At 48.3% G+C, this 115343-nt stretch carries 101 protein-coding genes (1 of these 101 only partly in view); 54 read left to right on the plus strand and 47 right to left on the minus strand.

What is annotated here, in order from left to right; all coding sequences use genetic code 11:
• The first annotated feature begins 98 nt into the window (after nt 1–98).
• From AC1S5B_RS01600 to AC1S5B_RS01610, 3 genes are all read left to right on the plus strand, one after another.
• Entirely contained in the window at nt 99–431 is a 333-nt protein-coding gene (locus tag AC1S5B_RS01600) for a hypothetical protein (protein ID WP_482033972.1), read from the plus strand.
• A gap of 115 nt (nt 432–546) precedes the next feature.
• Nucleotides 547–741: a hypothetical protein gene (locus AC1S5B_RS01605; protein ID WP_482033973.1), complete on the plus strand. Its 195-nt coding sequence runs from the start codon at nt 547–549 to the stop codon at nt 739–741.
• A 23-nt stretch (nt 742–764) separates the two neighbouring features.
• Nucleotides 765–971, plus strand: a complete 207-nt coding sequence (locus AC1S5B_RS01610) for a hypothetical protein (RefSeq protein ID WP_482033974.1) — start codon at nt 765–767, stop codon at nt 969–971.
• Here AC1S5B_RS01610 and AC1S5B_RS01615 read toward each other — a convergent pair.
• Both AC1S5B_RS01615 and AC1S5B_RS01620 read right to left on the minus strand, forming a co-directional pair.
• Nucleotides 968–2011, minus strand: coding sequence for a hypothetical protein (locus tag AC1S5B_RS01615; RefSeq protein ID WP_482033975.1), 1044 nt, complete (start codon nt 2009–2011; stop codon nt 968–970). The genes AC1S5B_RS01610 and AC1S5B_RS01615 overlap by 4 nt on opposite strands.
• 136 nt (nt 2012–2147) lie before the next feature.
• Entirely contained in the window at nt 2148–2288 is a 141-nt protein-coding gene (locus AC1S5B_RS01620) for a hypothetical protein (RefSeq protein WP_482033976.1), read from the minus strand.
• Between the two features lie 155 nt (nt 2289–2443).
• On the opposite strand from AC1S5B_RS01620, the gene AC1S5B_RS01625 reads away from it, so the two are divergent.
• Complete coding sequence (locus AC1S5B_RS01625; protein ID WP_482033977.1) at nt 2444–4237, plus strand: YncE family protein; 1794 nt, start codon at nt 2444–2446, stop codon at nt 4235–4237.
• A gap of 139 nt (nt 4238–4376) precedes the next feature.
• On the opposite strand, the gene AC1S5B_RS01630 is transcribed toward AC1S5B_RS01625, so the two are convergent.
• Nucleotides 4377–5462, minus strand: coding sequence for a Gfo/Idh/MocA family oxidoreductase (locus AC1S5B_RS01630; RefSeq protein ID WP_482033978.1), 1086 nt, complete (start codon nt 5460–5462; stop codon nt 4377–4379).
• A gap of 263 nt (nt 5463–5725) precedes the next feature.
• Between AC1S5B_RS01630 and AC1S5B_RS01635 the strand changes: the two genes are divergently transcribed.
• The 4 genes from AC1S5B_RS01635 to AC1S5B_RS01650 all read left to right on the plus strand — a co-directional run bounded on the left by AC1S5B_RS01635 (nt 5726) and on the right by AC1S5B_RS01650 (nt 10297).
• Complete coding sequence (locus tag AC1S5B_RS01635; protein ID WP_482033979.1) at nt 5726–7309, plus strand: hypothetical protein; 1584 nt, start codon at nt 5726–5728, stop codon at nt 7307–7309.
• Nucleotides 7310–7428: 119 nt separating this feature from the next.
• The gene (locus tag AC1S5B_RS01640; RefSeq protein WP_482033980.1) at nt 7429–7992 is read left to right on the plus strand and encodes a Uma2 family endonuclease; all 564 of its coding nucleotides are present in this window, start codon (nt 7429–7431) and stop codon (nt 7990–7992) included.
• Between the two features lie 171 nt (nt 7993–8163).
• On the plus strand, nt 8164–8658 hold the full coding sequence (locus AC1S5B_RS01645; protein WP_482033981.1) for an MgtC/SapB family protein: 495 nt from the start codon (nt 8164–8166) through the stop codon (nt 8656–8658).
• A 19-nt stretch (nt 8659–8677) separates the two neighbouring features.
• The gene (locus AC1S5B_RS01650; protein ID WP_482033982.1) at nt 8678–10297 is read left to right on the plus strand and encodes an ArnT family glycosyltransferase; all 1620 of its coding nucleotides are present in this window, start codon (nt 8678–8680) and stop codon (nt 10295–10297) included.
• Nucleotides 10298–10320: 23 nt separating this feature from the next.
• Here AC1S5B_RS01650 and AC1S5B_RS01655 read toward each other — a convergent pair whose 3' ends face one another.
• Complete coding sequence (locus tag AC1S5B_RS01655; RefSeq protein WP_482033983.1) at nt 10321–11829, minus strand: ArnT family glycosyltransferase; 1509 nt, start codon at nt 11827–11829, stop codon at nt 10321–10323.
• A 187-nt stretch (nt 11830–12016) separates the two neighbouring features.
• On the opposite strand from AC1S5B_RS01655, the gene AC1S5B_RS01660 reads away from it, so the two are divergent.
• From AC1S5B_RS01660 to AC1S5B_RS01675, 4 genes are all read left to right on the plus strand, one after another.
• Complete coding sequence (locus tag AC1S5B_RS01660) at nt 12017–13303, plus strand: serpin family protein (RefSeq protein ID WP_482033984.1); 1287 nt, start codon at nt 12017–12019, stop codon at nt 13301–13303.
• Between the two features lie 92 nt (nt 13304–13395).
• Nucleotides 13396–14631 (plus strand): acyl-CoA dehydrogenase family protein, encoded by a 1236-nt coding sequence (locus tag AC1S5B_RS01665; protein ID WP_482033985.1) that lies wholly within the window; start codon nt 13396–13398, stop codon nt 14629–14631.
• Nucleotides 14615–15406 (plus strand): PIG-L deacetylase family protein, encoded by a 792-nt coding sequence (locus AC1S5B_RS01670; protein WP_482033986.1) that lies wholly within the window; start codon nt 14615–14617, stop codon nt 15404–15406. Before AC1S5B_RS01665 ends, AC1S5B_RS01670 begins: the two co-directional genes overlap by 17 nt.
• Nucleotides 15406–16008, plus strand: a complete 603-nt coding sequence (locus AC1S5B_RS01675) for a class I SAM-dependent methyltransferase (RefSeq protein ID WP_482033987.1) — start codon at nt 15406–15408, stop codon at nt 16006–16008. Before AC1S5B_RS01670 ends, AC1S5B_RS01675 begins: the two co-directional genes overlap by 1 nt.
• Here the strand turns inward: AC1S5B_RS01675 and AC1S5B_RS01680 are convergent.
• Nucleotides 15998–17245 carry a glycosyltransferase family 2 protein gene (locus AC1S5B_RS01680; protein WP_482033988.1) on the minus strand — a complete coding sequence of 416 codons (1248 nt, stop codon included), beginning with the start codon at nt 17243–17245 and terminating at the stop codon, nt 15998–16000. The genes AC1S5B_RS01675 and AC1S5B_RS01680 overlap by 11 nt on opposite strands.
• A gap of 285 nt (nt 17246–17530) precedes the next feature.
• Here AC1S5B_RS01680 and AC1S5B_RS01685 point away from each other — a divergent pair, with 285 nt between their 5' ends.
• Together AC1S5B_RS01685 and AC1S5B_RS01690 are read left to right on the plus strand one after the other, a co-directional pair.
• Entirely contained in the window at nt 17531–17893 is a 363-nt protein-coding gene (locus AC1S5B_RS01685; RefSeq protein WP_482033989.1) for a rhodanese-like domain-containing protein, read from the plus strand.
• Between the two features lie 45 nt (nt 17894–17938).
• Nucleotides 17939–18670: a TIGR04283 family arsenosugar biosynthesis glycosyltransferase gene (locus AC1S5B_RS01690; protein ID WP_482033990.1), complete on the plus strand. Its 732-nt coding sequence runs from the start codon at nt 17939–17941 to the stop codon at nt 18668–18670.
• Here the strand turns inward: AC1S5B_RS01690 and AC1S5B_RS01695 are convergent.
• From AC1S5B_RS01695 to AC1S5B_RS01710, 4 genes are all read right to left on the minus strand, one after another.
• The gene (locus AC1S5B_RS01695) at nt 18652–19383 is read right to left on the minus strand and encodes a DUF547 domain-containing protein (protein ID WP_482033991.1); all 732 of its coding nucleotides are present in this window, start codon (nt 19381–19383) and stop codon (nt 18652–18654) included. The genes AC1S5B_RS01690 and AC1S5B_RS01695 overlap by 19 nt on opposite strands.
• 46 nt (nt 19384–19429) lie before the next feature.
• Entirely contained in the window at nt 19430–20704 is a 1275-nt protein-coding gene (locus AC1S5B_RS01700) for a glycosyltransferase family 4 protein (protein ID WP_482033992.1), read from the minus strand.
• 1117 nt (nt 20705–21821) lie between these two features.
• The gene (gene sds / locus AC1S5B_RS01705; RefSeq protein ID WP_482033993.1) at nt 21822–22793 is read right to left on the minus strand and encodes a solanesyl diphosphate synthase; all 972 of its coding nucleotides are present in this window, start codon (nt 22791–22793) and stop codon (nt 21822–21824) included.
• A 98-nt stretch (nt 22794–22891) separates the two neighbouring features.
• On the minus strand, nt 22892–23398 hold the full coding sequence (locus AC1S5B_RS01710; protein ID WP_482033994.1) for an SAM-dependent methyltransferase: 507 nt from the start codon (nt 23396–23398) through the stop codon (nt 22892–22894).
• A gap of 109 nt (nt 23399–23507) precedes the next feature.
• Between AC1S5B_RS01710 and AC1S5B_RS01715 the strand changes: the two genes are divergently transcribed.
• The 3 genes from AC1S5B_RS01715 to AC1S5B_RS01725 all read left to right on the plus strand — a co-directional run bounded on the left by AC1S5B_RS01715 (nt 23508) and on the right by AC1S5B_RS01725 (nt 29146).
• A complete protein-coding gene (locus tag AC1S5B_RS01715; protein WP_482033995.1) occupies nt 23508–23768 on the plus strand; it encodes a hypothetical protein in 261 nt (86 codons plus the stop codon).
• A gap of 49 nt (nt 23769–23817) precedes the next feature.
• Nucleotides 23818–24249 carry a helix-turn-helix domain-containing protein gene (locus AC1S5B_RS01720; protein WP_482033996.1) on the plus strand — a complete coding sequence of 144 codons (432 nt, stop codon included), beginning with the start codon at nt 23818–23820 and terminating at the stop codon, nt 24247–24249.
• Nucleotides 24250–24394: 145 nt separating this feature from the next.
• Entirely contained in the window at nt 24395–29146 is a 4752-nt protein-coding gene (locus tag AC1S5B_RS01725; RefSeq protein WP_482033997.1) for a translocation/assembly module TamB domain-containing protein, read from the plus strand.
• 119 nt (nt 29147–29265) lie between these two features.
• On the opposite strand, the gene AC1S5B_RS01730 is transcribed toward AC1S5B_RS01725, so the two are convergent.
• The gene (locus AC1S5B_RS01730; protein WP_482033998.1) at nt 29266–30909 is read right to left on the minus strand and encodes a DUF6930 domain-containing protein; all 1644 of its coding nucleotides are present in this window, start codon (nt 30907–30909) and stop codon (nt 29266–29268) included.
• Between the two features lie 249 nt (nt 30910–31158).
• Here AC1S5B_RS01730 and AC1S5B_RS01735 point away from each other — a divergent pair, with 249 nt between their 5' ends.
• The 6 genes from AC1S5B_RS01735 to AC1S5B_RS01760 all read left to right on the plus strand — a co-directional run bounded on the left by AC1S5B_RS01735 (nt 31159) and on the right by AC1S5B_RS01760 (nt 35740).
• Nucleotides 31159–31515, plus strand: coding sequence for a HesB/IscA family protein (locus AC1S5B_RS01735; RefSeq protein WP_458647489.1), 357 nt, complete (start codon nt 31159–31161; stop codon nt 31513–31515).
• A 78-nt stretch (nt 31516–31593) separates the two neighbouring features.
• Entirely contained in the window at nt 31594–32013 is a 420-nt protein-coding gene (locus tag AC1S5B_RS01740; RefSeq protein WP_482033999.1) for a tetratricopeptide repeat protein, read from the plus strand.
• A 97-nt stretch (nt 32014–32110) separates the two neighbouring features.
• Entirely contained in the window at nt 32111–32632 is a 522-nt protein-coding gene (locus tag AC1S5B_RS01745) for a DUF2518 family protein (RefSeq protein WP_482034000.1), read from the plus strand.
• A 43-nt stretch (nt 32633–32675) separates the two neighbouring features.
• The gene (locus tag AC1S5B_RS01750; protein ID WP_482034001.1) at nt 32676–33914 is read left to right on the plus strand and encodes an iron-containing alcohol dehydrogenase family protein; all 1239 of its coding nucleotides are present in this window, start codon (nt 32676–32678) and stop codon (nt 33912–33914) included.
• Entirely contained in the window at nt 33911–35134 is a 1224-nt protein-coding gene (locus tag AC1S5B_RS01755; protein WP_482034002.1) for an aspartate aminotransferase, read from the plus strand. The genes AC1S5B_RS01750 and AC1S5B_RS01755 overlap by 4 nt, the downstream gene beginning before the upstream one ends.
• A 24-nt stretch (nt 35135–35158) precedes the next feature.
• Nucleotides 35159–35740 carry a YdeI/OmpD-associated family protein gene (locus tag AC1S5B_RS01760; protein WP_482034003.1) on the plus strand — a complete coding sequence of 194 codons (582 nt, stop codon included), beginning with the start codon at nt 35159–35161 and terminating at the stop codon, nt 35738–35740.
• 28 nt (nt 35741–35768) lie between these two features.
• On the opposite strand, the gene AC1S5B_RS01765 is transcribed toward AC1S5B_RS01760, so the two are convergent.
• Entirely contained in the window at nt 35769–36350 is a 582-nt protein-coding gene (locus AC1S5B_RS01765) for a hypothetical protein (protein ID WP_482034004.1), read from the minus strand.
• Nucleotides 36351–36704: 354 nt separating this feature from the next.
• On the opposite strand from AC1S5B_RS01765, the gene AC1S5B_RS01770 reads away from it, so the two are divergent.
• The 6 genes from AC1S5B_RS01770 to AC1S5B_RS01795 all read left to right on the plus strand — a co-directional run bounded on the left by AC1S5B_RS01770 (nt 36705) and on the right by AC1S5B_RS01795 (nt 42722).
• The gene (locus AC1S5B_RS01770; protein WP_482034005.1) at nt 36705–38168 is read left to right on the plus strand and encodes a nicotinate phosphoribosyltransferase; all 1464 of its coding nucleotides are present in this window, start codon (nt 36705–36707) and stop codon (nt 38166–38168) included.
• 61 nt (nt 38169–38229) lie between these two features.
• Entirely contained in the window at nt 38230–38844 is a 615-nt protein-coding gene (locus tag AC1S5B_RS01775; protein ID WP_482034006.1) for a nicotinate-nucleotide adenylyltransferase, read from the plus strand.
• Entirely contained in the window at nt 38790–39536 is a 747-nt protein-coding gene (locus AC1S5B_RS01780; protein WP_482034007.1) for an NUDIX hydrolase, read from the plus strand. The genes AC1S5B_RS01775 and AC1S5B_RS01780 overlap by 55 nt, the downstream gene beginning before the upstream one ends.
• A gap of 80 nt (nt 39537–39616) precedes the next feature.
• A complete protein-coding gene (locus tag AC1S5B_RS01785) occupies nt 39617–40504 on the plus strand; it encodes an endonuclease NucS domain-containing protein (protein WP_482034008.1) in 888 nt (295 codons plus the stop codon).
• 59 nt (nt 40505–40563) lie between these two features.
• Complete coding sequence (locus AC1S5B_RS01790; RefSeq protein ID WP_482034009.1) at nt 40564–40791, plus strand: OST-HTH/LOTUS domain-containing protein; 228 nt, start codon at nt 40564–40566, stop codon at nt 40789–40791.
• Between the two features lie 2 nt (nt 40792–40793).
• The gene (locus AC1S5B_RS01795; RefSeq protein ID WP_482034010.1) at nt 40794–42722 is read left to right on the plus strand and encodes an NAD+ synthase; all 1929 of its coding nucleotides are present in this window, start codon (nt 40794–40796) and stop codon (nt 42720–42722) included.
• A 90-nt stretch (nt 42723–42812) separates the two neighbouring features.
• Here AC1S5B_RS01795 and AC1S5B_RS01800 read toward each other — a convergent pair whose 3' ends face one another.
• The 7 genes from AC1S5B_RS01800 to AC1S5B_RS01830 form a co-directional block, all read right to left on the minus strand.
• On the minus strand, nt 42813–43661 hold the full coding sequence (locus AC1S5B_RS01800) for a class I SAM-dependent methyltransferase (protein ID WP_482034011.1): 849 nt from the start codon (nt 43659–43661) through the stop codon (nt 42813–42815).
• A 62-nt stretch (nt 43662–43723) separates the two neighbouring features.
• Nucleotides 43724–45463, minus strand: a complete 1740-nt coding sequence (locus AC1S5B_RS01805; protein WP_482034012.1) for a glycosyltransferase family 39 protein — start codon at nt 45461–45463, stop codon at nt 43724–43726.
• A 215-nt stretch (nt 45464–45678) separates the two neighbouring features.
• On the minus strand, nt 45679–47418 hold the full coding sequence (locus AC1S5B_RS01810) for a glycosyltransferase family 39 protein (protein ID WP_482034013.1): 1740 nt from the start codon (nt 47416–47418) through the stop codon (nt 45679–45681).
• 102 nt (nt 47419–47520) lie between these two features.
• The gene (locus AC1S5B_RS01815; protein ID WP_482034014.1) at nt 47521–48165 is read right to left on the minus strand and encodes a class I SAM-dependent methyltransferase; all 645 of its coding nucleotides are present in this window, start codon (nt 48163–48165) and stop codon (nt 47521–47523) included.
• Nucleotides 48166–48174: 9 nt separating this feature from the next.
• Nucleotides 48175–49044 carry a class I SAM-dependent methyltransferase gene (locus AC1S5B_RS01820; protein WP_482034015.1) on the minus strand — a complete coding sequence of 290 codons (870 nt, stop codon included), beginning with the start codon at nt 49042–49044 and terminating at the stop codon, nt 48175–48177.
• A 112-nt stretch (nt 49045–49156) separates the two neighbouring features.
• Nucleotides 49157–49864 (minus strand): GNAT family N-acetyltransferase, encoded by a 708-nt coding sequence (locus AC1S5B_RS01825; RefSeq protein ID WP_482034016.1) that lies wholly within the window; start codon nt 49862–49864, stop codon nt 49157–49159.
• Nucleotides 49827–50801: a glycosyltransferase family 2 protein gene (locus AC1S5B_RS01830; RefSeq protein ID WP_482034017.1), complete on the minus strand. Its 975-nt coding sequence runs from the start codon at nt 50799–50801 to the stop codon at nt 49827–49829. The genes AC1S5B_RS01825 and AC1S5B_RS01830 overlap by 38 nt, the downstream gene beginning before the upstream one ends.
• A 178-nt stretch (nt 50802–50979) precedes the next feature.
• On the opposite strand from AC1S5B_RS01830, the gene rffA reads away from it, so the two are divergent.
• Both rffA and AC1S5B_RS01840 read left to right on the plus strand, forming a co-directional pair.
• Nucleotides 50980–52119 carry a dTDP-4-amino-4,6-dideoxygalactose transaminase gene (gene rffA / locus AC1S5B_RS01835; protein ID WP_482034018.1) on the plus strand — a complete coding sequence of 380 codons (1140 nt, stop codon included), beginning with the start codon at nt 50980–50982 and terminating at the stop codon, nt 52117–52119.
• A 202-nt stretch (nt 52120–52321) separates the two neighbouring features.
• Entirely contained in the window at nt 52322–53293 is a 972-nt protein-coding gene (locus tag AC1S5B_RS01840) for a hypothetical protein (protein WP_482034019.1), read from the plus strand.
• A gap of 131 nt (nt 53294–53424) precedes the next feature.
• Here the strand turns inward: AC1S5B_RS01840 and AC1S5B_RS01845 are convergent, their stop codons facing one another.
• A complete protein-coding gene (locus AC1S5B_RS01845; RefSeq protein WP_482034020.1) occupies nt 53425–54708 on the minus strand; it encodes a hypothetical protein in 1284 nt (427 codons plus the stop codon).
• A 293-nt stretch (nt 54709–55001) separates the two neighbouring features.
• Here AC1S5B_RS01845 and AC1S5B_RS01850 point away from each other — a divergent pair, with 293 nt between their 5' ends.
• The 3 genes from AC1S5B_RS01850 to AC1S5B_RS01860 are packed head-to-tail and all read left to right on the plus strand — an operon-like array spanning nt 55002 to nt 55899.
• Entirely contained in the window at nt 55002–55178 is a 177-nt protein-coding gene (locus tag AC1S5B_RS01850) for a DUF6888 family protein (RefSeq protein ID WP_482036590.1), read from the plus strand.
• Nucleotides 55178–55402 carry a DUF6887 family protein gene (locus AC1S5B_RS01855; RefSeq protein ID WP_482034021.1) on the plus strand — a complete coding sequence of 75 codons (225 nt, stop codon included), beginning with the start codon at nt 55178–55180 and terminating at the stop codon, nt 55400–55402. Before AC1S5B_RS01850 ends, AC1S5B_RS01855 begins: the two co-directional genes overlap by 1 nt.
• Before the next feature lie 11 nt (nt 55403–55413).
• Complete coding sequence (locus AC1S5B_RS01860; protein WP_482034022.1) at nt 55414–55899, plus strand: hypothetical protein; 486 nt, start codon at nt 55414–55416, stop codon at nt 55897–55899.
• 82 nt (nt 55900–55981) lie between these two features.
• Here the strand turns inward: AC1S5B_RS01860 and AC1S5B_RS01865 are convergent, their stop codons facing one another.
• A complete protein-coding gene (locus AC1S5B_RS01865; protein WP_482034023.1) occupies nt 55982–57496 on the minus strand; it encodes a DUF1565 domain-containing protein in 1515 nt (504 codons plus the stop codon).
• A gap of 223 nt (nt 57497–57719) precedes the next feature.
• Between AC1S5B_RS01865 and sodB the strand changes: the two genes are divergently transcribed.
• From sodB to AC1S5B_RS01890, 5 genes are all read left to right on the plus strand, one after another.
• Nucleotides 57720–58319 (plus strand): superoxide dismutase [Fe], encoded by a 600-nt coding sequence (gene sodB, locus AC1S5B_RS01870; protein WP_482034024.1) that lies wholly within the window; start codon nt 57720–57722, stop codon nt 58317–58319.
• A gap of 89 nt (nt 58320–58408) precedes the next feature.
• The gene (locus tag AC1S5B_RS01875) at nt 58409–59161 is read left to right on the plus strand and encodes a cobalamin biosynthesis protein (protein ID WP_482034025.1); all 753 of its coding nucleotides are present in this window, start codon (nt 58409–58411) and stop codon (nt 59159–59161) included.
• A gap of 27 nt (nt 59162–59188) precedes the next feature.
• Entirely contained in the window at nt 59189–59773 is a 585-nt protein-coding gene (locus AC1S5B_RS01880) for a pentapeptide repeat-containing protein (protein WP_482034026.1), read from the plus strand.
• A gap of 37 nt (nt 59774–59810) precedes the next feature.
• Entirely contained in the window at nt 59811–61004 is a 1194-nt protein-coding gene (locus AC1S5B_RS01885) for a 5-(carboxyamino)imidazole ribonucleotide synthase (RefSeq protein WP_482034027.1), read from the plus strand.
• Between the two features lie 307 nt (nt 61005–61311).
• The gene (locus AC1S5B_RS01890; RefSeq protein WP_171573713.1) at nt 61312–61533 is read left to right on the plus strand and encodes a DUF4327 family protein; all 222 of its coding nucleotides are present in this window, start codon (nt 61312–61314) and stop codon (nt 61531–61533) included.
• A 17-nt stretch (nt 61534–61550) separates the two neighbouring features.
• Here AC1S5B_RS01890 and AC1S5B_RS01895 read toward each other — a convergent pair whose 3' ends face one another.
• The 11 genes from AC1S5B_RS01895 to ndhL all read right to left on the minus strand — a co-directional run bounded on the left by AC1S5B_RS01895 (nt 61551) and on the right by ndhL (nt 78824).
• On the minus strand, nt 61551–62882 hold the full coding sequence (locus tag AC1S5B_RS01895; RefSeq protein WP_482034028.1) for a protein kinase domain-containing protein: 1332 nt from the start codon (nt 62880–62882) through the stop codon (nt 61551–61553).
• Between the two features lie 37 nt (nt 62883–62919).
• Nucleotides 62920–64962: a serine/threonine phosphatase gene (locus AC1S5B_RS01900; RefSeq protein WP_482034029.1), complete on the minus strand. Its 2043-nt coding sequence runs from the start codon at nt 64960–64962 to the stop codon at nt 62920–62922.
• Between the two features lie 387 nt (nt 64963–65349).
• Nucleotides 65350–65991, minus strand: a complete 642-nt coding sequence (locus AC1S5B_RS01905; RefSeq protein WP_482034030.1) for a pseudouridine synthase — start codon at nt 65989–65991, stop codon at nt 65350–65352.
• 43 nt (nt 65992–66034) lie between these two features.
• The gene (locus tag AC1S5B_RS01910) at nt 66035–67852 is read right to left on the minus strand and encodes a hypothetical protein (RefSeq protein WP_482034031.1); all 1818 of its coding nucleotides are present in this window, start codon (nt 67850–67852) and stop codon (nt 66035–66037) included.
• 254 nt (nt 67853–68106) lie between these two features.
• Nucleotides 68107–69936, minus strand: a complete 1830-nt coding sequence (locus tag AC1S5B_RS01915; RefSeq protein ID WP_482034032.1) for a hypothetical protein — start codon at nt 69934–69936, stop codon at nt 68107–68109.
• 93 nt (nt 69937–70029) lie between these two features.
• On the minus strand, nt 70030–72261 hold the full coding sequence (locus tag AC1S5B_RS01920; RefSeq protein WP_482034033.1) for an OmpA family protein: 2232 nt from the start codon (nt 72259–72261) through the stop codon (nt 70030–70032).
• Complete coding sequence (locus tag AC1S5B_RS01925) at nt 72258–76079, minus strand: hypothetical protein (protein ID WP_482034034.1); 3822 nt, start codon at nt 76077–76079, stop codon at nt 72258–72260. The genes AC1S5B_RS01920 and AC1S5B_RS01925 overlap by 4 nt, the downstream gene beginning before the upstream one ends.
• On the minus strand, nt 76079–77047 hold the full coding sequence (locus AC1S5B_RS01930) for an NEW3 domain-containing protein (protein WP_482034035.1): 969 nt from the start codon (nt 77045–77047) through the stop codon (nt 76079–76081). The genes AC1S5B_RS01925 and AC1S5B_RS01930 overlap by 1 nt, the downstream gene beginning before the upstream one ends.
• A gap of 345 nt (nt 77048–77392) precedes the next feature.
• A complete protein-coding gene (trpA, locus tag AC1S5B_RS01935) occupies nt 77393–78193 on the minus strand; it encodes a tryptophan synthase subunit alpha (RefSeq protein ID WP_482034036.1) in 801 nt (266 codons plus the stop codon).
• Nucleotides 78194–78239: 46 nt separating this feature from the next.
• A complete protein-coding gene (locus AC1S5B_RS01940) occupies nt 78240–78563 on the minus strand; it encodes a DUF3007 family protein (protein ID WP_482034037.1) in 324 nt (107 codons plus the stop codon).
• Nucleotides 78564–78824 carry an NAD(P)H-quinone oxidoreductase subunit L gene (gene ndhL, locus AC1S5B_RS01945; RefSeq protein ID WP_482036591.1) on the minus strand — a complete coding sequence of 87 codons (261 nt, stop codon included), beginning with the start codon at nt 78822–78824 and terminating at the stop codon, nt 78564–78566.
• A 1392-nt stretch (nt 78825–80216) separates the two neighbouring features.
• On the opposite strand from ndhL, the gene AC1S5B_RS01950 reads away from it, so the two are divergent.
• Nucleotides 80217–81608, plus strand: coding sequence for a hypothetical protein (locus AC1S5B_RS01950; RefSeq protein ID WP_482034038.1), 1392 nt, complete (start codon nt 80217–80219; stop codon nt 81606–81608).
• An 8-nt stretch (nt 81609–81616) separates the two neighbouring features.
• Here AC1S5B_RS01950 and AC1S5B_RS01955 read toward each other — a convergent pair whose 3' ends face one another.
• Both AC1S5B_RS01955 and petL read right to left on the minus strand, forming a co-directional pair.
• A complete protein-coding gene (locus AC1S5B_RS01955; RefSeq protein WP_482034039.1) occupies nt 81617–82552 on the minus strand; it encodes a UPF0104 family protein in 936 nt (311 codons plus the stop codon).
• Between the two features lie 99 nt (nt 82553–82651).
• Complete coding sequence (gene petL / locus AC1S5B_RS01960; RefSeq protein ID WP_482034040.1) at nt 82652–82777, minus strand: cytochrome b6-f complex subunit PetL; 126 nt, start codon at nt 82775–82777, stop codon at nt 82652–82654.
• A gap of 91 nt (nt 82778–82868) precedes the next feature.
• On the opposite strand from petL, the gene aroB reads away from it, so the two are divergent.
• On the plus strand, nt 82869–83978 hold the full coding sequence (aroB, locus tag AC1S5B_RS01965) for a 3-dehydroquinate synthase (protein ID WP_482034041.1): 1110 nt from the start codon (nt 82869–82871) through the stop codon (nt 83976–83978).
• A 111-nt stretch (nt 83979–84089) separates the two neighbouring features.
• On the opposite strand, the gene era is transcribed toward aroB, so the two are convergent.
• Nucleotides 84090–85067 carry a GTPase Era gene (gene era, locus AC1S5B_RS01970; protein WP_482034042.1) on the minus strand — a complete coding sequence of 326 codons (978 nt, stop codon included), beginning with the start codon at nt 85065–85067 and terminating at the stop codon, nt 84090–84092.
• Here era and surE point away from each other — a divergent pair.
• Together surE and AC1S5B_RS01980 are read left to right on the plus strand one after the other, a co-directional pair.
• Nucleotides 85066–85749 (plus strand): 5'/3'-nucleotidase SurE, encoded by a 684-nt coding sequence (gene surE / locus AC1S5B_RS01975; RefSeq protein ID WP_482034043.1) that lies wholly within the window; start codon nt 85066–85068, stop codon nt 85747–85749. The two genes, era and surE, sit on opposite strands and share 2 nt — an antisense overlap.
• Nucleotides 85750–86085: 336 nt before the next feature.
• Complete coding sequence (locus tag AC1S5B_RS01980; RefSeq protein WP_482034044.1) at nt 86086–86301, plus strand: hypothetical protein; 216 nt, start codon at nt 86086–86088, stop codon at nt 86299–86301.
• A 93-nt stretch (nt 86302–86394) separates the two neighbouring features.
• Here the strand turns inward: AC1S5B_RS01980 and AC1S5B_RS01985 are convergent, their stop codons facing one another.
• The 3 genes from AC1S5B_RS01985 to AC1S5B_RS01995 form a co-directional block, all read right to left on the minus strand.
• Nucleotides 86395–88164 (minus strand): ribonuclease J, encoded by a 1770-nt coding sequence (locus tag AC1S5B_RS01985; RefSeq protein ID WP_482034045.1) that lies wholly within the window; start codon nt 88162–88164, stop codon nt 86395–86397.
• Between the two features lie 229 nt (nt 88165–88393).
• Nucleotides 88394–89278: a 4-hydroxy-tetrahydrodipicolinate synthase gene (dapA, locus tag AC1S5B_RS01990; RefSeq protein ID WP_482034046.1), complete on the minus strand. Its 885-nt coding sequence runs from the start codon at nt 89276–89278 to the stop codon at nt 88394–88396.
• Nucleotides 89279–89350: 72 nt separating this feature from the next.
• Complete coding sequence (locus AC1S5B_RS01995; RefSeq protein WP_482034047.1) at nt 89351–90388, minus strand: aspartate-semialdehyde dehydrogenase; 1038 nt, start codon at nt 90386–90388, stop codon at nt 89351–89353.
• Nucleotides 90389–90980: 592 nt separating this feature from the next.
• Here AC1S5B_RS01995 and tig point away from each other — a divergent pair.
• The 4 genes from tig to AC1S5B_RS02015 all read left to right on the plus strand — a co-directional run bounded on the left by tig (nt 90981) and on the right by AC1S5B_RS02015 (nt 95726).
• Entirely contained in the window at nt 90981–92567 is a 1587-nt protein-coding gene (tig, locus tag AC1S5B_RS02000; RefSeq protein ID WP_482034048.1) for a trigger factor, read from the plus strand.
• Nucleotides 92568–92688: 121 nt separating this feature from the next.
• Nucleotides 92689–93378 carry an ATP-dependent Clp endopeptidase proteolytic subunit ClpP gene (clpP, locus tag AC1S5B_RS02005; protein WP_482034049.1) on the plus strand — a complete coding sequence of 230 codons (690 nt, stop codon included), beginning with the start codon at nt 92689–92691 and terminating at the stop codon, nt 93376–93378.
• Nucleotides 93379–93392: 14 nt separating this feature from the next.
• Nucleotides 93393–94736, plus strand: a complete 1344-nt coding sequence (clpX, locus tag AC1S5B_RS02010) for an ATP-dependent protease ATP-binding subunit ClpX (protein WP_482034050.1) — start codon at nt 93393–93395, stop codon at nt 94734–94736.
• Nucleotides 94737–94811: 75 nt separating this feature from the next.
• Nucleotides 94812–95726 carry an alpha/beta fold hydrolase gene (locus AC1S5B_RS02015; protein WP_482034051.1) on the plus strand — a complete coding sequence of 305 codons (915 nt, stop codon included), beginning with the start codon at nt 94812–94814 and terminating at the stop codon, nt 95724–95726.
• Here AC1S5B_RS02015 and pheA read toward each other — a convergent pair.
• Nucleotides 95712–96572 carry a prephenate dehydratase gene (pheA, locus tag AC1S5B_RS02020; RefSeq protein ID WP_482034052.1) on the minus strand — a complete coding sequence of 287 codons (861 nt, stop codon included), beginning with the start codon at nt 96570–96572 and terminating at the stop codon, nt 95712–95714. The two genes, AC1S5B_RS02015 and pheA, sit on opposite strands and share 15 nt — an antisense overlap.
• A 367-nt stretch (nt 96573–96939) precedes the next feature.
• Here pheA and AC1S5B_RS02025 point away from each other — a divergent pair, with 367 nt between their 5' ends.
• Nucleotides 96940–97536, plus strand: coding sequence for a DUF1997 domain-containing protein (locus AC1S5B_RS02025; RefSeq protein WP_482034053.1), 597 nt, complete (start codon nt 96940–96942; stop codon nt 97534–97536).
• A gap of 8 nt (nt 97537–97544) precedes the next feature.
• On the opposite strand, the gene AC1S5B_RS02030 is transcribed toward AC1S5B_RS02025, so the two are convergent.
• The 4 genes from AC1S5B_RS02030 to radA form a co-directional block, all read right to left on the minus strand.
• Nucleotides 97545–98222 (minus strand): ribonuclease HII, encoded by a 678-nt coding sequence (locus AC1S5B_RS02030; RefSeq protein WP_482034054.1) that lies wholly within the window; start codon nt 98220–98222, stop codon nt 97545–97547.
• Nucleotides 98223–98232: 10 nt separating this feature from the next.
• Nucleotides 98233–100482, minus strand: coding sequence for a ribonuclease E (gene rne, locus AC1S5B_RS02035; RefSeq protein ID WP_482034055.1), 2250 nt, complete (start codon nt 100480–100482; stop codon nt 98233–98235).
• A gap of 513 nt (nt 100483–100995) precedes the next feature.
• Nucleotides 100996–101472, minus strand: coding sequence for a DUF2141 domain-containing protein (locus tag AC1S5B_RS02040; RefSeq protein WP_482034056.1), 477 nt, complete (start codon nt 101470–101472; stop codon nt 100996–100998).
• An 82-nt stretch (nt 101473–101554) separates the two neighbouring features.
• A complete protein-coding gene (radA, locus tag AC1S5B_RS02045; RefSeq protein WP_482034057.1) occupies nt 101555–103069 on the minus strand; it encodes a DNA repair protein RadA in 1515 nt (504 codons plus the stop codon).
• Between the two features lie 187 nt (nt 103070–103256).
• Here radA and rpaB point away from each other — a divergent pair, with 187 nt between their 5' ends.
• The 3 genes from rpaB (at nt 103257) to AC1S5B_RS02060 (ending at nt 105959) form a co-directional block, all read left to right on the plus strand.
• The gene (rpaB, locus tag AC1S5B_RS02050; protein ID WP_171574246.1) at nt 103257–103994 is read left to right on the plus strand and encodes a response regulator transcription factor RpaB; all 738 of its coding nucleotides are present in this window, start codon (nt 103257–103259) and stop codon (nt 103992–103994) included.
• 36 nt (nt 103995–104030) lie between these two features.
• Nucleotides 104031–105194: a cysteine desulfurase family protein gene (locus tag AC1S5B_RS02055; RefSeq protein ID WP_482034058.1), complete on the plus strand. Its 1164-nt coding sequence runs from the start codon at nt 104031–104033 to the stop codon at nt 105192–105194.
• Between the two features lie 84 nt (nt 105195–105278).
• Nucleotides 105279–105959 carry a GAP family protein gene (locus tag AC1S5B_RS02060; RefSeq protein WP_482034059.1) on the plus strand — a complete coding sequence of 227 codons (681 nt, stop codon included), beginning with the start codon at nt 105279–105281 and terminating at the stop codon, nt 105957–105959.
• 25 nt (nt 105960–105984) lie between these two features.
• Here AC1S5B_RS02060 and AC1S5B_RS02065 read toward each other — a convergent pair whose 3' ends face one another.
• Complete coding sequence (locus tag AC1S5B_RS02065) at nt 105985–106395, minus strand: hypothetical protein (RefSeq protein WP_482034060.1); 411 nt, start codon at nt 106393–106395, stop codon at nt 105985–105987.
• 282 nt (nt 106396–106677) lie between these two features.
• Between AC1S5B_RS02065 and ftsH3 the strand changes: the two genes are divergently transcribed.
• Nucleotides 106678–108552, plus strand: a complete 1875-nt coding sequence (ftsH3, locus tag AC1S5B_RS02070; protein WP_482034061.1) for an ATP-dependent zinc metalloprotease FtsH3 — start codon at nt 106678–106680, stop codon at nt 108550–108552.
• 70 nt (nt 108553–108622) lie between these two features.
• Here the strand turns inward: ftsH3 and AC1S5B_RS02075 are convergent, their stop codons facing one another.
• The 3 genes from AC1S5B_RS02075 to glpX all read right to left on the minus strand — a co-directional run bounded on the left by AC1S5B_RS02075 (nt 108623) and on the right by glpX (nt 111691).
• Nucleotides 108623–109162: a dihydrofolate reductase family protein gene (locus AC1S5B_RS02075; RefSeq protein ID WP_482034062.1), complete on the minus strand. Its 540-nt coding sequence runs from the start codon at nt 109160–109162 to the stop codon at nt 108623–108625.
• 85 nt (nt 109163–109247) lie between these two features.
• Complete coding sequence (locus AC1S5B_RS02080) at nt 109248–110540, minus strand: glutamyl-tRNA reductase (protein ID WP_482034063.1); 1293 nt, start codon at nt 110538–110540, stop codon at nt 109248–109250.
• 113 nt (nt 110541–110653) lie between these two features.
• The gene (gene glpX / locus AC1S5B_RS02085; RefSeq protein ID WP_482034064.1) at nt 110654–111691 is read right to left on the minus strand and encodes a class II fructose-bisphosphatase; all 1038 of its coding nucleotides are present in this window, start codon (nt 111689–111691) and stop codon (nt 110654–110656) included.
• 186 nt (nt 111692–111877) lie between these two features.
• On the opposite strand from glpX, the gene AC1S5B_RS02090 reads away from it, so the two are divergent.
• Together AC1S5B_RS02090 and AC1S5B_RS02095 are read left to right on the plus strand one after the other, a co-directional pair.
• On the plus strand, nt 111878–112573 hold the full coding sequence (locus AC1S5B_RS02090; RefSeq protein ID WP_482034065.1) for an NUDIX domain-containing protein: 696 nt from the start codon (nt 111878–111880) through the stop codon (nt 112571–112573).
• 281 nt (nt 112574–112854) lie between these two features.
• Entirely contained in the window at nt 112855–114885 is a 2031-nt protein-coding gene (locus AC1S5B_RS02095) for a hypothetical protein (RefSeq protein ID WP_482034066.1), read from the plus strand.
• Between the two features lie 16 nt (nt 114886–114901).
• Here the strand turns inward: AC1S5B_RS02095 and AC1S5B_RS02100 are convergent, their stop codons facing one another.
• Nucleotides 114902–115343, minus strand: the final stretch of a protein-coding gene (locus AC1S5B_RS02100; protein WP_482034067.1) for an NAD(P)/FAD-dependent oxidoreductase. 1730 nt of this gene lie beyond the right edge of the window; only the last 442 of its 2172 coding nucleotides appear in the window; its start codon lies beyond the right edge, outside the window; it ends in the stop codon at nt 114902–114904.

Here is a 115343-nt window from a genome sequence, read left to right on the forward strand (position 1 = left end):
AAAGACCTGACTTTTTACAGACTTTTTGCTGACTTTTAAGCGATATCAGATTCCATCTAGAAAGTTAGGCTTAATAAAGAATAGCCAAAAAGTTCCTCATGAATAGACAAAAAGCCTTTCAGCAAGTTTTGGAGCAGGTTAATCAACTTCACACTCAAATTTATCTGAAGCCTTCTGCGGGGCAAGTTTCAATTCAGGAGCAGGTCAAACGAATTGAAACAGCAGAGCAACAGCTTAAAGTGCTGAAATTGCAACTGTTGGCAAAAGTCCCTCTTGGTTCACGCCGGACTTACTTTTCCTTGATACAACAGATTGAGCAGGGGCTTCAAAAGGCAGCAAACTTCAAACAGTTAGCAGAGGAATTTTTTCTTGATCCAGAAGGGGTGATTTCTCTTTTGGCAACTATAAACCAAGAAAATTCACATGATTGATACTTGGAGACAATGCATTCAGTCCTTTTGATAGATAGAAAGGCGATCGCTTTTATTTGAAAATTCAGACTACTACGCAATTTACTAAGCTACAAATAGCCCTGAGGTATTTCCCATGAAATCAACCCAACTCCCAAACGGCATGACCTACAGCATGATCTCTAGCGGTGCTGAGATTGTTCTTAGCATTTGGGAGCCTGCTCAGGTCACTGAATCTCGCATTCTGCCGTTTCTATTCAAAACAAACTATCGATTTTCTTCAGAAGCAGAAGCTCATCGCATGTTAAAGAACTATCAAACCAATTACTAACGCCCTTTCACGAGTGGTTGTTGATGCAGCGCGATTCGTTACCAAAGCTAAAAAATGCCATCTTCTTGATCTATTGCACTCAACATGCGATCGAGCTACGAATCGGTTGTCAAGATTATCATCAAGCTCGACTGATTAGCGCACACAAATCCTATGAGAATACTCATGCATTTGGGCAGGTTTTAGTCGAAGAAACGGGTCTCCCCTTCAAAGATCTAGTGGGCAATTAGAACTCTTCTTCATCTGGAAAAACCTGAAGGCGCACAACGCGATCGCCTAAGTCATCCAGCGGTGTTTGAATCATTTCACTCGAAAGATTGCCCAAGCAGCTTAGCAAAGTGCGGAGATGGGGCGTACTCTGTCCACTATCGAGATATACCCGTTCCGACAGGCTATTCAAGCGTTTCCATGTGAGAAACAGTTTGACGGCGGTTTGTTCAAGTTGAGAGGCTTGGCTAACCAGATCCGCCGTGGCGCTGAGACACCCCACCCGCAGAGCTTCTTCGAGCGCCAGTTCTAAATCCAAGGATTCATTGGTCAGAGCTTGCACACGAGCAGCAGCTTCCAGGTATTTCGCTAGGTAACGCGCTTCGGCAGTCACTTGTTTGATCGTATCTACGTCGGGCGTTTCTGCCACCGTATCGCGTAGGACAACTTGGTGCGTAATCGGCAGCTTTTGCATTTCTTTCACCAAGGGAGCCAAGTAGCGCGTAGGCAGGGTGTGATCGGCGGCTTTTTCCTTGACTTGCTGAGGCAGCAGATCAGAAGTAACGGCTGTCCAATCATCGGATAGTTGGCGCACTTCTCGGCGAGTAATGCGATCGCCCCGGCGGGCGGCATCGCTGACCAACTGCTGCACTTCTGGGGCAGACTGGGCAGTTTCAACAAAGGCACGCTTGCTGAACTGGTTGACATCATCGGGTTCTAGAAAGCCACCTTCGAGTAAGGTATCGGCGCTGGTCGCAACTTCTATCAGCGCGTATGCCTGACTTTTGCTGATTTCGCGGTCTTTCAGCCAGTTGAGAAAGCCCGTTCCCCGCCCGTCGCTGTTGCGTTTTTCGCGATCGCGCACCGTTCGCAAAATCCGTCCCCGCCAGATATCGGTTTGCAGGTCAAAGCGATCGCACACCTGCCACGCCTGGTCGATCTGCTGCTGAAATTCAAACTCTGGGATCAGATCATCTTCAGGGTCGGGAAGCTCAAATTCGAGGTTTGCTCCATTCCCCAGCATTGTAGAGGTCACCTGAGCCTCATCAGCTACTTGCTCCATTCCTCATCCACCCGACATACAGCCGAACTATTATCACACCAAACCGCAAACAATAAGGGGCACAGCCGAAACTGCGCCCCTGAAAATAGTCTTGATTGAAATGAATTGTCGCTTCTCACTAGCCGCTTGAAACAGGCTAGCCCAAGACGTAGGCAGACCGAAGTGCCCAGACAATCAGAGCGCCAATGCCACCTAGAACCACGATCGCCGAAAGGACGATCGCCGCTGGACTGTCTGCTCCATCGAACTTCATAATTCCACGATTGAAATCCGACATAGTTGAGTTTCCTCTGGTCAGCTTAACACCGCCATAATTCTAGCTAATTAATCACTCAGTTCTTTCCTTTTTAAGGGATTCATGACAGAACTCGGTACTGTTTCAAATCTCCTATCTTCGGCTATCGTGGCTCAGTGTGGTCGGTGGATGGCGCAATGACTCAGGCAAATGTGGTACAGCTTGCTCAATCCGGAGATGCGGATGCGATCGCAGCATTGATGAATGCGAGTTTACAGGCGATCGGGGTATCGGCACGGGCAGTTTTTCGAGAGGGCAATCTGCATGTGCTGCTGGAGTCGGAACGAACGTTAGCACCGTCTCCAGCGATCGCGTTTGTTCGGCGCGGCATTGCTCGGTTGGGGCTAGGCTGGCTGTCTTCTGCGGTGGTGTACAGTCGGCTGGCGGGACAAAGTTCTCCAGTGTGGGTGCAGGAAGTTCGGTTTGGCACCCCAGAGCTAGTTGACAATCCATTTGCGATTCGTTCCACGATCCCAAAGGGAATCGCCCCCACTATTTCTACCAGTGGCGCAGAAACTGGCAATAAGGATTGGGTGTTTCCCATTCCCCAGTGGCAAACCGTCAGCCCGTTCACGCTGTCGATGCTGGTAAGTCTGCCGCTAGTATTTTTGCTCGGCAATGGCGTGATCTGGTTTCGCTATCTGGCATCTGACCCAACGACAAGCGTGACAGCAACTCCCACACTGTCACCAAGCCTAAAAGCAAGCTCTAAGCCAACCTCTGAGGCTTTCAATAAAGCGTTGAGTCAGGCAAATCAAGCCTATGTGATTGGCACAACTGCCCAGTCTAAGCAAGATTGGCAGAAAGCGGCGACTCATTGGAAGCAGGCGATCGCCCTACTGAAAACAGTTCCCAAGTCTGATGCTCAAGCCGCGATCTCCCAACAAAAGCTGGCTGAATATCAGCAGCAGTTGGGCTATGTGATCAAAGATAGGCTGACCTCTCAGGGAATGGTGCTAGTAAAAACTATTACCGGGGATATTTCGCCTAAATCGATTGTGCATTCGGGCAAGGGGCTATTTTTTGCCCAAAACATGATGTATCGCCACAGCGTCACGGTCTACGATCGCCAGTTCAAGTTGATCAAAACGATTCCTGATCAGGTGAAACTGGCAGATTCCGGCTATACGCGCTATCCCGGCACTCAGCAAGGGTCTCCGGTAGAAGCGGCTTTTAGCCCTGATGGACAAACTGCGTGGGTGTCTAACTATGAGATGTATGGCGATGGCTTTAGCGGGACTGCGGATGATGTTTGTAGCCCAGAGCAAAACCACGCCCAGAGCTTTCTCTATCGCATTAGTGCCCAAGGTCTGACGATTGATAGGGCGGTGCAGGTTGGAGCAGTGCCGAAGTATGTGGCGACCACGCCCAACAATCGTTATGTGCTGGCAAGCAATTGGTGTAGCTGGGATGTCAGCGTGATTGATCCCACGCAAAACAAGGAAGTTCGCCGGATTCCGTTAGGTCCTTATCCACGGGGAATCGCGATCGCTCCCAATCAAATTGCCTACGTCGCGGTGATGGGTTCCTCGGATGTGGCAGCGATTAATTTGAATGATTTCTCGGTGAACTGGTTGCAGAATGTGGGCAATGCGCCGCGTCATCTCAACCTTGATCCGGCTGGTAAATACCTCTACGCCACCTTGAATGGAGAAGGGCAGGTCGCCAAAATTGATCTGGCAACTCAAACAGTCGTCGCCAAAGTTGCTACAGGCAGCGCTCCCCGTAGCATGACGATTTCTGGCGATGGGCAATTTCTATACGTGGTCAACTACGATTCAGACACCATCAGCAAAGTTCGGACGGCGGATATGCAAGTAGTGCAGGCGATCGCGGTTAACTCAGCCCCGATCGGCATCACCTACGACAACGACACCCAGCAAATTTGGGTCGCCGCCTACTCCGGCAGCATCCAAGTCTTTCAAGATTAAAAACGCCCGTAAATTTATTGCCTTTCTTTCTTACCTGAAGTCTGGGCTAGCCTGGTTCGGCTGAAAGCGACTCGACTGAGCGCTCGCCGAACGTCTCATGTCGCCGCCTGAAACCTAACACCCGAAACCTGACACCTATCTAAACCGCCACCACCGAAGGATTGACCGCACTCGCTTCCAATTCCTGATTGTGCATCCAGGGTTGACCATCCAGTGCCATTTGTTCAATCATGCTGGCAAGGCGCAGCGCTTTCAATGCTTGCTCACCGCCTACCGAGGGCTGATCGCCACCCCGAACACAGCTAACAAAATGTTCTAGCTCAGCGTGCAGAGGCTCAATATTGCTAGTATGCACCTTCTCAATCAAGCCATCTTGCCGATATAGCACTTGCCCATACTCGGTCATGTAGTTAGCAGTGGTTTGGCGATGAATCAAAATTTCGTTATTCAGAAAATTGGCTTCGGTTAATGAATGCTTGCAGTGGGCGGCGATCCGGCGAATTTTGCGATGGGTGACTTTGCTGGCGGTGAGAGTTGCCACAATGCCATTGGCAAAATTTAGCGTGGCGGTGACATAATCCAAATAGCTGGAACCTCCAGAACCGCGACTGCCACTGGCGGTCAGCTTGATCACCGGAGCCGCTGCCAGTTCCAACAATAAATCAATGTCGTGGATCATCAAGTCAAGCACAACGGATACATCATTGGCGCGATCGCTGTAAGGACTCATGCGATGCGCTTCTAACGCCAACAGTTCTTCTGTCTTCAACACCTTGCTGAGTTCTTGAAACGCCGGATTAAAGCGCTCAATGTGCCCCACTTGAAGGATGCATTGCGATTCTGCGGCTGCATTCACCAGTGATTCCGCCTCGGTAATGCTGGCGGCGATCGGTTTTTCAATCAGCACATGCACCCCGGCTTGGAGGCAGGTTAGACCGACGGAATGGTGCAAGCGCGTGGGCACCGCCACACAGACCGCATCAATATGAGGCAGTAAATCGCGATAGTCTTCAAAAAATCGAACTCGATACTTGCTGGCGGTATCAATGCCGCGCTCCATGTTAATGTCGGAGATGCCAACCAACTCCACATCCTTAAGCATACTGAGGACGCGAGTATGGTGCTGCCCCATATTGCCGACCCCAACCACTCCCACACGAATCGGTTCAGGCTGATTCCGCTGCAACTGGGAGTTTTGGGAACCTGCCAACATACTATTTTGCACTCCTGTCATCTCCTCCACCACCAAAAAGGGCTAGTTCGTCACCATATGCCTGATTAGCCATCCAGATAGTACCACAGCGACTATCTTTATAAAGAATTCCAAAGTGCAGTAGAGGTTCCTGCAAGCGCAAACTGTTTTGAGTCAAGTTTCTTAGTTTTTAATCCGGTTTTATTTGATAGTTGGCGAGTTGCTTGAGGAATGCTAGAAAGTAGGGAACCTTCCTCAAGGGGGTTGTACTTTCTTAGGATTGTTAGCATTTGGACATGCGACGCTTTTTATCCCATTGGCAGGTTGCTTCAACTCGTAAAAAAGCTGAAGCGATCGCTCTGGTTAGCCTGCTGGTTCTGGGGGGATGGGCACTGAAACCTGCAACTCGCTCCAATGCCCGCAGCCTCAGCGCCTCTCCTAATGAGCTAGAAAAAGTGCAGGCAACCTCCACGGCTCGGATTTTGCAGCGCCAAAAGCAAGAGCGCCAAGTTCGTTCTGAAAACTACAATTTCGATCAATTTCCGATTGGGAAAGAACACGAGCAACACTGGAAACATTTACTGTGGACGACGGCAATCGTTGAACCCAAGCAGCCGTTTGTAGTCGAAGCCCTGAATCAGATTTTGGCAATGACACCGCGATCGCGGCTAACCGATGCCCAAACCCGCACGGTAGATATGGCAATGCAGGTGGCAAACCAGTTGTATCTGGGTGATCCCGCCTTCTATAGTGCTGTGGGACAGCGATTCTTAGACACGATCGCCCAAAGTCCCGACCCCGAATGGGTTGCCCAATCTCTTTCCTCCCTAGCAAAAGGGGGAATGCAGCCCAGCGAACTACAACGCCTTGCCGAAAAAACGAAAGCTCGATTTCCCCGGTGGTCGAATAACGTAGTTTTGCAAACGACCTTGATGGACATTGCAAACTCTGTTGATCCTCAATCGTTGCCACCGCTAAAAGATTTACTAAAGTGGGAAGTAGCAGATCAACAGCTTCATCTCTATGCACTTTGCCGCAGCGATCGCCGGATTCTATGCCGCACCATCCTTAAAGATCGCACGGGGCAATGGGTACGGCAAGAGGGCAAACTTTGGTCAGTTCCGTTGCTATTAGAGTCGATTCATGGATTGAGTTGGAATTTCACACGGGGGCAAACTCCGCAAGGCATCTATCGCATTGAGAGCGTGGTGCCAGCCGCTGAAGATGAATATTTCCGCGCCTATGGACAGTTTCCCTTGGTCAATTTATTTGTGCCCTTTGAAGCAGGTGCCAAACAGTTTATCCCTGGCAAACCAGGAACCTTTGGCGGCAGTTTAGACCAGTATCAAGCCTTGTTACCTCCGACTTGGCGCACTTATCGTCCCCTCCAGCAAAGCTATTGGGCAGGCAAAGCGGGGCGCAGTTTATTTCGGATTCACGGCTCTGGCGAATCTGCCGACTTTTTTAGAGGCAAAGACAAAAACTATCCCGATAGCTATAACTGGAACCCCACGTTAGGCTGTCTGTCCGCCCAAGAGCTTTATAGCGAAAAAGGAAAGTTGCTCCATGCCGATATGCCCAAAATCTTGCAGGCATTGCAAATGGTGGGTGGCAAAAACTTTGCGGGTTATCTAATTGTGGTGGATGTGCCTGCGGATGAGAAAACCCCTGTCGCTCTAGAAACTCTAGAAACCTTTGTTGCCAGTCGTTCTACTAAAAAAACGGGTGCGATCGCGAAAAAATTAGCCCCAGTCAAACGTTTACCTTCTGAGCAGTCGCTCAAGTCCATCTCTTTGAAGCAACCCGTCTCTTCAAAAAATCAGCCGAAACTAGAGTCTTCTGCCATCTCGCCCCTCGCTCCGTTGCCACTCTCCTATTAAATGGGACGTTATGCCTAGATCGTCGCAATCGGCTTTTAGCTGAATCCAGTCCAATCCGTTCTAGCTTGCTTAACCGACCCAATCACTTACACTGGAACCTAAGCTCAACGGTGAATTCTATGGTTGCCAACTCTATCCGCTGGACAACGCGAGATCTGGATGCCATGCCCGACGATGGCGGCTGGAAACGCTATGAAATCATTGATGGAGAACTATTTGTGACTCGCTCCCCACACATTCGCCATCAAGGTGCAGCAGGCAAAATTCAAGTAGAACTGGAGATTTGGTCCAGACAGACCCAACTTGGTAGCCCATTTCAGGCTCCAGGCGTGATTTTTAGCCCTACTGACGCAGTGATTCCTGATGTGGTTTGGATTAGCCGCGATCGCCTTGCTAACGGCACTGATGAAGCGGGACACCTGACGATCGCTCCTGAAATAATGGTGGAAGTTCTTTCTCCAGGCGATCGCAACGAACAGCGAGATAAAGAAGTTAAGCTCAAACTCTACTCTCTGTATGGGGTTCAGGAATATTGGATCGTCAACTGGCAGCAGAAAACTCTGGAAATTTATCGCCGTAGCGACGCTCAACTTCACCTCGTCGCCACCCTGCTCGAAGGCGACACTCTCACCTCCCCCCTACTGCCCGAATTTAGTACTGCGATCGCCCAACTTTTTCTGTAAGCTGCCGGGGGCTAATCGCGATCAATCGTTGGATGAATTGAGGGAAAAGGTCACCGAGCAGGGCTGTTTTATTCTTGAATCCATGCGATCGCGCTCTTCGCTACACTAGAGTCCTGATGGTTGGTGGTTGATCTATCGCGACCACAACCTCCATTTTATAAATTTACATAGATGACATCTTTGGTGACTGTAGCGGGTATTAACCCAAATGATTGGATTGAATTTACCCTGAGATTAACGCTCTCGATGGTTGTCGGTGGAGCGATCGGCTTGGAGAGACAACTCTCTGGAAAAGCCGCAGGATTGCGAACTCACACCTTAGTCAGCTTAGGAACGACTTTGTTTATTATGGTGCCCCTTTCCCTTTCCTCTACATCTTCACCTGACAGCATTAGTCGAGCAATCCAAGGTGTGGCGACGGGGATTGGTTTTTTGGGGGCTGGAGAAATTGTGCAGCATCATCGCCATCCTGGAAAGCCCCAAGTCTATGGATTAACTTCAGCCGCTGCCATTTGGGTCACCGCAGCATTAGGAGCATTGGCAGCCTGTGGTTTATGGCAAATTTGCTTGGTGGGAACTGGCATGACCCTAACTGTATTAATTGCGGAAAGGCAGCTAGAAGATTGGTTGAAGCTGCGGAAGAGAATAAAAAAGAGTGAAGAGTAGATAATGAGTTGGGCATAAGGTGAGACGTTTGTTTGCAAAGCATCGAATTGATTGGACGTGGGCGATCGCGCTTTGGCTGGCAGCCCTGCTTCTTTTCATGGTGGGCTTGGGGAATGTGCCCTTGCGCGATTGGGATGAAGGCATTGTGGCGCAGGTGGCAAAGGATATTTGGCGATCGCAAACAAATCCCACCGAGGCGACTGCTTTCACCTGGCTTTACCCCACCCTGGGCAATGTGCCCTATCAAAACAAACCGACCTTGATTCATTGGTTGATTGCTCAGTGCTATGCGATCGCCGGGGTGAATGAATGGACGGCGCGGTTTCCGGGCGCATTCCTCACGTCTTTATCGATCCCGCTATTGTATTGGATTGGACGAGAACTGTTTCTTAAGCGAACTCCAGCGATTTTCTCAGCGCTGATCCTCCTCGTGCTGCTCCCCTTTGTGCGCCACGGACGACTTGCCATGCTGGATGGAGCGCTGGTTAGCTTTTCTCTGATCATGTTTTATTCCCTGCTGCGGATGCGACGTGATTTGCGTTGGGGATTGGGCGTTGGTGCTGGGATTGGGCTGATGTGCCTGACAAAAGGAATGGTGGGCATATTACTGGGGGCGATCGCCCTGCTGTTTATTCTGTGGGATACGCCGCGCCTGCTGACATCTGGCTATCTATGGGGCAGTCTCGCTTTGGGCATTGCGCCTTTCATCGCATGGTATTGGGCGCAATTGCAACGATATGGCACTGTCTTTTTAGATACCCATTTGGTTAATCAATCCCTTAGCCGCGTTTGGAATGCGGTGGAAAATAACAGTGGGCCTCCCTGGTATTACCTGCTAGAACTGTTGAAATATGGGCTACCCTGGCTAATCTTTCTACCCCAGGGTTTCCGGCTCGCCTGGGACCATCGCGGCTTAGGGTGGGCAAAGCTGGTATTGGTGTGGGCGGGGGGTTATTTGCTGACGATCTCACTGATGCAAACCAAACTACCCTGGTATATTCTGCCGCTGTATCCGGCTCTGGCGCTGGTGGGCGGGGTGGTGCTTGCCACCATTTGGGAACCGGAAGATGTGTTTGGTATTCGTTGGTTATCCGATCGCCCCTATCCTAAAGTGTGGAAAATCTTGCTGGGCATCCTGGCGATCGCCGCCGCTGCCCTCAGCGTTTACTTTAGCCCGATCGGATTGGCTCCGACTCCCACGCTTGCCATTCTGGGGATGATGCTGACTATTACCCTCACCGCTGCTACCGTGCTGGCAATCCGCCAAGATTCTCAATTTATCCTAGTGCTGATTTGGGGCAGCTATGTTTCTTTGTTAATGCTGATGGTGTCGCCCTATTGGGTGTGGGAACTCCAAGAGCAATATCCGGTTAAACCGGTGGCGTTGATGCTGCAACAGCATACTCCTGTGGGTGAACCTATCATCACCTCCTATCCCTATAGCCGTCCTTCACTCAACTTCTATAGCGATCGCTGGGTGAGTCCCATCGCTATAGACGCGATCTCCCAACGTTGGCAGCAAAATCCGCCGCCCTATCTACTTACCGATCAACCCACTCTAGACCAGTTAAATTTAAAGTCACTTCAACAAATCGCCGCGATCGACTATTGGATCTTAGTTAAACGCATCCCCAAATAGCAAGGTTTTGAATTCGCCATTCGTCATTCGCCACTCGTCATTTTTCCTTGAAAGCCATAGCCTTTGATCAGGTAGTAAGTTTTGAGCGATCGCCCAAATCGAGTGATGGGAATGGCGATCGGCTCTGAAGTGCGTTCAAACTGCGCCAATAGTTTCGGGTCAGCGGGATGCCAATCATCCGTTAGAATCACTGCATTTTTGCCCGTGAGCAAATCGGGCTTGTACCAAACATCAAACTGATCAATGCGATCAGAAATAGCCGTCACAGTGGGATCATCCAACTCGTAAGCTAATGCCGATGCTGATCGATAGTCAGTCGTGACTAAAAAGGATTCTCCGAGTTCTTGCTGCTGAATTTTCACGGCTTTCCCCACGGCCTCCCAACCAAATAGCATTTGCGAATCAGGATCACCGCTGGGGTCGGCAAAGGCAGAGAGGGGAATCAGGCTGTAGTGAACCACGAGCAGCGTGGCGAAGAGTAAGCCGTAGAGTTGACCCGCAGTGAATAGCTTGGGAGTTCGGAGTTTCGAGTTCGGAGCTTGGGGTTCGGGATGCTTTAGAAAAACGGGGGGGAGGAGGGGAAATAGGAGCAGATAGGCGGTGATGTTCCAGTAGTAAAGGGCGGTGGAAAAAAGGGCGATCGCGGTTAAGGAAACGGTCGAAATAGCAAAAATCCACAGCGCTACCGTGCGATAGAGTGTGTCAGAACGAATCTGGGGGCTTGGCTGACGAATGGCTTTCACCATCGCCCAGACGTTAATCGGGGACACCATCAAGATTGAAAACAGCAGAAAACTGAGCGGCTGCGACCACTTAAGCTGAAAGCCCACGCCAGAATCCACGCTGCGAGTGGCATAGTAGCGAAAAGACTGAAAATCATTGCTGAAATTCCACAGCACGATTGGCAAAAGAACGCTAAGAGTAATCAAGATAGCAATGTAGAAGCGGCGATCGCACAACAGCGATCTCAAAGGTGGCAGCGTTAGTATCGTAGCTACAAATCCTGCGCCCACAAACACAGCATTATACTTACACAAAAAAGCTAAGCCCAGTAAAAAAGCTGAGCCATAAAGCAATAAAGCATCTCCTTTTTTATCTATAAGATAGCTATCTAAAAATCGAATAAAAAGATAGGCAGAATTTAAGCAAAATGTAATTAACCAATGATCTTGCCAAGCTAAATTAAAAAATAAGAAATATAACGGCGATGCAAGGATTAAGACTGTCATTATCCAGAAATAATCACTTGCCCACTTGCCATAGAGATATTTTGAAATCTGATAATAACAATAGAAAAAAGCGATATTGCTTAATAAATTGGGTAATCGCAACACAAAAAAAGATTGACCCAAAACTGTTGTAAAGATACCCTGAATCCACGCATGAAAAGGCGGATGATCGTAGTAAGACAAGGCTGGATGCTTTCCCCACAGCCAGTAATAGGCTTCATCTGGGTTGGGAAAGGTGACCAACCAGAACACCACTCGTAATATTAGAAAGGCAACGAGAAAAGGGAGAACTCGTTTTAGCATGAGGCAGGAAGGGACGTGGAAGAGAATTAAGGAATAGCGTACAAGATTCTGATCTCTTCTTATCAAAACGGCATGATTGGTTGCTGGAACTGTAACAGAACCCAGTCGTCAGGCTAAACATGGCAGGCTGGATCAGTAAAAAGTAAATGATGGGCTATGAAGTGGGGAGCAAGAGATGGGAACACGAATGAATCAAACAATTGGTGTGGTGCTGATGGGCAGTTTGATGATGGGCGGCTTAGTCAGTTTAGTCAAAGTTATGCCGTTTCAGACTGCGATCGCATCGACAGTCGCAACCCAGCCTCAGTCCACCCCTCCCAAATCTCGTAGAGTTGCCCAGACTATGACCGTCAGCCCAAAATTGATCAATGCCAACACTCGCTTTGGCTTTAAGCTATTTTCTGCCGTGACAAAGCAAGATGCTGGCAAGAATGTATTCATTTCGCCGTCGAGTGTGGCGATCGCCCTAGCAATGGCATACAACGGCGCAAACGGAGAAACTCAGCAGGCGATGGCGCGAGCAATGGAACTGCAAGGCATGAGCTTGCAAGCGCTAAACCAGGCAAATTCTAGCTTAAAAACGATGCTGGCAAACCCTGACCCGGATGTGCAATTGGCGATCGCTAACTCCCTCTGGACTCGGCAAGGCATTGCGTTCAAGCCAGAATTCCTTCAGCGCAACCGCCAGTTCTATCAAGCAAAAGTGAGTGAATTAGATTTTGGCAATCCGCGATCGGTGGCGACTATCAACAACTGGGTCAGCCAAAATACAAGCGGCAAAATTGATACCATCATCGACAGCATTGATCACAACGATGTCATGTTTTTGATCAATGCCATCTATTTCAAAGGCAATTGGTCACGCAAATTTGATCCACAGCAAACGTCCCTCCAAACTTTTCAACTACTCAACAATCAGCCAAAAAAACATCCCATGATGGCTCAGAACGGTGAGTATCGCTATTATGAAACCAGCCAATTTCAAGCAGTCAGACTGCCCTATGGCACTAATCAGCGGGTTAGCTTTTATCTATTCTTGCCCCAATCTTCCTCCAACCTTGCCGAGTTTCAAAAGACCTTAACGGCGGAAAACTGGGAGCAGTGGATGGCTCAGTTCCGCCAACGCCAAGGATCGATCCAAGTGCCGCGTTTTAAGCTGGAGTATGATGTGGATCTGAAAAGCGCCCTTTCCCAATTGGGTATGGCAGAAGCCTTTAGCAATCGCGCCAACTTTTCGGGGTTGAGCCTTGTGCCTACCAAAATTGACGAGGTGAAGCATAAAACCTTTGTGGAAGTGAATGAAGCAGGCACGGAAGCCGCCGCCGTGACCTCCATTGGCATTCGGGCAACCTCTGCCAGACCCATAGAAGAGCCTTTTCGCATGGTGGTCGATCGCCCCTTCTTTTGTGCCATCCGCGATGATCAGACTGGAACACTATTATTTATGGGTGCCATCTCCAATCCAAAAATCTAGTTCAAGGCAGTTAGAAGCTACCAGAAGATAGAGGGTTTTTGAATGAAATTAGTGCAATATCTCTTAATAGCCGTTGAGAGAGATTCTAAAAGGTGGCACCTATTACAGCTAATCCTTTGGTTAATGTAGCGTATCGACATACTACTTTGCAGACTGCTGATATCCTTGCTCGTGCGACTGAAATTGCTGATTTTTGCGCTAATAATGCGGCGGAGATCGATCGCAATGGTGCGTTTCCGATCGCAGAATTTGAGCAAATTGCCAAAGCGGATTTATTGGCAGCACCGCTACAGGCTAAGTTTGGTGGAGTGGGTTTAGGCATTGATGCAGACGCAACGCATGAACTGCTGATGTTGCTTAAACAAATAGGACGCGGTAATTTGGCAGTCGGGCGCATTTACGAGGGACATATCAACGCGCTTCAAATCATTCAGACCTTTGGCACACCCGCGCAAATAGAAGCTTATGCCAGTGATGCCCGCGATCGCCATAAAATCTTTGGGGTGTGGAATGCGGAAGCAAAAGACGGCGTTAAAGTTCACAGGCTAGAGAGTGGACGATATCGCCTGGAAGGTTCAAAAACGTTTTGCTCTGGTTCTGGCTTTGTAGAGCGTCCGTTTGTAAATGGTGCGTTACCCGATGGCAGTTGCCAGATGTGTATTGTGCCTATGGAAGAGGTAGCAACGGTCAGCGATCCGGCTTGGTGGCAACCCTCTGGAATGCGCGCAACTGCCAGCTTCAAAGTAGATTTTAGCGGTGTTGAATTGGATGCCATGTCGCTGATTGGCAAGCCGGGAGACTACTTCCGACAACCGTGGCTGACCGCTGGTGTCATTCGCTTTGCCGCTGTGCAGTTAGGTGGAGCAGAAGCATTATTCAACGCCACCCGCGAGTATTTGCAGAGCTTGAATCGAACCAGTGATCCTTACCAACAGCACCGATTGGGACGCATGGCGATCGCCCTTGAAAGCGGCAATCTTTGGCTACGAGGAGCGGCAGATCAGATCAAAGCCTATGCGCCTATTTTTGGTGGCGATCCAACCCAATCTTCTGAACAAGCAGATCAACTGGTTGCTTATGCCAATATGGTGCGAACCGCGATCGAGCAGATTTGCATGGAGATGATCCAATTGTGTGAGCGATCGGTGGGAACTCGTGGCTTGCTCCCGCCCCATCCCATGGAGCGGATTATCCGAGATTTAAGCTTATATCTGCGTCAACCTGTCTTTGATGGAGCGCTTGCCACCGTAGGGCAATATGCGCTGTCTCAGGAAGTACCTGCAAGTCGCCTATGGTTGGATGAATTTCCTAATGAATCTCCTAAATGATCAACCGATGAACCTTATAGCGAATAGCCAATTCTCTTTTTCCAATCCAACCCTGTTGCCATTGCGATCAGCGAGTTCGATCGCAACCCATTCGGTTTTAGTGGTCGCTCCTCACCCCGATGATGAAACCTTGGGCTGTGGGGGCGCGATCGCGCTGCTTCGGGCGTTGGGTTGTGCTGTTCAGGTTTTAGTGATGAGTGATGGAACCCTTTCCCATCCTCGCTCAGTCAAGTATCCGGCTCCTCGCTTACGAATCTTGCGAGAAGCGGAAACGCTTGAAGCCTTGGCTGTTTTAGGTCTGGAGAAGTCAAAAACCAGCTTTTTACGATTGCAAGATGGCTCCATTTCAAACCTGAAATCTCTCAGAATTCGAGAGGCTGTGGGGCGTTGCAGCAAGTTTTTAAGTACATCAATGCCCTCAACAATTTTTTTGCCGTGGAGATTCGACCCTCACCCCGATCATCGAGCCACTTGGCAACTGATTCACAGGGCTTTGGCAGATTTAGAACACGTTGATAAGACCTATTCGCCGCGCTTGATTGAATACCCAATTTGGGATTGGGACCCCGTGCAGCGAGGAGAGTTGGCAGATGATCGGGTGATTGGCTGGCGACTGGATATCAGCACGGTGTTGGAGGTAAAGCGAACCGCGATCGCCGCCTATCGTTCTCAAACAACGGATTTGATTGATGATGATCCAGAAGGCTTTCTGCTCACACCTGAGATGCTGGCAAACTTCGCTCAACCCTGGGAACTATATTTGGAGGAACTGTGATGGACTTGCCCTTGAAACAAACCCTCACGCCTGACTATTTCGATGCGCTTTACACCACTGACCCTGATCCTTGGAAGTTTGAAACCAGTGAATATGAAGCCCAGAAATATACAGCAACCCTTGCTGCTTTATCGGAACATCCATATCGATCAGCGCTGGAAATTGGCACGTCCATTGGGGTTTTAACCAAAATGCTGGCTGAGCGTTGCACTTCTCTCTTATCAATTGATGTTTCAGAAATTGCTCAGCAGCAGGCGATCGCCCGGTGTCAGTCTTTATCGAACGTCCGCTTTCAATTGATGGCTGTTCCAGAGGTTTATCCTGACGAGCAGTTTGACCTGACAGTGCTTTCAGAAGTGGGCTATTACTGGTGTCGAGAAGATCTCGAAAAAGCACAGCAGTTGATGTTGCGGCATCTTGAACCGGGTGGACATCTCCTATTGGTGCATTGGACACCCTATGACGATGATTATCACAATCCATTGAGTGGCGATCAGGTTCATGAATCGTTTCTGGCATTGCCTAAATCGCAACTCAAGCATTTAAAGGGCGATCGCGCCGATCAATATCGACTTGATTTATTTGAACGAGTCAATGAATAGTCTGTTTAGTAGTGTGTGTCCGTCTTTGCTGCTGTCGGATGGGTTCTAGCAGTAGCCGCAAATCATCAATTGCCTGTTCAATTTTGCCCAAAGACCAGCGCTGTTGCCAAATTCCTTCCTGCTCTTGTCGGTGTTCGATCTGCTCAGCCAACTCACCAAAAAATTGAGCCTGTATTACCTTATCCAGCACCCAATCGGCTGCAATCCCTAGCCTACTGGCAGGCAATGCGACATCTTTGAGCGTGGGTTCATATCCATCATGCACCTGTTGCCAGAGCGATCGCAGTTCTCGACGGGCTTTTAAGCGAGTCGTGATGGCGGCGGCTGACTCCACTAAAAAGGGCTGTTTTTCTTCTCCCATGGCTGTCCATTGGCTCAACTGATCTGCCAAACCGTGTTGAGCGCGTCCCACTTGTCGGGCGGAAGTCGTTACCCGCACGAATGGGCTGTGGCGAAAGCTTGCATCTATCCGCATCAGCGATCGATACAGTGCAACATCCTCCGCCGTCCTAACCAATGGGATTCCACCCGCACGTCCATAGGCTTCGGCGGTCACGGCTAAACTTGCGCCATAGTGCTGAAAGTGACGGGGGCACGCAACGGATGGATTGGGATCTAGATAAGCTTCCAGTTCAGCCACTAAAAATCGATATCCCACTTCCCGTAGATGACAAGCTCTTGCATAAGGAGTCAGAGCAGCGCGATCGCGGCGATCTGTAACAATTCGTCCTCCAACAGCATCCGCACCATTCGCAATCTCATGTAGAATTGCTGCAACCCAGTTAGGCGCAACGCAGGTATCTCCATCGGTCGAGGCAATGACACCCCGATTGCAACCAATGGACGTCAAACGGTTGTATGCTTCGTCCATTAACCGCCTTCTCACCCAGCCAATGTGAGCATCAGCGGCAGGAAGGGTTTTCTCAACAACATGCAACACCAGATCAGGATGTTCTCTGGCAAATCGAGCGGCGATCGCGGCGGAATCATCCTCGCAGTTGTTCGCTAACAAAATCACTTCATAGCGCTTTGGGTCAAACGAGTTGCTTGCTAAATCAAGTTGGTTTGCCAACGCAGTCAATGTGCTTTTTAATATCTCCGATTCATTTCGTACTGGAACCACTACACACACCTCGCATTGAGGAAGTGGAGGCGTGGAAATTAAAGAATCAGATCCAACTTTGGGAAGCCAATGAACCGATGGAGCCGCGATCGCTTTCAGACAGGCAACCTTCATAGGGCAACCTGCTGCTCGTTCAAATGCACTGAATGATCACAGTCCAAATACATGATTGCAATCTCTTGATCTTGTGTAATCAAGACCATTGTGAATGGCTGTACTACAAACAGAATCTATCCCTTGATAGAATTGTGGCGTTGCATAATGAAAGAGAGTTGAAGCTAATTTTGGTGCAATACAATGGGGTGGATTGGGCGATCGCTGATGTTCGATTTACTCAAAAGATATATTCGACTCAGATTTCCGCTCATCCCCCAAATGACGACAATAGAATTTGCTCAGATGGAAAATTCTAGCGAACTGTATCCACTTGTTTTAGATGTTAGAAGCAAGCAGGAGTATGAAGTTAGCCATCTTGTAAAAGCAAAACAAGTTGATATCAACTCTGACTTGATCAACCAAGCGCTAAAACAGTCAATCAATCAGGCGATCATCGTTTACTGTTCAGTTGGCTATCGAAGTGCAAAAGCGGCTCAACAGCTTAAAAAAGCTGGATTTAATCAAGTGTTCAATCTAGAGGGTGGGTTATTTCAATGGGCAAATGAAAATCGACCCTTATCCCATTTAGGAAACCCGACTCAACGGATTCACCCCTACAATGCAGTGTGGAGAATCCTACTCGAAAGGGGCGATCGCGCTGACTAACTTGATGATCACTCACCCGATAATCAAATATCCAGGGAATGCCAGATGTTTCAGGTTTCAATCATCATTCCCACACTCAACGAAGCCAGCAGCCTCGGACGCACCTTGCGGCAACTGACCGTGCTTGATCCACCGCCGGTTGAGGTATTGGTTGTAGATGGAGGCAGCCAAGATGAAACTGTTGCGATCGCTCAATTGGCGGGGGTGCAAGTGTTGATGTGCGATCGCAGCGGACGCTCGGTTCAAATGAATTACGCAGCAAAATTAGCGCGGGGTAATGTTCTCTGCTTTCTCCATGCCGATACTCAGGTTCCCGATGATCTAATCGCCGTGATTGAGAAAACCTTAGCCGATCACACTATTGCCTGTGGCGGTTTTATTTCTCTAATGACCGGAGCCAAAACAACCCGCTGGGGAATTTCACTGCACAACTACCTCAAAACCTACTATGCGCCGCTGCTGTTTAGACCCCATTTATTCTTTAAAGGATTACGTCTCTTATTTGGCGATCAAGCCATGTTTTGCCGTCGATCTGACTTTTGGACTGGTGGTGGTTTCAATGAGGCGCTGCCGATTTTGGAGGACGGGGATTTGTGTTTACGGTTGGTGAAAAAAGGGCGAATTCGTCAGGTGAACCGAATTGTGCAAAGCTCCGATCGCCGGGTTGCTTATTGGGGAGCCTGGAAAGCAACCGCCATCTATTTATATATCGGCTGTTTATGGGGAGTTGGAGTATCTGCGGATTATTTGAAGCGGTTTTATGAAGATGTCCGCTGATTCAAGCTCCAATCATAGTGGAGGTAAGTGATTGGAGTTGAGGCTGTTAAAGGCAAGTCTCGCCGATAGGTGGAAATATAGTCTGGAATTGAACCTGCGGCTTGTCGAAAATCTTGGCGATACCACTTAAAGATCTTGCTGCAATAGAGTGTTTCAGTTTGATCGTCGTAGCGCACTTTGTCGGGATTGCTGATAAAACGATGAGCATCTTTTTCTAATTGATCTTCTACGAGATCGGCTGTGTAGGCTTCATTACGGAGCAATGGGCACCCAATAGAAGCACAGACGATCGCAAAATGAATCCGTGGATCATTGAAGTGATCGCGCAGTATATCGTTCTCAATTTGAGTAAGACTATAGGTTTGATTTGAAACTCGATAGACTCGACGCTGGAAAAATCGCAGAAAGCTGAACCAATTGGGAATGCCCAAAACCACAGGTCGGATTGACGCGATCGGGTATCGTTCTAAAATCGTGGAAATTGTGAATGCATTGTAGAGATTAATCCAGAGCGGTAGTGCTTCATCAGGCAGATTGGGGTTCAAATCTAGCGGTGCCAAACTTGCTAACCAATTCACTAGCGTTTCGGGATGCTGGCTCCAAGACCGATAGTCTACTCGTCCCTGCGCGTCCACATATTGGCGCAACAAACTGTCCCATATCGAAAAATCAATCACTTTCACACTCCGCCCAAAGGCACGATCGCGGTTCACTTTGGAAACCGCGATCGTGCTTTTTAATTGATTGCTCCTTTGACTCTTAAGCGCTAACAGCAGACAGTTCCGCTTTTTTAGCCGATTGCTTGGCTAGATGTAAATAAAGCTGACTCAGTTGATTAGCCACTCCATCCCAGCTAAATTTCTCTTCTACATGCAGCCGCGCTTGTTGTCCTAATTGAGCTTGCCATTCAGGATTAGCGAGGATGCGATCAATAGCGGTTGCAAATGCCGCGTCATCTTTAGGCGCTGCCAATAGCCCAGTTTCTTGCGATCGCACCGTAAACTGCAACCCACCCACATCGCTCGCCACAACCGGAATCCGACACGCCATCGCCTCGATCGCCACTAAGCCAAACGGCTCATAGTGACTGGGAACCACGCTCACATCTGCTGCGCCATAATAGATTGGCAAAATTGAGGGATTGAGGCGACCGGGAAATTCAGTGATTTCAGTCAGTCCTAACTCAGCCACAATGCCTTCAATCCGTTCTCGCTCATAGCCATCGCTTTGACCCGGACGGCTGCCACCGCCAATAATCAACCGCAGTTTGCCACTATCGCGCAGGCTAGAGCGACCCATTGCCCGAACAAGCGTCTCAATCCCTTTACGAGGATCAAATCGCCCCACGTAAAGTACCACTTTTTCATCGGGGGCAATGCCTAAAGTTTGTCGTGCATCTTGGCGGGAAACAGAACCAAAATGGCTGATATCAGTGCCACAGGGAATAATGTCAATCTTGCCTTTGCCAGACACGAGCGATCGCATGTGTTCCTTTTCCTGCGGACTAGTTGCCACAACTCTCTCGGCAGTTTCCAAAAGCGTTTTTTCTACGTCTAGTCGCGTTGTTGCAACAATAGGAACCGTTGGAATCGACTGATATTTGACCGCGCCTAGCGAATGGTAAGTATGAACTTGAGGGATCTCTAGAACCTTTTTCAGTTGCATTCCCACCCAAGAAGATAGCCAGTAATTAGTGTGTAAAACACGATATTGCATCCCACACTGACGCTGAAACTTCAAAAATCCCTGCACAAATGTTGGCAAATACTCAAATAATTCATCGCGAGGAATAAAGGTTTGCGGACCTGCTGTAATGCGAATGGTGCGGCAGCGATCGTTATGTTGAACAATGGGATCTTGGTTAGGATCAGCCCGCCGTGTAAACATATCAACCTGCCAGCCTTGCCGCGATAAAGCCTCACCCACCTGACGGACATATACATTTTGACCGCCCGCTTCTTCCTTACCAATCTCAGCAGAGGGATCTCCATGAACTGAGATTAGAGCAATGCACTTTTGGTTTTGGAAAAACATAGTTCTATTGATTAGAGCAACACTGAATGGATTGAAAGTAACTGCATTTTCTACAAAAAGTAGTGATTCCTCTCACACCTACCAATGTTTCTTGGGTTAGGTAAAACCTAATTATGGTTCGTTTATCATTCAGAAGATCTAACCAGAGACGTATTTATCAACTGCAAGGCTCATATTTAACCTATTCATCTCCCTGGAGAAACAAACTGAAAAGCCTTAACAATACACGAAAGAAGTGATTTATTAAGGGGAATAAAATGTACGCATTCCGTGTAAATAAACCGATCTAAAACTATCGTCCTGCCATGGTATTAGATACTAAGGAATATCGATTGATAGCAGATGAATCAAGATCCTCTAGAACGTTAAACAACTCTACAAAATAGAGGAGTGAGGAATGAGTCGAGTTAAGGGACTAAAGCTAGGATCGAAAAGTCAAGGTTCTTAGCCCATATCAGCCTTACGGCAGAACTGTATTATTGGTAACAGCCTTAACAACGGATAGGTTGAATGGGGTTAAGAGAATCTAGTCAAGATGAACTGAATTACGATGTTCAAAACTTTAACACAACTTATTGAAAAGATGGCATGGTATGGAAGCAGTCAAAACTACCCAACTGCTTTTTTAAATGCAGCAGAGGTATCTTTTAGTTCTTCAATTGAGAAATATTAGAAATTTCTAATTTGCAGGAAAAGTGCTGATAAAAAAGGCGATCGCTCATCTTAGCTCTATTTTCCTACACGGGTTTTCGCCGAGAAAAATTTTAGTAATGTAAATAAAAGAACTGTTAAGGAAGAATCCAACTATAAGAAAATCGTATTTGTTTTTTCAATGAAATAAGTCTTGCTTATTAAAGCAATGGGCTAACCTGCTTAGGCTAATTGTCACTTAAGCTACAGCCTTCAAAAGTTGGGAAGCGCTTTGAACAAGGGGCTTAAGCCCCTTGTTCATGAGACTTAGACGCATATCAGCTTACTATTATGCGTAAGGCTCGACTTTGCATTTAGCTTGGCGCTGTTCGGCTAAGGAACTTCGCTACAGCTTTGACTGCATAGAGCAACCTGTTGAGGGTTGAGTGCCGCCAGAAGCAATGGCTATTAGACTTTGAACCCCGAATTAATAGAGGCGACTTAAAACATAGTCTGCGAGCTTTACTAAGACTTGACGAGAGGCGGAAGGGGGTAATTCCTTCAGGCACTCGATCGCGCTTTTAGAATGTTGTTTGGCAAGGACGCGCGATCGCTCAATTCCTTGGCTATCTTTCACAAACGCGATCGCCTGCTCCAAATCTCCGGGTTGAGCAAACTCTCGTTCAATCAACACCTCTAAAGATGGCTTTTCTTCCAAGGCATATAGCACTGGTGCCGTCAAAATACCATCTTTCAGATCGGAGCCAATCGGTTTTCCTAGCTCTTCCATAGACCCTGTGAAATCGAAAATATCATCCACGATTTGAAAAGCCAGACCAATATGACGACCATAGCCATAGAGGGATTCAGTCAAGTCTGGGGAAGCATCGCTGAGAACTGCCGCCGCCTTAGAACTGTTGGCAAGCAAGCTTGCTGTTTTGTAATAGCTTTTCTCCAAGTAAGCATCGATCGATAAGTTGGTAGAAAAGCGATTTAAGCCCTGCTGGATCTCACCTTCTGCTAAATCCATGATCACTTGAGAAAGCAGTTTGACCACTTCCAAATTATCTAGATTTGCTAAATACCAAGAAGATTGAGCAAATAAGAAATCTCCAGCTAGGACGGCAATCCGGTTGCCAAAACTGCTGTGAACCGTGGATACTCCACGACGAAGATCGGATTCATCCACCACATCATCATGAACCAAACTAGCGGTATGAATCATTTCGGTGATTTCAGCTAGCCGCCGATGGCGAGGAGTTAGCTCATGTTTTGGCATAGTTGCCTTCGACACTAACAGCACGATCGCAGGTCTAACGCGCTTCCCCTTTGCGCCAAAGAGATGTTCTGCGGCGGCATACAAGATCGGGTGACGGGCACCAATTAGGTTTTTGAGATTTTCCGTGAGTAGATCAAGGTCATCTTCAACGGGAGAAAAAAGAGAAGTGGCTGGAGTCATGAATGTCCGACTCTGAGGATAAGTTACGAAACTTTAAGTAATCTGTCCTTATTTTACTCACAACACCCTCCTATTTACGCATCCCCCCCTCGAAAGATTCAAAACTGATCCCTTACGGATGGGTTAAAGGGCATTATCCAGTAGTAAAGGGTGGCAATTTCATCAGCTTCTATAGGAATTTGAATCACTTTTTCTGGAGTCCAGTCGCCCATATCAAAATCGTGCGATACAATCCGCGTCCCTGGTTTAAGCTGTCGGAACAAGTGGGGTTTAAGTTTTAAGTTGAGATGAGTCAAAAGATAGAGAATCACAATGGTTGCAGAGCTAAAGTCACTTTCATATAAATTTTGGTGACGAAAGCTGACGCGATCGCCCACGCCCGCCGCGATCGCCTGAGTCGTTGCCTCCTGAATGCGATCAGGGTCTACATCAATGCCAACTCCTGTCGCCCCAAACCGCTGAGCCGCCGCGATTAAGATGCGCCCATCCCCACAGCCCAAATCGTAAATCACATCTTGGGGAGTCGCTTGGAGCAGGTCAAGCATCCCCTCTAGCACGACGATTGGGGTGGGAATGAAGCCAATATCGGGTTTATGTTGCGTCATTTTATCTAGAAAAAAGCCGAAATGTTTTCACAGCAGATCTCGTTTCATCCGGACTATTTCAAGAAAACCAGATAAATGAAACATACTTTGCACTGATCTAGATACTGCCATGAAGCCTGAGTCGATTTCCCCCATTTTCTCAGCAACCGCGATCGCCCTAGGAGTCACCGCTGTTTTCAGCCAACCCAGTCAAGCCGCCAATTATGATGCCGATTATGATGATGGCTCTTCTTGGTCTTACAGCTACGATGACTCGTCCTACAGCGATCGCCGGCTCCAACTTCCCGACCTCGATCGCGCCTATCGCAGTGATGCCCCCACCTACCACTACGCCTACTACTCAATCGCCCGCCCAGAATATCTTCTTTAAAAAGAATTCTTTCTTCTACCCCCTGACCCCTGACCCCTGATGATGAGGAATGCCACCCAAAGCAGAACTCCACACTCACCTAACGGTTGATGAGCTAAAAACCCGCTATCGCCAAGCAGAGGATATTTCGGAAGCGCGTCGATGGCAACTGCTTCATTTGGTTGCCCAAGATTGGACGATCAAACGGGCGGCTCAAGCCGTAGATTTGAATTATGACTATGCCAAAGACATCATCCGGCGATATAACCACGCTGGACCGGATGCTATCAAAAACCGCCAGCAACGACAGCACTCTTCCGCGCGATCGCTGTTGACCGATGAGCAACAGCAAGAACTCCAGCAACTTCTGCGGGAACCTGCCCCCGATGGCGGGAATTGGTCGGGACCAAAGGTCGCTCGGTGGATTGCTGAAAAAACTGGGCGATCGCATGTGTGGCCCCAGCGGGGTTGGGATTACTTGAAACGGCTAGGGAAAAATTAAGAAAGAAAAGAGAAAAAAGAAGAAAGAAGAAAAAAGCGAGAAGAGAGCCGATTGGTAGACTGTCTAAATTAAACTTGACTGTGGCGCAAGAACCAGTAGTGTAGACGGTATATTTTTAGCAAACCCGTCTTCTAAGCCCCAGGAAATGACTCATTCGCCAAATTCAGAAAATACCCCCACACCGCCACCGCCGCTGCCTCCGTCTCGATTTCGCCGTTTTCGTCGGATTGCTTTGCCCCTTGGAATTGGGCTGGCAGCAGGGTTGGGGGGTGCCACTTGGTGGGGCTGGAGGTTTCTGCACGAGGAACTCTCGCCACTGGTTGCTAAAAATTTGAGCGAAGCGTTGAATCGTCCGGTGAAGGTGGGCGAGTTGGAAGGGCTTACTTTCAACGGCATCCGGTTTGGCAAGTCTAGCGTTCCACCCACAGCAACCGATCGCGATAGTGCTGAAATAAAAGCTGTGGGCGTTAAGTTCAATCTATGGCAATCACTATGGAGCCGCAAACTTGAACTAGATGTGACGTTGGAGCAGCCTAAGGTTTTCTTGGAGCAGGAAAAGCAAGGCTGGATTGGCACTCAACTGGCAAGTGAGCAAGAAGAGGGCATGATTGCCTTGGGCACCATCCGATTGCAGGATGGCGATATTGAACTACTGCCGCTTAAGCCCTTTAGAAACAAGCGCGTTCCCGTTTTTCTGACGGATGTTAACGGCAACGCCAGTATTTTTGATCAGAACAAGCGGTTTGTGTATGAGTTAGATGGGCGATCGCAAACAGGAGGCACCGTGGCGATCGCGGGTGAAACCGTGTTGCCCTCCCAAAAAACTAAGCTCAACGTCCGCGCCAAAAATTTTGAACTGGCAGAAGTCGATCGCTTGATTGGGCTACCGTTCAACCTATATACCGGGCGCGGCGGCGGCAACCTGACTGTTGAACTTCGCCCGGACACAAAAGATACGCCAATTAATGGAGTTGCTGAGTTTGAAGCCGCGTCCTTGGGCGTTCCGGCTGTGCCACGCCCGGTGACCAATGCCAGTGGGCGATTACAGTTCCGCGATACCCAAATTCGATTAGATGGGGTGAAAGGCACTTATGGCAAAGCGACGGGATTTGCCAATGGCACCTTAGATTTGAAGAAAGGCTTTGACTTGGCGATCAAAGTGCCATCTACGAGCCTGCCCGATCTGCTGCAAACCCTAAATCTTGCGGCTCCTGTGCCTGTCCTAGGGAAAGTCGAAACCAATTTGAAGCTCAGGGGCGCACCTGAAAAACCCGTTTTAACCGGAATTGCGCGCAGTACGGCTCCTGGCAAGGTTGATCGCATTCCCTTAAGCCAATACTCTGCCGCCTTCAAGCTGAATACGGCTACCGAAGAACTGGTGATTCAAGATGTCCGGGCAACGCCTATTGGTGGCGGACAAATCATCGGTTCTGGGCGGGTGAACTTGGCGACAAAAGATAGCGCTGGCAAGTCTAATCCCACTGTGGCGATTAGTGGGAGGGCGTTGAATGTCTCTGGAGACGCGATCGCCCAAGCTTATAGCGATCGCCCCGTGCCCATTACCGTGGGTCGAGTGAATGCCCAAGTGCAAGTCTCAGGACTCGCCAGTCAGATCAAAACGGTGGCGCAGTTCCAAGCGCCCAATGGCACCTATCCCGGCTTTGGAGAAGTCGTTGTTGCCAATGGTGTGATCACGTTACAAAATAGCTCATTCAAAGTGGCAGGCGGCACCGTTGCGCCCCAAGCGATCGTTGCGAATGGTCTTTGGCGTGGCTCCGCCGCTCTCGCAGGCATCGGGTTAGCTCAGTTTTCGCCTGAACTGCGCGGTTTGCTCAGCGGTAAATTTAATGCTTCTGGCACTCTGGCATCGTTTCAGCCCTCCGGTATTCGCGTTCAAGGAACTGCCCTGCTGTCTCAAGGGCTATCGGTCATTCAAGCACCATTGACGGCTCAAGTGCAGTGGGACGGCAGACAAATTATGTTGCAACAGGCAACGGCAACAGGCTTTAGCGCCAATGGGGTGATTGCAGTACGCACGGACAATCCCGCCATTACCGGGTTTGATCTGAATGTCAGCCTCAGCGATTTTAATCTGAAAGATGCCGCAGTGCCCGTTCCCGCAGCAGTTCAATATGCGGGGCGCGCCGACTTTACCGGGCGCATCACTGGAACCCCTACGGCTCCGATGGTGAATGGCACGGCGGCACTAAAACAGTTTGTGCTGAATGGTGTTGCCTTTGAACCCTATTTGCGAGGTCCCGTGCGGGTATCGCAAGGAGTAGCGCTGGATTTGCGGGGCGATCGCGATCGAATTGCCCTTGCCCTCGATCCTCGCTTTCGTCCTACTGGCTTTTACATTCAGCGAGATCAGGCGATCGCCCGTGGTCGCACCCAAAGCGGTCTATTGTTAACCGAATTGCGAAACGTGCCCCTTGCCCTAATTCAAATCCCCGGTGTGCAGTCAGAGTTTTCTCCTAGCGGTATTTTGGATGGCGACATTGCGATCAACTTAGACCGCCAAACCGCCAATGGCACCGTGGCGATCGCCCGACCCGGTTTAGGCGACTACCGAGCCGATCAATTCACCGGGCGGATTAACTACGCCAACAGCATCGCCACGCTCACCGAGGGGCAACTGCGTCGAGGCAACACCCTGCTTGCAATTGGCGCGACGGTCAAACCCTTTGCCGCCGATCCTCAAGCCACTGCCAAGATCGCGATTAACCAAGGCAATATTCAAGATGTCTTAACAGCCCTTCAGCTTTTTGAGTTGCAAGACTTTCAGCGGGACAGCCGCACCCCAATTTCTGGCACTGCGGCGGATTTGAAAACCGTTCCCTTTGATACGACTTTGGTTCCGATTCAAACCCAATTACGGCGGTTGGCAGAACTTCAAACCCTAGAAGCCCAGAATCAAGCGATCGCCGCTGCGGCTCCTTTACCAGAACTGCGCGATTTAAAAGGAATGTTTACGGGCACGATCGACGTAGCAGCTTCGCTCAATACTGGAGTTAACGCCAAGTTTAATATTCAAGGGGATCAGTTCAAATGGGGACGATTTAACGCGGATAAGATTGTGGCGATCGGCAGCTTTAACAATGGTGCCCTGACCCTGCTGCCCCTGCGATTGCAATCAGGAAATGCCACGATCGCGTTTTCTGGGCGAGTATTGGGCGATGAACAATCGGGTCAGCTACGAGTCGAAAATCTGCCCCTGGATATTCTGACGGGCTTTGTTGACCTGCCGATTGCCTCAGAAGGATTGCTGAACGGCTCTGCAACTATCTCTGGCAAATTCACCAATCCTCAAGCCTTGGGTTCCTTTAGCCTTGCCAATGGCGTGCTGAATGGAACTCCCGTTCAAGAAGCACGGGGCAATTTTACTTATAATGATGCGCGGCTCGACTTTACCACCACGGTGGCGATCGTTAAAACAGAACCTTTGGGCGTAACCGGCAGCTTACCCTTTCAGTTGCCCTTTGCCACGGTTGCCCCAGCGAGCGATCAAATCAGCCTTGATCTGAACGTGAAAGATGAAGGATTGGCGCTACTGAATGTGCTGACCAATCAAGTGAGTTGGATCAGCGGCAAGGGCGAAGTCAAAGTGAAAGTACGCGGCACCCTCGATAACCCGATCGCAACGGGTGTGGTTACAGTCAACAATGCCACCCTGCAAGCACGCGCCCTGCCCGATCCGCTGACTAATGTGACTGGAGTTGCCCGGTTTGACAGCGATCGCATTCGGGTCGAAAAAATCGTGGGCACCTTTAGTGAAGGCAGCGTCACCGCCCAAGGCGTGATTCCCCTGTCAAGACGACTCACGCCTCTAGATCCGGATTGGAACACGCCTTTAACGGTATCAATGAAGAAAATTGACCTCAACCTTAAAGGCATTTATCAAGGGGGAGTCGATGGGGAAGTGATTGTAGGTAGAACCGCATTGAACCCCACGCTCGGCGGTACTATTTTGCTCAGTAATGGTCAAGTAGCCCTCTCCGATCCGGCAGCAGTCGCCGCTCAAACCGGAGGCGATGCTGGCAATGCACCGGGTGTAGAATTTGCGGACTTGCAGTTGACTTTGGGCGATCGCGTTGCCATTGTTCAGCCACCCCTGCTCAACTTCATCGCCAGAGGAGACCTGACGGTAAACGGCAATTTCAACGAAATTCGTCCCGAAGGCGTAATCCGTCTCACGGCGGGACAACTCTACTTGTTCACCACCCAATTCTCCTTAGAGCGTGGCTTTGCCCAAACCGCAACCTTTACCCCCGCTCGCCAACTTGACCCCGAACTGAATATTCGCTTAGTGGCGCTGGTGGCTCAAGTCAACAATCGTCGGCAGCCATTGGTATTGGCACCCTCCGAGATTTTAGATGTGCCCACTCCGGTATCCAGCTTTGGGTCATTGCAAACCATTCGGGTTCGGGCAGAAGTGAATGGACCCTCTAGCCAATTAGCAGACATTCTAGAACTGACCAGTAGCCCACCTCGCAGTGAGGAAGAGATTGTGTCGTTGATTGGCGGCGGTTTTGTCGATACGTTTGGGCGCGGCGATACGCTGCTCGGAATTGCCAACCTGGCAGGGTCTACGCCTCTATTCACGAATGTTCAAACGGCGATCGGCAATGCCCTCGGACTCAGCGAATTTCGTCTGTTTCCCACTAGCACCACCGATGTAGGACGCGGGTCAGGCAAAACCAGCACCTTGGGGCTAGGCGCAGAAGCATCGCTGGATATTACCCCCACCATTTCAGTGAGTGTGCTGAAAGTATTAACGAATGATCAATTACCCCAACTTGGGTTGCGCTACCGGATTAACGATCGCCTCTTGTTCCGTAGCTCCACCGATTTTTCGGGCGATACCCGCGCTCAGCTTGAATATGAAGCAAGATTTTAAGAGGTACGAGGTACGGAGTGCGGAAAAAAAAGTACGGAGTGCGATGTACGGATGAGGAGTGTTCATATCTACGAACTCCAAACTCCGAACTCCGAACTCCAAACTCCCAACTTTTCCCCTCAAAACTCATCCATTGCAATGGTGAGTTGCAGCGTGCCTAAGCCCAAGTCGTTTGTTGAAATAGCACTAGCTTCAAAGAGCGCCATCATGTCCTTGAACTGCGGGTTACCCCGTGCAGCGCCCGTTAACCCTTTGGCAATAATCAGCCCACACACTCCTTTTGTTTTCTTGCAGCGCTGATCCCATTTTTTGCGAGCGGCGGCGTGGGTTGGATCGGTTTCACCAAACTCACCAAATAGATGCAAATCACCGTTGCCAGTTTGCAGCAGACCAATATCGTAGCGATCGCCGATTAAAGGATTTTCGCCTGGATTAAAACAAATGCCCTGCAAACCACCCGCCGCTTGTATCGCTTCAATCAGCGTTTTTGCTTTGGGGCGCGATGTTTGAATCATCACGACGGGCAACCCTTCTCCCCCCTGCGTCAACGCTTCGTTCGGTTGATAGTATGCCCCACCCATCCGCAGCATTTCTAGCACTTCCCACGGCATCATCCCCAAGCTGAGGAAAGAACTTTCAGGAATGAGATCATCTTGCACGATCGGAAAAGAGAGTTCAGAATCCTCGTCTCCTTCCTCCATCGCTAGGAGTTCGTTTGCCAAATCGGGCAGGGTTGTGACTTTGACCGAAATTTGGGTTGTTTTTGTATCGTCGGTTTCATCGGGAATCGAAATTTTATAGCTGCTACTAATGGGCGGAAAGGCATCATTCTTGAATTTTTGACGATGCTTCCCCAGAAATCGATGCAGCGCTTCTAAGCCTAACAATAGGGTTGCAGCTTCTTCGTTATATAAGAACGATCGCAACCCTTCTAAAGGATGCAAGTTGCCAAATACTGGCTCAACCTCATCGGATGATCGCTGCCGAAAATCGAGCGGGATGTCTTCCAAATCATCCTCGTCAGTTTCATAGGTAATGAATAAGCAATCTTGACCTAGGAAGGCAGCTTGCATTTCCTCGATCGAGCTTTGATCAATCGCCCGCTGCCGAAACTGCCTGAGTGAATCGAGCGAGCGATAAAACAAAGCACCAAACTCCATCCCTAACATGCCCATGACGGAAACATAGAGCGTTCCTACATCTCCATAATTGAGTTCAATCGCCAGAATTTGATGATCGGCAAGCACTTCCCATGGGGCATCATGCCAAACTTCATCGACTTTGGCGAGTAGAACCTCTTCGTAGTGGGGCGGCAGTTGGGGCTGACGAGTGCCGACGGTTTCTTGAAATCCCCGAAAAATTTCGTCAATTAACGGCAGTTCAGGCACGTAATCGAGCGTAATGTCGAGATCCTGTAGCACACCCCGCAAAAAAAACTGTAGTTCGCGATCGCGAACCACGATTTTTTTAGGTCGGGCAGGCATTCCCGGATTGTGAGGATGCTCCATCGCCCGAATCAGGGTTCGCACAACTGCTTCGGAACCCGTATCCGGCGTAACAATATCCATTGCTCTGACCATTCCTTGGGAGCCATCAACCCAGAGGATGCAGTCGCCATCGGTGGGATGACTACCAGTTTCCAGCCAATCTGAGCTTTGTGAGCCAACCAACTGGCGGCGATCGCCTTCCCATACGCTACCAGGGGTTTGTTTAAGCTGCTGTAGGCGACGACGGGTAGAACGATTGAGTGCATTCATAGACATTCACAAAGCGATAAAGGCGGCACTACCCATATTCAAAAGCAATGATTAAAATTATGCTTGATCATCGGGTAGATATTCATCTTACTGTGTAGAGTTTTTGCCACTACGACGGATTTTGCCAACCTTCAGCAATTGCTGACTAGAAAGCATCGGCTATCCCGACCTGATCTATCCTTGGTAGTATGGAAGATGAACCGAAAAAAATACTTGTGATTTACTGTTCGTAATTGCAAAGGAGTTTGAAAGCCAATGACCCAAGCGACACAATCTCAGCAACGCGGAATTTTAATGAGTGACTCAGCCCTGAGCCATGTTTTGGCGCTTCGTGAGAAGCAAGGAGTTGACCTGTGCCTGCGGGTTGGCGTGAGAGGCGGCGGCTGCTCTGGGATGTCTTACATGATGGATTTTGAAGATCCGGCAAATATCCAAGCAACGGATGAAGTGTATGATTACGAGGGCTTTAAGGTGGTCTGCGATCCAAAAAGCTTGCTGTATTTATATGGGATGCAGCTTGATTACAGCGATGCTTTGATTGGGGGCGGTTTCCAGTTCACGAATCCTAACGCTAACCAAACTTGCGGCTGTGGCAAGTCGTTTTCAGCTTAAAGTTAAGGGATTGATCGATCGCCCATTTTTAGGGATTGACTGATCGCCCATTTTTGATGATTTTTGCATTTTTCACCTATGACTCAGACTGTTGAAACTCTCTTTGATGAAGGACTGGAGCGGTATAAAGCGGGAGAAGCTCCTGAAGGTCTGATTCCAGTATTCAAAGAGGTCTGCGATCGCGCTCCTAAAACGAGTTCCGCTTGGACTTGTTTATCGTGGCTCTATCTATTGACCGAAAAACCTAGCAAAGCCTACGATGCGGCTCAAAAAGCAGTCAAACTCAATCCTCAAGATCCTCAAGCGCGGGTGAATCTAACCTTAGCCATGTTAGAAGCGGGCAAGAAGGGAGTGCGGGAACACATCGAACTGACTCAGCAAATTCTCATGGTTTCGGCTGAACTGCGAGAAGAAGTAGAACAGAACATTCAGGATGGGCTAGTTCGCAAGCCCGACTGGAAAAACTTGGAGCGGGTGAAAGCTTGGTTGTTTGACTAAGGTTTGCCTAAAGCTTGACATCGACGGCTTTGCGTCTAGATGTTTCGCTACATCTGGATGACTCAATATCAGATTTTTAGATTCTTGTGATGGCACTATGGCACTAACCGCTCAAATTACCGCGATCGCCCAGTGGGTTGGATACTTCACCATTTTTTGTGCTGTCTTGACGGTTCTCGGCTTGCTGCTTAAATGGGGCATCCGCTTTCGTTTGATCGGCATTACCAGTTTCATGGCAGTATTAACGGGCGGTTTATATGCCCTGAGTTTAGGCTTTTATATCCGCCCCTCTATTCCCCATGCGGTGCAGTTTTCTCGCGTGTTTGATAATGGTGGAACTACAGTCGTCATTGCCGTATCGCCCGACATAACCCCAACTCAGATAGAAGCCACTTTGCGACAGGCTGCCGCCGATTTATATTCTTCAGGGCGACTAGCTCAGGGGACTGATAAAATGACGATTCGGATACGGACGATTCTGCATCCAGAACCAGGTGTGTCGGTGCCGCTATATCTAGGTGAAGTGAAGCGATCGCTAGCTTCTCGTTACGATGAGCAAATGGAAATCTATCTCGATCCAGCGAAGCTTGCCCAGTTGCCTCAAGCGACTGCATCGTAAGCACCTATTTTTCTATCGTTTTTCCTTAAAAACTTGACTTGCCATGCCTAATCATTCTGCCATTCTGCCGACCTTGTGCGTTTCGCCTGCTCAAGTCATTCGTGGACAGGGGGTGTTGGCAACGGTAGGGAGCGCGATCGCCCAATTAGGACAGCGTCCTTTAGTGGTAGGGGGCGATCGCACATTAGCCATGGTTTACCCATTGCTCCAGCCTGCTTTCACAGAGCATTGCTTGGATGCTACTCAAGCCAGCTATCATCCCGATTGTAGCGAGGCAACCCTAGAAACCTTACGGCAGGCAGCCCAGGCTCATCGAGCAGATGTAATTATTGGCGTGGGCGGCGGTAAGGCACTGGACACCTCTAAGCTAGTGGCACATCAGTGCGGGTTGCCCGTTGTCACAGTGCCCACTTCCGCCGCAACTTGTGCGGCTTGGACGGCATTGTCCAATGTTTATTCCGAAGAGGGCGCATTTTTGTATGATGTGCCCCTGTCTCAGTGCCCCCAGCTACTCGTGCTAGATTATGACCTGATTGCTACGGCTCCTCCACGAACGCTAGTGGCTGGCATTGGAGACGCGATCGCCAAGTGGTATGAAGCCTCCGTCAGCAGTGGGCATTCTCAGCGCACGCTCTTGATCGGTGCCGTGCAGCAAGCAAGAGTCTTGCGCGACATCTTGCTGCAAAAATCCTCTACCGCTCTGCAAAATCCGGGTAGCGAAGACTGGCAGGATGTGGTCGATGCTTCGGTGCTGCTGGCAGGGGTGATTGGCGGCTTGGGGGGTGCCCAATGCCGGACTGTTGCCGCCCATGCGGTTCACAATGGCTTAACCCACCTAACAGCCAGCCACGGCACTCTTCACGGCGAGAAGGTGGCGTATGGAATTTTGGTGCAGCTACGGTTGGAAGAACTGGTACAGAGCAGCCAACTGGCGGCAACTTCACGGCAACAACTGCTGAAGTTTTATGCAGAAATCGGCTTGCCCCAAAGTCTGATGGATCTGGGTATGGCAACTGTTTCGATCGCCGATTTACAACACGCCGCAGAAGTCGCCTGTGCCGAAACCTCTGATATTCATCGGTTGCCGTTTGAGGTAGAACCGGCTCAGTTGATGGCTGCCATGGTTTCTACAACAGCCACCTGTCGAGCCTCAGGCAAATGGGGAGATGACGACGGCATTTTCGCTCAGGTGGGCGGATCTCAAGTGGGCAGCCAGAGTAATACTGCTCTTTTTTCCGTGTCTCCCTCTCAGTTTTCTATTGATAACGAGGTATCGCAATGAATTTGGATTGGCTGACTCAAGCAGATCGGCTGAAAACGCTGCCTCCTTACGTGTTTGCGCGGCTAGATGAATTGAAGGTAAACGCCCGTCAGCAAGGGTTAGATCTGATTGATCTAGGAATGGGAAACCCAGATGGTGCTACGCCTCAGCCTGTCGTGGATGCCGCGATCGCCGCTATTCAAGATCCTGCCAATCATGGCTATCCCCCGTTTGAAGGGACTGCCAGTTTTCGCCGCACCATTACCGATTGGTATCAGCGGCGCTATGGAGTCAAGCTTGATCCTGAAGGAGAAGCTCTGCCGCTGTTAGGTTCCAAGGAAGGCTTAACCCATTTGGCGCTTGCCTATGTCAATCCTGGCGATTTGGTGTTGGTGCCGAGTCCGGCTTACCCGGCTCACTTTCGCGGTCCCCTAATTGCCGGTGCCGAAATTTACGATGTAATGCTTAAGCCCGAAAATGGCTGGGTGATTGATTTTGCGACTATTCCTGAGCAAGTTGCACAACGGGCAAAAATCCTTTACTTCAATTACCCCAGCAACCCCACTGCCGCCACCGCCCCCCGCGAGTTTTTTGAAGAAGCCGTCGCCTTTGCCCGTCATTATGAAATTCTGCTGGTGCATGACTTGTGCTACGCCGAACTGGCATTCGATGGCTATCAGCCCACCAGCCTGCTCGAAATTCCGGGCGCAATGGAGATTGGCGTAGAGTTTCATACGCTCTCCAAAACCTACAACATGGCAGGCTGGCGGGTTGGCTTTGTGGTGGGCAATCGCCATGTGGTTCAGGGTTTGCGGACACTAAAAACCAACCTTGACTACGGTATTTTTCGGGTGCTGCAAACGGCGGCAGAAACGGCGCTGCAACTGCCGGATGTGTATTTGCATGAAGTCCAAGCCCGTTACCGCACGCGCCGCGATTTCTTAATTGAAGGCTTGGGAGAACTGGGCTGGACGGTGCCTAAACCCAAAGCCACGATGTACCTATGGATTGCGTGTCCACCCGGCATTGGCTCTACAGATTTTGCCTTTTCGGTGCTGGAGCAAACGGGCGTAGTGGTCACGCCGGGGAATGCATTTGGCAAGGGTGGCGAAGGCTATGTGCGAATTAGTTTGATTGCGGATTGCGATCGCCTAGGGGAAGCATTACGTCGGTTTAAACAGGCAGGCATCACCTATCAGGCAGGCGATACATTGGTGTCGGGGTTGAGGAGTAGGGGATAGGAGAGGGAAGAGGGAAAAGAAAGGATGGGGATGGAGGAGCGGCTAGAGAGCATTTATGCGAGCGATCGCGCCAGTTGGCGAGGATGGCTGGAGCAAAATCATCGGCTATCTTCTGGTATTTGGCTGATCTACTACAAAGTAAAAAGCAGCAAGCCCAGTGTTCTCTATGCTGAAGCGGTTAAGGAAGCGCTCTGTTTTGGCTGGATAGACAGCAAGGTGAAATCTATCGATGAAGAGCGCTATCAACAAATTTTTACGCCCCGAAAACCCAAAAGCGTTTGGTCAAAGTTAAACAAGCAATATATTACAGAACTGATCGATCAAGGATTGATGACGGATGCAGGGCTGGCAAAGATTTTAGCCGCAAAGCAGGATAACTCTTGGACAAGCCTAGATGCGATAGAAGCCCTGATCATGCCAGCCGATTTAGTCGCCGCCTTAGCTATCAACCCGATCTCCCAGCAAAACTTTGAGCAGTTCAATAATTCCTCTAAGAAGACGATTCTTTTTTGGATTGAGAGCGCTAAGCGTCCTGAAACTCGGCTTAAACGAATTGAGCAAACGGCGATCGCCGCTGCACAAAACAAAAATCCCTTAGCTCGTTAGCGCCTCGTGTTTTGTACCATGAAGACTTTTACCAAAACTGGCTAATGGGGAAGAAAGGAGCGATCGCATCAAGTCCCCATGCCATCAGCGCACCGCCTAAAAAGCTGAGCAGATGCCCCTTCCAGCCGGGAGAATTTGCCAGAGGCACCATACCCCAAAGCATTTTGCTGCAAACAAAGCCCACCAAAATGGTCATCAAAATCGCAATAATGCCGCCTTCGACGTAACCCCGGAGCAGCAAAAACCCTAGATAGCTAAACAAAATGCTGTTTGCCCCAAAATATTTTGCTCGTTTGGGAAAGAATAAGCCGTTAAAGCAATCAATCAGAAGTGCTGCTAAGGTGACAATCACCCAGTCGCGAGTGCCCCGCAGCAAGAGTAAACCGCCTAAAAACAGAAAAGATTCGGCATTTTGGATGAGATAGCGGTAGGGCTGGTGGATGAAGTCTCCCATAGGCGCACTCCATAACCCTGGCAACGTTGGCAGGTTGAAGCCCCACTGGTGGATTTTTTTGCCAAACAGAAAGGCGATCGCGATCGCCCCCAGCCAGACATACACCACCATATCTGCCACATTTTTGATTTGCATCACCCCATCATTCAGGGTCATTGGCGCTGAACTCTACTAATGTGCAAATAAAACAATGCCGCCATGATGCCCGAAAAGCTCCCAGTGGTGTGTTTCTAAAGATTCTAATCGCTCCTTGGGCATCTGGCGACAAACAACTAAAAGTGAGATGTTTCTCAATCAATCAGTTTGACAACAGGTAAGACAATACCGATCTAAAAAGCTTCTATTTTAATGGAATTCACTATAAATCTTTGAATTCAAAATCTCTGAATCTTATATATCTGCTGGTCTTTAATTGAAAACCTCGGGTAAACCTGATCGGTTTCAGCTAGTCTGATTCGACAAATTATGGTTTTTATCACTATAATTAGAAGGCACGATTTCAGGTAGAGCATGAATAGGTCTACGCCTCTTACTCCACAGGCTGTGGCATCGGCATTGAATGATCAAGAATTGGCGATCGCTCCCGAAGATTACAGCCTGCTCACTGACCTGTATCAACTCACCATGACGGCTTGCTATGTTGGTGAAGGGCTGGAACAGCGACATGCTAGCTTTGAACTGTTTACCCGGCGCTTGCCTGAAAACTTTGGCTATTTAATTGCCATGGGGCTAGCCCAGGCATTGGATTATCTGGAAAAACTGCGCTTTAGTCCGGCTCAAATTGCGGCGCTGCAAGCCACGGGCATTTTTGACCATGCGCCCGATGCATTTTGGACTTTATTGGCAGAGACAAAATTTACCGGAGATGTGTGGGCGGTGCCCGAAGGAACGGCAGTCTTTGCGAATGAGCCGCTGCTGCGGGTGGAAGCTCCCCTCTGGCAAGCACAACTGGTGGAAACCTACTTGCTGAACACGCTGAATTATCAAACCTTAATTGCCACCCGCGCCGCTCGATTACGAGATGTGGCAGGTGCAGAAGCCACGCTGCTAGAGTTTGGCACCCGTCGCGCTTTTAGCCCTCAAGCGTCTGTTTGGGCAGCACGGGCAACGTTGGCAGGGGGGTTAGATGCCACCTCGAATGTCTTGGCGGCGCTCAAGCTAGGGCGCAAACCCGCTGGCACGATGGCGCATTCTTTAGTGATGGCATTGGCGGCAACTCAAGGCACCGAAGCGCAAGCATTCACCGCTTTTCACCGCTATTTTCCCGGTGCGCCGCTGTTGATTGATACCTATGACGCGATCGCCGCTGCTGAAAAACTTGCCGCCCAACTCCAGTCCGGCGAAATTCAGTTAGCCGGAGTTCGGCTGGATTCTGGAGATTTAGTTTCGCAATCCCAACGAATTAGCCAGCTTTTGCCCAACGTGCCTATTTTTGCTAGCGGTGACCTGGATGAATTCAAAATTGCCGAACTAAAAGCCGCTGGAGCCTGCATCAATGGCTACGGACTGGGCACCCAACTCGTGACAGGATCACCCGTGAATGGCGTTTACAAACTGGTGGAAATTGACACCATTCCCGTGATGAAAGAATCCACAGGCAAGGTCACTTATCCCGGTCGTAAGCAGATTTTTCGGCAGTACGACAATGGCATTGCAGTCAGCGATCGCCTAGGGTTGATGACAGAGGAGAGGGAACAGGAACCAGGGAATAGGGAACAGGAAACAGGGAACAGGGAACAAAACTCCTCCACCCCTTCACTCCTCCACTCCTCCACTCCTCTCCTTCACCTCGTGATGCAAAATGGCAAGCTAACTCAGTCGCCTGAATCGCTCAACGCGATCGCCCAACGTACCACCCAATCCGTCGCCAGCCTTCCCCTTGCTACCCGCCAGATTCACAGCCCAGTCTCTTTTCCGGTTGATCCGTCTTCTGCTCTCCTCGACCTGATTACCCAAACCCAACGCAAATCCTAACCCCGTATTCCGCACTTCCAACCCCGTACTCCCAACCCCGTACTCCCAACCCCAGACGCTTATGCAAACGATCGCTCTTTTTGGCACCAGTGCCGATCCGCCAACCTTTGGGCACCAGGCAATTTTGGCGTGGTTATCCTATCGCTTTGATGGCGTGGCAGTATGGGCATCGGATAATCCCTTTAAGGCGCAGCAAACTCCGTTGGCTCACCGGATGGCAATGCTAAAGCTGCTGATTTATGACCTCCAGCGATCTCGCCCCACTGTGCAGTTGTGCCCAGATCTGAGCCAGCCGCGCACAATTCATACCTTAGCGATCGCCAAACGTCGCTGGAGTGATGCCCAGTTTACCTTGGTGGTAGGGTCCGATCTGATCATCCAAATGCCGACCTGGTATCAGATTGAAGATTTATTACAAGAAGTGAATCTGCTCGTTGTGCCAAGACCGGGCTATCCTTTGAGTGAGGCAGCGTTGGCGCAGTTGAGGCAGCGAGGAGCCAGGGTAGCGATCGCGGATCTCATGGGTCCCGATACCTCATCCACTGCCTACCGTACCCACAGAGATACCAACGGACTCACTGCTGCGATCGAAGACTACATTCACCGGGAGCATCTATACGAATGCGAGGACGCATCCCCAAAAAAGCAACTCCAGTGCCAGACAGCCCACCGCTAGCCGACTTCAAAGTGGGAGTCGATAATGTGATCTTTTCCGTGGACACCGAGCAAAATCGGCTGCTAGTGCTGCTGGTTATGCGCGATGAACCCCCGTTTCTGGGACAGTGGAGCCTGCCAGGAACGCTCGTGCAGCAAGGCGAATCGCTAGAAGATGCCGCCTACCGCATCTTGGCGGAAAAAATTCGTGCCAAAAACCTTTATCTAGAACAGCTTTATACCTTTGGTGGTCCTCAACGAGACCCGCGTGAATCTGCCGACAGCTATGGCGATCGCTATCTTGCAGTCAGCTATTTCGCCCTGGTGCGGTTTGCGGAAGCGGAACTGATTGCCGATGGCGTGAGCGGCATTGCCTGGTATCCCCTCAGCCAAGTTCCAGCCCTGGCGTTTGACCATAATGAAGTGTTGGAATATGGGCATCGGCGCTTGCGAAATAAGCTGGAATATAGTCCGGTCGCCTTTGAAGTGCTGCCAGAACTCTTCACGCTTAGCGACTTATACCAGCTTTACACCACTGTTTTAGGCGACAACTTTTCAGATTATTCCAACTTTCGATCGCGCCTGCTGAAACTCGGTTTTTTAGCCGATACAGGGGTCAAAGTCTCCCGTGGAGCCGGACGACCCGCCAGCCTCTACCGCTTTGATGCCGAAGCATTTGCACCCCTGAAAGATAAAGCGCTAGTGTTTATTTAGTTTTGAGTTTTGTTCGCAAAGCGTCTCCGTAGGAGATATTTTGAGTTATTGAAAAGTTGCAGAAATAGCAGGATTTCTGAATGCTACATCGACGTAAGAAAAAGCTTTGTTTCAAAAGTGAACGAGATCTAGAAGATTTTGTTTGGGTTCACTTAAATGAGCTTTTGGCAATCAAAGGATTTAAACGCCAATATATGATTAAACAAGATGTATGCGATATTTTAGCTGTCGATGAAGCTGGAAAATTAACGGTTTTGGAACTCAAAAATACAGCAGATCGCTACATTGTTCAGCAACTAACCCGCTATTACGATCGTCTCATCACCGAAAAACCACTTGCCTCCGAAATAGACTATGACCTTCCCATTCGTTTAATCGCGATCGCTCCTGCGTATCATGAACACAATCTAATCGATCAAAAATATAGCTCCTTAGAAATCGAGTTTTTGACTTATGAAGTCTTAGAGTCAGAAGATGAATCAATCTATTTTGCATTGAACGACCTCAAGCAAGCGCAATATGCAAAGGTTCTAATTTCCACACTGAAAGAGCACAAAGAAGATAGTAACGAACGCTCTGAAGAAGAGCTAAGGCAAGAAAAAATTGATCGGATTTTGCATCATTACGTCAGAGTTCGCTGTGCCCATAAGCTGGGTTTGCCAGATGTTAGCCCAGCAGAACTTGCTGCCAGCAAAGCAAAATTTACTGCTAAAGGTTCTAAGTTTTTCAAGATCCGACTCAATGAATACACTCCTTCTGGTAGTCCCAAATTCGTTTCCGTAAGAGTTCCTTCAACAATTGGCGTAGGTGACTTTATGGAATGGGTTGGCAAAAATGTTCCAAAGGCACATGCCATCAAATTAACTGGACATACTTGGGATGTAAGTGCATATCGTGGAGGAGAGCTAAATCAAATTGATGAAGAGGCGCTCGATCAAGTTGATGTCGAAGCTATTGATACTCTTTAGTCGGCAGGATTGCAGCTTCTTTTGATTAAGTAAAAGCAAAATGTTCCTTAAAAAATATTATGAGCAGAGAAGTGCAATTTAAGTCTGATCGACTGGCTGGGTTAATTGACGCAAACAATATATTTGGGGCACAGTTAACCAAACTATCTTCCGCTTTCGACTCTCGAAATTATGGTTACAAAAAGCTCAGCGATTTAGTTCGAGCAACTGATATGTTTGAGGTTCGAGAAACACCTCACGGTAAAAGTGCAACGGTAAAAGACTTACATATTCGACTTAAACCTTAATTATGAACATTGCCTCAACGAAGGTTGCCATTGCGATCGCCCAACTTAACCCCACCATCGGAGATATTGCTGGCAATGCTCAGCAGATTTTAGCGGCTGCAAATCAGGCAGCCCAGCAAGGCGCGCAGTTGCTCCTCACGCCAGAACTTTCCCTGTGTGGCTATCCACCCCGCGACCTATTGATGCATCCCGATTTTATCGAGTCCATGGCGATCGCCATCGATCAGCTAGCCACGGAACTGCCGCCTCAATTGACTGTCCTAATCGGCATCGTTACAGCCAACTCTCAAGCCAGACAGGAAGGCGGTAAACCGTTATTCAATAGTGTGGCGTTGGTGGCAAACGGACAAATTCAACAAGTGTTTCATAAGCGCCTATTACCGACTTACGACGTGTTTGATGAAGACCGCTACTTTGAAGCGGGGCAGGAAGCCAACCATTTCTACCTCGCCTCCTCTCCTACGGAGACGCTACGCGAACACCCCTCGCCCCTTGCCCCTTGCCCCTCCATCCATATCGGGGTCACTATTTGCGAAGACCTGTGGAACGATGAGGAGTTTTGGGGCAAGCGCAATTATCAGGTCAACCCGATCGCCGACTTAGCAGGTCTGGAAGTGGATTTAATCATTAATCTGTCAGCATCGCCCTTTACCGCAGGCAAACAGCAGTTGCGGGAGGCAATGCTGAAGCACGCTGCCATCCGCTTTAAGCAGCCCCTCGTGTATGTGAACCAGGTCGGCGGCAACGATGACCTGATTTTTGATGGCAACAGTGTGGCAGTCAATCGGCAGGGAGAATTGATCGGTCGCGCCTATGCCTACGCCACCGATCTGATGCTCGTAGAATACGACCTGGAAGCAAAAGATTTAGTCGCCATGCCAGAGGAGATCGCCCTGCCGCCCGAAAACGAAGATGCGGAAATTTGGGGAGCGTTGGTGTTGGGAGTGCGCGATTATGCCCGTAAGTGTGGCTTCACGAAGGCGGTGATTGGCTTGAGCGGTGGGATTGATTCTGCCCTGGTTGCCGCGATCGCTGCTGAAGCCTTGGGTGCCGAGAATGTGTTAGGGGTGCTGATGCCCTCGCCCTATAGTTCCGATCATTCCGTTAATGATGCGCTGGAATTGGCAGAAAACCTGGGCATCCCCACCCAAACCTTGGCGATCGGCGAACTGATGACGGGCTACGATCACACCTTAGATGCCATGTTCACCGGAACCGAGTTTGGCATTGCCGAAGAAAACATTCAATCCCGGATTCGCGGCAATTTGCTAATGGCGATCGCCAACAAATTTGGGCATCTGCTCCTGTCTACGGGCAACAAATCCGAAATGGCAGTCGGCTACTGCACCCTTTATGGCGATATGAACGGCGGTCTTGCTGTCATCGCCGATGTTCCCAAAACCCGCGTCTATTCCCTCTGCGAATGGCTGAACGCAAGGACGAATGCCGAAGTACGAAGTGCGAAGTATGAGGTGCGAAGTACGAGGTGCGAACCCCGAACCCCGAACTCCGTTCGCGTAGCGTCTCCGAAGGAGATACTCCGAACTCCAAACTCCGAACTTTCCTCAGAAATCATTCCCCCCAACATCCTAACCAAACCGCCCAGCGCCGAACTCAAACCGGGACAGGTGGATCAAGATTCCCTGCCTGCCTACGAAATTTTGGATGACATCCTGGCACGGCTGACCCAAAATCAGCAAACACCCGACCAAATTGTGGCAGCGGGACATGACCCGGCGATCGTCAACAAAATTACCCGACTCGTCTCCCGTGCCGAATTTAAGCGGCGGCAAGCTCCCCCAGTCCTCAAAATCACCGATCGCGCCTTTGGGGTGGGCTGGCGAATGCCGATCGCCAATCGTTGGCTATCCGCAACAATCGAGACGAAACCTGCGATCTCAAGCGAGCGATCGAGTCAATCTAAACCGTAACCCATTGACTGTAGCTACTTTGCAAAATAGTAGCAATGGCATGTATTCAAGGTGCAACAAACCTAATACATGCCAACAGCTTGTAAAGGCTTAACTCTTGTTGGGCACTTGGGCAGTAATGCATAGATGCCAACCAAAAGTCTTTTCTAGCCAGCGAAACAGAAAGTCAGGCATCCAGCGGAAATACCAAACTTTCGTATATTTGTACTGCTTATAGTCGGGAATTTCATATGGAAAAATGTGGTCTACTTCCATGCTAACGATGTCAAACCCGCTCAGTAGTTCTTTGGCTTCCTGCTTCGAGTAAACATAGGTAATTGGACAACCCTCTTGCGCTTCAGAGTAGCAGGCAACCAGTTCATTAATCCGCCAAAACTGCCCCTTACCGTAAGTCAGCAAAATCCATAGTACTTTCCAGGAATAGCGGTAGTACACCATAATTTTGACGGTGCTACCCGGTTTGACATAGCTACGAATTTGCTCAATCACCCGCTCAGGATGGGGCGTGTGGTGAATCACCCCAAACGAGTAAACGAGGTCATAGGTTTCGGGAGGGAGCCATTGATTTAGCTCTTCCGCATTGCCATGGTAGAAAGAAATGCGATCGCTCAGGTCATACACCTCTGCCCGTTGTTTTGCCAATTTCAAAGACTCGTCGGATAAGTCAACCGCCGTGACTTCAGCCCCCGATCGCGCAAAGTTAATCATAGCCGTGCCAAGACCGCAGCCAATTTCTAGCACCTTTTTGCCATTCCAGCGCTCAAACTCGGCAAAGGTGGGAATATGCGGCTCGACAAAGTGTTTACGGGCTTCCACCTCATCAAAGTATTCACGGGTTCCCACTGGTTTCGTGGAGTGGCGAATATTGCAAGGACGACTGTTCCAGTAATCTTTGACTTGCTGAACCGGTGTTTCCTGGAAAAATTGATTGATACCCATGGTCAGAGTTAGTTCCTATTGGCGATCGGCTGCTCGTTGAATAATAGCAAGGTGGATGAAATTTATAGAGCGTCTTTTAGTTTTGAAACTTCAATAATAGTAATGGTGAACGCGATCGTATCTTGCTTGACAGGGTAAGTCGCGGTAGACTTCGCCGTGAAACCTACTGTCTTTAACGAATTAATTGCCTGTTGCAATGCGTCTTTTTGTTGAGAGAAGATAGCAATCTTTGACGATACCTTAGTAAAGTGATGTTTCAGATAGCCCAACCGTTCAGAAGATAGAGGCGTACTACTAGAGACTTTATACCCTTGCAAACTAGGAAATTCTTCGCTGATAAAACGATACCCCCATAAAGAGGCTGAAGCGATCGATTTATAGACTTTTAATTCTTCTAACGAATACCAAAAAAATAGACTCACGGTTGGATCGATATCTCTAAAAAGCTTTTGTACACTAGTAACGGTAAGGTGGCTATCAATTGCAGTCTTCGAGGTTACTGCATTCGCTTGAAGCTGTTTTGCAATCAAAGTTGCATTCCATCCTTGACCCAAAGCGATACTTGCGCTGACCGTCAACAGCAGAATTGCCAGAACGCTACCGACTTTCTTTCGATTAAAGTTACTAGCAATTGAGAAGAAAATAGCTGCCACAAATAGCAAACAAAAAATAATTGGCTGGCTATCAGATGTAAAAACGGCTATGAGCGGAAAAATCAGCAGCATTAATGAGAAACTAGCAACAAAAGCAAAGCTGCCATTTGAGAGGTTCGCAAGCGATTTTAAAGGCGCTCCAATCGCTAAAAACATAGATGGAATTAGATAGCTGGCATAAACAGTAAACTGCAAAACAGGAATGGCTTTGACTTCCAGAAAAATCATGATCAGGCAGGTTACAACAAAAGTTGCGTGAAGTGGGAGAACCTCTGCCTGTTCAAAAGGCTTTTTAAACTTAGATAGAGCGAGGGTCATCGTACTACCCACTAATACGATGAGTGGTAAAACTAACCAAGTTGCTCCGGGTAACCATTCACGCCAATCAATTCTCCAAGGATTTGGCTTGCCTGCATACGCTTGTGCCATATTCACTGAGGGTACAAAAAAGAAAAATCTTCCAACCATAGCGTAGTTGATGCTGCCTAACAGCAGGGTGATTGCCAAAACGCCACCTATAAAAGCAGCAACACTGATAAAAGTTTTTCGTCTTCGATGAGGAGAATGAGTCAGAACGTAATAGGTGATTAGGGAGGGAGATAATGCTAACCAAACGATGTTGGTGTAAATTAAAGCTCCAAAAAAAACACCCGATAGGATCATCCAAGTTACCCAGTTTTGCTTTCTCGCCGCCCAACTAAGCATCAGTACGGTGAGCAGGAAATAGGTGATTCCTGCCCCATCCACATAGTTCCAGCCAATTGACAGCAGGAAGAAAGCGTAGCTCCCCATAGAAGCGCTGGCTAGGAAAGCGGCTCGTCTGCCAACGCTAGGTTTAAGAATAAAGTAGAGTGAGAGTGTGGCAAGGTAATAAAACCCTAGGTGCAAAATGTAATTGGCGACTAAGGGCGAGAAGAGAAAGTAGGCTAAGTATCCTGGCAAAATCCATGATAAACGTGTGCCATAGTAAGCATCTGGAAAAGCAATTAAGTATTGCTTTAATCGAATAAAATAACCAAAATAAACCCAAGAATCGACGTTGCTGCGGTTAAATATCCAGACTTGATTGATCAGCAGCAATAATAACGGCAGCAAGAGAAGAAGTAGAATCTCCCAATTCGCTTTAAATTCTCGTTTGATTTCTCTCATTAACTTAGTAGATGTATTGAGGAGATTGGAGCGAAATGAGTCTGAAATCTGGATGAGGCGGGCAAGGTTCCACCCTTACCTATATTAGAAGGTAGTAAAACTATTACGGTCTGGTAATGTAAGCAGTAAGTTTCACAATATCTAATACCAGCAAGAGTTTAATAGCCTATTGGGATTTTGAGTAATCCATTACAAACTTTCAATTCAGTCGAGGTTTAGAGAGTATCTGTTAGTTTTGAGACTTCAATAATGGTGATTGTGAACGCGATCGTATCTTGCTTGACAGGGTAAGTCGCGGTAGACTGAGCCGTGAAGCCTGCTATTCTCAACGAATTAATTGCCTGTTGCAATGCATCTTGTTGCTGAGAAAATATGGCAATTTTTGGTGATGCTGAAAACCGAGTCTTTAACTCGCGGAGCTTTTCAGGCGACAAAGGCGTGCTACTAGAAACTCCATACCCTTGTAAGCTAGGAAACTCTTCACCGATCAAACGATATCCCCAAAGAGTTGCTGAAGCGATCGACCGATAGACTCCTAACTCTTCCGCTGAGTACCAAAAGAACACACTCACGGTTGGATCAATATCTCTAAACAACTTTTGTACGGTGCTGACGGTGAGTTGGCTATCCAGTGCAGCCTTTGAGGTCACTGCATTTGCTTGAAGTTGCTTCACGCTCTGATTTAAAGTCCACCCTTGACCAAAAGCTATGCTGGCGCTAACAGTCAGCAGTAGAATTGCCAGAACGCTACCGATTTTCTTTTGATTGAAATGACTAGCAACTGCGAATGAGATAGCTGCCACAAATAGCAAACAAAAAATGATTGGCTGATCACTAGATACAAGAACAGCTATGAGCGGAAATATCATTAGAATTAGTGCAAAGCCTGCAACAACTGCGAAGCGATCGCTTGACAAAGTTGAAAGCGATTTCAATGGCGCTCCAATGGCCAGAAACATGGGGGGGATTAGATAGCTGACATAGTAAGTATTCTGCAAAACAGGTACAGCTTTTACTTCCAGAAAAATCATGCTCAGACAGCTTGCAATAAAAATTGCTGGAAGCGGAACGACATCGGACTGCCCAAAAGCCTTCCTCAACCTAGACAAAATCAGGGTTCCGGTACTACCCAATAAGACAACGAGTGGCAAGATTAACCAAGTTGCCCTCGGTAACCATTCCTGCCAATCTATTCTCCAAGGATTGGGCTTACCTGCGTTACCCAAGACCATATTGACTGAAGGCATAAAAAAGAAAAACTTGCCCCCGATCGCATAGTTGATGCTGCCTAACACCAAAGTGATTGCCAAAATGCCACCGATAAAAGCAGCAATTTTTATCAAGGTTTTTCGTCTTCGATGGGGCTGATTAGTCAGCACATAGTAGATGAGCAGGGAAGGCGCAAATAATAACCAAATAATATTTGTATAAATCAAAGCTCCAAAAAAAACACCCGATAGAACCATCCATGCTGTCCAGCGTTCCTTTCTCGCTGCCCAACTAAGCATCAGTACGGTGAGTAAGAAATAGGTAATTCCTGCCCCATCCACGTAGTCCCATCCAATTGCCAGCAGGAAAAAAGCGTAGCTGCCCATAGAGGCACTGGCTAGGAAGGCGGCTCGTCTGCCAACGCTAGGTCTCAGAATGAAGTAAAGAGAGAGTGTGGCAAGGTAATAAAAACTTAGATGTAAAACATAATTTGCGACTAAGGGCGGGAAGAGAAAATATGCTAAGTATCCTGGCAGAACCCAAGACAACCGCGACCCATAGTAAGTATCTGGAAAAGCGATTAGGTATTGCTTTAATCGAATGAAGTAACCTAAATAAAACCACGGATCAAGCTGACCATTTAGGTTAAATATCCAGATTTGAGTGATTGACAGTAACAGTAACGGCAGCAGGAGAAGAAGTAAAATCTCCCAGTTCGCCTTAATTCGCTGGTTAAGTACTCTCATTCGCTTGATAGATGGATTGAATGGACAGGAAGCTAAACGAGTACTGGATTTGAGTAAGGTAAAACAGAGCTTTACTGTTGCAGATTTTAAGAAGTAGTAAAGTTATTTTGTGCAAGTTAATACGATATGTGTATATGGAATTCTTAGCAAGTCGTAGCGAATGCTCGTGGTGATCTTAGAAAACACTTGAGAAGCTAATGTTAAGTAAGCCTCTTCAGTCCGAACATTTTGACCTCTATCTTTTGAGATTATCCATCGCGCTATAGAAGATTGATTAGATACATATACTCCATCAATAGTAACCAGCTTGCCACCCGGTTTAAGACTACAAATTGCTGTGTTGAAAAGTTTTAAAACCTCCAGATCGCTAAGGTGGTGGAGTACTCCTAATGCTAAAACGATGTCAAAACAAGCTTCGTCTTTGATGTTGTTTTCATTCACTTCTTCACAAATAAACTTGATCTGCCTATTCAGTGCTAGATCTTTAGTTTTTTCGCAAAACTCTGCTTGGGCTGCCTTAATATACTCTTGACTTGCATCAAATCCTAAGTAGTCAACGTTAGGTAAATATTGAACGATCTTACCTGTACCGCAGCCAATATCTAAAATGCGATCGTTCTCTTGTGGGCAGATGTACTGATCAACTAGAGTCTTTCGATAAGCAGTTTCTCCGATCAACCTAGTGAATAAGTTGTAAACAGATGGAACTGACAAGAGTGAACGAACACCCTGATTGGTTTGAGGCACAGATAACTCCTATAGTTTTTTAGCGACTAGTAATAGTGACCCACCGAAGGGTAACGATAGACCAGATCGTATAATCATTCGCTCTAGATTGAGAACAATCTCAAAAATAGTATTTAACCCACTGCTGATTTTCAACTCTGCGATCGGATCGTACTCATCCTTCGATTGCCTCTGATGCAAGCGGGAGAGGAACATGAGCGGCAATAGTAACGACATAAAAGAGGTCATTCTAACGATCTGGAAGCCAGCATCCTCTACTTTTAGCCTTAGTTCCGTTGCTGTATAGCGACGCACATGATGAGCATAAGTATCTGCTTGACTCCATAGCCAAGGGTGCTGCGGTACGGTTAAGATCAGTCCGCCACCTTTAGTAATAGCTCGATGCATTTCAGAGAAAACCACTGTATCTTCTGGAATATGCTCTAAAACATCAAAGGCACCTACCACATCAAACTCATCCTCGTATGGAATGAAACGAGCATCCATCTGCAAGAGCTCAGCTTTAGGCAAGCGATAAGATGCAAAGTTTAGTCCTGTGGCAAATAATTCGGCACCTACGGCAGTGAGACGGGGGTGCGATCGCTCAACTTCTGAGAGAACAAACCCAGTGCCACAACCAACTTCTAAAAAACTTTGAGCGATCGGAAATGTGCTTTCAAGAATCCACATTAATAGTTTGTTGCGAGAACGAAACCAAAAATTTTTGGCTTCCAATTCAAACAGTTGAGCAAAGAAATCAGCTTCATAGGTGTCGCTATCCTCCGCCAAACTAGGAGCAAACGATAAGTGGTTACCCACGATTGATGGCTGATATCCGCATTGAGGACAAATCCATCCCAGACCGCCAAACTTAGTTTTACAGCGTAGGCATCTTTTCATAAGAATATGCTTTAACAGACTTATCTGCTTGCAAAAAGTAATTGCCAACTATAACTTTTCTCTATCAGACAGTGTAGCAACACCACCTGCTATTAAATTATTAAAAACTCTATTACTGAATCATTAAATGATATAGGTCATAAGAATTCCTAAACCTAAACCCGAGAGAAATATAAAGATTTAATGCAGGAGTGTTTGAGAAAGAAATAGAGCTTACCAACTCACTATGACCTTGCTGAAATAGCTCTCGACAAGCTGCACTCCAAAAGTATTTAGATAATCCCTTCCCTCTAAAATCACTACCGAGAGCATGTAAAACTATCTTATTTTCAGAATAGCCCCAAAAACCAGCTAGTGTTTCGTAATACATCAGCCCAAAAATACTCTTAGCATGATGAATGTCTTTTAGCCACAACGTATATCTTAAGTCCGCTAAGCTTTTGTCAATATTAAAGTCACGATGAAAGCGCCCATTAAAAAAAGCATTAGCTGAGATAGATATTAAATCCTCTATCGGTGTAGATGTTGAAAGATGAACGTTGTCGTGCTGAAAATCAATAAAACTCTCCAAGTCACAAAATGGCTCAATCAACGTATCACAGTAGTAAAATCCACAGTCATGCAATGCTTTTTTTGAAGATAACGGATCAACCCTCACTGCATAATGACCAGGCGCAGCATTTTGGACAATTAGCCTAAATACCTCTTCTGGACACGCTAAAATTTCAAAAGTATCCAACCCTAAAGCTCTTGAATCCCAGGGTGTGAACCTAATAAATTCACTAAGATGTTTTGGAACCATTTGACGGCTGGCTTGCATATGTAAACGAATTTACTGAACTGAATGTAGAATTCCTGACGATGTAAAGTGGTCTTTTTTTGGTTTCGTCAAAGGTTTTTCCCAAATAAATTCCAACAATACCTAGATTGAAGATGATAATGCCACCAATAAAATATAAGGAGACTATTAGACTAGTCCAACCTGCAATAGGTGAGCGATAAATTAACGAGTGCAAAAGTGTAAAAGTACCATATATAAAAGCTACCATCGACATCAAAAAACCAAGTCGGACAGATAACTTCAAAGGCTTATCTGAGTAAGCAATAATTGTTTCTGAGGAGAGCTTCCACAGTTTTTTGAATGTGTAAGTACTTTGTCGTGAAGAAAGGCTATGCTCAACGTCAATGCTTGCGGCTGGAAAACCCATCCAGTCAATTAAAGCGCCAAAAAATCTTAGACGCTCACGCATAGAGTTAAACGCCGTAACAACTTTTCGAGAAATTATACGAAAGTTTCCAACTTCAGGATCATAGTTCAAATCAGCTAAGTAGTTAAGCACACCATAAAATATCCGAGACGTTAGCCGCTTCAGAAGTGGATCTTTACGTTGTCCTCGTCGAGCAAGTACGATATCGTAGCCTTCTTGAGCCTTCAGATATAGACGGGGAATTTCTTCGGGTCGATCTTGTAAGTCACAGTCCATCACTACAACCCAGTCACCATCACAATGGTCTAGACCTGCGGTAATACCGTAGTGCTGACCAAAATTGCGGCTGAACTGCATTCCCTTTACTCTCGAATCTTTGCTAGCAAGCTCTATAATGATTTCCCAGGAGCGATCGCCTCCACAGTCTTCAATTAAAAGAATCTCGAAGTTATTTGAAATTGTTTCTAATGAATCCCTCAAGCGGCGATAAAGTTCGTGTAGACAATTTTCGGCATTATAAACAGGGATTACAACTGAAATGAGCGCCATTTGAAGAAGGTAAGTTGATCACAAACTGTAAGATGATAGCAAGAGGCAAGTTAGCACAAACAAGTGATTTAATCAAGCCGATTTAAACTCTAATAGGTATTCTCGAAGGGTATTATCGTTGGTACCTCGGTAACGTGCTACAGATTCCTTACACCCATATCATTCTATTTAATGCTCAATGCATAAAGTAATTCCCTTTAACCGCCCCCCCCTTGCAGGCAATGAAATCCTATTTATCCAGCAGGTGCTTGAGAGTGGGCACCTTTCCGGCAACGGGAAATTTACCAAACAGTGTCAAGTTTGGCTACAAGACAACACCCATTGCAATAAGGCGTTTTTAACAACCTCTTGCACTGCAGCGCTGGAAATGTCCGGAATTTTGATGGATTTGCAGCCAGGGGATGAAGTGATTATGCCTTCGTACACTTTCGTTTCAACAGCTAATGCCTTTGTGCTGCGTGGCGCAGTTCCTGTGTTCGTTGATATTCGCCCGGATACGCTGAATTTGGATGAGTCTAAGATTGAGGCGGCAATTACTTCTAAAACAAAAGCGATCGTCCCTGTGCATTATGCAGGCGTGGGCTGTGAGATGGATGCTATTTTGGCGATCGCTCAACAGCATCAACTCTGGGTGGTTGAAGATGCGGCTCAGGCAATCTCAGCTACTTATAAAAGTAAGCCACTCGGCAGTTTTGGACAATTGGCAGCTTTTAGCTTTCATGAGACAAAAAATCTTACATCTGGCGAAGGCGGTGCCTTACTGGTGAACTACCCAAGTTGGGCAGAAAGAGCAGAAATTTTGTGGGAGAAAGGCACAAATCGCAGCCAGTTTATTCGGGGTCAAGTTGATAAATATACGTGGGTCGATGTCGGTTCTTCTTATTTGCCTAGTGATATCAATGCCGCTGTTTTGTGGGCGCAATTAGAAGTATGCGATCGCATTATCCAACGCCGCCTAGAGATATGGCATCAGTATCACCAAGCCTTTACCGAATTAGAAACTCAAAACAAACTGCGCCGTCCGATTGTGCCCCAGCATTGTCAACACAATGCTCATATGTATTATCTACTCTTGCCTGATTTAGCAACCCGAACCGCTTTTATTGATGCATTAAAACAGCAAGGAATTCAAACCGTCTTTCATTACATCCCGCTGCACTCTTCGCCAGCAGGCAAAAAATATGGGCGACCTGCCGCCGATTTAATTCACACACAAGCGCTCAGTGAACGTTTGGTCAGACTTCCCCTCTGGCTTGGGATGACAGACAATGACGTGAACCAAGTAATTCACGCAGTTATTAATTATTTGGGAGGCTAAGCATCACTTCTTTGCAGCACCCTGTTTTATTGCCTCAAATATTTGCTACGTCACCATGCTTGTATTGACCCAGTTTTTACATCAACCAATACAGTCATATCGTAGTTGCTTCCATACCAAATGTCGCAATACTATTTTTACAAATCGCCTCATTCAGGAATCATTGCTTACTCATTAAACAACCTAACTTAGGTAAATCAGAGTGTCCAAGAAAACAAATCACGACAAACTTGGTGTTACATTTCTAGCAACAGTCACTTTCCTTTCGATTGGGTTTGGCTTCTATGCTCAAAGGCTCAAGCCAATACCTGAGAAGGGTTCCCCTCAAGATGCCTTGACGCAGTCTCTTAAAAAATCAGTCGCTACAGCCATTCCTGAAATTAATAATCCCAATGTTAGTGATTGGGAGAAAGTCAATTTATTACGTCGATGGGCTTATCAAAACTCTGATCTAACGATGGCAACAGGCTGTCTTATTGATAGCCCTGATCTTCGTCCTAAAAGCGTAGCAGAAATTTTTTCATCTTTTCAGAAGGATGCGGGCGGAGTGTGGTGTGCTGGTATGTCCATTTTTCTAATGAAATTATATGAACAGTATGGATTTGAGTCCTATGCCTTAAACATGGGAAAACCATCTGCTTCTCAGTTCTTGATCAGGGGAAACCCGCCTGTTGGTTCATCACTGACCCACGTATTAGTTTTGGTGAAGATTCCCCATAAGGGACGAAAGTTGCTAGTTGTTCAGGATGGTTATCTTAATAATACTTATACGCATTTAGACGGTTCGCCACTTGATTACTTTGAGTTGATAAAATTGCTCAAAAACCGCCAGGAAAATAAGATTAAAGTTGTTCAAGATCAAGGTGCCAAAAGAGACAATTTGCTTTGCAGTAAACAGATTCCTCCTCAAATTTGGGAAGTTAGCACTAAGCAGCTTCAGTGTGAATCAATTCCAGGGAAGCAAACGTATAAGTGTAAGCATGGAATAACGTTAGATTTACTTGCCCGGTATAGCCCACTGCAAAAAGAAATAAGTCGATTCTTTCCAGCAGAAGGCTATCCACCTAACTTGTTATTCTTATTTCTTTATCCTTTAGGGATTGAAGGAGCCAGTAATGCGGCTCCTGGGATTCTAAAACAAGCTCAAAAAATCGCGGCAACCGCGGCAAAATGAAAGCCCAGCGGTTGTAGCAGTTTCGGCACTTCTAAATCCAACTATACTGAGTGCTAGCTTCCTCTCACACCCATAACTCCTAGTTTTTTGGAGCTTGGACTTGCTATTAGAAGTCAGCCACCCAACCCCGCTCAAGTTGGGTTCATGGAGTGAGCGATCGCCGGGTTTATATCGCGATCGCTAGTCGCAGTCGTTTCTGGCAGAGATTCTGCTACCATGCCCCAGTTTTCGTCATTAAAAATCAGCGGTTTGTTTAATTGGTGCATCAGTTTTACAACCGCATCAAACTGTTCGCCGCTGAGTTGAGGCACTTTTAACGATGCTAGACGTTTGTTGAGAATTTGAGTCCGTTCAGTTTCTGGAGTCCAGCCGGAAGTATGCTCAATGTGATACATCCGCATGGGGTCATCTAGAATGATTTCTTTAATTCCAGCATAGTGCGCGATGTAAAGCAGCACAGAATCGAGGTGAAACGAGAATATTTCCCACTCTGGATAGCCGCGCACCGCAAACCAATCCTCTCTAGACATGAGTGTAAAATCACCACATGCATTGGTGTGGAGTTGGGGATAGCGCCACAGTGCAGATAGATCTTCCTCTGGCTCGTGGGAGGGAGTGTCTGGATCAGATTCTGGGAGGTGGGGCGATCGCTGAGCGGTCAGCAGATTTTGACTAATCAGCCAATCGGCAACGTCAACGGGCACTGTTTTGAGGATGGTATCTCTAACCACTTTAGGAAAGAGACGCTGATAAACTTTTCGCAATGGAACGAGAGCAGGTTTGGCGGGTTGTAGTACCTGTTTGTACCATTTTGGTTGGGTTGTTTCGACTAGTGGCAGGTCTGATTCAGCATGTGTTTCCTCGCGCTGCATTTCAGTGAACCCATCCTTGTGACAAATCCGAAGAATATTTTGGGCACAGTAGTTTAGCTGTTCACTCAGAGGGGCGTTGAGGGGAACGTCTGATGCAGCATCGTAGCGATCGAGGCGATACACTGCTCCCGGTTGTAACTGACGAGAGGCAATCAAGCTAAATAGCTCGTCGGAGAAAAGTAGGTCGATGTTGGTTGCTAAGACAAATTGCCCTCTAGCGCGACGAATGCCCACATTTTTGGCAATCATTTGGAACAGCGGCAGAGAGGCGGCGTGATTAAGTTGATCATGTAGCTCTGGCGGCACTTGGATAATTCTGACTACGCAAGGACTGTCTTCAATTTGCCAAGAGAGTACCTCTGCCAAGGGCGGATTATCGGAGGGCGGGTTCCACTCAACGATGATTAGCTCTGCATCAAGCTGATGACGACGGCATTGCTCTAACAAGCCATTGATGAAAATCTGCATCCGCCGCAGCATGTTGCCGCCGTGGTTGTCATTGCGCGAAGTTGCAACAACGGATAGATAAGGGGTCGTCGTCATAAGATTCTCACACCAACTGCTCTCACCAATTAAGCTTACCTTGCTGCTGCAATCATAGGCTGAACTATGGATTAAGCGCTAGAGCGATCGCTCTGTGGGTCGGCGAATGCGATCGCTCAAAAATTGTCTCCTTAAAATCGAGTCAACCTGAACAGCCACTAAACCGCTCAGAAAGAGCATTTACGTCTTCTAGTTCAGTTAGATTGACGTTTATGGAAATATCTCAATACTTGCGAGAAAAAGCTTAAAGCAGCAATGGGATAAAATGAATGAGTGTTGAGTGATTGTCCCAAATGCCGACTGCTGAACAACTGAGGGGTCTATATCGTCTTAGCTACTGGCTAACGTACGTTATGCTTCAGCCCGTACATCTTGTATGTCTCGATGATCGAACCAGCAATTTTTATATTTTGGCTGGAGGCACTGAGAACCTTGAGTTTCAAATCATGCCGGATGGAGAGGTATTTTAATGAATCAAGTTAACTATGCAGCTATGTCTGATCAGGAGTTGAGACAATATTTTCTCCGACACCGTGAGGATAAACTAGCGCTTCGAGCCTATCTGGATAGATTGGGCGATCGCCCACGTCATGTAATAACCACTGTGGATGATCCCGACTTTGATGCAAAGATGCACGCAGCAGTTTTAAAGCAGATGCAAGCAACGGTCAACAACGGCGAAACGGCTCAGTAGGCAGGCACATTATGAGGTTTGAAGTTGTAGAATCCAGCGTCTTAAAACTCTTCAAAGTGCCGATTCAGGAACTTGTAGGTTTTGCTGATCACTACTACCTTGCTGAAACCGCAAATCTTTATAACTCTCTAGGCTGGGGTTCGAGTGGGCTTGAGTTGCAAGGATTAGCAAGAATAACACCGAAAGAGCTTGAACGTATAGAAAAGTTTATGTCAGTTGCTAGGTACAGTATCGCAGTCAACAACTGTGAGCATTTTGCTAACTATGTCCTTCATGGCATTAACCTTTCTTCGCAGCAACATACTTGGTGGAAATGCTTGGGGGCAGAAGTCATTAGTCTTTTGCAACCAGTGCAGGGCTTGCAAGATAACTATAGTAGCTTTATGAGCCAGCAAGTTTCAGAGGTGCTGAATGAGAATTTGAGACAAGTGAAGCTTGAGCACGCAAACCGAGAACGTATCGAGTTTTGGAAATCCAGAGGCGTTGATGTTCAGTAAGACTTATTGATCTTTCTTGGTTCTACATAATTCAGCCAGTGGGCGTTTTACGGCAGCGGATCGACAAAAGCCACGCCTTTATTTAATTAATTTTGCCTTCTACTTTTAGCCCCGCGATCGCGCCTGCTTCTACGTTGAGGGGCTGTTTACTGGTGTTGTGCAGATCGTATTGTTCGTTGTCGCTGAAGGAATTTTGGTTAAGGGTGGGGCTGGCGTTATTGGTGACGACGATGCCATCGCGTCCGTTGTCGGTGACGCGGTTGGAGGTCAGCAGGGGGCGCGAGTCGCCGTTGATCACCATGCCATCTTTGTTTTGGCTAACCTGATTGCGAGTTAATCTGGGTTTGGCGCGATCGCTGACCGAGATGCCAAAACCGTTATAGCGGATTGTGTTGCCTTCCAGAATGCCGCCACTGTCGCGAGTAAAAGAGATGCCATTGCCGCCGTTTTGCTCAAACAGATTGTTGCGAACCGTAGGCGTGGCAGTGCCCGAAGCAAATACGCCTTCGCGATCGCTGCCCACGAACCGATTGGCTTCAATCAACGGCGCACCCGTTTCAATCCAAATTGCCGTACCGCGTGGATTCGGATTGGTCAGGCTTAACCCCACAACCTGACTGCCATCGGTTGCCAAGATCGTGACGCTTTGCCCTGCCCAAGTGGGGCTAAGAAACTTGCCGCCGCCCGTGATTTGAGTGCCTTTCCCTTGAGCTTCTGAATTTCCTCGCAACGTTACGCCCTGGGGCAGTTTTAACGGAAAGACTTCGCCCGTTTCTGTGCTGTAAACGCCGGGGCTAAGCTGGATCGTCATACCGGGGCGCACTTGGGAGATCGCCTGGGTAATTGTCTTCAATGGCGATTGAGTATTGCCCGGATTGCGATCGCTACCAGTTTTAGCATCCACATACAAAATCGTGGGCAAGGGTGCGGTTTTAGACGGTGTGAGTTCAGGGCTGGGGCTAGGATCGTCCGCGGGGGGAGTCCAGTCCGGGTCAGGATTATTCCCAATCACGGCATTCGTGGGTAAAATCGTTTTCAGCACTCGTCCCAGGCTGTAAGCAACCCGAACCTGCTGCTCCGCTTGGATTTGCGCCAGTGCCGTTTGATAGGTGTCTGCGCCCGCTTCCAGTTCTCCCGCTCCACAGACTAAGGTGTATTTCACTGCTCGATACAGTTCTGGCGAGGCAATCCGCTCCCCGGTTTGACGACTTTCTGCCAGTTCGCTAGCGGTGGGTTGGGGCGGCACGATCGGATACCACACACCATTCTGCTGAGCGCCAGGTTCTATAGGGTTAGTCCCCGACCTGGGTGGTTCAACTTTGCCATTGCGAGTGACTAATTTGGCGCTACCAAACTCAACAATGCGTTCATTGTTCGGGTTAAGGTGTGTGCGATCGCTATAGTAATTCACTCGCCATGCTTGAGTCGCACGGGCGATCGCTTCGGTACAGTCCGTTTCACTCACCAACTCACCCTCTGCCGTACAGCTACTCAGCGATACCAGCACCCAACTGATCGCCGCCAATCCCAGCACCTGTCGCTTGATCTCGCTCCTCTTAAACACTTGCTTCACCACTGCCATCTCCTCATTGTCCACACACCTCATATGTCACAGACCTTCTTTATGTCACAGAATAGATCGCGATCGAATCAACCTTATGGGCGTTCCCTGAAAAGGGCTTTTCGCATTAGAATCTAGTTGTAAAGTTCTGTTTCTGTTAGATGAGAGGTTCCCGCTGCGGAACGTGTAATCCGTCCAGGTAACAACCTTGCAGAAAGGCTTTAGATCCTGATCCTAGATTTAGTAGAGAGAAGAACTCATGGCATTTGAACAGGCACCCCTCCCCTACGACTTTAACGCGCTAGAGGAATATGGTATGAAGGCTGAAACCTTTGAATACCATTATGGCAAGCACCACAAAACCTATGTGGATAACCTAAATAAGCTGACGGCTGACACTGAGTTGGCAAGCAAGTCTTTAGAAGAAGTGATCAAAGTAACCTACAACGATGCCAGCAAGCAGGGCGTGTTTAACAACGCGGCTCAAGTCTGGAACCACACGTTCTTTTGGAGCAGCATCAAGCCCGGTGGCGGTGGCGCGCCTACAGGCGATCTTGCCGCTCGAATCGACAAAGATTTTGGCAGTTTTGACAAATTCAAGGAAGAGTTTACGGCGGCGGCAACCACTCAGTTTGGTAGCGGTTGGGCTTGGTTGATCGATGACAACGGCACCTTGAAAGTGACTAAAACTGCTAATGCGGTTAATCCTGTGGCAGAAGGTCAAAAAGCTTTGCTCACGTTGGATGTGTGGGAACACGCCTACTACATTGATTTCCGCAACGCTCGCCCTGCGTTCATCAAAAACTACTTGGATAACTTGGTGAATTGGGATTTTGCCGCTGCCAACTTGGCTGCGTAAGCTGATTGCTATTCCAATTTTATGAACGCCAGCCCTTCCACTAGGAGGGGCTTTTTGTAAATTTATGAATGAGTGCTCTAGATAAGCGCATGACCAAAGCCATCGCAATCTTGCCGGAAATTGCTCGACTGGGTATGCCCTATGGTTGGCGACAAGGAGCCGGGGATTGGGCAGGTGTTAATGCTGCGATCGCCCGTGGAGACTCGGTGCAGGTGATTCAAGAAGCCGGATCAACCCAGTGGCAAGTTGCTTTACCAGCCCAGCATCCGTTTCAGTTTGGGTTTCCAGAATTTACTGCCGAAGCGCGAGAAGAGCGCCCAATTCCAAAGGCGAGAATCTGGATTAGCTCTATTCAGCGGCGCTTTGGGCATAGTGTGGAGTTGCCAAAAGTGCAGTGGCATCCACGGGTGCTATGGGTTGGCATTGGCTGTGAACGCAGTACATCTGAAGACGTGATCGCCTACGCCATCCAACAAGCGTTGCGATCGCGTCACTTGGCAGCAGGGGCGATCGCTGGCATTGCGACTATCGATCACAAAGTGAATGAAGTTGGACTGGTAGAGTACTGCCGCGACCTCAACTTACCGCTTATATTTTTCTCAGCCGAAGCATTACGGGCGATCGCGGTTCTCAATCCCTCCACCCGCGTTCACTCCAACGTCGGAACTCCCAGCGTCGCCGAAGCCGCCGCCATCCTCGCTGCTTCAGATTGCCGCCCACCTCTCGCCTCTCGCCTCATTGTTCCTAAACAAATCTTTCGCCTCACCGATCATCTCGGAGCCGTAACGATCGCGATCGCCCAAGCGGAGCAAGAATACACCGCTCAAATCCCAATAGTGTGAATCGCTTATATGATTTGGTGCAGCAGAATGATTACACTAAAAGATGCTCTGTTGCGATCGCTGCCCATGCCAAATCATCATCTATCATCGCTGCATCCTATTCGTTGGTTCATTGGAATGCTGTGCGCGATCGTTTTTCTGTGTGGCACCCAGCCAGCGAATGCCGCGATTATTGGGGAAAAATATACTAAGCAATATGCTCCGCCCCCGTCTTACAGCAACGCCGAGTTGAAAAACCAGGACTTTTCTGGGCAAAGCCTGCGCGTTGCAGAATTTTCTAACGCAAATATGAATGGAGCCAACTTTTCCAACGCCGATTTGACGGGTGCCGTGTTGAGTGCCTCCACGATGGTTGAAACCAATCTTCAAGGTGCAGATCTAACTCAATCTATGATGGATCAAGTCAAAATGACTCGGACGAATCTGCAAGATGCTGTTCTAGTCAATGCTATTTTGCTTCGGACAACCTTTGATCATCCAGAGATTACTGGAGCCGATTTCACCGATGCCATTTTAGATGGTGCCCAGATTCGGCAGTTGTGCAAAACCGCTGACGGTGTAAACTCTAAAACTGGGATCTCCACACGGGAGTCTCTCGGTTGCCTTTCCTAAGAATGTTCTTTTTTGATCCAGAGATAGGTCAGTACTAATGGTTTTCCCAGATTCGGTGGCACCTTCGCAAACCTCGGTGCAACGGGTGGGAGTGATTGGCGGCGGACAACTTGCCTGGATGATGGCAGAAGCCGCTGAGAAACTGGGGTTGGAGCTATGGGTACAAACGCCCAGCCCCACCGATCCAGCAGTCGCGATCGCCACCCAAACCATTCTTGCGCCAATTGACGATGCGATCGCCACCGCTCAACTTGCCGCCCAGTGTGACGTAATCACCTTTGAAAACGAGTTTGTTGATCTTCCTGCATTAAAACACCTCGCCCAGCAAGGCACCTGTTTTCGTCCTAGTCTGGATGCCCTGCGACCGTTGCTCGATAAATATGATCAGCGAACCTTAATGGAAAGCCTGGGATTGCCAACGCCCTCTTTCACTATTCAGGAGTTACTTCCTCACGCAGACTCGTTTCCTTCCTCTTTTCCTGTAGTGCTTAAAACCCGACGGCATGGCTACGACGGGCAGGGCACTTTTATCGTCCACTCCGCAGTCGAACTGGAAACAACCTTGGCTCAGTTGGCATCCGTGCCCGTGCTATTGGAAAAGTTTGTGCCGTTTGAGCGAGAGCTTGCGGTGATGGCAGCGCGATCGCTGAATGGAGACATTGCCATTTACCCCATTGTGGAAACTCAGCAAGAAGCCCAAGTCTGTCGCCGAGTAATTGCGCCTGCACAAATCAACGATGAAATCACCACTTTAGTCGAAACCATTGTTCGCACCTTATTGACTCACTTGCAAGTAGTGGGCATTTTTGGGATTGAGTTTTTCTTGACGAAAGAGGGCACCGTGCTGATTAACGAGATTGCCCCCCGTACCCACAACTCTGGGCATTACACTCTGGATGCCTGCGCCACCTCTCAGTTTGAGCAGCAGTTGAGAGCAATTTGTGGGTTGCCGTTGGGCAGTGCCGCAATGACTACGGCTGGAGCCGTGATGGTCAATTTATTGGGCTATGAGCAATCAGTCAGTGATTATGCGGCTAAGCGACAAGCACTAGCCGCTATTCCTGACGCTCAGGTGCATTGGTATGGCAAAACTGAATCCCGTTTGGGGCGCAAGTTAGGGCATGTTACGGTATTGCTGAATGAAGCCGCAGTTTCGCAAGATCGGGCGAATGACTCCGGTATGGGAAGCGCGATCGCCCACCAGATTGAATCCATTTGGTATCCATCTTGAGCCAACCCCTTGCCTCTCGCCTTGTACCCGTAATCCCCTCATGGCGGTTATCTCTCTCCTAAGAAAGGCATTTCTTAAAAAGGCTTGCGCTACTATTGGGTTGTGCTAATATCAATAGCTGAAATCGATGCTTCTATAGGGCTACAAGAACATCTGGTTTGTCGAGGGACGATGTTTAAAAGTAGTTAAAGCTGACTGGAAGACTGTGAATTCTGCAACGTTGCAGTTATTCAATAAGTTCTCGGAAAAGCTTTTAAGAAGCTTGTTTGTTAGAAATTCACACTACTAATCCATGATTACAGACGATATGAATCAGCAGGTTATACACCCGCTGGCTAAACTACAGCGTCAGGTGCGATCGCTGGTTGAACGTAAATTGCTCAAGCCATCGGACAGCATCTGGAAAATTGCATTACTGTATGGCGATGATTGGGCATTCTTGAAGCAAGAATTGCTTGATTACGAATTCACGATGCAAGATCCCGTCAGCGAACTAATGCTAGTGGAACGATGGGACGATGAAGAGTAGCACAGATGTTTGTGCTGTTATAAGCAAGCTTTGAGCGCTTGACTGAGTTCTTGGGCAGTTTGATAGCGATCGCTAATGTCTATGGCTGTTACTTTTTCGATTACAGCCCTCAAGTTTTTGGGGATTCGCGTTTCTTCATCTAAGTGTAAGCGCATTGATTTCCTTTGCTTTTTGTAAAATCGCTGTGGGCTAATGCTGGTCAGCAAAAACACGAGCGTTGGGGCGATCGCGTAGAGATCAGACTGAATCACGGGTCGCCCTTGCACTTGCTCTGGTGCGCTGTAGCCTTCTGCCCCAATGCGGGTTCCGGGTGCGATCGCCAAGGCTTTCACCGCACCAAAATCTAGCACCACAATCTGGCTATCCAAAGCACGAACCAGTAGGTTGCCTGGTTTAATATCGCGGTGGATGATTGGAATGGGGCGACTATGCAAATAGGTTAATACCTCACACACTTGCACCATCCAAGCGATCGCCTCTTGAGCCGAAACTGCCCCTTGCTTGCGAACTCGCTTTTCCAAATCTTGTCCATGGATCAATTCCATCACCAGATATTTTTTGTCCCCTTCTATAAAAAAATCGTAATAGCGCGGAATGCCGGGATGATTTAGCGACCTTAGCGTGCTAGCTTCTCTCACAAATAGTTCTTGGGCTTTAGGAATATGAGCCACATCTGCATTCATTTCCTTCAGCACTTGCAGTTTTCCTTCTGGCATTCCACTTGATTTTGATAAACCAGTCGGATTCCACACCAAATAAGTGGTGCCCATGCCGCCGCGCCCTAAAACTCGCAAAACCTGGTATTGCCGAACGGTTTTATCCACACGAATCGGTTGCCCACAGTGAATACAAAATAAGTTGTCAGAAGGATTGCCCGTATGAGTGCAGCGGGTTGGAGCAGACTGCCCAGCCCCGAATGAAGGAGTTAGGGAGCCTGCAAACGGGGTGATGATGCCTGTAGGGATCGTTTCATACACAGACTGAGGCGAAAGATTGAAGGGCTGAGACGTTGAAATGAGGAACGTTTCAAACCGCAGGATAGGACCATTTTGGGCAAGCTGAAATACGGTGTTGTTGACCAAAAGTTTTTGGGCGATCGCTTCCCCCTCAACCAAAGTGCCGTTGTTGCTCAGGTTAATTAATTGCCAACTCGCCGTTGCCTGATCTGTCTCTATTTGACGAATCTCTAGGTGATGCCGTGAGACAACTACCTCGCTTAATATCACCTGGTTTGTGGGGGCGCGCCCGACTCGAATCACTGCTTCATGGTCAAATTGCCACTGCCGCAGAGGAGTATGGTTTTGAGGATGCAACAGAGTTAAAACAACCCTTAGCTGATTGGCTACCATGAACTGAGGAAAACGCCCTGAATTGAACCAAGCTAGCTTATCGCAAATGTTCTAGGCTAGGGCGCACTTTAGCCCGAATGGCGATCGCGGAAATATTATCATGACCATTGTAGCTGTTTGCCAATTCAATCAATTCACCCACGCCTTTATCTAGGTTCGTTTGAGAACTCAGCAACGGCTGCACATGGGTTTCCCAATGATTTTCCAGCAAGTCATTGTCCGATAAGCCATCGGAGCAGAGCAGCAAAATCATATCCTCATTCAATTCAAAAAACTGGACATCGGGTTTCACAAAGGGTTCATCGCGAGGTCCAAGGGCTTGAGTTAACTGATAAGCATCCGGGCGACTGTAGGCAACATCGGGATCAACCCCCCGTTGAATTTCTCTCTGCCCCACTTCATGGTCAATGGTGACTTGTTCTAAGCCGCGTTTGCGAGTGTAGCGATAAAGGCGGCTATCTCCCACATGGGCAACTGCCACTTCCGTATCTTGAATCAGCACCATGACGAGAGTTGTGCCCATGCGTCCACTTCCAGAGCGGGCGTTTTCTTGGTTCACATCATAGATCGCTTTGTTGGCAACCTGAACGGCTTCCGTCATCATGGTGACGTTGGGCAAATCATTAATTCCAGCGCTCGGAAACGGCGATTCTAGCCACTTCTCTTTGAAATATTTGCGAATTGCGTCTACAGCAAGGGCACTGGCAACTTCACCGCTGGCATGTCCACCCATTCCATCGCACAAGATATAAAGATTGCGCGCATGAACCGTTTTGCCAGAGGGGCTTTCTAGCTTGCTGACTTGAATATCCAGTCCAAAGTAGTCTTCATTGTGATCCCGTTGTCGCCCAACATCCGTGCGCCCCACCTCTTCTAAGTTGAAAAGCTGCATGGGTAGGACGATGGTTGGCATGTCGTCGTTGTCGATCTGGTCATCCGCTGCCTCTTCTTCAGGCGGAAGGGTGACTATCATACCGTCGGATGCTGCATCGAATACTACGTCGGTTGGCTGATAAGCTGTGCCATTGAATCCATTTGCATGGATAGGTGCCGATGGAGAAGGCATAAAAGGCTCTAAAGGCTGGGTGGGGGGAGAGGTATCGGTCTGCAAGGAGTCGGCGATCGCCTCAATTCGCGATCGCACCGCATTGACTGTTTTCAACGTGCCATCTTCCACATCTGCCAACAGTTGAGACACAGACTCTAGCTGAGTCCGTTGAGATTCTGCAAACATTGCCTGCCATTGTTTCCCTAAATGGTGTAGCGTCAACAGTTGCCCTGATGGATTGGCATATAGCCGTTGCAGCAGTAGCGTATCATCTTCAGCGTCTGCCCGGAGATTGCTGGAAATTAAAACACTCTGCTGACACTGCCACGGTTCTAGCGCGTGCCAAAGCTCAGTCATTTCATAAAGCCATTGCAACACTTGCAGCAGGGGAGGAAACCGCTCTTGATCACACCACACGTCGATCAAAAGCGGGAAGTGCGATCGATCTTCTAGCAGCAATACATCTTGATTGTTCCATTTCCAGGCATTGTGAATCGCTGGCAAAACTGGATAAAGATCATGATTGAGGGCAACGTAGGGCTGAGCCACTTCTGGAATCGCTAGCGCATTCATTGAATCTGTCCAGCCTTCTGCGCCGGGGGTGGCAAATTCTAAAGCGGGGTTTTGCGATTCGGTTTCGTTCGAGTCTTGTTGTAGCACTAATGCCTCCAACAAGGACAATTGAAACGGTTGGCAATCTAGCACGGGCAGTTGGCGTTCTCCGAAGTCATCGGCGGCTGGAAGCGCATCGATCAACTTATAGCGCTGCTGGATATCCAGGTAGTCGTTACAACCTGTTGCTAAGGTTACGGGATCTGAAGTAGACGCGGATTCAGCGGTGGAGGGTTGGGTCGATAGAATCGCCCACCAGGTGACTCCGGCGATCGCCCCACAAACGTGGCAATTCAACTGGTCAAATGGCACAAGACTGCTGCACTCAGGGCAAGTGTTTTGTACTAAAGAAGTTCCACACTTCTGACAAAACTTGTTTGCCGTGGGGTTTTCAAACTGACAATGGGGACAAACCAGCATGATGAACTCTTCCTCAATTCCCGGCAGATCAGATGATTAATGTCACACACAGGAACGGCTTCAACGGTGTCTTTTGCCTTTCTTTTAAGGAACACTGCGAAGGAAAACGGTGGTCTTTCTTCAACAAACTGTAATAGCTTGTCTAGTGTTCATTACAGAAAATTTTGAGACGGTTCCTCTAGCAAATAAACCTGAAAACGCGAGTTTAATCTATTTAAACAGGATTCACCAAAAAAGTCTCTGACTTACAGGTTATTTGCAGATTATGAAGCTTTGGGACGTTCATTCCAAGGAGCGATCGCTCTCACAAGTGACGGATTTTTATTTTCAACTACTAACAGATACTCATGCCTTTTGCCTATTTCAGGGATTTTCTTCAGAAGACCTTCAAATTTTACGAATCTGACACAATTCTTTCAATGCCGCTACTTCAGCATTCGTTAATTCTCGCCATTGCCCCGGTTCTAGTCCGGCGATACTGAGATCGGCGATCGCAGCACGCACCAGCCGCAAAGTTGGAAAGCCAATCGCAGCAGTCATTCGTCTCACTTGTCGATTGCGCCCTTCGGTTAATGTCAGTTCTAACCAGGCAGTGGGGATGGTTTTGCGAACGCGGATTGGCGGATCACGAGGCGGCAGGGGTGGTTCGCTGGGCAATAAAGCGATCGCGGCAGGACGAGTCTGATAATCCTGAAGAATTATGCCTTGTCGAAGTGGCTCAAGGTCAGCTTCATCGGGCACATGCTCTACCTGAACCCAATAGGTGCGGGGATGCCGAAACTTGGGGTTACTGAGGCGATGCTGAAGTTGTCCATGGTTCGTTAGCAAGAGCAACCCTTCACTATCATAATCAAGCCGCCCCACGGCGTAGATATCTGGAATTGGAATGTAGGGCTTCAGGGTAGAGCGATCGCCTTCTGAGTCGGTGAATTGGCAAAGGACATTGTAGGGCTTATAAAACAGCACATAGCGGTAAGGCGAATCTTCTACATGGCTTGAATTCACTAATTTGGGGGGTTTACGCTCCATAATTGACTGCGGCGGTGGCTCTACTCGGTTCTATTGGATTGTTCTACTCGATTTTGACCCGAAATTGAGCATACCCGACATTATTGTTCGGCACATTGGGCAAGTTGCCTAAGTTAAAGATTAGGGAGCCATTAGGATTCGTCTGATTGCTACAGGGATTATTGCCAGGAAGGGGAGCAAGGGGCGTAAAGAATTCTCCTGCGATAGCGCTTCGCGCGACGGAGTCGTTCGCCAGAGGTTGGCTGCCAATCCGAACGCGGTTACTGCCCAAAACAAAGCGCGTACCGGGCGGAATTTGATCGCAAAGGCTGACGGCATTCACGCCTGTGCGACCATCGGATAAAAAATAAACGGTATATTCCACTTCGTCGCCGGGTTGGAGCGGGGTGCGATCGCTCAAACTGATTGCGCCAAGCGGTGCGCCCTGGGGAACAAGTTGACTCCAGCCGGGAGCGGTGTCGTCTGAATTGGTGACGATGAGCGCCCCAAAGTTTACGCCGCTAAAAGACACGCCATCCCGCAGCACGTTGGTAATCCGTTTCGCCAAGCGCAACCGAGCAGGCAGAAGAGAGACAGAAGTGGGGCTGTCTTCTCCCGTGCTGCCGGGATTGCGATCGCCGTTTGGGTCAGGGTTGCTGCCATCGGTGGAGCGATCGCGGATCGGTTCCCCCCCAGGACTTAGCCCCGTGGCGATCGCGGTATTTTGAAACGGACCTAAATTCTCTGCGCTGCCCGGTGTGATAATCACCTCAAAGCTCACCGTGGCGCTGGTTCCTCCGGCTAAAGTATCCGTGCCAACCAATAAATTTTGGTCGGTTGTGCCATTAAACCCTGGATTCACCGTTAGGGTTGGGCTACGGAGATTTCTGATCCCATTCACCGTTGCCCCCGCAAAGGCGGCTGCCAAATTATCTTGAAGCTGGAGATTGCGAATGGCGTATGGGTTGGATGCGATCGCGGGCGCAAAATTTTGCACCACAAGCGTATAAGGAATACTGAACGTGCCATCTGAGTTTTCCTGAGGGTTGCCAGCCTGTTTTGCCACCCCAAGATTGGGAAGACACTCCCGGAGAGCAGCGGCGGTGAAGCCAAAATCGTCTCCGCTGATGGTATTCGCTTCATCCTCAATTCGCAGTTCTAAAGCCGCTTGACCCGGCGAGGTTCTAAACAACCCTTGGACTCGCGTCCACTGTTGAGGCGTAGTAACGCTGATGCCTGCCAAGTTGGGTACAAATGCGGCATCGGCTCCACCGGGCGGACCTGCCAAGTATCGAATCACGGGTGGACTGCCCGGCGTGCCTATGCTGAGCAAATTATAAAAGTAGGCGCTGAAATTATAGGCAACATTGGGCACTAATTCATTGACCACTTGCTGCCAAATCAGCGGGTCAGGAAAGGCAGATCCACCCGCCAGATTTTGAGATGGATTGGAGTAAAGAAACGTGTTGGAGGCTGGCACTCGATTGATCGGATCGCCCGGAAATGGATCGGCTCTGACCACGCCACCTGAATACACAATGGGATAGGGTCCTCCTTGAATGGAGAGTCCCCCAATCGGATCATTGGGATAAACGCTGTCTCCTCGATAGGGAAGTTCGCTGGAAAACCCAAGATTTGCAGGCACAGGGGCAGGTGCCGTAAACACTCCGTCGCCCGTATCGGCATTCCGGTCAAAGGTGCCATTTACCACAAAGTTTCGCCCCCCTTCCTGAGTGCCAATCGGACACCCTTGGGTTCCTTCAAACACTTGGGCGCGAAGCGGTGGAGCAGGCAACCAAAAAACCAGTGGCATGAGAAATCCACTAGCCGTAACAGAAAATGCGATCGCTCTAGCAGCGATCGCAGGAAAAACGAAAACCATTTTTTTCTTCACACTTCAGCAAAACATGAGCGGCTTGAGTCGTAGATGCGCCCTGTTAGGCTAAAGATGCGGGTGAATCAGGGTTCCAAGCCCTGCCAAAACGCGAATTGCCTAAGCACCCCAAAAAGCAGAAGCTCTAACGCCGCCTTCATGCGATCGCTAGAGCAAAAACTTAAATTCAGAGTCTAGTAGTGTATCAGGTGCTAGGGTTCAAATGTCAGGTTTTGGAGACTAAGTTTCAAGACTCTATAGCGCTAATTGATTCGGACACGAAAGCGAACAAAGCCCACATTCCCGGCTGGCGTATTGGGCAAGTCGCTCAAGTTGAAAATAACCGCTCCATTGGGGTTGGATTGATTCAGGCAAGAATTATTTGCAGGCAAGGGCGCGGGGGGTGTAAACACTGTGCCGCCCGATGAGGCAGGAGTGGTGCCAGCTTGAACTTGAGTAGTATTTGGAACCAAGGACGTTCCAGCTGGAATCAGGTCGCACACATTCGTTGCCAGGGCAGCAGTTGAGCCGCTAGACAGGAAATAGACCGTATATTCCACTTCGTCGCCCGGAGTCACGGGTGTACTGATATCTAAAGCAGGCACCCCAACCGGAGACCCGGTGGAGAGTAGCTGCGTCCAGCCCGGATTGGTATCATCCGTTGTGCCCGGATCATCCACAAACCCACCAAAATTCACTCCGCCCAAGGTAGTACCATTCCGAGTCACATTGGTAATCCGCTTGACCAGAAGCAGATTGGCTTGTCCACTGCCGAGCGGCGGAAGTTGCACAACGGTTGGAGTATCCCCGTCGCCCGTCTGGTTGCCCGATGGATCTGTTGAAACTCCATCGTTGGATCGGTTAGAAACGCGGGAACCGCCCTGAGTCGTAGCATCCCCGACTACCGTGTTGCTAAAAGGTCCAAAGCCTTCGGGCCCCGTACCTGGCGTGAGAATGACGTTGAAGCTGACCACTGCCGTTGTTTGAGGCGCTAAAGTATCGGTGCCCAACAGGAGGTTGGGATTACCAGTGCCAGAGTAGGCGGGGTTGACTGCTAGGGTGGGGCTTTGAATGCCGGTAATCGAGTTAATGGTCGCTTTTGCCGCCAGATCAGTGAGCGGATCGGTTAACTGCAAATTTCTCAGGTCGTAGGTAGTTTGAGGCTGAGTCGGCAGGGGAACCGGAGCCAAGTTGCTAACGCGAACGGTGTAGGGAATGGTGAATGTGCCATTGCCATTATCGATCGGGGTGCCTGCACTTTTTGCCACCCCAATGTTAGGAGCGCACTCACGCAAACCAATCGCAGTTAAACCAAAATCATCCCCAAATAGATTTTGAGTGGAATCTACAATTCGCAGATCCGCGCTGGTTTGACCCGGTGCGGTGGTGAAAGATAGCTGCACAGGAATCCAGGCTTGACGGACATTCGGAACATTCGGAAATCCAGGAACACTACTGTTATCACCCACTGTTACGGCAGTCGCAGAAATATAAGGTCCACCTGGAGGTCCCACCTGAAGAACAATTCGAGGGTCAAATGCAGTTCCTTGTGGAAGGGTGAGGAGGTTGAAAAAGAGTCCTTTGAAGTTGTAAGTGGTGTTGGGGGCGAGTTGGTTTAAGGTTTGCTGCCACACGACTGGAGGCGGAGTTCCTGGCGGGGCGGGTGGAATGGTGGTCGGCTGTCCGACAGGGAGGGAGTTGTCAAGGTTGGGATTGGAATAGAGATAGGTGCTGACTGGATCAACACCAGCACGGGCGGCTTCATCAGGATTGACCCCGCGACCGTTCACTGCTGCTGGAGGAGGAGCACCATTTGTGCCAATCGCGCCGTTTTGAATGGAAATGCCACCGCCGCCGGCATCATCAGGATAGACAAAATCTCCCCGATAGGGCAATTGGCTCGTAAAGCCAGTATTGTTGACAAAGTTACCGTTGGTGATGCGGTTCCTAGTAGCTTCTTTGGTTCCAGCGGGGCAGCCATTGTTATCTACCGGAGTTTGCGATTGGGCGGGTTCGGGCAAAAAGAGGGGCTGGGAAACCAGCAGGGTGCTAAGGGAGGCTAGGCTTGCCAGTGTCCTCAAGGGGCGTTTCATCAATTCTCCTCACGGGTGGGCGATTGGTCGGGGCGGTTAGGGGTCGGGTCTAGTTCAGCTTTAATTCAGCGATCGCGATCTCAGCCAGCACAATCAGCGTTCGATTTGCAGGTCGTATTCTTGGATGATGATTTCGATGTCGCGAGCGTCTTTGTAAATGAATTCGGCACGGCGATCGCGGGCAAAGTCTAGTTTGTTTCTGCCGGGGGTTGCGGGTTGGCGCTTTCCCTCTGAACGGATCGTCATCCGTTCTGCTGCAATCCCTCGTTTGAGTAAGTAGTTGCGGGTGTTTCTGGCACGGCGTTCGCCCAATGCCAGGTTGTACTCGTAGGTATAGCGGGGATCGGTATGCCCCACAATAGTGACCATCACCACAGGGTTTTCTTGCAGAACTTTGGCAATTTGATCGAGAACTTTTGCGGTAGTAGGACTAATAAAGTCTTTATCTAGAGCAAAGTGAACGTTTCGAGGCACTTTCAGCACAATCGGCGTGGGCACTACAGGCGGCGGTTCCGGGGGCGGCGGTGACAGAGTGACACAGTTTGGGGCAAAAGTGGGTGAAACCGGCAGCGGGGAATCTGTGCTGCTGGCTGAGATTCGGGAAACGCTCCCTAAGGGAACCGCTTGAATCTGAGCCGCATCCGCAGGCTCGGAGGTGCCATAGCGTGGATCGGTGGCGATCGCGCTAATTTTCTCACCTAGTTTCAATCCGCTGAGGGCGGCGGTAAATTCACCTTTGCTGTCGGTTGTGACTTTGGCGATCGGCTCGGTTAAGGACGTTTCGCCGCCCGTGCTGGTGACTCGATAAATTTCAATTTCGGAGCCGGGATCAGCTTTGCCGTCTACTTGGATTAGCCCGGTCTGATCGGGTCCATTGGCACTGGCAAGGGCGATAAAGTTACGGGTGATGAATTGGGGCGAGGCGATCGCGGCATTTCCCGTTTCCAAGCGGCGGAAGAAGTTATTGCGCGGGGGATTTAAGCCATCGCCCACCTGATAATCCAGCACATTAGAGTTTTGCTGAGTAATCAGGTCAATGCTCAGCCCTTCTAAGCCTGTAAAACGATTTCCAGTAATCACTGCCCGTTCGCTCAGGGGCGCTGCCGCCACCACCACGCCGGGACCCGCTTGATAAGCCACTTGGTTATTCGTCACCTGGTGATTATTGCCCATCAGGTACACCGCAGCCCGTCGCAGGCGGCGACCGTTATAGGTAATTTGGTTATCGCGAATTTGCACTGCGCCATCGGGTTTAAACAAATACACGCCACTGCCATCGTTGCCGCAGATCACGTTGCCCGTAATCTGAGCCTGATCTACGTTGCCTTCCAGCCGAATCGCATCGGGCATTCCCGCCACGCCATTCGCTAAGATGGCGTTTTCAGTGACCTGCAAATCCGTGGCTCTCACCGAGGTGATCACCGCACTCCCATCGTGATCGGCAATCCAGTTGCGCCGAATGATCGTGCCCGTGCCGTTGAAAACTGACACGCCAAATGCAGAGCGAACACCCGCAGTCCGCCCAGTTCCATCCGCAGACGGGGGAATACCCAGCCAATTATTTTCGATAATAGTGCCCTTGGGCGGCAAATCATCCGGGTAAAACGGGGCGAAGTTGGCGGGAATTCGCTGTTTGCGAATATCTGGGGGTGGGAGACGATGGGCAATGAAGATGTCGGCAGGTGGCGTTGTAGGGGTATTCTGCGTTCTGAGGGAAGGTTCTTCATGATTGGAAGTGAACCCATAGAGGCTTAAGCCCCGAATGGTTACATCGTCGGCTGCCACGGTTAAACCGCGAAAGATGAATACGCCCTCGGCTGGAGCGATCGCCACAATCGGCGCGGGCAGGGATAGTTCAGTAATCACGGAGCGATCGCCCTTATATTCGGGCTGGGTCGCGCCATCGATCGTTAAGCTCGTTGCAAGGGGCGGCAATTCTTCCGTTAAGCGAATGGTGGTGTCGCCCGTCAGGTTAAACTCAATCCGCGATCGCTCGGTGCTGGGGTTAACCTGCATTTTCTCAGCATCAGTGAGCTTATCAGCCGACAAGGTGCCATTCACAATCGAAATCGCTTCCCGCAGCGTCAGTTCGGAATCTGGCTGAATTCCGTCTTTGGCGCTATTGACAATCACCCGCACGAGTTGGGGATCGGTTTGCGCGAATGCTGGGGTTGCTGCTGCGATCGCTAGAAAAGCTGCCGCGACATAGATGCCCGATCTCATCGGGTACTGTGCCCAATCTCTGGGAACATTGCGCTGCGCCACCAAGCAAGAGACTCGTGGCTGAGTGCTGCTGTGCAAATGATTCACTCCTCTTGTTGTCATTGCGCCACCTCCTCAGCCGATTGGACTGCCACGGGGGCTTGAGTAGAATTGAGTTGACCAGAATTAGGCGATAGCAAGCTGGAAGACGGGGGAGCCGTAGCTGGCTGAGTAGCGATCGGTTTCACTAGTGACTCTTGCTGTTGCGGTGGGGCAACTTTGCGACCGGGCAGACTCACGCCAAACCCGCTCAATAGTTGATCTAGCTTGAGGTTGAGGGTGACATATACGCCATCTTTATTCCGGCTTAGGTCGCGATCGTTCGCCTGTCCAAAGTTGTAGCCCAGCGCGACCCGCAGATTAGGGTTAAGGTAATAGCCCGCTTCCACCGCCAAGCCCACTTCATCAAAGCCGATCACCGACTGGCTAATCCAGCGCACTTCACCTGCGACATCAACCCGATAGCCCAACCGATAGGTAGTCCGAAATTGCCCCAAGGTAATGGCATTGGTGCCTAGTAAATCTCTCGCCAAGAAAGACTTGGTGCTTCGCAGGGCAAACTTGCCGTAAAACTCCCAGCGCCAGTTTGGAGCATAAATCGTTTCTAGTGCGACTAGATGCACGTTAGAACCCGTCCCTGAGCCAAACAAAATCGTGTCCGGCGTGAGGGCAGGGTTTTGCCGATATTCGTAGCGCAGTAGAGCGTTGAATTTATCATCACTCGGATTGCGGTATGCCATCCCTATCTTCAGGTTGACCGTATCCGACAAGCCAGAATCCGTTAGCAATTGGTTCGCAAAATTACCCTGCTGGTAGCGACCTAGCATCGTCAACGAGGGCGATAGCTTTCCGGCGGCTCCTGCCGAAATCACCATCGTGTCATTCCGACCTTCGCCATCACGATATTCAAACCGACCGTTTGCTTTAAAGTTGGGATTGTCAGTATAGTCCAGCCCAGCGCTATAGCTGGTGTAAGCAGAAAGCCCTAAAGAAGACGCGCTTTGCCCAGACGCGATCGGTTGGAGAAACTGCTGCCCAGCGGCGGCGTAGGGAACGACATCGCCAGAAATTCGCTCTAAGCCCAAACTTGCCCGTAAGCCAGGAGCAATCAAAATCCGATGGCTCATCCCCATTGCCGCCTGACTCGACCAGCCATTGATCCCATTGATTAAGGAATAGCGGTTGGTGAAGGTGGTGTCATCGGAGATGCGCTTGTCCGACAAAATATCTAGGCTGGTGAAGGAGTTGTCTCTGAGTTGGGCAGTGCTACCAATAAATTGCTGCGCCAAACGGACGGTAACATCTTTATCGGCTGCCCAGTCTAAGCCGATTGTGGTGCGGTTTGGATACAGCGGATCGGGACTACTGCCCAAGTTGCGTTCATCTTGAACCCGGAAAGTGAGGGCTTTGAGAATGGGATAGTTGAGCCGGGACACAAATTGGTTGGTATCGGCTTCGAGCAATTGAGGGAAAATTCGATCTTGACGCGATCGCCGAACAAAATCTAACCCTAGCTCAATGGGTCCCAGCTTTTGCAGCACTCCTGCCCGAAATGTACTCGTGCTGTTGTCTACCCGACTGCCCGGAATCGGCTCAGTCGTAGGGTTAAATAAATCTCCAAAGCCCGATCGCGTGATTGCCGTAATTCCCCGAATCGCTGGCGCAATCCCAAAGTTAACCTCTCGGTCAAACTGCACCGTTGCTTGAGTCGTGGGGGTAACTTTCGCAGCAAACTCTGCCCCATAGCGAGTTTGCCCAGGCGTAAAGCTTGCCGAGGCGTTGTTGACAAAGCCCGATTCAACCGAGCGATAAAATGCCTTACCGACGACTCCGGGAGTCAAAGTGCCCAGCAGTTCAAACCGATAGGCATAGCCGCCAATGTCGCCTTGAAAAATCGAGTCAAAGTCAGAACGAGCCACTTCTCCAGTCAGTTGGGCATCTTTACCCAGAGATATCAACGCATCCCCGCCATATAACTGGAATCGCTGATCGCCCTGGTTTTCTTGAAGGTAGGTGACCCCTGCCCAAATTTCTTTGCCTAATTCTCGTGACACGTTATATTGGGCGCGTCCAGCATAGAGTTTGCCGCCATCTTCCAGGTCTTCAAACTGATAGGTGGCAACAATCCGACGAACTAGGGTGCGACCAAAGGGATCAAACTCCAAGGCATTGACGACGCGCCGAAAAATGATTGCACCGCGATCGTAATCAATGTCATAATCCGTGCCACGATAGAGCGGTTTGCGCTCGACCACGGTTCCAGGACGGTTGAATTCCTCGGTTTCCAGGAAGATATTTTCGCTGCCTCTCGTCAGCAAGCGACGCGATAAATAGTAGTAGCCGCTGGTGCCGTTGGGGGCGATCGCATCTCGCTGAAACCCGCTGACGTTGTTGGCATACATCCCCGTCAATTGCAAATCGCCCAAATTGTAGTTGAGCTTAAATCCATGCAGTTGGCGAGTAGTGGCGCTGTAAAACTGGGAGGCTCTGGAAAACTCTGAGGTAGTGTAGTCGCCCCACATGGCAAAGTCTGACCCTGCACCGATTGTGGGCGATGTGCGCTCTAGCTTGAAGTAGACACTATCGATCGACGGTGTGAGGTAATCGACGGTGGAATTATCGCCATAAACGGGATAAACCTGATCGCAAAACTGCGGCTCGCGGAATAGCCGGGTTGCGCCAGAACAGTCTTTGTTTAAGGCACGCTGATTGTTGAAGGCACCCGTAAACAGCCACTCGCCAATGCGCCCTTGGGCAAAAGCTGCCGTGCTGAAATCCACCCGATAGCCATCGTTGAGTAGGCTCGGACGCAAATAATCTTCAAAACTGCCGAAGTAATCTAAGCCTCCTTGCCCTAAGCGCAGATTGACCGCACCCGATAAAATAAAGGGGCGGAGGTTGGTAATAAATTCAGCTTGGGTATAGGCTTCTAAGGTTTTATCCGTTGGGTTGGGAGCCAGAAGATAAGGAGGCTTGTTTAGGTCAGGAAAGGGCACAACGGGCTGCTTCGTCTCCGATCGCGTCACCGGTTCTTGGCGATCAACGGCGGCTCGAATCCTCACCATCTGCGCCTCTAACCCCGACTGAAGCCGCGCCTGAAACTTACCCTCCCGCGCCAACACCTGAAACCCAGGGCGATCTTTGTCATAATCTGCTCCGACAAATTTGCCGCTGCCAGCCGTCAGAGTGACTACAGTATCTTGGGCGATCGGTTGTCCCGCTTCATCCAAAATACGTCCTGCGATCGGTAGCACCGATCGCCCATCTGCCGGAATTCTGGACTCCTGCGTCGGCAGGAACTCAATCTTGGCGGAGGTTTCCTTAACGGTCACCGTGATGCTAACGGGGGCGAAATCTTTGACTTGTGCCGTGATAATGTTCTCTCCAGACATCAGCGGTACTCGATACCAAACCTGAGTCACCTGATTTGTGGTCGGGTTTTCTTGAGTCTGGGTCGGAGTAGCGGGATCAAGCAGCTGCTGATTAACGGTGATTTGAACTTTTGCGCCAGCGGGATACTGCACCACTAGGTCTGTAAACTTGGCTCCACTGACTAAATTAGCGGGGCTGAGAATTTGAATGGGCGCTGGGGATGGGGCGACTTCTGGCGTTTGGGCTTGAGTCTGCTTGACTTCAGCCGATTTGACTTCAGCCGATTTTAATAGTGTTGCTGCGGGTGCTGGCTTAAGGTCGGCTGTTTTGATGGGTGCAGGTCTTTCTGCTTCTGTCCGAGCCGCTTCGATTGGCTGACTAGCTTCCAGATTGGCACCCTTCACAGGCGACTTCATTGGCTCAGCAGCATGGGCTACCACGATGCCGATCGCACCCAAAAGGTTTGTTAAGAGATTCAGTCCGAATAAGGCAATTGAGTCAATTCGCATTATCGCTGTCCCTCCCTAAAGGTTGGCGTTACCGCAAAATTCATCCGCACCATCCCTCCCGGCGATAACTTAACTAGGCGAGAGGGGCTGTTTGCCTCAATCCGATAGAGATTTGGAGCGAGTGTATACCCCGGCAAACTGGTTAAATCTAATGTGCCTGAGCGATAACCCGCGATCGCAAAGGGCAACGAAAACAAGCCATTTGGATCGGTCGTTACCCGATTGCCGTCATCCATAAAAATCACCGCATTGGGAATTCCCGGCTCTCCAGACTGCTGTTCTCCGTCGAAGTTTTTGTCTACAAATACGCGACCGACTACCGTGCCACAATCTGACAAAATGCCAGGACGAATCCGTAGTTGAGCGCTAGCCTCATTGCTTCGCACCTCTCCACCCCCCACATTTTTAGCGGCAGCGACCACCACATTTCGCCCCGATCCCCGAATGGCATCCGGTGAAAGCAGCGACGCATAGACAATCACCAAAGTCTGTTGAGGCTGGAGGACTGGGTAAGTAAACGTAATTGTTTGACCGTTCGTGGTGACGCTGGACAACGTAACCGGTGTTTCTGGGCTACCCGCAGTGCTGATCGCTGCTTTTGCAGAGTTATTCAAAAATTTAAACCCCAAAGGCAGGGTATCGGTCACTACAACATTCGTGACGGGGTTGCTACCAGAATTTTTGACCAGCAGCCGATAGGATACCGTGTCTCCCGGTTCTGCCGCACCGCGATCGGCAACCTTAATAATTTCCAGCCGTTCGCTCAGCAGCGGCACGGTGACTGTATTGGAGCGAACCGTGCGGAACGGTCCTCCCGGTGTATTTTGAAAACCTGCCGTTGCAGTGTTAGGAATCAGACTAGTTTGTGCGTAAGCAGCAAATCCTTGGTAGTTGAGACCACCTGCAAACACCGCAAAGAAAAGCGATCGCAGGCATCTAGCCCCCAATGGTGATGGTGGAGTAGTCATCCAAAAGCTCGGACCTTATTACAAATGTCTACAGTGTGTGGAGGAGAACTTTGGAGGCAGAACCAGGGGTCCAACAACTCGTGTTAAAGCAATGAATCTCAGATTAGATGAGTGGACAAATTGTTGCAATCAAGCGTTTGACACATACTCTACTGCAATACAAATACTGCAATACAAAGAAAGTGATCATCTAATAAAAAATGAATCCGTATTCATACGTATTTAGTGCAGGAATGCTCATCCGTTAGAAGTTACCGCTTCAGTAACACTTAAGTCAACCCCATCAGAGAAAAAATAGACTAGGTTAGTTCACTGCCGCCGCTCAACTCATTAAAAGCGATCGCGTTAAGTAGGCGAGATCGCAGACTTTAACGTCCGACAAAAATCGCCAATATCCTGCAAGCCTTTCTCAGGGGAAGATTCCGCTAACCGTTTCACAAAAGCGCTCCCAACAATTACCCCATCTGCGCCCCAGTCCATCGCTTGGCGTGCATGTTCCGGTTGGGAAATGCCAAACCCAACTCCAATCGGCTTATCCGTGACACTACGTAACTCTAGGATCATATCTTTGACACGAGATTCCATCTGGGCACGCATCCCGGTTACCCCCGTTGTGCTGACCAAATAGATAAACCCTTGAGACTGCTGAGCGATCGCCAATAGCCGTTCTTTGGGCGTGGTTGGAGCCACCAGCAATGTCAACTCAATCCCATGAACTGCGGCAGGCTTCAACAAAATCTCTGCTTCTTCCAGCGGCAAATCGGGTACCACTAGCCCTTTTACGCCCGCCGTAGCGATTTGTTGCAAGAACGAGTCGATCCCCCGATTCAAAATCGGATTGTAGTAGGTAAACAAAATGATGGGCGATCGCAACTGAGGACTCACCTGCTGCACCACCTCCAGCACTTGCTCAAACCGAGTGCCTCGCTGAAGCGCTCTAGTTGCTGCCGCTTGAATCACCGGACCGTCTGCCAATGGATCGGAATAGGGCACCCCTAACTCAATTAAATCAGCACCGCTTTCATCTAGGCGCTTTAGTGCTTTCGCAGTCACTTCTAAACTAGGATCACCCGCCGTCACAAATGGAATCAGAGCGCAGCGGGCGTGGCTCCGAAGCTGCTCAAAGCATTGAGATACAGAAGTCATGTTCAATTCAGCCAATCATCAATCAAGCCCATTATTCATCATTCTTTCACTGAATTGGCTTGGAAGCAGATTTCTTCTCCTGTTCAATTTCGGCTTGCAGCGTTGCCAACTCTTCTGGAGTAAGCTCGTCTAGTCGCTTTTGCAAAACAGCATTTTCATAATCACGTCGCTGCTGATGGTAAGTCATAGAACCCGTGACAGCACGTAACACATAGGTTGCAAGCCAACCGACTAATCCACCAAATAGCAAAACCTGAGTCCAAATACCTGCATTCGTTGCCTCCAAACCGACAACTTGGAATGCGATATAAATTAAACCCGTTGCGACACAAACTCCTAAGCCAATGCCCAAAACATCAATCCGTCGCATTTAGCCCTCAACCGGACGGCGTTTAGGACGAAAGTTTAGAAAAGGCGCTAGGAGTAACATGCCAGGAAAAAAGAAGAACACCAGAAAGTACATAAATGCCCGTTCAAACGAACTTGCCACATACCAACGAGCTTGCAGATAAAAATATAGAGCGCCTGGAATCACCACTAGAAATGCCCCAGCGATCGCCAAATAAAGCAGTGCAACAACCATAAGTTCAAAGGGAGTAGCTTCAAAAAAAATATTTAGACTGAAATAGATTCAACTTTAAATCAAGTCATAACTTTTTCAGAATGGCATCATTCTACCTCTTGCAGCCTGTAAGACAAGTGATTCACGCATTGAAAAATTCACGTAAAAGGATTGAGCGATCGCATACGTGCGAACGGGCAGTCCACGAAAACTTTTTTTAACCATTGCATAACCCCCTAATTAATGGTGGAATAGTACGGGGTTAGTTTTTAACTAGCTCTTTAGCCATGGGGGCATGGCGGAATGGTAGACGCTACGGACTTAGAAAACTGAGCCTTACTGGAGTAACTCAGTAAGTGACGGCTCTCAAATTCAGGGAAACCTGCGTTTTGAGTGATGCACTGAGCGCCCAATACTAGAGAAATATCTAATCTCAGTATTTAAGCTTTTGTATCACTTAAGATATGGCAATCCTGAGCCAAGCCAAAAAAGTTGCAGATTGTAAAAACAGATTTTTTGACTGGTGTCAATTAAAAAATCTGAGATTTATCTGAAATTCTTGCGGAAGGTGCAGAGACTCGACGGGAGCTACCCTAGCGCTTTTACAAGCAGATTGCCTGTGTAAGGCGTGGGTAAAGGGAGAGTCCAATTCTCAAAACTCATCAGCAACAGTTGAGCAGCAGTGAAAACTGCGAGAGGATGAAAATCCGTTGATCGCAAGATCGTGAGGGTTCAAGTCCCTCTGCCCCCATTCAATAAACTGAGCACGATTACATATGCTTTTGCTGCGCTGTAGTGATAGCGGGTACTCATTCGTGGATTTTTTGTTCTGCCCGGATCGCTAAAAAATTGGGTTGTGTTTTCCGGACGAGATAGCTTGAGCAATGAATAAATTAGCCTAACCTAAAAAGGTGAGACATTTTGGGCTTCCCTCGCGTATGATTACTGACATGTCTAAATTTATGGAATGAACTAGCGCTTGCTTAAACGATTAGCGTGTTAGCTTCCATGAATTTAAACGTTTTGATATGGGTGCATTGCAAGCATTGATTTCCTTATTGGTGAGATAAATTAACTGACAGACTCAGCAGCATTAAATCTTGAGGCAACACTTTAATCGACCGATGTGAATCGATCGTTACATAGAATGAACGTCACTATTGAGTATTCTCAAGTAGTGTCATTTATGGTTTCGATTGCTACTTGCTAGAGTGTGACGATCTGCTCAAATCTCATCACTCACCTTTAATTGGTAAAACCTTCATGCAAAAACTACCCGCCTAAAATAACTTAATTGTATCTATCGAAAGCAGTTTGCTTGATCCGTGGTGGAGATCAGGTGGCTTGCAGATCACTTTAAACAGCGATCGCTTTTAATAAAGCTAGCTTTAGCACCAGTGAAAGCGAATAGTTAAAGAATTGCATACTTACAAAAGCTACGTTTAAGCATTTTGAGTATTTATGACGATTGGGGAGTCAAAAGATATCCAGAGGAATGAACAGCCCTACCGATCAAGGCAGGGGGTAAATATTCAGCAGTCTCAAGAAACGATCTACGCCTTTTTGCTAGAGATTGTTAAGAAGTGGCCTCCTGAAGAAGTTCTGCTGGAGTTCAAGCGGCTGTTTATTTACCATGTTGACTCCATCAGTTCAGGTGCAATACAAGCAGTTTATGATATTGTTTTTTCCAATAATCAAGAAGATTTTAGAAACACTCTTAAGCGATCTTGTTACATTCTAATTAATAATTGGGATGCTAGTAGAAATTACAAACCTATCCGAGAACTGATTCAATTATTTTGTGATCCATCTTTTAATCGCCATACTGCCTCTCCAACCTTAAAGCGACTAAGATTTTGGATTAATGAATTTGTCACAAGTCAAGATTTTGAAGAACTAAAACTTTTTACATCTCGGTATGAAGATCAAGGCAAAGGTCCTTGGGCTTCTCGCTACACCTCTTACTTATTAGTTCCACAATATATCGATCTCAAAAATCCGATTGAGCAACGCGAGGCGGCAAGAGCGCTCTCTAAACAGTTGAAGGATCGGTTTAAGTTTGATTTGGCAATGTTTATTGCGCGATCGCAAACTCGCCCAACCGATGGCAATTCTTCCCTCAAGAACCCAACGGCACTTGGGGATGAGGCACTACGACTGATCAAAATGATCGTGGCAAGAAGAGGGCAGTTTAGCCATGTTAATATAGCCAACATTTTTCTTAACCAAACTGAGCAGCTAACATTTAGAGAGTTTAAATATAGCTTGCAAAAATATCTTACCTTTGCTGTAGATAATAAAAATTTTGCAGAAACAATCACAGTTAAGCTAAGTGAAAAACTAGAAAGTCTTTATTCTAGACATGACGAAGAAACGGTTTCAACCGCATTAATCTTAAGAACCTGTAATCGGATCATTGATATTTTGACAACCGATAACCAGGCTGAGCCATCTTCACTTTTTATTCAGCTCCTCTCCCAAGGAAATCCAGTTACGTTAGTCATTATTTTTCTAAAAATTATTCTAATTTGCAAACACTCGAGAACACACTTAGAATCTCGAATTGCGGAGTTGATTCGTCACTATCAAGAATATCCTGAAGTGGATTGTGAATGGGTTGTGAGCTTTTTAGAAGTTTTCAATGTTACGTTTGCAATTTATGCTGAAAATGTTCAGTACAACTTAATTAAAATGCAGGATAAGGAAAAGGAAACCGTTAAAACTCATGAACATACTTTTGATCCAGATACTTATCGAATCTTTTCCCAATTAAAGCATATTGACAAAAGAGAACTTTTCTCTGGGGCGCTCCCTATGGAAGAATTAAATCTGGAAGACGAAACGATTGATTGATGACCCGACTAATGACCCCGTTGTTGATCTAACCAAGCCAACCCTGACCCCATTGCTTCAGAGGTTACGCTAACTAATCGATATAGGGCGACACTGCCTAAAAGTAATCCTGCTGAAAAATCTCGACCCAGCAGCGCGATCGCGGTTGCTTCAAACACTCCCACTCCACCGGGCGCACCGGGAACCAAAAATCCGACTAACCAAGATAGGCTAAATCCACTGAGCAATAGTGGAATTTGTTCTGCTGTAAAGGGCGCGATCGCCCAAAAAGTCGCCAAAAATCCCGCACCTCTCAATAAGAGAAAGCTTAATCCTCCTGCCAATGGCAGCACTGGATAATGCGTTAGCTTGACTAGCGATGATTTTTCTGAAGAACCTACCGCTGATTGCTTGAGGGTGCCCACATACCCCATGACTGGATTAAGAATTCGGGGATGAATTGCGAGTAGGACACCCACTAAGCCGAGCCATTGCAGCAACAGAGCCATAGACCCGTAGCGATCAACAATAGTTTTGCTTGCTAGTAACGCCACTAGCAAGGCAGACGCAGCCATCAGCAAGGGTTCTAGCAGCACTGATACGGTGGCAGCCTCTAAAGACGCACCTGCTTGAGTGGCAGCGTTAACCCGACCGTAATAGTGCCAGACATTACCGGGAAGATATTTTGCAATATTGGTCTGAAGGTATGCTTGAATCATTTGTCCGCTGTCTACGGGTTGTTGAAAATCACGGCGGAGCGTTTGGCTCCAAATCCAGCCCGCGCAAATGTGAGCCGATAATGTGATTCCTAGGGCGATCGCTAAACACGCCCATCCCGCAGCATCCAAGCGAAATGACGTAACACTCTGCCAGTTTTGCTTTAAGACACTCGCCAAGAAAAATACACTGGCACCCAAAATAACCCAGCGTAGGAGCGGTTTAAGCTGAGACAAAGCAGATTTCATATATAAACCAATGAAATAAGCACGCTAGAGTCCTAACGCGCTTGGATAAAATAATTTACTTTAGTTCGATCAAACCCTAGCCAGAAAGCGTCCTCTACCTTAAATGAGTTTTAGCGCTCTAAATCCAAGGTAAAGCCCCATTGCCACTGCAAAAGCACCACCTAAAATTGCAACGTAGGAAATTACAGCAGTCATTTTAAACTTATCTCCACTTTCATCAAACACAGTTCACCTAGACAAACTATACAAAAGAATTGACCCCGGTAGTGCAGTAGAATCAGCGCACAGACGTTTTTCGTTACCCCGTCATTAATTCATGGTGTCAAAGCAGTCGGTTATTTCAGTTCCCCTGCCGCAGTGCGCTTACGAGATTGTGATTGCGCCCAATGGGTTGAGCCAGCTTGGTTCGCGGCTACAATCTTTGCAGGTTGGGCAAAAAGTATTGTTGGTGTCTAATCCTGCAATTTTTCGGGGCTATGGCGAATCGGCGATCGCGTCCCTATCTGCTGCCGGGTTTTCGGTCGCAACCTGCCTGTTGCCTGCCGGAGAACGGTATAAAACCCCGGCGACGCTTCAAAAAATCTATGATGCAGCCCTAGACCATCGGGTGGAGCGCTCTTCTACCTTTGTCGCCCTCGGCGGCGGCGTGATTGGCGATATGACGGGTTTTGCGGCGGCAACCTGGCTGCGGGGAGTGTCGGTGGTGCAGGTGCCCACGTCGCTACTGGCAATGGTGGATGCGGCGATCGGGGGCAAAACTGGGGTTAATCATCCCCAGGGCAAGAATTTGATTGGCGCTTTTCATCAGCCCCGCCTTGTGCTGATTGATCCTGAAGTGCTAAAAACCTTGCCGCCTAGAGAGTTTCGAGCTGGGATGGCAGAAGTGATTAAGTATGGGGTCATTTGGGACGCAGATTTGTTTGATTCGTTGGAACAAACGCCGCGATTGGATCGGCTAGCTGCTCTGGGTGAAGACCGATTGCAGGAGATTTTAACGCGATCGTGTGAGGCAAAGGCGCATGTGGTTAGCAAGGATGAAAAAGAAGCTGGGCTGCGGGCAATTTTGAACTATGGACACACGATTGGTCATGCGGTGGAAAGCCTCACGGGTTATCGAGTGATCAATCATGGGGAAGGAGTCGCGATCGGGATGGTGGCAGCCGCCGAAATTGCCAGCAGGCTGAATTTATGGGAGTCAACGGCAACCGAGCGACAGACGACCTTAATCCAAAAAGCTGGGTTGCCGACCCAGTTGCCCACAAATATAGAGATTGAAGCGATTGTGCAGGCACTACAAACGGATAAAAAGGTGAAAGCGGGGCAAGTGCGTTTTGTATTGCCGACGCAAATTGGAGCTGCGATTGTGACTGATCAAGTCTCAACCGACGTGATTCGAGCCGTCCTTAAACAGATGTTAGTGGCTTAGTCGTTCAATCGATGCCGATAGGGTTACTGATAAAAGTTGCTCAAAAATCCACCCCTCAAAAATGCGCCTTAGTGAGTTTGGCAAAGTTTTCAATATTTACGCCGATCGCACCTAGGAATTATCAACTTTGTAGCCTAAGTCCGCAAGATCACTGCGGGAATATCGCCATTTAGGTTGCACTTTAACGAATAACTCAAGATAAACTTTACCCGCAATCATTTTTTGAATTTGTTGGCGGGCAGCGGTGCCAATTTCTTTGAGCATACTGCCACCTTTGCCAATCAAAATTCCTTTTTGGGAAGGGCGCTCCACATGAATAGTTGCTAAAACACGAGTGAGTGTCGGTTCTTCATCGACTCGATCAATTGCGATCGCGGTAGAGTGGGGCACTTCTTCGCGAGTCAGCCTGAGAACTTGTTCTCGAATCAGTTCGCCCATAATGAACCGCTCTGGTTGATCGGTGACGAGATCCGGCGGATAGTAGTAAGGCCCTACTTCAAGGCGCTGAATCAGTTGTTCTAATAATGCGGTCGCACCTTCTCCTGTGACCGCAGAAAAAAGCGTGATCGCCCAGCCATATTCAGCCGCCAGATGGGTGTAGCTCGCCACAATTGCCTCCGCATTTGAATCCTGCTGATCAATTTTGTTAATGCCTAAAATTACCGGAATAGGACAATGCTTGACCAGTTCGGCAATGAAGCGATCGCCCTTGCCCACTTCGACAGAGCCATCTACAACAAAGAGCAATAAGTCAACAGAATGCATGGCAATCTGTGCGTTTTTGACTAAAACTTCTCCCAGTTGATGCTGGGGTTTATGAATTCCGGGCGTATCCACAAAAATAAGCTGAGCGGTTGGAGTAGTCAAAATGCCACGGAGTCGATTACGGGTTGTTTGGGCGATCGGGGAGGTAATTGCAATTTTTTGTCCCACTAGCTGGTTCATTAAGGTAGACTTGCCGACATTGGGGCGACCAACAATACCCACAAATCCAGATTTAAATCCGAGGGGAGCTTTGGGAATTAACCCTGTTTCCATCAATCTGCTTTCGGTCAAATTATTGTTAAAACTCTCGTCTTCAGGTGTCATGGTGTTTGTAATTACAAATGATGATGGAATTGATGCGCCTGGAATTCGATCGCTGCTTAATGCAGTTCATCAACTGAATTTAGAGGCGATCGTGGTTGCTCCACAGTCTCAATTTTCAGGCTGTGGTCATCAGGTTACAACAACCAAGCCAATTCTAGTAGAGCAGCGTTCTGAATATGAGTATGCGATCGCGGGCACCCCGGTAGACTGTATTCGTATTGCTCTCGGCCATCTTTGCCCACACGCTGAAGGCGTACTGTCTGGCATTAATGCTGGCGGCAATTTGGGAACGGATGTTTATATCTCTGGCACAGTAGCCGCTGTTCGAGAAGCTGCCATGCATCGGATTCCTAGCATTGCCCTATCCAATTATCGGCAGGGAGACTGTGACATTGATTGGGCGATCGCAACAAGCCGAAGCATCCCAGTTCTTGATAAGTTGCTGTCTGAACCGATAGAACCAGGAACTTACTGGAACGTAAACTTACCCCAATATTTTGCTCAATCCCCAGAACCTAAGCTGATAGTCTGCGATCCTTGCACTCAGCCTCTGCCCAATATGTTCCGAGTAGAAAATAACCACTTTTTCTATAGTGGTGAGTCTATAGTGGTGAGTATAGAAACCGTGCCTATGATGCGGGGAGAGATGTGGAGATCTGTTTTTCAGGGCAGATTGCCGTAACTCAACTCTCGCTTTAAAAGTGGATTCAAAGTCCACCTTTTTGCTTAAAAACTATTCTTAGGGCGCTTGATTATTAAAGAATAGATTTTGTTTAGATAATCAACCTACTAAAAATTTGTATTACGTTTTGTGAAAAACAAGCAAGAGATCAGCGTAGCTTAATGCATGATACAGAGCCGATTTGACGGATTGAGTAGAATCACTTAAGCTTTTTTTAGGTGTTCTTTGTGTGCAGTCAAAAAGCGTTAGGCGTTAAAAGCATTGGTTTTTAGGGCATATTGACATAAAAATTCAAGGGAATTGCTGTTTTTATAGAAAAACGGGTCAGGGAATACTATGCTTTCGATTCAGGAGATTGTTAAAGAGGCATTTACGACAGGTCTACTAACAGTAGAAGCAGAGGAGCAACTGCGACAGCTTTTAAGAACAAAATATGATGCGAAAGACTTCAAAGCATTTATGTTGCTTCAACATGCTGTTGTGTCTGGCTCTATTCGTCAAGTATCGCGTGAACCAGTTATAAACCGACCGTCCTTAGCGATCGCGTCTTAGTAAAATAATTACAGCCCCTGCAAAAATATTGCGAAAAGGGGGAGCTTATCTGCGGATAACCTCCCCCTTTTTTGAAACTGAGGCGTAAATGAACTAAGACGCGACCGCTGCTGCAACTTTTCTGGTGGGTTCCTTGCTCACCTTACGAGTAACTGGCGCATCTGTAGTTTGCATCAGGAACACAAGCAAAGGAGCGCTTTGCATTTCGCGCCTGAGCATTTTCACGAGTTCTCGCTCAATTTGAGTTTTTACTCCAACCCAATCAATGCTGTTGGCAACATCAGCATGGGAGGGTGCCAGTTCTTTCCAGTAGTTTCGGAGAACGATCGAGATCGTTTCACGAGTTTTATCTTGAAAGCGCGATCGCTCAACGGAAGTGACCACCCCTCGGAAATGCACTTCTGGCTGAGCCACTAATTCGCCTTGGTTGTTAATGGTAGCGGCAATCGTAACAATGCCTTCCCCAGCAAGCCGCTGACGTTCTTTCAGCACTTGAGCGTTCACTACACCAGAGCGAGAGGAATCAACCAATTCAATCCCAGAAGGCACTTTACCAGCAACCCGGATAGAATTTTCAGTTAGTTCAACCACATCCCCATTGTCAATGATGATCATATTTTCTGCTGGCACTCCGACACTTTGAGCCGTTTGGGAGTGTTTGACCAACATTCGATGTTCGCCATGAACCGGCAGGAAAAATTTAGGTCTGGTTAAGCCCAGCATCAATTTTTGGTCTTCTTGACAACCATGCCCAGACACATGAATTCCATGTTCTTTGCCATAGATCACCTTAGCGCCCAACATCATCAGCTTATCAATGGTGTTTACGACTGCGATCGTGTTTCCAGGAATGGGATTAGCAGAAAAGACAACTGTATCGCCGGAACGCACCTTAATTTGGCGATGATCACCATTGGCAATCCGTGTCATTGCCGAAAGCGGTTCGCCCTGAGAGCCTGTAGTCAAAATCAGCACATTTTCGTCGGGCACTTTTTGAATCAGGTGCAACGGTTGCAACAGATCATCTTCACACTTGACGTAGCCTAGATTTCGAGCATGAGCAATCACGTTTAGCATGGAGCGCCCTAGGATGCCTACCACTCTGCCATGTTTTTTAGCCAGATCCAAGATCATGTTAATCCGATGAACTGAGGAGGCAAAGGTGGTGACTAATATCCGTCCCTGAGCTTGCCCAAAGACGCGATCGAGGTTGGGATAAACTGCGCGCTCCGAAGGCGTAAAACCAGGAAGTTCGGAATTAGTGGAGTCGCTAATTAAACATTGAACGCCCTGTTCGCCATAGTCAGCTAACCGCTGAAAGTCGAAAAACTCGCCATCTACAGGTGTATGGTCAACTTTGAAGTCACCGGTGTGAATCACGACTCCAACAGGAGTCCGAATGGCAACGGTGAAGCTATCCGCCATGGAGTGTGTGTTGCGGATAAATTCTACAAAGAAAGCAGAGCCAAGCCGGACAATATCTCGTGGACCCACGGTGCGAAGTTCAGTGCGATCGCTGACTCCAGCCTCTTCAAGCTTGTCTTGCAGCAGCGCCATTGCCAGCCGAGGACCATAAATCACTGGAATATCAAACTGCTTTAGATGAAAAGCGATGCCGCCAATGTGGTCTTCGTGCCCGTGGGTGACGATCATGCCTTTAATTTTGTGGCGATTTTCCCGGAGATAAGTCATGTCGGGGAGAACGATGTTCACTCCGTGCATCCCGTCAGTTGGAAAAGCCAGACCTGCATCTAACAGAATAATTTCATCGTTAAATTCAAACACACAAGTGTTTTTGCCAATCTCGTGGAGACCACCGAGCGGAATAATTTTGAGAGCGGTTGCAGAATTTGTTTGGGTCATTTGCATCATTTAGATAGAAAGATTTTGAGTTAAAGAGAATTCAGAGTTCACTGAAAGAGGTTCGATTGAATGAAGTCTTGGGGAAAGCAGTCGCTTGTTGAAGCTGAGTTGAATAGATGAAATATGAGCGGATTTGAAGAAGTAGACAGGGTTTGAGAGTGTCCATCTTCATGTTTCTACAGTGTTAAGCAGACGTTATTCAGTTGTAGAAAGCTTAAATAATCTAGAACTAGAGAAGCGCTAATTCTGCCAGAACTGATTTTAAGGTTTGAATGACCTCAGGAGGCGCATTGGTGAGCGGAGAGCGGGTAGAGCCAACCTGCCAGCCTTGAATTTGCAGTGCTGCTTTCACTGGAATTGGGTTAGTGGTCAAAAACAACGCCTTAAATAAAGGGAATAGAGCAAGGTGAGTGTGAATCGCTGCTTGAATATTACCGTCAGAAAAGGCTTGAATCATCGATTGAATCTTTGTTCCGACAAGATGACTTGCAACGCTGATAACTCCATACCCTCCAATTGCCAGCAGAGGCAAGGTCAGGGAGTCATCTCCAGCGTAAATAGCAAAATCATCAGGAGTAGAGCGGCGGATTTGGCTGACTTGATCAAGGTTACCGCTTGCTTCCTTGATTGCTACCACATTAGCAATTTCTGAAAGCTGAATAACTGTTTCAGGCAAAAGGTTTTGTCCTGTTCTTCCTGGAATGTTGTACAGCACCATGGGCAGATCGGGAATTGCTTCTGCGATCGCCTTAAAGTGATTATACATCCCGGCTTGGGGCGGCTTGTTGTAGTAGGGAACAACCTGCAACGAACCATCTAACCCTAGTTTAGCTGCTTTTTGAGTAGCTTCGATGGCTTCCTGAGTAGAATTTGATCCGGTGCCTGCAATTACTTTCGCTTTTCCTGCCACAGCCTGCTGAACGACCCGAAATAATTCATATTCTTCGCTCCAAGTCAAAGTGGGCGATTCACCCGTGGTTCCACACACGACTAAAGCATCACTGCCATTGTTGACTAGGTAGTCAGCTAATTTTTCTGCGATCGCGTAATCTACAGCGCCATCCTCATTAAAGGGCGTGACCATCGCAGTTAAGACTCGTCCAAAATTCTCCACACTGTATCGATCTATAAAAGGTTATTACAAGTCACTACTGCTCATTTTAAGCAGGTTACTCCATACTGCGAATTAAGTCACTGCCACCATAGGCTTAAGTAGCTGTTTTTGCACAAGCAACTCGGCAATTTGAACAGCATTCAGCGCTGCCCCTTTACGAATCTGGTCGCCACACAGCCAAAGCTCCAAACCACAGGGATGAGAAATATCTTGGCGAATTCGACCCACCAGCACATCATCCTTCCCACTCGCGTCTATCGGCATTGGAAAATAGTTCGCTGACCAATCATCTACCAAGCGGACTCCAGCAGAATGACTCAGAATGTCTTTTGCCTGAGCCACGCTAAAAGGCTGCTCAAACTCTAGGTTAATCGCTTCTGAGTGCGCGCGCATTACGGGAACCCGTATACAGGTTGGAGTGATTTGCAAATCGGCAACTCCAAAAATTTTGCGCGTCTCGTTCACCATCTTCATCTCTTCCTCACAATAGCCCTGCTCGTTCAAGGGAGAGTTATGCGGAAAAAGATTAAACGCTAAGGGGTAAGGAAATATTTCAGCCACTGGCTCCTGCCCGTTGAGAATTGCCTGCGCCTGAGTCTTCATTTCTTCCATTGCTCTTGTGCCTGCGCCACTAGCAGATTGATAAGTGGCGGCAACAATCCGTTGAATGGGTTGAACTAAATGCAACGGATAAATTGCGACTGCCATCAAAATAGTGGTGCAGTTAGGGTTCGCAATAATTCCCTGGTGGTGGGCGGCGGCTTGAGGGTTAACTTCAGGGATAATCAGCGGCACGGTGGCATCCATCCGAAAAGCGCTGGAGTTATCTACGACCACGGCTCCCGCCGCGATCGCTTTCGGTGCCCAAGCTTTAGAGATAGATGCGCCTGCCGAAGCTAGCACTAAATCAATGCCATCAAAAGAGCGATCGTCAACTGCCTCAACCGTTAGTAGTTCGCCTCGAAATTGCAGTGTTTGCCCTGCCGATCGTGAAGAAGCCAATAGCTTTAAATTGGAAACCGGAAAGTGACGCTCTTCCAACAGCGTCATCAATTCAGTGCCAACGGCTCCTGTTGCGCCTAATATGGCAACTCGATAAGATTCAACCAAATTACATATCCTCCAATAGATTGGCTCGGTTAATCAGTAACTCTTCTGAAAAATAAAATTGCCTAAAAATCACTATTAGCGTAAATCAACTGATAGCGTTGCCTAACGCTTTCCTAACAAAACTGTTTTTTTAACGATCTTTTTTTAACGGTGCTCAAGATTTTAGCGGATTCTTGACTAGATTAATGACAAGATTGGCTGCGTAATGCTGCATATTTTAGGCTGTCACCTCGTAACTATGTATGTTTATCTCCCTTCGTCAAAGTGGAAGGATGAGCCTAAGACTCTAGCTTCATGGTAGTTTGCGGGTGTGAATTTGGATTCCATCGATAAGGCATCACCCATAGGCAATCAGAATCCGTTAATATATCTAATTGCAGCACTGCAAACTATTTAACTTGCTATTAGTTGAGCAATCTTTATAGAGCGAAAGCAAAAGCTAAAACTAGCCATTTTTCTAGCGTTATTATGCAATTTAGAAAATTCAGGTAAAACTAGACTCTAGTTTTTTGAGGAATGCCTTTTGAAAAGCTGCTCTCATTTCTCCAGTTTAACTCTCACGCTAAAATCACCGCAATCTCTTTAGAAATCAATGAAAGTCATCCAGGAAAAGCTTCCCGCCAGCCAGATCGGTTTGCAAATCGAAATTCCCTCCGAAGTATCTAAGAAAGCCTACGAACGAGTAGTGAAAGAGTTCACACGGTCAGCTAATGTTCCTGGATTTCGCAAAGGCAAAGTTCCCCGCCAAGTCTTGATTCAACAAATCGGCTCAAGTCGGCTCAAAGCTGCTGCGGTTGAAGAGATCGTGGAAGACAGTATTAAAGAGGCGGTTAAGCAAGAAAACATTGAGGCGTTAGGCAATTTCCAATTGCGATCGTCTTTTGAAGAGTTGGTCAGTCAATTTGACCCAACCCAACCCCTAACCTTTTCTGCGTCGGTTGATGTGCAGCCGAGTGTTGTGTTGAAGCAGCACTCAGGTTTGCAGGTTCAAGCAGAAGAAATAAAACCCGATCCTAAAAAGGTTGAGGTTGCATTGCAACAATATCGTGAACAAATGGCGACCTTGGTTCCGGTTGAGGGGCGTGCGGCTCAACTGACAGATGTGACTGTAATAGATTTCAAGGGCGTGTTACGCAGCGACAATCCAGAGCAAGAACCCGAACCGGTTCCGGGTGGAGAGGCTCAAGGGTTTCAGCTTGAACTTGCAGAAGGTCAGTTTATCCCAGGATTTATCGATGGCATTGTAGGTATGAATTCTGGTGAGACGAAGGATGTATCGGCAACCTTCCCTGAAGCCTATCCTCAGCCCGATGTGGCTGGGCGGGAAGCCATTTTTACGATCACCTTGAAGGAGCTAAAGGAAAAAGAATTTCCTGAGCTAGACGATGAATTTGCTCAAGATGCCAGTGATGGCGAGTTTGAAACTCTCGCAGACCTACAAGCATCTTTAGAAACTAAGTTTAATCAAGAAGCTGAAGACAAGACAAAATCTAATAAAGAACAAGCGGTCTTGGATGAACTGCTGAATCATGTCGAAGTGGATATTCCAGAGACATTGATTGAGCGTGAAGTGACGTTCATGATTAACCAGACTGCAATGCAACTCCAAAATCAAGGGATTGATGTTCGCCAACTCTTCACCCAAGATATGGTTGAGCGCCTGCGCGAAAACTCTCGACCTGATGCAACTCAGCGGATCAAGCGTACCCTAGCGATGGGCGAAGTCGCAAAACAAGAGTCTATTCAAGTTCAACCGGATGAACTAGCTACCAAGGTTGCTGAGCTTTTGAAAGAGTTGGAAGATCAAAAATATGATCAGCCGATTGACCAAGCGCGGCTACAAGATGTGGTTTCAGAAGATTTACTCAAAGAAAAAATTGTGGATTGGCTGATTGAGCATTCTACATTCGAGCTTGTTCCAGAAGGCACGTTGACTAAGGAAGAAGACGTGGAGGAACTAGCGGAGGATGGTGAAGCTACTGAAATATCTCCAGAAAGTTCAGCGGAAACCATTGCTGCAAGAGACTTTGTGGAAGAAGCTGAACCTACAACCCAATCTATAGCTGATTCCAAGGTGGAAGTAGACGCGATCGCTGATGTTGATGAGCCAGTCGTCCCTGAAGTGGTTGAAAAAGCACGTAAGACCACTAAGAAGTCTAAAGCAGGCTCAGAAGACTAACCTTTCTTCGGCTTTCACAAGTCTTTAATGAGTTGAGGCATAATGTTGAAGAAGGCTTGTGCAATCGTGCGATCGCAAATGCCCAATCTAAATTTGAATAACTTCAGGCAAAACGCTGGCTATGCTTACATCCAACGCTGCTAACTATTTAGTAACCAGTTTTAATTCTTTGGAGGTTTCCTCTCTAACTCCCAATAACGTTGTTCCAATGGTGGTCGAACAATCAGGACGAGGAGAGCGCGCCTTTGATATTTATTCGCGGCTTCTAAGAGAGCGGATAATCTTCTTGGGCACTCCTGTGGATGATACGGTCGCTGATTCTATCGTGGCTCAAATGCTTTTTTTGGAAGCGGAAGATCCTGAAAAAGACATTCAGTTTTACATCAACTCTCCAGGCGGTTCTGTTACGGCTGGCATGGCGATTTATGACACAATGCAGCAAGTTCGCTGTGATGTTGCTACAATTTGCTTCGGGTTGGCTGCAAGCATGGGAGCTTTCTTACTGACAGCAGGTGCCTTTGGTAAACGGATGTCGCTTCCCAGTTCTCGGATTATGATTCATCAACCCCTTGGCGGTGCCCAAGGGCAAGCAGTAGACATTGAGATTCAGGCTAAAGAAATTCTTTATCATAAGCGGAAGCTGAATGAGCTACTGTCTTATCACACAAAGCAGCCATTTGAAAAATTAGAAGCAGATACCGAAAGAGATTTTTTCATGTCTGCCGAGGAAGCAAAGAACTACGGTCTGATTGATCAGGTTATAGTTCGACAAAATCTTCCAAAACCCGGAGAAGCGGTTGCTGCGGTATAGGTTAAGAGGAACATATGTCTAAGTACGACTCTCATTTGAAATGTTCTTTTTGTGGCAAATCTCAGGAACAGGTTCGCAAACTGATTGCCGGACCAGGGGTTTACATTTGTGACGAATGTGTAGACTTGTGCAACGAGATTTTGGATGAAGAGTTGTTTGACTCTAGTGCAACGGCTCCTCAACCTGTTCCACGCCGCGAAGCCTCTCCTGAAAAGCGAAAGTCGCGATCGTCCAACATTTCCTTGGGTCAGCTTCCAAAACCACGAGAAATCAAAGGGTACTTGGACGATCATGTGATTGGTCAAGACGACGCAAAGAAGGTGCTTTCAGTAGCAGTCTATAACCACTACAAGCGGTTAAGTTTTTTGCAGGCTAAAGGGAATGGAAAGGTTTCGCCTGAAGATTCCATCGAATTACAGAAGTCCAATATTTTACTCATTGGACCTACTGGGTGCGGCAAGACCCTGCTTGCTCAGACTTTAGCCGAGATTTTGGAAGTTCCTTTTGCTGTGGCAGATGCGACTACCTTGACTGAGGCAGGTTACGTTGGTGAAGATGTGGAAAATATCTTACTGCGTTTGCTGCAAGTAGCAGATTTGGATGTGGAAGAAGCCCAGCGTGGCATCATCTATATTGATGAGATCGATAAGATTGCCCGAAAAAGCGAAAATCCTTCGATTACGCGGGATGTTTCGGGAGAGGGCGTTCAGCAAGCTTTGCTTAAGATGCTCGAAGGGACGGTGGCAAATGTTCCGCCGCAGGGTGGACGCAAGCATCCGTATCAGGACTGCATCCAGATTGACACCAGCAATATTTTGTTTATTTGCGGTGGTGCCTTTGTTGGGTTGGATAAGGCAATCGAACAACGCATTGGCAGAAAGTCTATTGGTTTTATTCAGCCTGGAGACACCCAATCGAAAGACAAGCGCACGGCGGATATGTTGAAGCATCTTGAACCGGATGATCTTGTGAAGTTTGGGATGATTCCAGAGTTCATCGGGCGCATTCCAGTAATGGCAGTGGTCGATCCCCTAGATGAAGATACATTAACCGCTATTCTAACTGAGCCACGCAACGCTTTAGTGAAGCAATACCAAAAGCTACTGAAGATGGACAATGTCATTCTTGAGTTTAAGCAGGATGCGATTCGGGCGATCGCTCAAGAAGGATATCGCCGCAAAACAGGGGCACGGGCACTTCGGAGCATTGTTGAAGAGTTAATGCTAGATGTAATGTACGAGTTGCCTTCTCGAAAGGATGTTACCTGTTGTACTATTACTCGCGATATGGTAGAAAAACGCTCTACTGCTGAGTTACTACTCCATCCGTCATCTTTGCCAAAGCCAGAATCTGCTTAGTAAGTTCAGTTTACTGCTTAACTATGATAAAGGTGCAATTTTGCGCCTTTAGATTATTTTTATGTGTCTTTAATTATGCCCTACAGTTTGGTTAACGGGATTAGCCACTATTATGAGTGGATTACCGCCTCCGGAGGCGCTGAGCCTTCTGGGAAACCAGTCATGCTGTTTATTCATGGGTGGGGTGGTTCTGCTCGATACTGGGAAAGCACTGCCCAAGCAATTTCCCATACTTTCGACTGTCTCCTCTGTGATTTACGGGGCTTTGGGCGATCGACTTTTTCTAACTCTTCAGATTTAGCGATCGCGGGTAATCTTAGCTCCCTATCTCCTAGCTACGAGCTAGAAACCTATGCCCATGATCTGGTTGAGTTACTAAACACTCTGGGATTAGAGAAGGTATACCTTAACGCTCACTCCATGGGTGCCTCGATCGCAGTTTTCTTTATAAACTTATATCCAGAGCGGGTTCAACAAGCAATCCTAACTTGCAGCGGCATTTTTGAATATGACAAAAAATCGTTTGAAGCGTTTTATACGTTTGGCGGTTATGTTGTAAAGTTTCGTCCCCGCTGGCTCTATCAACTGCCATTTATGGATCGGCTGTTTATGCAACGCTTTTTGCACCGTCCCCTGTCGGGAACCATCAGCCGAGACTTTTTAAATGACTTTTTAATGGCAGATTACGAAGCAGCAGTAGGCACAATTTTTACTTGTGTTAGCAAAAAAGCAGCGGAAGAGATGCCTGGAGAGTTCGCCCGGTTAAAGGTTCCAACTCTTCTTGTTGCCGGCGATCGCGATATTATTATTCCGGCTGAACTGGGGCAAAGAGCCGCCGCCCTTAATCCTGAACACATTCAGTACATTGTTATGCCGGATACTGCTCATTTCCCAATGCTGGAAGATGCGCCTACTTACCTGAAACACTTATCCAATTTTCTTAAGCTTGACTGCACCGCTGCTCAACCCTCAACTTCACAAATTAGCTAAATCTACTACGCTCTTAGGCAAAATATCATAGCTACCTAACACTTTTAGGGTATCTGTGTGATGTCTTAACTCTGCTAATGCCGATTGAACCGTATCTTGGCGAGTATCCGCTTCTAGATCAATAAAAAATAAATAATCACCCAGCGATCGCTTAGTTGGGCGCGATTCAATCCGGCTAAGGTTAATGCCCTTTTGGGCAAAAATATCCAGCGGCTTTACTAGCGCTCCTGGCATATCATGCAGACTGAAAGCAAGCGAGGTATGATTTCCGCCTAAAGAAGGTTGCAAGCCTAGCACCCAAAAGCGAGTGCAATTATCAGGGTGGTCATTGATTGGATGCGCCAAAATTGGCACTTTGTATAACAATGCGGCTCTTTGAGAAGAAATTGCTCCAGCACTCCTATTGTTTCCAAGTTGTTGCAGAGCTTCCGTTGTGGAGTTGGTAGGAATCAACTGAGCGTCAGGGCGATAGCGCTCTAACCAAGCCTGACATTGGGCAAGCGCTTGGGGATGGGAAAAAATTGTTTGAATCGACTCAATTTCATTGGCATGGGACAGCAAGGCATGAGAAATTGGCAGGACTAACGCCCGCTGAATTTGCAGCACATCTAATGTCCAAAGAGTATCGAGAGTCGTGGTGACGCTGCCCTCAATCGAGTTTTCAATCGGTACTACGGCTAAGTCTGCTTGTTTCAGCGCGACAGCATGAAGCGTTTGAGCAATACTCGGATACGCGCATAGCAAAGATTCTTGATGAAAATTTTGGGTCAACCAGGTGGAATAGATTAAAGCAGCGGCTTCAGCATAAGTGCCAGAAGGTCCCAAGTGCGCGATCGATACTGTCATCCTGTTCTAATCTCTCTTGTACCTAAATTACCAGCAGTTATACCTTTCACCATAAATTTTACCCTCTGACAAGGTTACAGATTCTCAGGATTGTTACAGCCCTTCACCTAAACAAGACTCAAACATTACAAATCAAAAGGATTTCCAAACTGAATAATTTCTATTTTTAAGCTGTAGCTCGAAAAGCTTTCTAGCACGGGTGCCACAGCAAAGCTACTTTAAAGAGACTTCTACTCCAAGTGGCAAGGAGGAATATACTTGAGTTATAAGGGTCTTCTCTCAAAAGACTAACCGTATCCACTTCTCAACTTGTTACAATAATTAGTAATTCGTTACACTTCATCCCGTTTTTTCAGTTGCGCCTCCAATGGATATTCAGTTTTTAGCTGCTCAATCGGTAGATATTCCTGTTGTTGAACAGCCTGTGCCTATTCAGCACTATTTGCGTCAACCTCAACGGCTCATTAATGCTTTGGCAGGCTCTAGCCAGATTGAAGTTTTGGGCAATGACCTGTTTCGGCTGAAAATGCGCCCCCTTAAATTTATGCTGTTAAGCTTGCAGCCTACGGTGGATATGCGAGTTTGGGCAGCATCAGATGGCGTAGTTCGGTTGCAATCAGTGCGGTGTGAAATTCGAGGGGTTGAATATATTAACCAGCGGTTTTCATTAAATCTGACAGGACACTTGCAGGTTATTAATGATCAACAAACGACTCGGCTAAAGGGAAAAGCTGATTTAGAAGTATTGGTAGAGTTGCCGCCGCCCCTTTGGTTAACTCCTAAGTCTATTTTGGAAACGACTGGAAATGGACTTTTGAAGAGTGTTTTACTGACTATTAAACAGCGACTACTGTATCAGTTGCTATCAGACTATCGAACTTGGGCGATCGCGCAAATTGAAGATAGAAAAATTGAGGATGGAGCTTTGAATCAGCCTATAACCTTACCCGCTAGTAGTTTTTAGGTTAGCTTTCAATCCTGACTTAAAGAATTAGAGCTATCTTCTAAAAGCGCTAGACGACAAGGACTAAAAGATCTACGGTGGTAAAGCGTGATGCCGTAGTTGAGAATAGCTTGTCGATGGGCAGAAGTGCCATAGCCCTTATTGGTTGCGAGTCCATATTGCGGGTAGCGCAGTGCCATCCGAGTCAGTAGTTCATCTCGCCATACTTTCGCAAGGATACTAGCCGCCGCAATAACGGTAGATTTTTGATCGCCTTTCACTAGTGTTTCTTGTAGGATCGATAGGTCAGGGATGGGTTGATTTCCATCAATTAAGCAAAAAGTTGGCTGAACGGGTAGTTTCATGATCGCCCGCTTCATTGCTAAGAGGGATGCTTGCAAGATATTGAGCCGATCAATTTCCCGCACCGAAGCATATCCAATCTGATAGGCAATCGCAAGAGAGCGAATTTGAATAGCAAACTGTTGACGTTGTGATGCAGACAGCAATTTGCTATCAGTGACTCCAGCGATCGCTAAATCATCCAAAGCGCTATCGGGCAAGATCACGGCGGCGGCAACCACTGGACCAAACAACGCCCCACGCCCAACCTCATCGACTCCAGCGATGATTAAGCTGGAATCCCAAGAGTGGGTTAGTCCCGGAAATTCAAGCTGCTCAGCAGTAAGGGGTTTCCTGCGCACCATGAATAATTGTTTAATCAGTCGTGCTGGCGGAAGACCGACGGCGACGGCGACGAACAATTCCATTATCGGGTTCAGGTTCAGGTTCAGGTTCGAGTTTGAGTTCGGGTTCCACAGGCTCAATGATCGCTTTTGCTAGCCTAGGCGCAATTTTAATGGGAGCCGCGATCGCTGTTTCCTCTTTCTCTTCGATAGGTTGAAGATAGGTGGATTTTTCCACTATCCTTGGCTCTACCGGACTCGCCGATGCTTCTAAGGCATCGACTGTTAGTGGAAGTGGGGGCACTTGTCCGGGTAAAACAACCGAAATAACCGCTGATTTAGGATTTTTTACAGTCTGTTGAGACAACACCAAGGGAGAAACCCCCATCCAAGCATAAACCTCTTGTTCTTCGGGGGTCATTTCAACCATCACCATCTCTTGTGGTTCCATCGGCTTACTTTCACGCCGCGATCGCCCCCGCTTTTCTTCTACTTCAGTTGAGACGGCTGCCTCTTTTTCTTCTGCTATCTCTCCTTGCTCTAATCCAGTGTCAGGACGAGCGCCATCTGAACGAGTTCGACTCCGCAAAGCAGTCGCCTCGCGGGAGTCGCGCCGTCCACGAGGCACTTCCCGCTCTCTAGGCTTGCTTTCAACAGACTCTTCTCCTTTAGTATCTCCATCTAACGCACCTCGATCTTCTAACCCATTATTCGGAAGCCTACTGGGCACTCGACTTTCGCTCGAAGCGCCACCTCGACCGCGATCTCGACCAGTTGGAGGCGGTGCTTCCTCACCCGTGCGGCGGCGGCGGCGGCGGCGATTATTCCCTCCTACTTCTTGATAATTGGGATGGCTCAGCATCTCTTGCAAATCGTCTGTTTCTTCATCCTCCCGGTCTTCCCAAGGAAATTCGGCAGGCAGAGAAATATCAGGTAACTCACGGCTAGGTAACTCTCGTCCACGGGGCGCTCCACGGTCTGAACGATATTCCCGAATGGGAGTCACCGTAGAGCTTTCAGCAACTTCTTCATCGGCATGATCGAGTTCACCTGGCAAATGTACGATTTGCCCCGTACCACTACAGGTTGGGCAAGCTCGCCCAAAGAGTTCATAGATGTTTTTACCTTGACGCTTCCGGGTTAGCTCAATCAATCCTAATTCTGTCAGTTGAGCAATTTGAGGACGGGCTTTATCCGATCGCAGGGCTTTATTGAAGTGCTCCAATACTTGCAACTGATCGCGGCGAGATTCCATATCAATGAAATCTACAATAATCACCCCAGCAATATTTCGTAGCCGAAGTTGACGAGCAATTTCGGTTGCCGCTTCACAGTTTGTCCACAATACTGTTTCTCGTGCCGTTGCAGACCGAGTGAAGGAGCCAGAGTTTACGTCAACAACCGTTAAAGCTTCGGTGCGTTCGATGATAATGTAGCCACCAGAAGGCAAATCAACTCTGGGTTTGAGCGCTTCTCGGATGGCGGCATTGATGCGGAAATACTCTAATACTGAGACGCGATCGCGGTGATGATCAATTAAAACGCCTTGAGGTAACTTACCACCGCCCCACGTTGTTAAATGCTGCTTTATTCGTCTCAACCCGGTGTGTGAATCTGCCACAATTCGATTTACATCACCACTGTATACATCTCGCAACACTCGCTGAATAAAGTCATCATCTCGATTGAGCAGCGCTGGGGCACGCGTCGAAGCCGCTTCCCGGCAAATGGTTTCCCACTGCTCTTGCAACGCTTCCAAATCTTCGATGATGGCTTCTTCCGGCACTCCCTCCGCTTCAGTTCGCACGACTAAACCCATCCCAGCAGGCTTAATCAAAATAGCTAATGCTCTCAAGCGGTTGCGTTCGTTTTCAACGCGAATCCGACGCGAAAGGTTAACGCCTTTTCCATGGGGCATCAAAACCAGATACCGACCTGGAAAAGAAATATTTCCAGTTAATCGAGGTCCTTTGTTGCCAGTCGGCTCTTTCATCACCTGCACTAGCACTTTTTGCTGAGGGCGTAGCAATTCAGTAATTGATCCGGCGGCTCGTTGCAGCTTTAAAGGTCCTAAATCAGTAACATGAATAAAGCCATTGCGGTCAGAGTCTCCAATGTTGACAAATGCGGCATCAATCCCTGGCAACACATTTTCAACAACCCCTAGATAAACATCACTAACTTGGTGAGTTCCAGTGGCAACAATTAGCTCTTGAATTTGATCTTCTGAAAAAACAGCAGCGATGCGGTGCTGTTCCGCGATGATAATTTGTTTCGGCATTCAGTTTCCTCAAGATTCAGCGATCTCATTGAGTGGCAAGCGTCCTGCTTAATAAACCACTCATCGGGTTAAAAACAATTTTTGAAAGCGATAGAAGCGATGGGACTTGCAGATGCAGCAAAAAACTCTCATCTAAGCTAGGTGAAGAGCCTAAAAACAGCTAGCCCCAACATAGAACAACTGAGCCAAGCAACTATATCTAAGACTGGAAAGCCCATATTCATTAGGGTATCAAGGTCTTGTTCATTAGTAGAAAGCTTAGTGAAGCAAGCTGCTCCCAGTATTAACACTGGCGTATGAAGCGGTTCCCCAGGCAATCCCAGTCCGCAACAGCTTCTATTGAAAAGCATTATAGCGCGTAGAGACTACCAAGATGTTAAATTTAATAGACCAGGGGATACATAACAATCTTGCTCCCATCTGGCTTGCAGTTCAAGCATCTTAATTTGAAGTGTGCTGCTAAGGCGAAAGTGCCACCTACGCCAGATGCAAAATCCGTGTCTTTGCACCGTCTCAAGTGCCATACTTCATTTGAATTTTGACTCCAGTGTTGGGACCTGCCACTAAGAAGACAGCCTGACCAAATTTCGGAGGTCCTGTTTTCACGACTGGATTATTGGAAAAGCCATAGCCTTCGGTGGGCATTCCAGCAGCGTTGCGGTTGAGTTTGCGATCGCCATTTGCGTCGTGAAATGCTGCTACCGCATAGCTGCCTGCCGCCAGATTTTTGAAGGAAAACCGTATTGGCTCCTCAGTAATTTTGACACACTCTCGTTTTGTGGATTTTCCATCTCCTTCGGGAAAGCCTTTATTTTCAGGAAAGAGCCGAATGCAGAGGAGACCTTTTTGGTTTTGCAGTCCACTAATTTCAACAGTTAGGTTGCCCTTAAATTTAGACTGGGCAGTCGATTGGTCGTGAATGGTACTTGCCAGTACGAGACTGCTCAAGGCCGCGATCGCACCCAACCCACCCTGTAAACTCCTCAGCATGACAATTCTCCAAAAAAGTGGGCGCAGACAAAATCACTGACAGCAAGACGCAACCGGGCGATGAATAGTTGCCGACTCTAGATTAATCGAAATCTTCCTTAATCTCAGGTCGTCCGCCTAAAGCCGTTGCGATCGCATCCACTACCCGCGCTACCTCTATCACCTCAAAGCCGGGTAGGGAAAAAGATTGACCTTTCGGAATAATCGCCTGCTTGAAACCTAGCTTAGCCGCTTCCTTTAGCCGCAGTTCCATTTGCGAGACGGGGCGCACCTGTCCCCCTAAACCCACTTCGCCAATCAACACCAAGCGTGGATCGACCAGGCGATCGCGAAAGCTGGCGACGACTGCCACTGCCACACCCAAATCTGCAGCAGGTTCACTCACGTTCAACCCCCCTGATGAAGCAACATAGGCATCCAGTTTCGATAATGGAATGCCGACTCGTTTCTCTAGCACTGCCAAAATTTGCAGCAGTCGATTGTATTCAATGCCCGTAGTAGAACGGCGAGGCGAACTATAGCTAGTGGGGCTAACCAAGGCTTGCAGTTCCACCACAATCGGACGGGTGCCCTCACAGGCGACAATTGTGGCACTTCCCGGCGAAACTTCTTCACGGTTGCCCAAAAATAATTCTGAGGGATTCAGCACTTCCTGCAAACCCTGATCCACCATTTCAAATACGCCAATTTCGTGAGTCGGACCAAACCGATTTTTCACCGATCGCAGCAATCGATGGCTGGCAAAGCGATCGCCTTCAAAATACAGCACTGTATCGACTAAGTGTTCCAATACTTTAGGACCCGCGATCGCTCCTTCCTTCGTCACATGACCCACAATAAACAGCGAAATATTCTGGCGTTTGGCAAACTGCATCAGCATGGAGGTACATTCTCGCACCTGCGCCACCGACCCCGAAGCCGAAGTCAAGGCATTGAAATGTAACGCCTGAATACTATCAATCACCGCAACTTGAGGCTGAAGCGACTCCAGTTCTTCCAAAATCGTGTCTAAGTCGGTTTCAGGCAAAAGATAAAGGGACGAGTCAGAAGAGGAGGTTTCAGGTTTCGGGTTCCGGGTTTCAGAGATAGATTGAGTTTCTAACCCCTGCTTTCTGCTCCCCGACTCCTGTTCCCTGTTCCCTTCCCCCAACCGCATTGCTCGCAGTTTCACCTGTTGCCCTGATTCTTCGGCGCACACGTATAGCACGCGATAGTGTTGTGCCAATTGATTCGCAGTTTGGAGCAGCAAAGTCGATTTACCAATGCCGGGGTCGCCGCCAATCAGCACCAGCGAACCCGGAACGATGCCGCCACCCAGAACGCGATCGAGTTCAATGTAGCCGGAGCCAAGACGGGCTTGGGGATGATCGGAGATTTGAGCCAGCGTCAGGGACGCTTTAGGTTGAGCGACGGTTTGAGCAGTGGTGCGTTTCCGGCTTGCAGTGCTGCTGACGCTTTGCCGGGTGGATGAATTCGCTGCCGAAACCACTTGTTCTTGTAAAGAGTTCCAGCTTTCACAAGCTAAACATTTGCCAAAATATTGGGAAAACTCAGCCCCGCACTCATTGCAAACATACAGCGATCGCGATTTGGCCATTATTTTTATCAGTTATAAAATAGCTTTGTTTATGAAAGAGACCTATTCGTCATAAATTGTTAAAAAACACTGAAATGTAACCAGGTAGGAATCTTTGAGGATTTCAATGTTTATCTATGAAGTACTATCTTAATGATAGGGTACGAAAATTAATGATTAGAAACTCAACTTAAGGAGCGGAAGGACGTTGGAAAACCATAAAGAAAAAATATTGGTTGTGGATGATGAAGCCAGCATTCGCCGTATTCTTGAAACGCGCCTTTCAATGATTGGATACGATGTGGTAACGGCGGCGGATGGAGAAGAAGCGCTAGACACCTTTCGCAATGCCGCTCCTGATTTGGTTGTGCTAGATGTAATGATGCCCAAGCTCGATGGATACGGAGTGTGTCAGGAGTTACGCAAAGAATCGGATGTTCCGATCATTATGTTGACCGCGCTGGGCGATGTTGCCGATCGCATCACGGGTTTGGAACTCGGCGCAGATGATTACGTGGTCAAACCTTTTTCTCCGAAAGAATTAGAAGCTCGGATTCGCTCAGTTTTGCGTCGCGTTGAAAAAACGGGTAGCTCTGGCATTCCTAGCTCCGGCGTGATTCATATCAACAGCATTCGGATTGATACCAACAAGCGTCAGGTATACAAAGGGGATGAACGCATTCGCTTAACCGGAATGGAATTCAGCTTATTAGAATTGCTAGTCAGCCGTTCGGGGGAGGCATTTTCTCGCTCTGAAATTTTGCAAGAAGTCTGGGGCTATACGCCGGAGCGCCATGTGGATACCCGCGTGGTAGACGTTCACATCTCTCGCCTGCGCGCCAAGTTGGAAGATGACCCCAGCAATCCAGAACTGATTTTGACCGCACGGGGCACGGGCTATTTGTTCCAGCGAATTCTTGAACCGGGTGAACTGGAGAAGGCGTAAGCTAGTAAGAGTTCGCGATCGTTCTTGATTTCTCCCATGCAAATCTACTTGGACTACAGTGCAACTACCCCCACTCGACCAGAGGCGATCGCTGCTATTCAGCGGGTTTTGGCAGAAGAATGGGGAAACCCCTCTAGCCTCCATGCGTGGGGTCAGCGCTCGGCGATCGCGCTGGAGCGTGCGCGTGTGCAGGTTGCCCGGTTAATCAATGCGCCCCCGGAGTCCATTGTGTTTACCTCTGGCGGCACTGAAGCCGATAACCTGGCAATTATGGGAGTTGCTCAGCACTATGACGCGCCTCAGCATTTGATCATCTCTAGCGTGGAACATTCCGCGATCACAGAGCCTGTCCGGTCACTAGAACACCAAGGCTGGCAGGTGACTCGGCTACCCGTCAATCGCCAGGGACGAGTCAACCCACTGGATTTGCAAGCAGCGCTATGTTCCAATACGGTGCTGGTGTCGATTATTTACGGTCAAAGCGAAGTGGGAACGCTACAGCCTATTTCTACCTTGGCAGAAATAACCCATCGCCATGGTGCGCTATTTCACACCGATGCCGTGCAGGTTGCTGGACGGTTGCCGATTGACGTACAAACCCTGCCCGTAGATTTGCTGTCCCTATCCAGTCACAAGCTGTATGGATCGCAAGGAGCGGGAGCGCTCTATGTGCGTCCGGGTGTGGCACTGTTGCCGTTATTGCTGGGTGGCGGACAGGAATCTCGATTACGCTCAGGCACTCAGGCCGTTTCAACGATCGCAGGTTTTGGGATTGCCGCAGAACTGGCTGCCGCAGAACTGGAAATCGAAACACCCCGCTTGCTACATCTGCGAGATCGCCTGTTTGACCAGCTTGCCGATGTACCCGGATTGATGCCCACAGGCGATCGCCTCCATCGGTTGCCGCACCACGTCAGTTTTTGTCTCGATCACGCCGATGGTGAAATTCTCACGGGCAAAGCCTTGGTGCGCCAGATGAATTTAGCCGGGATTGGCATCAGCGCCGGAGCTGCCTGTCGCAGTGGCAAGGTTACCCCCAGCCCCATTTTGCAAGCAATGGGATACCGCGATCGCGTTGCCAAATCTGGCATCCGCCTTACCCTCGGACACCACACCACCATTGAGGATATCGACTGGACAGCACTGGTTCTGAAACAAATATTGGAGCGATCGTCTAAGCCTGCGCTGACTCACGTTTAACGCTTTATTATACGTTGAGGATAATATGATAAGGTTTCAAACCTTTGTAAACCTGCAAGTCCTATCCTGGCTAGAAAGTGTTTTATGGGAACTCTGCTCATTTCGCTCCTCCCGTATATCATCGGCAGTGCGGTCGTGCCGCTGCAAATCATCATCGGTTTGTTGCTACTAAAAAGCCCCAAACAGGGATTGTTTAAGGCGATCGCCTATGTGGCTGGAATGACGATTACACGTCTGCTACAAGGCTTGCTGTTTGGTTTTATTTTATCCAGATCTACAACATTTGCTGACGGCAGTAGTGGGAAGAGTCCAGTCATTTCAACATTGCTTCTAGTGCTGGGCATTCTCTTACTGATCGCCGCCTACAAAAAATGGCGCAAGGCGGATGATCCAGATGATCCACCGCCCAAGTGGATCACCACGATTGACAGCTTAACGCCGCTTAAAGCCTTGGGAATTGGACTTGCACTACCCTTGATTGCAGCCAAGCTGTGGGTTTTTACGCTCAGTGCATTGGCGACGATCGCAGCAGCACAATTGGGGCAACCCACCAGCGCGATCGCCTACTTACTCTTTATCGTGCTGGCTGAATCCTTGCTGCTATTGCCAATTTTGATGCGTATTTTAATTCCCGAACGATCAAAGTCTGTACTTACAAGCCTTTCAGCCTGGTTGACTAGAAATAACCGACCCATCACCATCACGGTCTCGCTTGTTTTCGGTCTATTGTTCTTGCAGTCTGGTATTAGCGGATTACTTGCGTAGGAAGGTTTATCAGCAACGGCACGGCTCACAACTCGCCGATCTCTTTTGCCAGAGTAAACTTTTCCCAGGTTGTTGGAATAAATAGGATGCGTTTCAACCGACTGCTGGCGATCTGCTGAGGTAGTTTTTCAAGCGTCCCCAACTCCAGCTTGCAGTAACGTTTTTCACTGTTGGCAGTTCGAGATTCTTCAGGAAATAATTCCCAGCGGTAGACTTCATGGATTGCAGTCACCTCAGCATAGTAGCGAACCGCATGAGCTTCAGTGCCAAACACTTTCGTTTGATAGAATGCCAGCCATTTTGGTTGCCAGCATTTCCGCTGTTTTAGCTTTGCCACTTGGTCAACCGGAATGCGATACCAGTGCTGATCGCGGGCAATCTCCAGGTCTGCCCGGTTATTAAGGATTGCAATGAGAACTTCGCCGCAGCAAGACATGGGTAAAAGATACAAGGTGAGAGGAAATAAAGGAGAGCGATCTCATTTTTTCTAGCTATCCCATTCACCAATCAGTTCTTGCTAGCTCACCGTGAGAATCTACACTTTGTAAAGCTGAATCGCTAGGATGGAGGCTCAACCCCAGACAAACGGATGAATTGCGGTTTTTGCCGATTTGCTTTCTGAGAATTCCGTTCAGTGGCTTCTCAGATACGTTAATATTATTTAACACAGCACGATAAAAATTAGCTCCAAACTCTGATAACAGGAGGATACACCCCGGTGAATAAGCGGTGGAGAAACGTTGGTTTATACGCTCTACTGGCGATAGTTGTCATTTCTTTGGCAACCGCCTTTTTTGATGGTCGTCAACCCCAAGGCGGCCGAGACAGCATGCCCTATAGTGAATTCGTGCAGCGGGTTGAAGCAGGAAAACCACAACCCGGCGACACTGAAAACACGAAGATAGGCAAAGTTCGGATTAGCGGCGATCGCTCCTATGCTCGCTTCCGTGATGGCACGACCGAGGTTTCGGTTAACCTGCCCAGCGATCCTGACTTGATTGATATTTTGACGAAGAACGGCGTAGACATTGCCGTGATGCCTCAAGCTGAAGGAGGAGACTTCTGGTTCAAAGCACTCAGCAGTCTATTCTTCCCGGTTTTGTTGCTGGTGGGTTTATTCTTTCTGCTGCGTCGTGCCCAAAGTGGTCCGGGTAGCCAAGCCATGAACTTTGGTAAATCCAAAGCGCGAGTGCAAATGGAGCCTCAGACCCAGGTTACCTTTGGCGATGTGGCTGGAATTGATCAGGCAAAGCTAGAGCTAAATGAAGTAGTAGACTTCCTTAAGAATGCCGACCGCTTTACTGCGATCGGTGCCAAGATTCCTAAGGGCGTTTTGCTGGTTGGACCTCCCGGAACCGGTAAAACCCTGCTGGCTCGTGCGGTTGCCGGAGAAGCAGGCGTACCCTTCTTCTCGATCTCTGGTTCCGAGTTTGTGGAAATGTTTGTGGGGGTCGGTGCATCTCGCGTTCGTGATTTGTTCGAGCAAGCCAAAGCAAACGCGCCCTGCATCGTATTTATTGATGAAATCGATGCAGTGGGTCGTCAACGGGGTGCTGGCTTAGGCGGTGGTAATGATGAGCGGGAGCAAACCCTGAACCAATTGCTGACCGAAATGGATGGCTTTGAAGGCAATACTGGCATCATTATTATTGCCGCCACCAACCGCCCTGACGTTTTGGACTCGGCGCTCTTGCGTCCCGGTCGATTTGACCGTCAAGTGGTGGTCGATCGCCCCGATTTTGCGGGTCGTGCGGAGATTTTGCGGGTTCATGCGCGGGGTAAAACCTTGTCGAGTGATGTGGATCTAGACAAGATCGCTCGTCGGACACCCGGTTTCACAGGTGCGGATCTGTCCAACTTGCTGAATGAAGCAGCAATCTTAGCGGCACGGCGCAACCTGACCGAGATTTCAATGGATGAAGTCAATGATGCGATCGATCGCGTCTTGGCGGGTCCCGAAAAGAAAGATCGGGTCATGAGCGAAAAGCGCAAAACTTTAGTTGCCTACCATGAAGCGGGTCATGCCTTAGTCGGTGCTTTGATGCCCGATTATGATCCGGTGCAAAAAATTAGCATCATTCCTCGTGGTCGGGCTGGCGGTTTGACCTGGTTCACACCCAGCGAAGATCGGATGGATTCTGGCTTGTATTCTCGCTCCTATCTGCAAAATCAGATGGCGGTTGCTTTGGGTGGTCGGATTGCTGAAGAACTGATCTTTGGTGAAGAAGAAGTGACCACGGGTGCTTCTAATGACTTGCAGCAAGTAGCGCGGGTTGCCCGTCAAATGGTAACGCGGTTTGGCATGAGCGATCGCTTGGGTCCAGTCGCATTAGGTCGTCAGCAGGGCAACATGTTCTTAGGACGTGATATTGCGGCTGAGCGTGATTTCTCCGAAGAAACCGCAGCCACGATTGACGATGAAGTCCGCAACTTGGTGGATCAAGCCTACCGTCGCTCGAAAGCAGTGCTTTCCGGGAATCGCCATGTGTTGGACGATCTCGCAAATTTGCTGATTGAAAAAGAAACGGTGGATTCAGACGAGTTGCAAGAACTGCTGGCAAACAGTGATGTCAAAATGGCAACTATTGCTTAACTGCAAACTGTATAGCTTAAATGGTAAAAACCTGATTCCGGCAAGTCAATTTTCTTAGCTAGGGGTAACCTCAAAGTAGGTTACCCTTTTTGGTGCAGTAGGTTAACTGCACCGCCCCGATGGATTGATACTGACGCACCTCTACTAATTTCAGTGCTGTTTCCGGGTTTGGTGATGAGAGCAGAGGAATTCCTTCTCCTAAAATGATCGGCATGATAGAGAGGATATAGTGATCCACCAGTTCAAGTTTCATAAAAGCGGCAACGAGGGCGGCTCCTCCCACAAGCCAAATGCGCTGAAGCCCTTGTGATGTCATTTCCTGTACGAACTGATCGGGTGAGGTTGAAGTGAAAAAAACATCGGGGCGATCGCTGGTGAGAGCCTGCCGAGTAAAGACATAGGACGGTTTGCCGGGGTACGCCCACTCGCCAAAGCTCAAAACTTGCTCATAGGTGGTGCGTCCCATTGCTAGCACATCCACCGACTGATAAAAGTCAGCGTAGCCAAAATCCTCACCTGTTTCATCTGTAGGTAACCAATCTACACTGCCGTTGCTTCGGGCAATATAGCCATCGAGGCTAGTGGCAATATACAACACAACTTCTGTCATGGAATCGCTCTTTTATAGCTTGATAAATGACAAGAGACGCGATCGCTCACGTCTCTTGTTTGTTTTATTTTAAGACTCAGGTGAATTAGCTAAACTGCTTCTTACTAGCCTTCTCTAAATTGAACAAAACGCTTAGGGTTTGCATTGCCTGCTGTCTTGCCTCAATGTCTTGCTGGGCACGGAGTTGCACCATTGGATCATGCAGAATTTTGTTGACGATGCCGCGAGTCAGCGCTTCGATGATTTCTTGATGCTTTTCGGCAAATTCCGTGCCTAAACGAGACAGGGCTTTTTCCAATTCTTGGGCACGAATCGTTTCTACCTTGTCGCGCAGACTGCTGATGGTAGACACGGTATCCAGCGATCGCCACCAAGTTGCAAAAGTCTCCACTTCTTCATCCAACAGCACTTCTGCCTCCATTGCCATTCGCCGACGGGCTTCATGGTTTTGGGCAACCACCGCTTTCAGATCATCTACGTTGAACGCCTGCACATGGGGCAGTTCATTCACATCAGAATGGACATTACGCGGCACCGCAATATCGAACACCATCAAATGCTGAGCCGGATCAAGAACAGCTTCTAGCTTGGCGCGATCGAGAATCGGTTCAGTGGCGGCAGTGCTGGTGAACACCAGATCGGCATGGGGCAACCGTTGGGCTAAGTCAGAAATGGGATGCAACTGAAGCGTCACCTCAGGAAACTCGCGAGCAAGCTCTTTTGCCCGTTCCATAGAGCGGTTCAAAATTGTGATGTTGTTTGCGCCCTTAGAGAGTAAATGCTGCACCAATAAGCGCGACATTTTACCGGCTCCCAAAATCGTAACGCGACAGGCGGCTAGGTTCTGCACCTTTGTTTGCGCCATTTCCACTGCGGCTGAACTGATCGAAACGGCTCCTGTCCCAATACTGGTTTCGGTGCGAACCCGTTTTCCGGCAGTCAGAGATTGCTTGAAAAGCTGGTTTAGGGTTCGTCCAACTCCTTTATGCTCTTGACCCAATTTATGGCACTGTTTGACCTGCGCCAAAATTTGCCCTTCGCCCAAGACCAGGCTATCTAATCCGGCTGAGACCCGCATTAAGTGCATGACTGCATCTTGATGGAGCAACATAAATAGGTATGGACGCAAGTAGGCGATCGGCAGTTTGCTATGGTCACTCAAAAACTGAGTAATTTCCCGAATGCCGTTTTCAGTCTCGTTGACGACCACATAAATTTCCAGACGATTGCAGGTGCTAAGAATGGCAACTTCTTCAAGATGAGGATAGCTGCATAGCTGAGCGATCGCTTTATCGCAGCTAGTTTCTGGAATACTTAGCTTTTCTCGAACTTCGACCGGGGCAGTTTTATGGCTCAAACCCACAACAACGATGTTCATATGTCTTATTGATGTCTTATTTATTAAACCGCTTTTTTGAATGAAATTATTAGCCAATCAACAGCCAGCTTTAGGTTAGTTTTTAGCAGCTAACTGGTGATTGGCTCTACTTTTTAGTGCAATTGAATCACTTTAGGCTGATCAAACATGTGAATGGTATCTACAAATCGAGCCGTTTTTGATTGGCTAGAAATAACCAGCGTTTGGCTACGTGCCCCACCTTTGAAGAAGCTTACGCCCTTGATCAGGTTGCCAGAGGTAATCCCGGTTCCGGCAAATAACACATCTTTACCGGACGCAAGTTCGTCTGCGTCATAGATCTTGTCTGGGTCAGTAATGCCCATCTCATTCAATCGAGCAATGTTTGCTTCCTTGCTTTCTCCAATTAGCCCCGTTTTGACAACAGCGGGATCGTAAATCAGTTGTCCTTGGAAGTGCCCCCCTAAGCAGCGCATGGCAGCAGCGGAAATGACTCCTTCAGGTGCAGCACCAATTCCCATGAGGGCATGAATATTGGTTCCAGAAAAACCACAGTTAATCGCAGCACCCACGTCGCCATCACTGATCAGTTGGACTCGTGCGCCAGCTTCTCGGATTTCTTTGATCAAGTCAATGTGGCGATCGCGCTTCATCACCACCACGACCAGTTCATCAATGGCACGATCCAGACAATCTGAGAGAATCTTTAGATTTTCGGTAGCAGACTTGGTGATGTCTACATGTCCTTTGGCTGCCGGAGGAGCCGCCAGTTTTCTCATATAGAAATCGGGTGCCGCAAACAGTCCACCTTTTTCAGAAATCGCCAACACTGCCATCGAACCCGGTTGACCATACGCACAGAGATTAGTGCCTTCGCAAGGATCGACTGCAATGTCAATTTCGACGAGTTCATCGGGATTGCAAAACGTTTTGGCATCCGGTTGGGAACAAATGCCCACTTCTTCGCCAATGTAGAGCATAGGGGCATCATCCCGTTCCCCTTCCCCAATCACAATGCGACCTCGCATGTAAATTTTATTCATCCGCTCCCGCATAGCTTCGACTGCCACCCGGTCTGCTTCATTCTTGTCTCCCTTGCCCATTAACCGGGCAGAGGCGATCGCAGCCTGCTCAACGACTTCAATAATTTCTAAACCGAGTGAGTTATCCACCTCGTAAGTCCTCCAAACTGCTGATTTTGCGCGGTTTCGTACATCCACTTCAATGTATCAGTCTATCAAAAGGGGGAGACCTGCTCACCAGAAATCTGGGTAGAAGTGTGTGTAAAGTTTTACTGCTAAAGGGCGAAGAGCAGGTAACAACCAACAAGAGTCATTTGATTGGCTGAATTCGTAACTGTGAATACTAGATGGAGTCAAGCCGAACTGCTATTGTGCTCGCTAGCTGAAGCGATCGATCAGTTTCAACATATACACTGGAAACTTTATCGGCTTTATCGGTTTTCTTTTCACCCAAGGAGTATTCTGCTGAACCCATTGCATTCACCCGCTCAGGTTCCTCATTTTGCAGAGCCAGGGCGCATCAATCCTAAAACTTCTCAGGATTTGATGCCAGAGGTAGCCTACAGCGCTGCATTGGATTACATTGTCTTCACCTGTGTGGATATTGCTTTTCTGTATGGCGATCGCCTGTTGCTCGCAAAACGCAATCGCTACCCACGCAAATCATGGTGGATTATTGGGGGACGGATGGTTGCGGGAGAAACTCCTATAGAATCTGCTCAACGAAAGTCATCCGAAGAAGCTCAACTCCATGACCTCACTGCTGAACGGTTTCAATACATTGGTGTATATTCCACTTCTTTCGCCTTGCGAGAACAGGCTCCAATTCATCATGGTTCGCACAGCGTTAATTTAACCTATCAAGTCACGTTGAGCGAGTCGGAAACCCAGTTACTTGAATTAACCAGCAGCGAATATGACTCTAATTACCAATGGGTTCAATTAGAGCAAATCGGCGAACTGATCGATCCGAATAGTCCGCTTGATCAAGCCCTGTTGAAAATTGTTCAAGACTTGCAAATTGAAAGGTAGGAAACGCGAATGACCCTCAACTCTACACTTGTAACTCTGAACTCCTTTTGTATTGTTGCTTAACAATCTGCCAAATGTAGATTTTGTATGGTAGTACAGTGGGGATATTTAGCATTGCAAAATTTAGCATTGCAACGTTGTTCTCTCAAAGTTTCGGGTATTAGTCGGAAGTTTTCAGCAATAGATTGCCTTGAATTGAGCGCAAATTGCCAAAGCGAATATATCATTAGCATCGCGCTGATTGATTTGTCTAACTTTTCTATCTTTCAGGATTCAGAGCTATGAGTGAAGCGGCGAGTTCAAACCCCGATCCAAATTCAAGATTATCCGAAGCCACCCAGACTAAAGGGATGCCTGTGAAGCAAGAAGATTTTACTTCCCGGCAGAGTAACGAGGGAGCTTCAGGCAAGTCTTTGCAAGGGGCGATTCATGAAGTGAGTCCTTTGGAAACCGCTGATTGGCAGCCAGTAGAATTTCCTGATGCAATGAGTTTGGCTCAGCTATCTCAGCCAGTGTCTTCTAAAAGTGAGCTTGCTCAGCCCAGCACTTTAGATACGGAAGCTCGTCAATCAGATTTGAGAAATCAAATTGAGCAATTACAGCAAGAAAATTCAGCGTTTCGGGTTCAAGTGAGCCAGCTAGAGCGCGATCTAACCCAAGCGCAGGTGGAGCTTCAGCTAGAAGTTACGCGCTTTTATTGCAAAGACTCTGAAGCAGCGATTTCGCAAAGCGAAGCCCTTAAGGGAACTGCGCCTCAGTCACCGCTGAACTCTAAAAATCTGGCTGCTATTCATCAGCAGATCAGCCACCTTTCTCAAGAATTAGACTTGTCTCAGAAAATGGGGCATCGTCAGCAGATTTTAGTCGAAACGCTCAGCGCCCAGTTAGAAAGCGGTCAGGAACGCATTGCCCACCTAGAGCGAGATTGCGCCATCACTCAGCAGCGATATAACGAACAGGTGCAGTTAGTATTGCAGGCAGAAAATGTTTGTCGGGATTTGCGAATGCGATTACACCGCCAGCAGCGACAAGCACTCCAGTTCAAAGCCGCCTTAGAAAAAAGCTTGGAGATGGGATCGGTGCAGGGAGCAGCGATCGCCCAGTCTGATTTAACTTCACCCGACGAGATCGATACGGCAACTCCTTTTATTCCTAAAGTGCAGCCAGTGCAACCTTGGTCACAGGGAATAGCAACCGATTCGCACTCTGCAAGTTGTCGGGGCGAGGAACAGGTTCTACTTAATCTATTTTCTAAACTGTTAATGGCGGATCAGCAGCCCGCAGAAGAAATAGAAATAACCCCAATCCAAGAAGTTGAGTTAGCGTCGATTCAAGTGGCTCCAAGGGTAGAGCAATTTCAAGAGGTTGAGTTAGCCTCACTTCAAGAGGTTCCAAGGGCGGATCAGAAGAATCAACCTGCTGATAGTGAGCTGGCATCCGCGCCATTGAGCAAGCCGCTATCCCCTTCCACCGAAGTTGTCACTTTTGAAGAGGTGTCTCACTATATGAGTTTGATTTTTCCCAAGCAGATTGATGCCCCTTCTCACCCTCACCCAGTTTCCCCATCGCAAGAAGCCGTTTTTGACGTTAGTCCATTTTTGGAGGCAGGTGAATCGAATTCAATCAAAACTCCTGCTGTGGAACTGCGACCGATCGCCAAGACTATTTTGCCGCCGTTATTGCATCCACCCCGCCCTAAACAATCCGTAGCCCCTCAACCAACCCCTTTAGAAGCAACAGCGCCACCCCCAGCCGTGCGTCAACCGGGTGCTCGCGAAGAGAATTTGTGGGCGGATTTAGCCAAACTGATTGAGCCGGATTCGTTAATAGACAATGCTTCTACAGAGGCTTCTACACCTGACTTGCCTAATCAAACGGTGGAGCAGGTTTCAGCACCTGCGAATCCATTTCAATCGGCTGCTAGCTTGATGAGCCATGAGGACGCTAATCAGGAACCCGGTGAGCAACCTAACAAGGGAGATCGCTCTAAGGCAGCAAAACCCCTGTCGTTAGATTTCTTTGCTTACATTGAAAAAAAGGCGGCTAATACACCCAAATCTGATACACCCAGATCGGACACGCCTAGACCTGAGGCTTTGAACGCTGCTTCCACCCCTAAGCCTAATGCAAACGCAAATCTGTCTCATTTTGAGAAAAAGACAGCCGCCCCTGAAGAAGCGCCAGAGTCGTCGTCTAGCCAACCTGCCACGAGCAAAAGCAAGTCCATTCCTTGCCCTTCACCAATCTTGTACCCCTTTCGCCCTACTAAAAAGCTGCAATCAATGTCAGCCGTAGATTTGCCATCCTTCTGACATGCGGCGCGTTGAATTAAGGGCTTTTACAGTCCATTGTTGATTCGGGCAACGGTGAAATAGTTGGAGCTTGGGTTGTCAGAGGGCGATCGCGTTCCACACTAAATCCTCCGGCTTTTTTTCCAGTCGCTTGGGGTTTTCCCATGCCGTCGGTCATGCCATAACTGCGTGCCAGCAACCAAAGCCACAGGGTTGGAAACTTGAATTCTATCCAAGGTTGCATCTGTCGTATCCAACGGGGAAACCAACTGGCAAATAGCGCACTGATAAAAGCTTGCAGCGTGAAATCGAAATAACTGCCAAGCCAGCGCAATAAATCTTTTGCCCCTGCCATTTGCCAGATCCACAGCAACAAAGCCGGATTTTTCCAGGCAGCCGTCAATGCCATCCGGTTAAATTGCAGCCAGCTTACCCGGTCTTTAATGAATGCTTCAGCGATCGCGGGAGGCTCGTCTGCC

This window comes from Leptolyngbya sp. CALU 1928 (assembly GCF_056784215.1).

What these genes read in the sequence shown, in the direction of transcription:
- AC1S5B_RS01600 (WP_482033972.1), top strand. Translation starts at nt 99, where the DNA reads ATGAATAGACAAAAAGCCTTTCAGCAAGTTTTGGAGCAGGTTAATCAA.
- AC1S5B_RS01605 (WP_482033973.1), top strand. Translation starts at nt 547, where the DNA reads ATGAAATCAACCCAACTCCCAAACGGCATGACCTACAGCATGATCTCT.
- AC1S5B_RS01610 (WP_482033974.1), top strand. Translation starts at nt 765, where the DNA reads ATGCAGCGCGATTCGTTACCAAAGCTAAAAAATGCCATCTTCTTGATC.
- AC1S5B_RS01615 (WP_482033975.1), bottom strand. Translation starts at nt 2,011, where the DNA reads ATGGAGCAAGTAGCTGATGAGGCTCAGGTGACCTCTACAATGCTGGGG.
- AC1S5B_RS01620 (WP_482033976.1), bottom strand. Translation starts at nt 2,288, where the DNA reads ATGTCGGATTTCAATCGTGGAATTATGAAGTTCGATGGAGCAGACAGT.
- AC1S5B_RS01625 (WP_482033977.1), top strand. Translation starts at nt 2,444, where the DNA reads ATGACTCAGGCAAATGTGGTACAGCTTGCTCAATCCGGAGATGCGGAT.
- AC1S5B_RS01635 (WP_482033979.1), top strand. Translation starts at nt 5,726, where the DNA reads ATGCGACGCTTTTTATCCCATTGGCAGGTTGCTTCAACTCGTAAAAAA.
- AC1S5B_RS01640 (WP_482033980.1), top strand. Translation starts at nt 7,429, where the DNA reads ATGGTTGCCAACTCTATCCGCTGGACAACGCGAGATCTGGATGCCATG.
- AC1S5B_RS01645 (WP_482033981.1), top strand. Translation starts at nt 8,164, where the DNA reads ATGACATCTTTGGTGACTGTAGCGGGTATTAACCCAAATGATTGGATT.
- AC1S5B_RS01655 (WP_482033983.1), bottom strand. Translation starts at nt 11,829, where the DNA reads ATGCTAAAACGAGTTCTCCCTTTTCTCGTTGCCTTTCTAATATTACGA.
- AC1S5B_RS01660 (WP_482033984.1), top strand. Translation starts at nt 12,017, where the DNA reads ATGAATCAAACAATTGGTGTGGTGCTGATGGGCAGTTTGATGATGGGC.
- AC1S5B_RS01670 (WP_482033986.1), top strand. Translation starts at nt 14,615, where the DNA reads ATGAATCTCCTAAATGATCAACCGATGAACCTTATAGCGAATAGCCAA.
- AC1S5B_RS01675 (WP_482033987.1), top strand. Translation starts at nt 15,406, where the DNA reads ATGGACTTGCCCTTGAAACAAACCCTCACGCCTGACTATTTCGATGCG.
- AC1S5B_RS01680 (WP_482033988.1), bottom strand. Translation starts at nt 17,245, where the DNA reads ATGAAGGTTGCCTGTCTGAAAGCGATCGCGGCTCCATCGGTTCATTGG.
- AC1S5B_RS01685 (WP_482033989.1), top strand. Translation starts at nt 17,531, where the DNA reads ATGGAAAATTCTAGCGAACTGTATCCACTTGTTTTAGATGTTAGAAGC.
- AC1S5B_RS01690 (WP_482033990.1), top strand. Translation starts at nt 17,939, where the DNA reads ATGTTTCAGGTTTCAATCATCATTCCCACACTCAACGAAGCCAGCAGC.
- AC1S5B_RS01700 (WP_482033992.1), bottom strand. Translation starts at nt 20,704, where the DNA reads ATGTTTTTCCAAAACCAAAAGTGCATTGCTCTAATCTCAGTTCATGGA.
- sds (WP_482033993.1), bottom strand. Translation starts at nt 22,793, where the DNA reads ATGACTCCAGCCACTTCTCTTTTTTCTCCCGTTGAAGATGACCTTGAT.
- AC1S5B_RS01710 (WP_482033994.1), bottom strand. Translation starts at nt 23,398, where the DNA reads ATGACGCAACATAAACCCGATATTGGCTTCATTCCCACCCCAATCGTC.
- AC1S5B_RS01715 (WP_482033995.1), top strand. Translation starts at nt 23,508, where the DNA reads ATGAAGCCTGAGTCGATTTCCCCCATTTTCTCAGCAACCGCGATCGCC.
- AC1S5B_RS01720 (WP_482033996.1), top strand. Translation starts at nt 23,818, where the DNA reads ATGCCACCCAAAGCAGAACTCCACACTCACCTAACGGTTGATGAGCTA.
- AC1S5B_RS01725 (WP_482033997.1), top strand. Translation starts at nt 24,395, where the DNA reads ATGACTCATTCGCCAAATTCAGAAAATACCCCCACACCGCCACCGCCG.
- AC1S5B_RS01730 (WP_482033998.1), bottom strand. Translation starts at nt 30,909, where the DNA reads ATGTCTATGAATGCACTCAATCGTTCTACCCGTCGTCGCCTACAGCAG.
- AC1S5B_RS01735 (WP_458647489.1), top strand. Translation starts at nt 31,159, where the DNA reads ATGACCCAAGCGACACAATCTCAGCAACGCGGAATTTTAATGAGTGAC.
- AC1S5B_RS01740 (WP_482033999.1), top strand. Translation starts at nt 31,594, where the DNA reads ATGACTCAGACTGTTGAAACTCTCTTTGATGAAGGACTGGAGCGGTAT.
- AC1S5B_RS01745 (WP_482034000.1), top strand. Translation starts at nt 32,111, where the DNA reads ATGGCACTAACCGCTCAAATTACCGCGATCGCCCAGTGGGTTGGATAC.
- AC1S5B_RS01750 (WP_482034001.1), top strand. Translation starts at nt 32,676, where the DNA reads ATGCCTAATCATTCTGCCATTCTGCCGACCTTGTGCGTTTCGCCTGCT.
- AC1S5B_RS01755 (WP_482034002.1), top strand. Translation starts at nt 33,911, where the DNA reads ATGAATTTGGATTGGCTGACTCAAGCAGATCGGCTGAAAACGCTGCCT.
- AC1S5B_RS01760 (WP_482034003.1), top strand. Translation starts at nt 35,159, where the DNA reads ATGGGGATGGAGGAGCGGCTAGAGAGCATTTATGCGAGCGATCGCGCC.
- AC1S5B_RS01765 (WP_482034004.1), bottom strand. Translation starts at nt 36,350, where the DNA reads ATGACCCTGAATGATGGGGTGATGCAAATCAAAAATGTGGCAGATATG.
- AC1S5B_RS01770 (WP_482034005.1), top strand. Translation starts at nt 36,705, where the DNA reads ATGAATAGGTCTACGCCTCTTACTCCACAGGCTGTGGCATCGGCATTG.
- AC1S5B_RS01775 (WP_482034006.1), top strand. Translation starts at nt 38,230, where the DNA reads ATGCAAACGATCGCTCTTTTTGGCACCAGTGCCGATCCGCCAACCTTT.
- AC1S5B_RS01780 (WP_482034007.1), top strand. Translation starts at nt 38,790, where the DNA reads ATGCGAGGACGCATCCCCAAAAAAGCAACTCCAGTGCCAGACAGCCCA.
- AC1S5B_RS01785 (WP_482034008.1), top strand. Translation starts at nt 39,617, where the DNA reads ATGCTACATCGACGTAAGAAAAAGCTTTGTTTCAAAAGTGAACGAGAT.
- AC1S5B_RS01790 (WP_482034009.1), top strand. Translation starts at nt 40,564, where the DNA reads ATGAGCAGAGAAGTGCAATTTAAGTCTGATCGACTGGCTGGGTTAATT.
- AC1S5B_RS01795 (WP_482034010.1), top strand. Translation starts at nt 40,794, where the DNA reads ATGAACATTGCCTCAACGAAGGTTGCCATTGCGATCGCCCAACTTAAC.
- AC1S5B_RS01800 (WP_482034011.1), bottom strand. Translation starts at nt 43,661, where the DNA reads ATGGGTATCAATCAATTTTTCCAGGAAACACCGGTTCAGCAAGTCAAA.
- AC1S5B_RS01805 (WP_482034012.1), bottom strand. Translation starts at nt 45,463, where the DNA reads ATGAGAGAAATCAAACGAGAATTTAAAGCGAATTGGGAGATTCTACTT.
- AC1S5B_RS01810 (WP_482034013.1), bottom strand. Translation starts at nt 47,418, where the DNA reads ATGAGAGTACTTAACCAGCGAATTAAGGCGAACTGGGAGATTTTACTT.
- AC1S5B_RS01820 (WP_482034015.1), bottom strand. Translation starts at nt 49,044, where the DNA reads ATGAAAAGATGCCTACGCTGTAAAACTAAGTTTGGCGGTCTGGGATGG.
- AC1S5B_RS01825 (WP_482034016.1), bottom strand. Translation starts at nt 49,864, where the DNA reads ATGCAAGCCAGCCGTCAAATGGTTCCAAAACATCTTAGTGAATTTATT.
- AC1S5B_RS01830 (WP_482034017.1), bottom strand. Translation starts at nt 50,801, where the DNA reads ATGGCGCTCATTTCAGTTGTAATCCCTGTTTATAATGCCGAAAATTGT.
- rffA (WP_482034018.1), top strand. Translation starts at nt 50,980, where the DNA reads ATGCATAAAGTAATTCCCTTTAACCGCCCCCCCCTTGCAGGCAATGAA.
- AC1S5B_RS01845 (WP_482034020.1), bottom strand. Translation starts at nt 54,708, where the DNA reads ATGACGACGACCCCTTATCTATCCGTTGTTGCAACTTCGCGCAATGAC.
- AC1S5B_RS01850 (WP_482036590.1), top strand. Translation starts at nt 55,002, where the DNA reads ATGCCGACTGCTGAACAACTGAGGGGTCTATATCGTCTTAGCTACTGG.
- AC1S5B_RS01855 (WP_482034021.1), top strand. Translation starts at nt 55,178, where the DNA reads ATGAATCAAGTTAACTATGCAGCTATGTCTGATCAGGAGTTGAGACAA.
- AC1S5B_RS01860 (WP_482034022.1), top strand. Translation starts at nt 55,414, where the DNA reads ATGAGGTTTGAAGTTGTAGAATCCAGCGTCTTAAAACTCTTCAAAGTG.
- sodB (WP_482034024.1), top strand. Translation starts at nt 57,720, where the DNA reads ATGGCATTTGAACAGGCACCCCTCCCCTACGACTTTAACGCGCTAGAG.
- AC1S5B_RS01875 (WP_482034025.1), top strand. Translation starts at nt 58,409, where the DNA reads ATGACCAAAGCCATCGCAATCTTGCCGGAAATTGCTCGACTGGGTATG.
- AC1S5B_RS01880 (WP_482034026.1), top strand. Translation starts at nt 59,189, where the DNA reads ATGATTACACTAAAAGATGCTCTGTTGCGATCGCTGCCCATGCCAAAT.
- AC1S5B_RS01885 (WP_482034027.1), top strand. Translation starts at nt 59,811, where the DNA reads ATGGTTTTCCCAGATTCGGTGGCACCTTCGCAAACCTCGGTGCAACGG.
- AC1S5B_RS01890 (WP_171573713.1), top strand. Translation starts at nt 61,312, where the DNA reads ATGAATCAGCAGGTTATACACCCGCTGGCTAAACTACAGCGTCAGGTG.
- AC1S5B_RS01895 (WP_482034028.1), bottom strand. Translation starts at nt 62,882, where the DNA reads ATGGTAGCCAATCAGCTAAGGGTTGTTTTAACTCTGTTGCATCCTCAA.
- AC1S5B_RS01900 (WP_482034029.1), bottom strand. Translation starts at nt 64,962, where the DNA reads ATGCTGGTTTGTCCCCATTGTCAGTTTGAAAACCCCACGGCAAACAAG.
- AC1S5B_RS01905 (WP_482034030.1), bottom strand. Translation starts at nt 65,991, where the DNA reads ATGGAGCGTAAACCCCCCAAATTAGTGAATTCAAGCCATGTAGAAGAT.
- AC1S5B_RS01910 (WP_482034031.1), bottom strand. Translation starts at nt 67,852, where the DNA reads ATGGTTTTCGTTTTTCCTGCGATCGCTGCTAGAGCGATCGCATTTTCT.
- AC1S5B_RS01915 (WP_482034032.1), bottom strand. Translation starts at nt 69,936, where the DNA reads ATGAAACGCCCCTTGAGGACACTGGCAAGCCTAGCCTCCCTTAGCACC.
- AC1S5B_RS01920 (WP_482034033.1), bottom strand. Translation starts at nt 72,261, where the DNA reads ATGACAACAAGAGGAGTGAATCATTTGCACAGCAGCACTCAGCCACGA.
- AC1S5B_RS01925 (WP_482034034.1), bottom strand. Translation starts at nt 76,079, where the DNA reads ATGCGAATTGACTCAATTGCCTTATTCGGACTGAATCTCTTAACAAAC.
- AC1S5B_RS01930 (WP_482034035.1), bottom strand. Translation starts at nt 77,047, where the DNA reads ATGACTACTCCACCATCACCATTGGGGGCTAGATGCCTGCGATCGCTT.
- trpA (WP_482034036.1), bottom strand. Translation starts at nt 78,193, where the DNA reads ATGACTTCTGTATCTCAATGCTTTGAGCAGCTTCGGAGCCACGCCCGC.
- AC1S5B_RS01940 (WP_482034037.1), bottom strand. Translation starts at nt 78,563, where the DNA reads ATGCGACGGATTGATGTTTTGGGCATTGGCTTAGGAGTTTGTGTCGCA.
- AC1S5B_RS01950 (WP_482034038.1), top strand. Translation starts at nt 80,217, where the DNA reads ATGACGATTGGGGAGTCAAAAGATATCCAGAGGAATGAACAGCCCTAC.
- AC1S5B_RS01955 (WP_482034039.1), bottom strand. Translation starts at nt 82,552, where the DNA reads ATGAAATCTGCTTTGTCTCAGCTTAAACCGCTCCTACGCTGGGTTATT.
- aroB (WP_482034041.1), top strand. Translation starts at nt 82,869, where the DNA reads ATGGTGTCAAAGCAGTCGGTTATTTCAGTTCCCCTGCCGCAGTGCGCT.
- surE (WP_482034043.1), top strand. Translation starts at nt 85,066, where the DNA reads ATGGTGTTTGTAATTACAAATGATGATGGAATTGATGCGCCTGGAATT.
- era (WP_482034042.1), bottom strand. Translation starts at nt 85,067, where the DNA reads ATGACACCTGAAGACGAGAGTTTTAACAATAATTTGACCGAAAGCAGA.
- AC1S5B_RS01980 (WP_482034044.1), top strand. Translation starts at nt 86,086, where the DNA reads ATGCTTTCGATTCAGGAGATTGTTAAAGAGGCATTTACGACAGGTCTA.
- AC1S5B_RS01985 (WP_482034045.1), bottom strand. Translation starts at nt 88,164, where the DNA reads ATGACCCAAACAAATTCTGCAACCGCTCTCAAAATTATTCCGCTCGGT.
- tig (WP_482034048.1), top strand. Translation starts at nt 90,981, where the DNA reads ATGAAAGTCATCCAGGAAAAGCTTCCCGCCAGCCAGATCGGTTTGCAA.
- clpP (WP_482034049.1), top strand. Translation starts at nt 92,689, where the DNA reads ATGCTTACATCCAACGCTGCTAACTATTTAGTAACCAGTTTTAATTCT.
- clpX (WP_482034050.1), top strand. Translation starts at nt 93,393, where the DNA reads ATGTCTAAGTACGACTCTCATTTGAAATGTTCTTTTTGTGGCAAATCT.
- AC1S5B_RS02015 (WP_482034051.1), top strand. Translation starts at nt 94,812, where the DNA reads ATGCCCTACAGTTTGGTTAACGGGATTAGCCACTATTATGAGTGGATT.
- pheA (WP_482034052.1), bottom strand. Translation starts at nt 96,572, where the DNA reads ATGACAGTATCGATCGCGCACTTGGGACCTTCTGGCACTTATGCTGAA.
- AC1S5B_RS02025 (WP_482034053.1), top strand. Translation starts at nt 96,940, where the DNA reads ATGGATATTCAGTTTTTAGCTGCTCAATCGGTAGATATTCCTGTTGTT.
- AC1S5B_RS02030 (WP_482034054.1), bottom strand. Translation starts at nt 98,222, where the DNA reads ATGGTGCGCAGGAAACCCCTTACTGCTGAGCAGCTTGAATTTCCGGGA.
- rne (WP_482034055.1), bottom strand. Translation starts at nt 100,482, where the DNA reads ATGCCGAAACAAATTATCATCGCGGAACAGCACCGCATCGCTGCTGTT.
- AC1S5B_RS02040 (WP_482034056.1), bottom strand. Translation starts at nt 101,472, where the DNA reads ATGCTGAGGAGTTTACAGGGTGGGTTGGGTGCGATCGCGGCCTTGAGC.
- radA (WP_482034057.1), bottom strand. Translation starts at nt 103,069, where the DNA reads ATGGCCAAATCGCGATCGCTGTATGTTTGCAATGAGTGCGGGGCTGAG.
- AC1S5B_RS02055 (WP_482034058.1), top strand. Translation starts at nt 104,031, where the DNA reads ATGCAAATCTACTTGGACTACAGTGCAACTACCCCCACTCGACCAGAG.
- AC1S5B_RS02060 (WP_482034059.1), top strand. Translation starts at nt 105,279, where the DNA reads ATGGGAACTCTGCTCATTTCGCTCCTCCCGTATATCATCGGCAGTGCG.
- AC1S5B_RS02065 (WP_482034060.1), bottom strand. Translation starts at nt 106,395, where the DNA reads ATGTCTTGCTGCGGCGAAGTTCTCATTGCAATCCTTAATAACCGGGCA.
- AC1S5B_RS02075 (WP_482034062.1), bottom strand. Translation starts at nt 109,162, where the DNA reads ATGACAGAAGTTGTGTTGTATATTGCCACTAGCCTCGATGGCTATATT.
- AC1S5B_RS02080 (WP_482034063.1), bottom strand. Translation starts at nt 110,540, where the DNA reads ATGAACATCGTTGTTGTGGGTTTGAGCCATAAAACTGCCCCGGTCGAA.
- AC1S5B_RS02095 (WP_482034066.1), top strand. Translation starts at nt 112,855, where the DNA reads ATGAGTGAAGCGGCGAGTTCAAACCCCGATCCAAATTCAAGATTATCC.